This is a genomic window from Sphingomonas sp. GV3 (assembly GCF_031082075.1).
Classification (GTDB): Bacteria; Pseudomonadota; Alphaproteobacteria; order Sphingomonadales; family Sphingomonadaceae; genus Sphingomonas; species Sphingomonas beigongshangi.
Map to the genome: position 1 here is coordinate 1,564,211 of NZ_JARWLE010000001.1, position 115,343 is coordinate 1,679,553.

At 67.8% G+C, this 115,343-nt stretch carries 96 protein-coding genes, 2 tRNA genes and 3 pseudogenes (2 of these 101 running past the window's edge); 65 read left to right on the forward strand and 36 right to left on the reverse strand.

Going from position 1 to position 115,343, the window contains the following annotated elements:
* Window positions 1–1,068, forward strand: the 3' end of a protein-coding gene (locus RF701_RS07310) for a hypothetical protein (protein ID WP_308814547.1). It extends 1,755 nt beyond the left edge of the window; 1,068 of the gene's 2,823 nt are visible here — the last part of the coding sequence; its start codon lies off the left edge, out of view; the stop codon is at window positions 1,066–1,068.
* A 117-nt stretch (window positions 1,069–1,185) separates the two neighbouring features.
* Here the strand turns inward: RF701_RS07310 and RF701_RS07315 are convergent.
* The 5 genes and pseudogenes from RF701_RS07315 to RF701_RS07335 all read right to left on the reverse strand — a co-directional run.
* Window positions 1,186–2,202: pseudogene (locus RF701_RS07315) on the reverse strand (family 43 glycosylhydrolase); the annotation flags it as partial.
* Window positions 2,199–3,239 carry an arabinan endo-1,5-alpha-L-arabinosidase gene (locus tag RF701_RS07320; RefSeq protein ID WP_374758600.1) on the reverse strand — a complete coding sequence of 347 codons (1,041 nt, stop codon included), beginning with the start codon at window positions 3,237–3,239 and terminating at the stop codon, window positions 2,199–2,201. The pseudogene RF701_RS07315 and the gene RF701_RS07320, both read right to left, overlap by 4 nt.
* Entirely contained in the window at window positions 3,236–4,339 is a 1,104-nt protein-coding gene (locus tag RF701_RS07325; protein ID WP_308814548.1) for a sialidase family protein, read from the reverse strand. Before RF701_RS07325 ends, RF701_RS07320 begins: the two co-directional genes overlap by 4 nt.
* A gap of 4 nt (window positions 4,340–4,343) precedes the next feature.
* The gene (locus tag RF701_RS07330; RefSeq protein WP_308814549.1) at window positions 4,344–5,522 is read right to left on the reverse strand and encodes a cellulase family glycosylhydrolase; all 1,179 of its coding nucleotides are present in this window, start codon (window positions 5,520–5,522) and stop codon (window positions 4,344–4,346) included.
* Window positions 5,523–5,588: 66 nt separating this feature from the next.
* Window positions 5,589–5,828, reverse strand: coding sequence for a hypothetical protein (locus RF701_RS07335; RefSeq protein WP_308814550.1), 240 nt, complete (start codon window positions 5,826–5,828; stop codon window positions 5,589–5,591).
* Between the two features lie 145 nt (window positions 5,829–5,973).
* On the opposite strand from RF701_RS07335, the gene RF701_RS07340 reads away from it, so the two are divergent.
* Window positions 5,974–8,844 (forward strand): TonB-dependent receptor, encoded by a 2,871-nt coding sequence (locus tag RF701_RS07340; RefSeq protein ID WP_308814551.1) that lies wholly within the window; start codon window positions 5,974–5,976, stop codon window positions 8,842–8,844.
* A 14-nt stretch (window positions 8,845–8,858) separates the two neighbouring features.
* On the forward strand, window positions 8,859–9,860 hold the full coding sequence (locus RF701_RS07345) for a family 43 glycosylhydrolase (protein ID WP_308815631.1): 1,002 nt from the start codon (window positions 8,859–8,861) through the stop codon (window positions 9,858–9,860).
* Window positions 9,861–10,057: 197 nt separating this feature from the next.
* On the opposite strand, the gene RF701_RS07350 is transcribed toward RF701_RS07345, so the two are convergent.
* From RF701_RS07350 to glpK, 3 genes are all read right to left on the reverse strand, one after another.
* On the reverse strand, window positions 10,058–10,906 hold the full coding sequence (locus RF701_RS07350) for a metallophosphoesterase family protein (RefSeq protein ID WP_308814552.1): 849 nt from the start codon (window positions 10,904–10,906) through the stop codon (window positions 10,058–10,060).
* Complete coding sequence (locus RF701_RS07355; protein WP_308814553.1) at window positions 10,903–11,646, reverse strand: hypothetical protein; 744 nt, start codon at window positions 11,644–11,646, stop codon at window positions 10,903–10,905. Before RF701_RS07355 ends, RF701_RS07350 begins: the two co-directional genes overlap by 4 nt.
* A 317-nt stretch (window positions 11,647–11,963) precedes the next feature.
* The gene (gene glpK / locus RF701_RS07360; protein ID WP_308814554.1) at window positions 11,964–13,445 is read right to left on the reverse strand and encodes a glycerol kinase GlpK; all 1,482 of its coding nucleotides are present in this window, start codon (window positions 13,443–13,445) and stop codon (window positions 11,964–11,966) included.
* Between the two features lie 55 nt (window positions 13,446–13,500).
* Between glpK and RF701_RS07365 the strand changes: the two genes are divergently transcribed.
* The 4 genes from RF701_RS07365 to RF701_RS07380 are packed head-to-tail and all read left to right on the forward strand — an operon-like array spanning window position 13,501 to window position 19,487.
* A complete protein-coding gene (locus RF701_RS07365; RefSeq protein WP_308814555.1) occupies window positions 13,501–15,036 on the forward strand; it encodes a glycerol-3-phosphate dehydrogenase in 1,536 nt (511 codons plus the stop codon).
* The gene (locus RF701_RS07370) at window positions 15,033–15,815 is read left to right on the forward strand and encodes a DeoR/GlpR family DNA-binding transcription regulator (protein WP_374758601.1); all 783 of its coding nucleotides are present in this window, start codon (window positions 15,033–15,035) and stop codon (window positions 15,813–15,815) included. The genes RF701_RS07365 and RF701_RS07370 overlap by 4 nt, the downstream gene beginning before the upstream one ends.
* Window positions 15,816–15,855: 40 nt before the next feature.
* Window positions 15,856–17,109 (forward strand): MFS transporter, encoded by a 1,254-nt coding sequence (locus tag RF701_RS07375; RefSeq protein WP_308814556.1) that lies wholly within the window; start codon window positions 15,856–15,858, stop codon window positions 17,107–17,109.
* Window positions 17,106–19,487 (forward strand): TIM-barrel domain-containing protein, encoded by a 2,382-nt coding sequence (locus RF701_RS07380; protein ID WP_308814557.1) that lies wholly within the window; start codon window positions 17,106–17,108, stop codon window positions 19,485–19,487. The genes RF701_RS07375 and RF701_RS07380 overlap by 4 nt, the downstream gene beginning before the upstream one ends.
* Window positions 19,488–19,619: 132 nt before the next feature.
* Here RF701_RS07380 and RF701_RS07385 read toward each other — a convergent pair whose 3' ends face one another.
* Window positions 19,620–20,399 carry a FadR/GntR family transcriptional regulator gene (locus RF701_RS07385; protein ID WP_308814558.1) on the reverse strand — a complete coding sequence of 260 codons (780 nt, stop codon included), beginning with the start codon at window positions 20,397–20,399 and terminating at the stop codon, window positions 19,620–19,622.
* 153 nt (window positions 20,400–20,552) lie between these two features.
* On the opposite strand from RF701_RS07385, the gene RF701_RS07390 reads away from it, so the two are divergent.
* From RF701_RS07390 to RF701_RS07430, 9 genes are all read left to right on the forward strand, one after another.
* Window positions 20,553–22,856: a TonB-dependent receptor gene (locus tag RF701_RS07390; protein ID WP_308814559.1), complete on the forward strand. Its 2,304-nt coding sequence runs from the start codon at window positions 20,553–20,555 to the stop codon at window positions 22,854–22,856.
* A 61-nt stretch (window positions 22,857–22,917) separates the two neighbouring features.
* Window positions 22,918–24,240: a dienelactone hydrolase gene (locus RF701_RS07395; protein WP_308814560.1), complete on the forward strand. Its 1,323-nt coding sequence runs from the start codon at window positions 22,918–22,920 to the stop codon at window positions 24,238–24,240.
* 3 nt (window positions 24,241–24,243) lie between these two features.
* The gene (gene uxuA, locus RF701_RS07400) at window positions 24,244–25,413 is read left to right on the forward strand and encodes a mannonate dehydratase (protein ID WP_210358184.1); all 1,170 of its coding nucleotides are present in this window, start codon (window positions 24,244–24,246) and stop codon (window positions 25,411–25,413) included.
* 17 nt (window positions 25,414–25,430) lie between these two features.
* A complete protein-coding gene (locus tag RF701_RS07405; RefSeq protein WP_308814561.1) occupies window positions 25,431–27,326 on the forward strand; it encodes a glycoside hydrolase family 2 TIM barrel-domain containing protein in 1,896 nt (631 codons plus the stop codon).
* Window positions 27,327–27,510: 184 nt separating this feature from the next.
* Window positions 27,511–28,386, forward strand: a complete 876-nt coding sequence (locus RF701_RS07410; protein WP_308814562.1) for an SDR family oxidoreductase — start codon at window positions 27,511–27,513, stop codon at window positions 28,384–28,386.
* Between the two features lie 189 nt (window positions 28,387–28,575).
* The gene (locus RF701_RS07415; RefSeq protein ID WP_308814563.1) at window positions 28,576–29,964 is read left to right on the forward strand and encodes a glycoside hydrolase family 47 protein; all 1,389 of its coding nucleotides are present in this window, start codon (window positions 28,576–28,578) and stop codon (window positions 29,962–29,964) included.
* 217 nt (window positions 29,965–30,181) lie between these two features.
* Window positions 30,182–30,445: a hypothetical protein gene (locus RF701_RS07420; RefSeq protein WP_210358185.1), complete on the forward strand. Its 264-nt coding sequence runs from the start codon at window positions 30,182–30,184 to the stop codon at window positions 30,443–30,445.
* Window positions 30,446–30,617: 172 nt separating this feature from the next.
* Window positions 30,618–30,977 (forward strand): SAM-dependent methyltransferase, encoded by a 360-nt coding sequence (locus RF701_RS07425; RefSeq protein WP_308814564.1) that lies wholly within the window; start codon window positions 30,618–30,620, stop codon window positions 30,975–30,977.
* On the forward strand, window positions 30,974–31,237 hold the full coding sequence (locus RF701_RS07430; RefSeq protein WP_210358186.1) for a hypothetical protein: 264 nt from the start codon (window positions 30,974–30,976) through the stop codon (window positions 31,235–31,237). Before RF701_RS07425 ends, RF701_RS07430 begins: the two co-directional genes overlap by 4 nt.
* Window positions 31,238–31,613: 376 nt before the next feature.
* Here the strand turns inward: RF701_RS07430 and RF701_RS07435 are convergent, their stop codons facing one another.
* Entirely contained in the window at window positions 31,614–33,080 is a 1,467-nt protein-coding gene (locus tag RF701_RS07435) for a S41 family peptidase (RefSeq protein WP_308814565.1), read from the reverse strand.
* Between the two features lie 83 nt (window positions 33,081–33,163).
* On the reverse strand, window positions 33,164–34,261 hold the full coding sequence (locus RF701_RS07440) for a helix-turn-helix domain-containing protein (RefSeq protein WP_308814566.1): 1,098 nt from the start codon (window positions 34,259–34,261) through the stop codon (window positions 33,164–33,166).
* A 271-nt stretch (window positions 34,262–34,532) separates the two neighbouring features.
* Here RF701_RS07440 and RF701_RS07450 point away from each other — a divergent pair.
* The 6 genes and pseudogenes from RF701_RS07450 to RF701_RS07475 all read left to right on the forward strand — a co-directional run bounded on the left by RF701_RS07450 (window position 34,533) and on the right by RF701_RS07475 (window position 49,161).
* A pseudogene (locus tag RF701_RS07450) lies at window positions 34,533–35,794 on the forward strand (FAD-dependent oxidoreductase).
* A gap of 396 nt (window positions 35,795–36,190) precedes the next feature.
* Window positions 36,191–43,849: a BapA/Bap/LapF family large adhesin gene (locus RF701_RS07455; RefSeq protein ID WP_308814569.1), complete on the forward strand. Its 7,659-nt coding sequence runs from the start codon at window positions 36,191–36,193 to the stop codon at window positions 43,847–43,849.
* A gap of 121 nt (window positions 43,850–43,970) precedes the next feature.
* Window positions 43,971–45,284 carry a TolC family protein gene (locus tag RF701_RS07460; protein WP_308814570.1) on the forward strand — a complete coding sequence of 438 codons (1,314 nt, stop codon included), beginning with the start codon at window positions 43,971–43,973 and terminating at the stop codon, window positions 45,282–45,284.
* Window positions 45,281–47,434: a type I secretion system permease/ATPase gene (locus RF701_RS07465; RefSeq protein ID WP_308814571.1), complete on the forward strand. Its 2,154-nt coding sequence runs from the start codon at window positions 45,281–45,283 to the stop codon at window positions 47,432–47,434. Before RF701_RS07460 ends, RF701_RS07465 begins: the two co-directional genes overlap by 4 nt.
* Complete coding sequence (locus tag RF701_RS07470) at window positions 47,431–48,606, forward strand: HlyD family efflux transporter periplasmic adaptor subunit (protein ID WP_308814572.1); 1,176 nt, start codon at window positions 47,431–47,433, stop codon at window positions 48,604–48,606. The genes RF701_RS07465 and RF701_RS07470 overlap by 4 nt, the downstream gene beginning before the upstream one ends.
* Before the next feature lie 99 nt (window positions 48,607–48,705).
* Window positions 48,706–49,161, forward strand: coding sequence for a MarR family transcriptional regulator (locus RF701_RS07475; RefSeq protein ID WP_308814573.1), 456 nt, complete (start codon window positions 48,706–48,708; stop codon window positions 49,159–49,161).
* A gap of 529 nt (window positions 49,162–49,690) precedes the next feature.
* Here RF701_RS07475 and RF701_RS17640 read toward each other — a convergent pair.
* The 3 genes and pseudogenes from RF701_RS17640 to RF701_RS07485 all read right to left on the reverse strand — a co-directional run.
* Window positions 49,691–49,825 (reverse strand): annotated as a pseudogene (locus RF701_RS17640) (DDE-type integrase/transposase/recombinase); the annotation flags it as partial.
* 12 nt (window positions 49,826–49,837) lie between these two features.
* Window positions 49,838–50,089 carry a hypothetical protein gene (locus tag RF701_RS17645; protein ID WP_374758602.1) on the reverse strand — a complete coding sequence of 84 codons (252 nt, stop codon included), beginning with the start codon at window positions 50,087–50,089 and terminating at the stop codon, window positions 49,838–49,840.
* An 801-nt stretch (window positions 50,090–50,890) separates the two neighbouring features.
* Window positions 50,891–50,980, reverse strand: a tRNA-Ser gene (locus tag RF701_RS07485).
* 131 nt (window positions 50,981–51,111) lie between these two features.
* On the opposite strand from RF701_RS07485, the gene hspQ reads away from it, so the two are divergent.
* From hspQ to lptG, 14 genes are all read left to right on the forward strand, one after another.
* The gene (gene hspQ / locus RF701_RS07490; RefSeq protein ID WP_308814574.1) at window positions 51,112–51,492 is read left to right on the forward strand and encodes a heat shock protein HspQ; all 381 of its coding nucleotides are present in this window, start codon (window positions 51,112–51,114) and stop codon (window positions 51,490–51,492) included.
* 129 nt (window positions 51,493–51,621) lie between these two features.
* Window positions 51,622–51,918: a 50S ribosomal protein L21 gene (rplU, locus tag RF701_RS07495; RefSeq protein ID WP_115379003.1), complete on the forward strand. Its 297-nt coding sequence runs from the start codon at window positions 51,622–51,624 to the stop codon at window positions 51,916–51,918.
* A 32-nt stretch (window positions 51,919–51,950) separates the two neighbouring features.
* Complete coding sequence (rpmA, locus tag RF701_RS07500) at window positions 51,951–52,220, forward strand: 50S ribosomal protein L27 (protein ID WP_198354592.1); 270 nt, start codon at window positions 51,951–51,953, stop codon at window positions 52,218–52,220.
* Window positions 52,221–52,394: 174 nt separating this feature from the next.
* On the forward strand, window positions 52,395–52,943 hold the full coding sequence (locus tag RF701_RS07505; protein WP_308814575.1) for a GNAT family N-acetyltransferase: 549 nt from the start codon (window positions 52,395–52,397) through the stop codon (window positions 52,941–52,943).
* Between the two features lie 241 nt (window positions 52,944–53,184).
* The gene (locus RF701_RS07510) at window positions 53,185–53,805 is read left to right on the forward strand and encodes a helix-turn-helix domain-containing protein (protein ID WP_308814576.1); all 621 of its coding nucleotides are present in this window, start codon (window positions 53,185–53,187) and stop codon (window positions 53,803–53,805) included.
* 200 nt (window positions 53,806–54,005) lie between these two features.
* On the forward strand, window positions 54,006–55,052 hold the full coding sequence (gene obgE / locus RF701_RS07515; protein WP_308814577.1) for a GTPase ObgE: 1,047 nt from the start codon (window positions 54,006–54,008) through the stop codon (window positions 55,050–55,052).
* Between the two features lie 150 nt (window positions 55,053–55,202).
* The gene (locus tag RF701_RS07520; RefSeq protein ID WP_210358199.1) at window positions 55,203–55,379 is read left to right on the forward strand and encodes a hypothetical protein; all 177 of its coding nucleotides are present in this window, start codon (window positions 55,203–55,205) and stop codon (window positions 55,377–55,379) included.
* A gap of 759 nt (window positions 55,380–56,138) precedes the next feature.
* Window positions 56,139–57,242 (forward strand): glutamate 5-kinase, encoded by a 1,104-nt coding sequence (gene proB, locus RF701_RS07525; protein WP_308814578.1) that lies wholly within the window; start codon window positions 56,139–56,141, stop codon window positions 57,240–57,242.
* Window positions 57,242–58,186, forward strand: a complete 945-nt coding sequence (locus RF701_RS07530; protein ID WP_308814579.1) for an NAD(P)H-binding protein — start codon at window positions 57,242–57,244, stop codon at window positions 58,184–58,186. The genes proB and RF701_RS07530 overlap by 1 nt, the downstream gene beginning before the upstream one ends.
* A gap of 43 nt (window positions 58,187–58,229) precedes the next feature.
* Window positions 58,230–58,481: an acyl carrier protein gene (locus tag RF701_RS07535; protein WP_203310382.1), complete on the forward strand. Its 252-nt coding sequence runs from the start codon at window positions 58,230–58,232 to the stop codon at window positions 58,479–58,481.
* A complete protein-coding gene (locus RF701_RS07540) occupies window positions 58,478–59,734 on the forward strand; it encodes an aminotransferase class I/II-fold pyridoxal phosphate-dependent enzyme (RefSeq protein ID WP_308814580.1) in 1,257 nt (418 codons plus the stop codon). The genes RF701_RS07535 and RF701_RS07540 overlap by 4 nt, the downstream gene beginning before the upstream one ends.
* 111 nt (window positions 59,735–59,845) lie before the next feature.
* Complete coding sequence (locus RF701_RS07545) at window positions 59,846–61,732, forward strand: ATP-binding protein (protein WP_308815633.1); 1,887 nt, start codon at window positions 59,846–59,848, stop codon at window positions 61,730–61,732.
* Window positions 61,733–62,028: 296 nt separating this feature from the next.
* A complete protein-coding gene (gene lptF / locus RF701_RS07550) occupies window positions 62,029–63,222 on the forward strand; it encodes an LPS export ABC transporter permease LptF (RefSeq protein ID WP_308814581.1) in 1,194 nt (397 codons plus the stop codon).
* On the forward strand, window positions 63,219–64,310 hold the full coding sequence (lptG, locus tag RF701_RS07555; RefSeq protein WP_203310379.1) for an LPS export ABC transporter permease LptG: 1,092 nt from the start codon (window positions 63,219–63,221) through the stop codon (window positions 64,308–64,310). The genes lptF and lptG overlap by 4 nt, the downstream gene beginning before the upstream one ends.
* Window positions 64,311–64,317: 7 nt before the next feature.
* Here lptG and RF701_RS07560 read toward each other — a convergent pair whose 3' ends face one another.
* Together RF701_RS07560 and RF701_RS07565 are read right to left on the reverse strand one after the other, a co-directional pair.
* Window positions 64,318–64,857 carry a hypothetical protein gene (locus RF701_RS07560; protein ID WP_308814582.1) on the reverse strand — a complete coding sequence of 180 codons (540 nt, stop codon included), beginning with the start codon at window positions 64,855–64,857 and terminating at the stop codon, window positions 64,318–64,320.
* A 71-nt stretch (window positions 64,858–64,928) separates the two neighbouring features.
* Window positions 64,929–66,020, reverse strand: a complete 1,092-nt coding sequence (locus tag RF701_RS07565; RefSeq protein ID WP_308814583.1) for a fatty acid desaturase — start codon at window positions 66,018–66,020, stop codon at window positions 64,929–64,931.
* A 157-nt stretch (window positions 66,021–66,177) separates the two neighbouring features.
* On the opposite strand from RF701_RS07565, the gene RF701_RS07570 reads away from it, so the two are divergent.
* On the forward strand, window positions 66,178–67,332 hold the full coding sequence (locus tag RF701_RS07570) for an N-acetyltransferase (RefSeq protein ID WP_308814584.1): 1,155 nt from the start codon (window positions 66,178–66,180) through the stop codon (window positions 67,330–67,332).
* A gap of 104 nt (window positions 67,333–67,436) precedes the next feature.
* On the opposite strand, the gene RF701_RS07575 is transcribed toward RF701_RS07570, so the two are convergent.
* The 8 genes from RF701_RS07575 to RF701_RS07610 all read right to left on the reverse strand — a co-directional run bounded on the left by RF701_RS07575 (window position 67,437) and on the right by RF701_RS07610 (window position 73,777).
* Complete coding sequence (locus tag RF701_RS07575) at window positions 67,437–67,787, reverse strand: iron-sulfur cluster assembly accessory protein (protein WP_210358206.1); 351 nt, start codon at window positions 67,785–67,787, stop codon at window positions 67,437–67,439.
* A gap of 117 nt (window positions 67,788–67,904) precedes the next feature.
* Complete coding sequence (locus RF701_RS07580) at window positions 67,905–68,363, reverse strand: SUF system Fe-S cluster assembly protein (protein ID WP_203310374.1); 459 nt, start codon at window positions 68,361–68,363, stop codon at window positions 67,905–67,907.
* Window positions 68,364–68,373: 10 nt separating this feature from the next.
* Entirely contained in the window at window positions 68,374–69,582 is a 1,209-nt protein-coding gene (locus tag RF701_RS07585) for a cysteine desulfurase (protein ID WP_308814585.1), read from the reverse strand.
* Between the two features lie 94 nt (window positions 69,583–69,676).
* Complete coding sequence (locus RF701_RS07590; RefSeq protein ID WP_308814586.1) at window positions 69,677–70,762, reverse strand: SufD family Fe-S cluster assembly protein; 1,086 nt, start codon at window positions 70,760–70,762, stop codon at window positions 69,677–69,679.
* A complete protein-coding gene (gene sufC, locus RF701_RS07595) occupies window positions 70,759–71,502 on the reverse strand; it encodes a Fe-S cluster assembly ATPase SufC (RefSeq protein ID WP_308815634.1) in 744 nt (247 codons plus the stop codon). Before sufC ends, RF701_RS07590 begins: the two co-directional genes overlap by 4 nt.
* 13 nt (window positions 71,503–71,515) lie before the next feature.
* Window positions 71,516–71,860: a hypothetical protein gene (locus RF701_RS07600; protein WP_308814587.1), complete on the reverse strand. Its 345-nt coding sequence runs from the start codon at window positions 71,858–71,860 to the stop codon at window positions 71,516–71,518.
* Window positions 71,857–73,320, reverse strand: a complete 1,464-nt coding sequence (gene sufB / locus RF701_RS07605; protein ID WP_374758603.1) for a Fe-S cluster assembly protein SufB — start codon at window positions 73,318–73,320, stop codon at window positions 71,857–71,859. The genes RF701_RS07600 and sufB overlap by 4 nt, the downstream gene beginning before the upstream one ends.
* Before the next feature lies 1 nt (window position 73,321).
* Window positions 73,322–73,777 carry an SUF system Fe-S cluster assembly regulator gene (locus tag RF701_RS07610; RefSeq protein ID WP_203310369.1) on the reverse strand — a complete coding sequence of 152 codons (456 nt, stop codon included), beginning with the start codon at window positions 73,775–73,777 and terminating at the stop codon, window positions 73,322–73,324.
* A 163-nt stretch (window positions 73,778–73,940) separates the two neighbouring features.
* On the opposite strand from RF701_RS07610, the gene RF701_RS07615 reads away from it, so the two are divergent.
* From RF701_RS07615 to RF701_RS07645, 7 genes are all read left to right on the forward strand, one after another.
* Window positions 73,941–74,978 carry a quinone-dependent dihydroorotate dehydrogenase gene (locus tag RF701_RS07615; protein ID WP_308814589.1) on the forward strand — a complete coding sequence of 346 codons (1,038 nt, stop codon included), beginning with the start codon at window positions 73,941–73,943 and terminating at the stop codon, window positions 74,976–74,978.
* 186 nt (window positions 74,979–75,164) lie between these two features.
* Window positions 75,165–76,937, forward strand: a complete 1,773-nt coding sequence (locus tag RF701_RS07620; RefSeq protein WP_374758604.1) for a gamma-glutamyltransferase family protein — start codon at window positions 75,165–75,167, stop codon at window positions 76,935–76,937.
* A 54-nt stretch (window positions 76,938–76,991) separates the two neighbouring features.
* Window positions 76,992–78,779: a long-chain fatty acid--CoA ligase gene (locus RF701_RS07625; protein WP_308814590.1), complete on the forward strand. Its 1,788-nt coding sequence runs from the start codon at window positions 76,992–76,994 to the stop codon at window positions 78,777–78,779.
* 240 nt (window positions 78,780–79,019) lie between these two features.
* Window positions 79,020–79,616, forward strand: a complete 597-nt coding sequence (locus RF701_RS07630) for a pilus assembly protein (protein WP_308814591.1) — start codon at window positions 79,020–79,022, stop codon at window positions 79,614–79,616.
* Complete coding sequence (locus RF701_RS07635) at window positions 79,616–80,167, forward strand: TadE/TadG family type IV pilus assembly protein (protein ID WP_210358213.1); 552 nt, start codon at window positions 79,616–79,618, stop codon at window positions 80,165–80,167. The genes RF701_RS07630 and RF701_RS07635 overlap by 1 nt, the downstream gene beginning before the upstream one ends.
* A gap of 5 nt (window positions 80,168–80,172) precedes the next feature.
* Window positions 80,173–80,742 carry a pilus assembly protein TadG-related protein gene (locus tag RF701_RS07640; protein WP_308814592.1) on the forward strand — a complete coding sequence of 190 codons (570 nt, stop codon included), beginning with the start codon at window positions 80,173–80,175 and terminating at the stop codon, window positions 80,740–80,742.
* Window positions 80,634–81,494: a hypothetical protein gene (locus RF701_RS07645; RefSeq protein ID WP_308814593.1), complete on the forward strand. Its 861-nt coding sequence runs from the start codon at window positions 80,634–80,636 to the stop codon at window positions 81,492–81,494. The genes RF701_RS07640 and RF701_RS07645 overlap by 109 nt, the downstream gene beginning before the upstream one ends.
* 15 nt (window positions 81,495–81,509) lie before the next feature.
* On the opposite strand, the gene RF701_RS07650 is transcribed toward RF701_RS07645, so the two are convergent.
* The 5 genes from RF701_RS07650 to RF701_RS07670 all read right to left on the reverse strand — a co-directional run bounded on the left by RF701_RS07650 (window position 81,510) and on the right by RF701_RS07670 (window position 84,801).
* Entirely contained in the window at window positions 81,510–81,977 is a 468-nt protein-coding gene (locus RF701_RS07650; RefSeq protein ID WP_308814594.1) for a GNAT family N-acetyltransferase, read from the reverse strand.
* Entirely contained in the window at window positions 81,977–82,624 is a 648-nt protein-coding gene (gene tsaB, locus RF701_RS07655; protein WP_210358214.1) for a tRNA (adenosine(37)-N6)-threonylcarbamoyltransferase complex dimerization subunit type 1 TsaB, read from the reverse strand. Before tsaB ends, RF701_RS07650 begins: the two co-directional genes overlap by 1 nt.
* A gap of 62 nt (window positions 82,625–82,686) precedes the next feature.
* Window positions 82,687–83,280, reverse strand: a complete 594-nt coding sequence (locus RF701_RS07660) for a malonic semialdehyde reductase (protein ID WP_210358215.1) — start codon at window positions 83,278–83,280, stop codon at window positions 82,687–82,689.
* Window positions 83,280–83,852, reverse strand: coding sequence for a NifU family protein (locus RF701_RS07665; RefSeq protein ID WP_203310447.1), 573 nt, complete (start codon window positions 83,850–83,852; stop codon window positions 83,280–83,282). The genes RF701_RS07660 and RF701_RS07665 overlap by 1 nt, the downstream gene beginning before the upstream one ends.
* A 274-nt stretch (window positions 83,853–84,126) precedes the next feature.
* Window positions 84,127–84,801: an aspartyl/asparaginyl beta-hydroxylase domain-containing protein gene (locus RF701_RS07670; RefSeq protein ID WP_308814595.1), complete on the reverse strand. Its 675-nt coding sequence runs from the start codon at window positions 84,799–84,801 to the stop codon at window positions 84,127–84,129.
* A 265-nt stretch (window positions 84,802–85,066) separates the two neighbouring features.
* Here RF701_RS07670 and RF701_RS07675 point away from each other — a divergent pair, with 265 nt between their 5' ends.
* The 4 genes from RF701_RS07675 (at window position 85,067) to RF701_RS07690 (ending at window position 89,703) form a co-directional block, all read left to right on the forward strand.
* Window positions 85,067–87,955 (forward strand): insulinase family protein, encoded by a 2,889-nt coding sequence (locus RF701_RS07675; RefSeq protein WP_308815636.1) that lies wholly within the window; start codon window positions 85,067–85,069, stop codon window positions 87,953–87,955.
* Between the two features lie 127 nt (window positions 87,956–88,082).
* Window positions 88,083–88,505 (forward strand): Fur family transcriptional regulator, encoded by a 423-nt coding sequence (locus tag RF701_RS07680; protein WP_203310359.1) that lies wholly within the window; start codon window positions 88,083–88,085, stop codon window positions 88,503–88,505.
* 6 nt (window positions 88,506–88,511) lie between these two features.
* Entirely contained in the window at window positions 88,512–89,264 is a 753-nt protein-coding gene (locus RF701_RS07685; protein WP_308814596.1) for a lysophospholipid acyltransferase family protein, read from the forward strand.
* A 55-nt stretch (window positions 89,265–89,319) separates the two neighbouring features.
* Entirely contained in the window at window positions 89,320–89,703 is a 384-nt protein-coding gene (locus RF701_RS07690; RefSeq protein WP_210358218.1) for a hypothetical protein, read from the forward strand.
* A gap of 12 nt (window positions 89,704–89,715) precedes the next feature.
* On the opposite strand, the gene RF701_RS07695 is transcribed toward RF701_RS07690, so the two are convergent.
* Window positions 89,716–90,531: a MipA/OmpV family protein gene (locus RF701_RS07695; protein ID WP_210358219.1), complete on the reverse strand. Its 816-nt coding sequence runs from the start codon at window positions 90,529–90,531 to the stop codon at window positions 89,716–89,718.
* A gap of 63 nt (window positions 90,532–90,594) precedes the next feature.
* On the opposite strand from RF701_RS07695, the gene miaB reads away from it, so the two are divergent.
* The 9 genes from miaB (at window position 90,595) to RF701_RS07740 (ending at window position 102,437) form a co-directional block, all read left to right on the forward strand.
* The gene (gene miaB, locus RF701_RS07700) at window positions 90,595–91,965 is read left to right on the forward strand and encodes a tRNA (N6-isopentenyl adenosine(37)-C2)-methylthiotransferase MiaB (protein ID WP_308814598.1); all 1,371 of its coding nucleotides are present in this window, start codon (window positions 90,595–90,597) and stop codon (window positions 91,963–91,965) included.
* Between the two features lie 129 nt (window positions 91,966–92,094).
* Entirely contained in the window at window positions 92,095–93,093 is a 999-nt protein-coding gene (locus RF701_RS07705) for a PhoH family protein (protein WP_308814599.1), read from the forward strand.
* 183 nt (window positions 93,094–93,276) lie between these two features.
* On the forward strand, window positions 93,277–93,786 hold the full coding sequence (gene ybeY, locus RF701_RS07710; RefSeq protein ID WP_210358221.1) for an rRNA maturation RNase YbeY: 510 nt from the start codon (window positions 93,277–93,279) through the stop codon (window positions 93,784–93,786).
* An 11-nt stretch (window positions 93,787–93,797) separates the two neighbouring features.
* The gene (locus RF701_RS07715) at window positions 93,798–94,703 is read left to right on the forward strand and encodes a hemolysin family protein (RefSeq protein WP_210358222.1); all 906 of its coding nucleotides are present in this window, start codon (window positions 93,798–93,800) and stop codon (window positions 94,701–94,703) included.
* A gap of 152 nt (window positions 94,704–94,855) precedes the next feature.
* Window positions 94,856–97,072 carry a catalase/peroxidase HPI gene (gene katG, locus RF701_RS07720; protein WP_308814600.1) on the forward strand — a complete coding sequence of 739 codons (2,217 nt, stop codon included), beginning with the start codon at window positions 94,856–94,858 and terminating at the stop codon, window positions 97,070–97,072.
* Between the two features lie 221 nt (window positions 97,073–97,293).
* On the forward strand, window positions 97,294–98,007 hold the full coding sequence (locus tag RF701_RS07725) for a bacteriorhodopsin (RefSeq protein ID WP_308814601.1): 714 nt from the start codon (window positions 97,294–97,296) through the stop codon (window positions 98,005–98,007).
* Window positions 98,004–98,873 (forward strand): Brp/Blh family beta-carotene 15,15'-dioxygenase, encoded by an 870-nt coding sequence (locus tag RF701_RS07730; protein ID WP_308814602.1) that lies wholly within the window; start codon window positions 98,004–98,006, stop codon window positions 98,871–98,873. The genes RF701_RS07725 and RF701_RS07730 overlap by 4 nt, the downstream gene beginning before the upstream one ends.
* 23 nt (window positions 98,874–98,896) lie before the next feature.
* Window positions 98,897–101,062 (forward strand): TonB-dependent siderophore receptor, encoded by a 2,166-nt coding sequence (locus RF701_RS07735; protein ID WP_308814603.1) that lies wholly within the window; start codon window positions 98,897–98,899, stop codon window positions 101,060–101,062.
* Between the two features lie 52 nt (window positions 101,063–101,114).
* Window positions 101,115–102,437, forward strand: coding sequence for a sorbosone dehydrogenase family protein (locus RF701_RS07740; RefSeq protein WP_308814604.1), 1,323 nt, complete (start codon window positions 101,115–101,117; stop codon window positions 102,435–102,437).
* 9 nt (window positions 102,438–102,446) lie between these two features.
* Here the strand turns inward: RF701_RS07740 and RF701_RS07745 are convergent, their stop codons facing one another.
* Together RF701_RS07745 and RF701_RS07750 are read right to left on the reverse strand one after the other, a co-directional pair.
* The gene (locus RF701_RS07745) at window positions 102,447–102,965 is read right to left on the reverse strand and encodes a DUF1440 domain-containing protein (RefSeq protein WP_308814605.1); all 519 of its coding nucleotides are present in this window, start codon (window positions 102,963–102,965) and stop codon (window positions 102,447–102,449) included.
* A gap of 120 nt (window positions 102,966–103,085) precedes the next feature.
* Window positions 103,086–103,511 carry an organic hydroperoxide resistance protein gene (locus RF701_RS07750; protein ID WP_210358228.1) on the reverse strand — a complete coding sequence of 142 codons (426 nt, stop codon included), beginning with the start codon at window positions 103,509–103,511 and terminating at the stop codon, window positions 103,086–103,088.
* Between the two features lie 108 nt (window positions 103,512–103,619).
* On the opposite strand from RF701_RS07750, the gene RF701_RS07755 reads away from it, so the two are divergent.
* Window positions 103,620–104,084, forward strand: coding sequence for a MarR family transcriptional regulator (locus tag RF701_RS07755; protein ID WP_308814606.1), 465 nt, complete (start codon window positions 103,620–103,622; stop codon window positions 104,082–104,084).
* A 93-nt stretch (window positions 104,085–104,177) separates the two neighbouring features.
* Here the strand turns inward: RF701_RS07755 and RF701_RS07760 are convergent, their stop codons facing one another.
* Window positions 104,178–105,254, reverse strand: coding sequence for a catalase family protein (locus tag RF701_RS07760; RefSeq protein WP_308814607.1), 1,077 nt, complete (start codon window positions 105,252–105,254; stop codon window positions 104,178–104,180).
* A gap of 318 nt (window positions 105,255–105,572) precedes the next feature.
* Between RF701_RS07760 and RF701_RS07765 the strand changes: the two genes are divergently transcribed.
* The 4 genes from RF701_RS07765 to paoC all read left to right on the forward strand — a co-directional run bounded on the left by RF701_RS07765 (window position 105,573) and on the right by paoC (window position 110,388).
* The gene (locus tag RF701_RS07765; protein ID WP_210358231.1) at window positions 105,573–106,361 is read left to right on the forward strand and encodes a Crp/Fnr family transcriptional regulator; all 789 of its coding nucleotides are present in this window, start codon (window positions 105,573–105,575) and stop codon (window positions 106,359–106,361) included.
* 195 nt (window positions 106,362–106,556) lie between these two features.
* Entirely contained in the window at window positions 106,557–107,189 is a 633-nt protein-coding gene (gene paoA / locus RF701_RS07770; RefSeq protein WP_210358232.1) for an aldehyde dehydrogenase iron-sulfur subunit PaoA, read from the forward strand.
* Window positions 107,186–108,172: a xanthine dehydrogenase family protein subunit M gene (locus tag RF701_RS07775; RefSeq protein ID WP_203310341.1), complete on the forward strand. Its 987-nt coding sequence runs from the start codon at window positions 107,186–107,188 to the stop codon at window positions 108,170–108,172. Before paoA ends, RF701_RS07775 begins: the two co-directional genes overlap by 4 nt.
* Window positions 108,169–110,388 carry an aldehyde oxidoreductase molybdenum-binding subunit PaoC gene (paoC, locus tag RF701_RS07780; protein ID WP_308814608.1) on the forward strand — a complete coding sequence of 740 codons (2,220 nt, stop codon included), beginning with the start codon at window positions 108,169–108,171 and terminating at the stop codon, window positions 110,386–110,388. Before RF701_RS07775 ends, paoC begins: the two co-directional genes overlap by 4 nt.
* A gap of 81 nt (window positions 110,389–110,469) precedes the next feature.
* On the opposite strand, the gene RF701_RS07785 is transcribed toward paoC, so the two are convergent.
* Window positions 110,470–112,029 carry an alpha-L-arabinofuranosidase C-terminal domain-containing protein gene (locus RF701_RS07785; protein ID WP_308814609.1) on the reverse strand — a complete coding sequence of 520 codons (1,560 nt, stop codon included), beginning with the start codon at window positions 112,027–112,029 and terminating at the stop codon, window positions 110,470–110,472.
* A gap of 317 nt (window positions 112,030–112,346) precedes the next feature.
* On the opposite strand from RF701_RS07785, the gene RF701_RS07790 reads away from it, so the two are divergent.
* On the forward strand, window positions 112,347–113,054 hold the full coding sequence (locus tag RF701_RS07790) for a FadR/GntR family transcriptional regulator (RefSeq protein WP_210358313.1): 708 nt from the start codon (window positions 112,347–112,349) through the stop codon (window positions 113,052–113,054).
* A gap of 87 nt (window positions 113,055–113,141) precedes the next feature.
* On the opposite strand, the gene RF701_RS07795 is transcribed toward RF701_RS07790, so the two are convergent.
* Window positions 113,142–113,217 (reverse strand) — tRNA-Ala (locus RF701_RS07795).
* A 124-nt stretch (window positions 113,218–113,341) separates the two neighbouring features.
* A complete protein-coding gene (locus RF701_RS07800) occupies window positions 113,342–113,665 on the reverse strand; it encodes a TIGR02300 family protein (protein WP_308814610.1) in 324 nt (107 codons plus the stop codon).
* A 129-nt stretch (window positions 113,666–113,794) separates the two neighbouring features.
* Between RF701_RS07800 and aroA the strand changes: the two genes are divergently transcribed.
* Both aroA and cmk read left to right on the forward strand, forming a co-directional pair.
* Window positions 113,795–115,147, forward strand: coding sequence for a 3-phosphoshikimate 1-carboxyvinyltransferase (aroA, locus tag RF701_RS07805; RefSeq protein WP_308814611.1), 1,353 nt, complete (start codon window positions 113,795–113,797; stop codon window positions 115,145–115,147).
* Window positions 115,144–115,343, forward strand: partial view of a (d)CMP kinase gene (gene cmk / locus RF701_RS07810; protein WP_287978015.1) — the 5' portion only. The gene runs 424 nt beyond the window's last position; 200 of the gene's 624 nt are visible here — the first part of the coding sequence; the start codon lies at window positions 115,144–115,146; the stop codon falls past the right edge of the window. The genes aroA and cmk overlap by 4 nt, the downstream gene beginning before the upstream one ends.

Below are 115,343 nucleotides of genomic sequence, written 5' to 3' on the forward strand. Positions count from 1 at the left end.
GCGACGAACCCCAAGCTCTCCCGCGACCCCGACCTGCTACCAGGGCCCGCGCTGCTGACGGCGCCGGACCCCGATGACGACGACAAGCCCGGACAGGGGTTCCTGTGGGACGCCGCCATCCGCGCGGGGCTGACCGTGCGCAACTACGGCTTCTCCGATGCCTCGATCTACGATTCCGGCGAACCGGGCGCGGTACCTGTGGTACGCGAACCGTGGAAGGAGCACCGCCGCATCTACACGCCCGGCGACCGCCTGCTCGCGAGCCGCAGCGATCCGTATTTCCGCGGCTTCGACCAGAAACTCGCCGATTACTGGCGCGTACTGGAGTGGCAGCGCGAATTCGACGCCGCCGATACGGCCGGCACGCTTCCCGCGCTGACGCTGCTGCGCCTCAGTCACGATCATTTCGGCGATTTCAAGGACGCGGTGGACGGCGTCGACACCGTCGAGACGCAGATGGCCGACAATGACTATGCGCTGGGCATGGTGGTGGAGCGGATCGCGCATAGCCGGGCGGCAGGCTCGACCCTCGTGTTCGTGATCGAAGACGATGCGCAGAATGGCGCGGACCACGTCGATGCCCGGCGCAGCGTGGCGTTCGTCGTCGGGCCCTATGTCCGCCAGCGCGCGCTGGTCTCGACCCGCTACACGACGGTCAACATGCTGCGAACGATCGAGGCGGTCCTGGGACTGAGACCGCTCGGCCTCAACGATGCGCTCGCCATGCCGATGGCCGATCTCTTCGACCCGGCGCAGACCGCATGGACTTACCGCGCCGAGGCGGCGGACGTGCTGCGCGCGACGAAGCTGCCGATCCCCGCCGATCGCTTCGCCGCGCGCGTCGTGGCGACGGTCGGCTGCCCCGGACGGACCGCCGGATGGTGGACGGCGGCGATGCGCGGGCAGGATTTCAGGACGGAGGACCATCTCGACACGGCCGCGTTCAACGCAGCGCTGTGGCGCGGCCTGGGCGAAGGCGCGGAGCCGACCGTCCGCAGCGGGGCCGACCTGCGCGGCGATCGTGCCCTACCTGCCACGCGTCGGGATTCCTGCCCCTTGCCGGGATAGGCCGGGCCGCACGGGTCCCGCCGGCCGGACCTTCCCGCTGGCGGCTGGTCCGGACGCTATATGCGTCGCTCCCGCCGAGCGTGCCTCGCAACTCCTATTGTGTCAGACCCTCGCGCCGGGAACGCCGAAGTCCGGGGTGCCGTCGGCACGGTAGCTGAAATACTGCGCACGCGTATGCCGGTTGGGGTCGAACAGCGGATCGCCGACGATCTTGTCGTAATCGCGCGCGTGATAGATCAGCACGTCGCGACCATGTTCGTCCACGGTGAAGCTGTTGTGGCCGGGACCGAAGCGCCGGTTGGCGACCGAAGTCTGGAATACTGGCTGCTGCGACTTCGTCCAGCTCGCCGGATCCATGATGTTGCTGGCCCCATCGGCGGTCAGCATTCCCATGCAATAGCGCGCGTCGGTCGCACTCGCCGAATAGGTCAGGAACAGCTTGCCGCCATGCGCGAGCAGGGCCGGTGCCTCCGCGACCTTGTAGCCGCGTATCTCCCAAGGCAGCGTCGGGACGGTCAGCCGCGCGGGTGGGGCCGCCAGCGTCAGTGGCGTCGCGAGCGGTGCGAGGTAGATGTTGCTGTTGGTGTCGATGCCGGGCTCGCGCTGCGCCCAGGCGAGATAGCGGGTTCCGCGATGGACGAAGCTCGTCGAGTCGAGCGTGAAACTGTCCCATGGGGTCTGCAACTGCCCCAGTTCCGACCAGCGCCCGGTCATCGGATCGGCGCCATCGCAGCGCAACGCGAAGGTACGGATGCGGAAGACGTCCGCGCCGCCGCCGCTCGGCCCGGCGGCGAAGTACATGATCCAGTGCCCGTCGATCAGATGCAGTTCGGGCGCCCAGATGAACCCCGACATCGGTCCGCTGGGAGGATGCCGCCACAGCACCGTCTCGCTCGCGGTGGACAGGCCGGCGATCGATCGCGCGCGGCGCAGCACGAGCCGGTCGTATTCGGGGACCGAGGCGGTCATGTAATACCAGCCGTCGGTGTGTCGGAACACCTGCGCATCGGCGCGCTGCCGGACGAGCGGGTCCGGAAACGTCTCGCGGCGTGGCTCCGCTGCGGCGAGCGCCGGCTCCGCCAGCAACGTTAGCGCACCTGCCACGAACAGACGGCGCCCGGTATCGATGGTCATCGTGCCTCTCCCTCTTCGCTGGCGACGGGCCAGCCGTCCGCGCCCCAGCGAAGGCGCGCCAGCCGCAGGGTCGGCACACCGTTTCGCTCGCGATCATAGGCGTGGTAGACGATATAGTCGGTGCCGTCCGCGTCACGGACGTGGCCGACGTGGCCCGGCCCGCGGAACCGCTGCTTTTCCTGAAGGTCGGCACGGAGCAGGATGGTGCCGCCACCCGCCATCATCGCGCTGCCGTCCTTGCCCAGATACGGCCCCTCGACGCGGCGCGAGCGGCCGATGACGCTGTAATAGGTGCTGTTCACGCCCTTGCAGCAGTAATCGTAGGACGCGATCAGCCAGTACCAGCCGCCATGTGCGAAGATGTACGGCGCTTCGACGATGGACGGCGCGCCGCTTGGGACCGGACGCCGGGCGATCGCGATCGGCTTTGCGCTCGGGTGGAGCAGCTTGCCGGTATGCGGATCGAGCGGAAACAGCTTGAGCCCCGTCCAGAAGCTGCCGAGCGATAGCCACTGTCGCCCCTGCGCGTCCGCCAGGAAGGCGGGGTCGATCGCGTTGTAATCGTCGGCGGGGGTAGACATCACCACCATGCCTTCGTCGCGCCAGCCGTAATCGGGCGCGTTCGGGTCGAGGCTGCGGCTGGTGGCAAGACCGATGGCCGAGTGGTTCGACCCGAAGGTGGAGACGGCATAATACAGGCGGTAGCGACCATCGACGTAGCTGATGTCGGGCGCCCACATATTCTTCGCGCCGGGAATCGCCTTTGCCGCCCATGCGGGCATGGCGCTGAACGGCGGGCGCTCCCGCTCCCAGTGGATGCGATCGCGCGACCGGCGAGCGGACATTATGCCCTGCCCGTCCGGCCCGATCCCGGTAGAGAAGACGTGATAGCCGTCGGGCGCGCGAATGATGACGGGATCGTGCACGGGCGCCACGTCCCCCGCCAGCGGCAGCGACGGCGTCTGCGCCACGGCCGCGAGCGCCAGACACCCGCCTAGCATCGCCGCCACCCGTGCCGTGATCGTTCCTATCGTCATCGCATCCCCCGCTTCCCCAGATAGGCGCGACAGCGATGCTCCGCGTCATAGGCCGACGCGATCTCCATCAATGTCCGGCCACCGTCGCGCGGCACCAGCATGCTGGCATAATTGGGGCAGTAATTGTCGTAGGCGGCTGGCACCTGCACCGGTGCCGCGGTCGTCCGCCACGGCCCCTGTCCGCCGCGCTGCTCCAGCACGACCCGCCCGTTGAGCGGCGAGACGCTGTCGTTCGCTTCGAAGACCATCTGACCCACCACCAGCAGCCGGTCGCCGCTTGCCGCGACGGTCGGCGCATGGGCCAGATATTGCCCTGCCGCGGTTTGGACCCGCACACCGGGGTCGCGCGGATCGCCATAGTCCCAGCCGTCGCGCGAATAGCGGATATACACCGCGCATCGGCCCGGTCCGCAGATCTCATAGGTCATCGCGGTCCGTCCGTCCGCCATCCGCGCGGTCGTCGCCATGCCGGGACGATCCGCCTGCCGGTGGCCACGCACCAGATCGCCCGTGTCGCGCCAGGTCACTCCGTCATAGCTGCGCGCACGGCGCAGTCGCTGGCTGCAGCACGGATCGGTCTCGTCGGACCAGAAGACCACCAGCGCACCGTCGCGCGCCACATCGAAATGCGGTTCCCACACGCCCGTGCCGATCGGCCCACCCGTAGCGAGTTCGCTGTGCGGTCGCCAATGCGTGCCGTCGTCGCTGCGATAGACGCGGATCGTCGTCTGCCGCCCCAGATGGTAGGTCGCCGCGTAGAGGAAACTGCCGGCGGCGAGGTCGCCGACGCGCCGCGGCACTTCGTACAGCACGCCGCAGCAGCGTTCGGTCGTACCCGCAGGTTGCGGGATAGGCGACACCGGCGCCCAGCTGCGGCCCTCGTCGCCGCTCTGGAGGATGCCGGCGAGCGTCGCCAGCATCAGGCGCCCCTTCCACCGCGCATTCTGCCTGACCTCGAAGGCACGGGGATAGAGCGTCGCCCCCGCGATGGCGACCGGCGCGACCGGCGTCGTCGGGGCGGCGCGCTCCTCCGCCCAGCCGGTCGCCGACGTCATCGCGGCGATCGCCGCCACCCATGCCTGCGCCGGCCGCATGGTCACCGGCTCAGCGCCGTCCGCGTCGCGCGGCCGCGACCGGCGGCGCCGCGACAGCGGGCTGCGGCACGACGCCCTTCGGCGCCGCGCTCAGTCGCCGGATCAGGTCCGTCTCCGCCTGGCGATAGGGCGTGCCGTCCGCGCGGAACACCTCGTGGAACCAGACCGTCGGCTCGTCCATCGTATAGGGCTTCTTCCAGCTGTCCCATGGCAGCCGTGTCTGCGTCCTGCCGTCGACGAAGCCCCAGTTGATCATGCCGACGTTGAGCCGCTTGCCAACCGGCAGCACTGTGTCGAACGTCGATCCGTTGCCGCGCGCCATGAACTCGGTGCAGATCACCGGGCGACCGTAGGGCATCAGCTGCCGCACGCGCCGCTCGAATATCTCGGGCCAGTTATAGTCGTGGAACGTGATGACGTCGGACTGGCCGAGCTGCAGCTTTTCCATCGGCGTCTGCTTGCCCGCATCGGGCGACCAGTCATCGTGCCACCAGACGCCGGAGGTGACGGGTTGCGCGGGGTCGGCCGCGCGCGCCCAGTCGAACACCTGCGCAAGCATGGCGCGCACGAGCGGCTCCTTGCCCTCCTGCCCCTTGTACTGGTCGGCGGGATTGTCCGGCTCGTTCCACAGATCCCAGCCGAGGATACGATCGTCGTCCTTGAACGCGCCGATCACGCCCTGGACATAGGCCTTGTATCGCGACCAGCCGGCCCGGTCGCGCAGCCCCGCCATGCCGGGTCCCTGCACCCACCCCGAATTGTGGACGCCGGGGATCGGCGGATGCTGTGGCCCCAGCTTCGGGTCGGGATCCCAGCAGCTGTCGAACAGCACGAAAAGCGGTCGGATGCCATGGCGGTGCGCGATGGTCAGGAATTCGTCGATCCGCCGTTTGAACCCTTCCGGATCCTGCACCCAGAGCTGGTCGTGCAGGAACACGCGCATCGTGTTCATGCCGATGCCCTGTGCCAGCCCTAGTTCGCTGTCGATGCGCTTCGGATCCCAGGTCGCCGCCTGCCACATCTCCAGCTGGTTGATCGCGCTGGCCGGCGCGTAATTGGATCCGACCAGCCATGGCTGGCGCGCATACCATGCGTTCGCCTGCGCCGCGCTCCAGCGTTCGCGCGCCGCCGCCGGCGTGGCGGCAAGCACCGCGGCGGATGCGAGAAGCAGCGTATAAAACGGTTTCATGATGAAGCTCCTGTTACGCGGGACGACCCGCCAGCCGGACCAACGATGGGTCGGCGAGTCGGCTTGTCAGGCAAGATAAATGGCGAGCTGGGCGGCGTCGGCACCGGACAAAAGGCCGCCAAACGGCGTGTTCGCCTGGACCATCGACAGAATGCAAAACGGCACCGCATCCAGGCCGCAGCGCAAGGACACCGCCCTAAGACGCTTGGAATATACGATATCCGCGACCCGTAAATGCCTCATCGCTTCCTCCTCTCCCTCTTGCGGCGCGTGCCGCCCGCCCATTCTCCGGGGCGCCATCATCATCGCGGCATGCCCCGGTCAAGACAAGGGCAGAAGTGCAAACTTTATAACTAATCAGACAAATAGCGGTTGGCAGATGCGTCAGGTCGCGTTACGAAACCGCCGCCAGACCTTCGGAACCAACCGACCGGCGGCAATAGGAGGGGATATGAACGCCAAGGGGATGTTGCACGCGTCGGTAGCCATGGTGGCCCTGTTGGGATGCTTGCCCGCGGCCGCTCAGACCGACGGCACGCCTGTCGCGCAGACCAAGAGCGGGGCGCAGGATCTGCCCAAGCCGGATGTCGCCTCCGACCAGAGCACGGATCCCGCCGCCGCCGACTCGGTACAGCAGACCCCGACCGATGGCAGCGACATCGTCGTTACCGGCCTGCGTCGCAGCCTCGAGTCGGCGCAGGCGATCAAGCGCACATCCGATGGCATCGTCGATGCGGTCGTCGCGCAGGATATCGGCAAGTTGCCGGACACCTTCGCATCGTCGGCCCTGCAGCGTGTCGCTGGCGTCGCGGTGACGCGTGGCGGCGGCGAGTCCGCGGGCGTCACCGTACGCGGTCTGCCCGACCTCACGACGACCTACAATGGCCGGCAAATCTTCACCGCAGAAGGCCGCTTCGTCCAGATTCAGGACTTTCCCGCCGGCACCGTCGCCGCGCTCGAAGTCTACAAATCCGGCACCGCGAACCAGATCGAGGGCGGCATCGCCGGCGAGATCAACGTGCGCGGCCGCAAGCCGTTCGATTTCAATGGGTTCGAACTGTCGGGCTCGCTCAACGGCGTGCTGTCGCAGCAATCGGAACGGATCGTGCCCAACGGCAACCTCCTGATCAGCGACCGCTGGCAGACCGGCATCGGCGAAATGGGCCTGCTTCTCAACGCTTCGTATGTCGGCATCAACTTCATGGATTCGTCGCGCGAACAGTCAGTGGTGATCGCCAGAACCAACCAGGTCGATCCGAATACCGGCGCTGTTTCCAACGCTGCACCGGGGCAGCCTGCAGGTCTGCGCTTCCCCGACGCGCAGGGGAATTTCCTGGGCTATGGCGCGCGCTACCGCCCTTCCGCCAATGCCGCCTTCCAGTGGAAGCCGACGCCTGATCTCGAAATCTACGCCGACGGTCTGTACCAGGGCTTCCGGTCGAAGGATTACAACCGCTGGATGTTCATCCCGAACTTCGGCGGCATTACGCTGTCGAACATCACGACCATTCCCGGCACCAACCAGATTTCGTCCGCAACCGTCACCGGAGCCGTGCGTCCCGACGGTTACACCGGCTCGTTCAACGGTGCCACCGACACCTACCAGGGGGGCGCCGGCTTCAACTGGAAGCGTGATCGCCTGACCATTTCCGGCGACGTTGCCTACACGGACAGCACCTATACCGCCGACCTGGTCAACGTCGACTATGCGACCCGCGGCTCGCCGACCCATGTCTCCTATTTCAACCTGCCGAACAGCCTCGACGGCGGTCCGGCGCAGACGTTCGTCAACTATTCGATCGCCGATCCGGCGAACTTCGTCGCCCGCGGTCTCTATCAGGAACTGACCGTGGTCAGCGGTAAGGACTGGCAATCGCGCGCCGACCTGTCCTACGATTTCGACACCGGCTTCCTGAAGCGGCTGCAGTTCGGCGTCCGTTACGACGATCGTGACGCCAGCCGTGATTTCGGCAACATCTACAACAACGTCGCCGTTCCCGGCACGGCGACGACCGGGCCGGTGTTCTTCGAGGATCGTCAGATCCCGCTGACCTCGCTGCCCGGCGCGGACGTTCGCACCACGCTGCCCGGCTTCACCTACAACAACGGACAGCCGAACGTCGCCTATGCGGCGATCACCCGCGACAGCATCCGCAATAACCTGGCCGCGCTGCGGGCGTTCTTCCTCGAGCCGGCGGGTACGGTCGCCTTCGATCCGACGCAGCAGTTCCGCGCGAACGAGAAGTCCTATGCCGCCTATGGTCAGCTGAAATACGGCTTCGATATCGGCGGCATCACGATCGACGGCCTTGCGGGCCTCCGCGTGGTGAAGACGAAGGATCGCATCCAGGCGCAGCAGAACATCGCCGGCGTCGTGTCGCCGAACACCGCGACCAACGAATATACGGACTATCTGCCCAACGGCAGCGCGCGCATCGCATTCAGCGACGGGCTGCAGATGCGGCTGGCCTATACAAAGACGCGTACGCGCCCGAACTTCATCGACCTGCGGCCGAACCTGTCGCTTGGCACGCCGCCAACCTTCCCGGCCGGCAGCCCCTGCCTCGATCCGACCAGCGCGACGTACAACAGCCGCAACTGCGCCCGTGGCGGATCGCAGGGCAACCCCAACCTGCAGCCGCTGGTGTCGAACAACTATGACGCGAGCCTCGAATATTACTTCTCGCGCTCGGGCTTCTTCAGTGCGGCGGTGTTCCGGCACGACGTCAAGGGCTTCCTCGCCACCGTCAACAACGTCTTCCGCGACCCGACCTATGGCCTGATCGCGATCGACCAGCCGGTCAACCTCGGCCGCACCCGCCTGCAGGGCGCGGAGGTACAGTTCACCAGCTTCCTCGACATCGCCGGCCTGCCCGATTGGGCACGCGGCTTCGGTATCCAGGCGAACGGTACGTACATCGATGCCAAGGGCGACCTGCAGCCCAACTTCGCCGCATCGTACAACAACCAGCAACAGGCGTTCCCGGGCGTATCGAAATGGGCGTACAACATCGTCGCGCTGTACGAGAAGCCGCAATTCTCGGCGCGCCTCGCCTATAACTATCGCTCGCGCTTCGTCTCTTACTATACCTTCGAGACGTTCGATCCGATCGCGCATCCGACGATCGAGGAAGGCCGCGGCCAGCTCGATTTCTCGACGTCGGTCACGCCGGTGCCGAACATCACATTGGCCTTCGATATCGTGAACCTTCTCGGCAACCCGATCCAGCGATCCCGCCAGTACGATACGGGGGACAGCTACCTTCGCCAGGTCCTGTATCTCGAGCGCAGCTACTCGCTCGGTATCCGGTTCCGATTCTGAACGGGACAGCCGTGATGCGCATCAGCCGCCTTGCCCGCCGTCTGCTTCTGATCGGATCGATCTCCTGCGCCACGATGGCCGCGGCGGACAATCCGCAGTTCCAGGGCGCTGACCCGCATGCGATGATCATCGACGGGGCAATGTGGATCTTTCCGACCGGCGGGCCCGGCGGCAGCTGGAGCGCCGACCGGTTCGGCGCCTTCTCGTCGCGCGACCTCAGGACGTGGCGCAGCAGGGGCGTGTTGCTTCGGCGCGACGACATCGGCTGGATCGGCAAGGATGGCGCGCCCGACCACTTTCTGTGGGCGCCGGGTGTCGCGCGGCACAATGGGCGATGGTACCTCTATTATTCGGTGGGACCGCAGAATCCGACGCCCAGCCGCATCGGGGTCGCGGTCGCGACCCGGCCCGGCGGCCCCTATCGCGACAGTGGCAAGCCGCTGGTGACCGGCGGCCACGGGTTCGAGGCTATCGATCCCATGGTCTTCACCGATCCGCGAACGGGGCGCAGCTACCTCTATGCGGGCGGCAGCGCCGGGGCACGACTGCGCGTCTGGCGACTGAAGCCCGACATGGTGACGATCGCGCGCGAGGAGCGCGTGGACCAGCCGCCGCAGTTCACCGAGGGCGTGTTCATGCACGAGCGCCGCGGCGTCTATTATCTCTCCTACAGCCACGGCCATTGGAATGGGCCCGACTATTCCGTCCACTATGCCACCGCGCCTACGCCGCTCGGCCCATGGCGCTATCGCGGCGCCATCCTGCAGAGCGACGCAAGCCATCAGGGACCGGGGCACCACAGCTTCGTCCGTACCCCGGATTGCGAATGGCTGATCGTCTACCACCGGTGGGACCAGCCGCCCGGGCCGATGCCGCTGCGCGGCGAACGCCAGGTCGCGATCGATCGGATCCATTATGCCGCGGACGGCGCCATCCTGCCGGTGCGCATGACCGATGGCGCCGCATCCCCGCACGACATCGGCCTCGGCGCACGCGCGCGCGCGCGGCGCTGCTGACGACCTTCGGGCCTTGGATCTCCGCCCGCATTCTGGCCCAGTCAGGCGCGACTGGTCAGTTCGTGTAGAGCGCCCATTGCCTCTGCCCGGCGCGCGAACGAGACGGTCGATCGCGGTCCGCATGCCTAGCGGACGGAGCGGCGACGGCTTTCATCGGACCCGCAGTTCGATCACGCCCTTCACGCTGGCCGCGGGTCTCACGACCCCATGCCGTCCGCGGATGGCGCGCGGTTCGCAGCCGCGTCACGATCGGGATCCAGCCGCGCCTGTACGAACGCGATCTCGGCGCCGTCCAGCCGCACGGCCGTGAGGACGCCGGTCGCATAGACGCCCGTATCGATCCCGATCCGATGGTCGGTGACCTCGGGCAACTCGGACCGCCAGCTATGGCCGTGCACGACGATCTTTTCGAACCGGCAATCCCTGCGCAGGAATTCGTCGCGGATCCACAGGCAGTCTTCGTCGCTTTGCCGTGCCAGCGCGACGCCGGGCCTCAAGCCGGCATGGACGAAGACATAGGTGCCGCGGATCACCCGCACCGGCAGGCCACGCAGCAGCTCCAGATGCGCCGCCGGCATGGCATCGAGCAGACGATCGCGCAGTTGGAAACAATCGTCCTCCGGCCCCGCTGCCACGCCATAGGAGGCGAGCGTGCCGATCCCGTCGTGCTCCAACCAGGGCAGCGCCCGGTTGGGCCGCTCGAGGAACTGCAGCAACATCGCCTCGTGGTTGCCCCGCAGGAAGACAACGTCGAACGGCGCCTGCCGCTTCATCCATACCAGGGCATCGAGCACCTTCGCCGAGTCCGCCCCGCGATCGACATAATCGCCCATGAAGATGAGCGATGCCGACCGGCCCTCGCCCGTGCGCGCGATGTCGGCGACGATCTCCTCGATCAGCGCAACCAGTTGCGTGTAGCAGCCATGGATATCGCCGATCGCATAGACCATCCTGCCGTCGGTCGTCGCCGCTCGGGCCGATGGAGGATGATCGGTGATCCAGGTGATGTCGGCGCGCGGCAGCGCGGACACGGCGGCTCCCGTCATGGCACGGATTCCGTAAGATCGTCGAGCTGATCGGCCAGCTGGTTGTAGCGGCGGATCGCGCCGTCCGGATCGTCGTCCGCCCGATTGCGCGCCTCGCGCCAGCGTCGCGCGATGATCGTGAGGTCGCGATTGCTCACACCGCGCACCCGGGCGCGCTCGTACGCGCGATACAGGCGGCCATGCGCGTCGAGGACGTCCTGGTAGATGCAGCGGTTTTCCGGACTGTTCGGCGCGCAGCCGGAGTCGCTGGCACGCCCGCCACCGCCGCGGCCCCCGTCGGGAGCGCGCGCCGTCGCGATCCCAGGCGCGCGGTCGATCTGCCGCACCGGCTGACGGGCTGCGCGCGGCAGATCGGCCGCGGCCGGCTGCGTGCGGTCGTCCCGCGGGACGGCCCCTTGCGCATCGTCGGTGCCGCCTGAACCAACGGCGACGCCGGTATCCGGCAGCGGAGCGGGCGCGACGGCGGTCGGCGCGTCCGTCACGCGCGCGCCGGCAGGCGCCGCTTGGTCGATTGCCCGTTTTTGAGGAGCAGTAGGCGCCGCGGAGCGGAGCGCGGCAACCGGCGGCTGCCAGCCTTCGCGGATGGCGGTAAGGCCCAGAGCCGTGCCGGCAGCGACCACCAAAGGCGGCAGGGTCAGCAGCCACCAGCGCGATCGTCGCCGCTCTCGACGGGCGACGGGGTTGGGCGACGGATAGCGGCCCGCCGTCACCCCAGCGAGCGGCTGAAAGATGCGGTCCATGTCCGCCGCCACGGTTTCGGTTCGAACGCTATGCGACATCGCCAATCATCCTCCCCGTAAGCCATTGCCCGCACACATTGTATTGCGGCTGAACACGCTCGCAACGTCTTATCGCGCGCGGCGTGGGACAACGCGCGCGGGCACCGACCGGCGTGGGGGATAAGGGAGCAGCGTGGTGGTCTGATGTGCGATCCAGCAAAGCTGGATCGGCGCGGTGCCGGCCCCCACCCCCACCCGGCCGCCCACGCAGCATATACTGGATGGGCGGCCGGGTGGGGGTGAGGGCCGGCACCGCTTCCACGCACCTGGATCAGATTCTAGCGGAGCACCCGTGACAGTGCATCCTGCCAGCCCGCCACCAAACGCTCGCGGTGATCGGCTTCCATCGCCGGCTCGAAGCACGCCTCGCGCGCCCACAGCCGCTCCAATTCGTCGAGTCCGGACCACAGCCCGACCGCGAGGCCTGCGTGAAACGCCGCGCCCCGCGCGGTCGTCTCGAGGTCATCCGGGCGCTCCACGGGCACCTCGAGCAGGTCGGCGAGGAAGCGGCACAGCCAGTCGTTCGCCGCCATGCCGCCGTCGACGCGGAGCATGGCCGGCTTCGTGCCGCCGTCGCTGACCATCGTGGTCACCAAGTCGAGCGTCTGATAGCCGACGGCCTCGAGCGCGGCGCGCGCGAGATGCGCCTGCGTTGCGCCGAGCGTGAGTCCGAAGATCGCGCCCCGCGCCTCCGGCTCCCAGTGCGGCGCTCCGAGCCCGACGAACGCCGGAACCATGTACACGCCATGGCTGTCGGGGACTTGGGTAGCCATGTCATTGGTTTCGCGCGCATGGGTGATGACGCCGATGCCGTCGCGCAACCATTTGATCGCGGCGCCCGCGACGAAGATCGAACCTTCGAGCGCATAGGTGGTGCGGCCGTTCAGCCGATACGCTGGCGTGGTCAGCAGCCGGTGTTCGGACGTGATCGCCGACTCACCGGTGTTGAGCAACAGAAAGCAGCCAGTGCCGTAGGTCGACTTTGCGGTGCCGGGCGCGAAACACGCCTGTCCGAACAGCGCCGCCTGCTGGTCGCCGGCTATGCCCGTGATCGGAATGGCGGCGTCGAACAGACCCGGCGCGGTCCTGCCGAAACAATGGGCATTGTCGTGGACCTCGGGCAGCATCGCGACCGAAATGTCGAACAGCGCGCAAAGCGTCTCGTCCCAGCGGTTTTCGTGGATGTTCCAGAGCAACGTCCGCGACGCGTTGGTGACGTCGGTCGCATGCACCGCCCCCCCGGTCAGGCGAAACAGCAGGAAGCTGTCGATCGTCCCGAAGGCCAGCTCGCCGCGCGCCGCGCGCTCGCGCGCGCCGGGGACATGGTCGAGGATCCAACCGATCTTGGTCGCGGAGAAATACGGATCGAGCAGCAAGCCGGTCCGTGCGCGCACGTCATCCTCGGCGCCCGATGCCTTTAGCTTGGCGCAGACGGATGCGGTGCGGCGATCCTGCCACACGATGGCGTTGTGAAGCGGCGCGCCGCTCTTGCGGTCCCAGACCACCGTGGTCTCGCGCTGGTTGGTGATGCCGATCGCGGCGATGTCAGCCGGGGAAAGGCCCGCCTTGTCGATCGCCTCACGCGCGGTCGCCAACACGTCGCGCCAGATGTCCTCGGGGTCATGCTCCACCCACCCCGGCTCGGGATAATGCTGCGCGAACTCGGTTTGCGCGGTGGCCACGCGCCGCGCGGCGGCATCGAACACCACGCTGCGCGTCGAGGTGGTACCTTGATCGATCGCCAGGATGTGCGTTGCCATCGAATGCCTCTCCATGTTCGATTTGGTTGTTGATTGTTTTCATTTGCGCGTCAATATGTTCGATATGAGCGCGGAAACGAAGATCGATCTGCTGATCGTCGGAGGCGGGATCAACGGCGCCGGGATCGCTCGCGATGCCGCGGGCCGGGGGCTGTCGGTGATGCTGGTCGAGCAGGACGACCTCGCCAACCACACATCTTCCGCCTCCACGAAGCTGATCCACGGCGGTCTGCGCTATCTGGAATTTGGCGAGTTTCGGCTGGTGCGCGAGGCGCTGATCGAGCGCGAGCGGCTTTGGGGCATGGCACCGCACATCATCTGGCCGCTGCGCTTCGTGCTGCCACAGACCCAATCGCCGCGTCCGGCCTGGATGGTGCGGCTTGGGCTGTTCCTCTACGACCATCTCGGCGGCCGCAAGCGGCTGCCGGGTACAGAGACGATCGCGCTGGAGCGGTCGGCATGCGGCGCGGGCCTCGCGCCCCGCGCGGGCAAGGCCTTCGTCTATTCGGACTGCTGGGTCGAGGACAGCCGGCTCGTCGTGCTCAACGCGCGCGACGCGGCGGAGCGGGGCGCGATCGTGCGCACGCGGACGCGGCTCGTCAGCGCCCGCCGGGAGGGCGAGCATTGGATCGCCACGATCGAAAGCGAGGACGACGGCGCGGCAGGTCACGGCACATCCGAAGTGCACGCGCGTGTCCTGGTGAACGCTGGCGGCCCATGGGTGGCGGATGTACTGCAGCGCGCCGGCAACAGCCGCAACGACCGTGCCGTGCGGTTGATCAAGGGCAGCCACCTGGTGCTGCCAAGGCTGTACGAGGGCGATCACGCCTTCATGCTGCAGAATCCCGACCGCCGTATCGTTTTCGTGATCCCCTACGAAGGCGAATTCTCGCTGGTCGGCACCACCGACGAGCCATGGACGGGTGCGCCCGGACGGGCGGAAATCAGCGCGGACGAGACGCGCTATCTACTCGACACGGTCAACCGCTATTTCGCGCGCGCGGTAGCGGCGGACGATGTCGTTTGGAGCTATGCCGGCATCCGCCCGCTCTATGACGACAAGGCGGCGAACGCCTCCGCGGTGACGCGCGACTATGTGCTCGATCTCGACGCTCCAGACGGAGCGCCGCCGATGCTGAGCATTTTCGGCGGCAAGATAACGACGTATCGCAAGCTCGCCGAGCATGCGATGGCACAACTCACGCGCTTCTTCCCGGCGGCGACCGGTGCCTGGACAGCGGGCGCAACGCTGCCCGGCGGCGACTTCGTGGAATTCGACGCGTATCTGGCCGAGCTGGCGCAGGCGCGTCCCGCCATTCCCGCCGCCCTGTTGCGACGGCTTGTGCGCGCCTATGGCACGGACGCCGCGACGCTCGTGCCGGCGGGCGCGTCGCTGGCGGATCTGGGCGAAGACCTGGGCGGCGGGCTGACGACGCGCGAAGTCGACCACCTGCGCACGCGCGAATGGGCCCGGACGGCGGAGGACATTCTCTACCGTCGCAGTAAGCTCGGCCTGCACGTTCCCGCCGGCACGGCCGCGCGGGTCGATGCGTATCTCGCGAACGCGACCGGCGCAGGCGCAGCGGCATGATCGCCGAGGGGCTGCCGGAAGCGGTCGCGCGGCGTCACGCGGCGATCCTCGCCGCGGCGCGACGGACGGGTAGCGTCGCGGTCGACACATTGGCGAGCGAGCTGGGCGTCACGCCCCAGACGATCCGGCGCGACCTCAACCTCCTGGCCGAACGCGCGATGTTGTCCCGCGTCCACGGCGGCGCGGTCATCACCTCCGGCGTCGACAATCTCGATCGCGAGGCGCGCGGCGCCATCGCGACGGAGGCGAAGGCGGCGATCGGCCGCGCCGCGGCCGCGCTCGTGCCCAACGGTGCCAGCCTGTTCATCAACATCGGCACGACGACCGAGGCGATCGCGCGCGCGCTCGTCGATCACCGCAATCTGCTGGTGGTCACGAACAACCTCAACGTCGTCTCGATCCTCGCGGCGCGCCCGACGATCGAGGTGGTCGTGGCCGGCGGCCGCGTCCGGCCGAGCGACGGCGCGGTCGTCGGTGCGCTGGCGATGGATTTCATCGGCGGGTTCAAGGTCGATTACGCGCTGATCGGCGCGTCCGCGATCGACCAGGACGGCACCTTGCTCGATTTCGACATAGACGAAGTGCGCGTCTCACAACGCATCATCGAACAGGCACGAACCACGATCCTGGCGGTCGATCGCACCAAGTTCGGCCGGCCCGCACCGGTACGCATCGCCGGCCTGGGTCGGATCGACCATTTGGTGACCGACAGGCTCGACGATGCCGAAATCGCCGCAGCGTGTGCCGCAGCCGGGGTGAAGGTGACACAGACGATATAACTGGCCATACCAATTGGTCGTACGGATCGGGGAGAGGGTGATGCGGCGGATCGTCAATCTGCGCTGGTGGATCGTTGGCCTCATCTGCTTCGGCACCATCGCCAATTACCTGGCGCGCAACTCGCTGGGCGTTCTCGCGCCCCAGCTGAAGACGACGCTGGCAATGACCACGCAGCAATACAGCTACGTGGTCGGGGCATTCCAGCTTGCGTACACCATCGGCCAGCCGATTGCGGGCGCGATCGTCGACCGCATCGGCTTGCGCGCCGGCTTCGCGCTGTTCGGGCTTGCCTGGTCGCTGACCAACATGCTGCACGCGCTCGCGGCCGGCTGGCTCGGGCTTGCCTTCTTCCGCGGCCTGCTGGGGTTCACCGAATCGGCTGCGGTCCCGTCGGGGATAAAGGCGATCGCGGAATGGTTTCCCGCGCGTCAGCGCTCCGTCGCGGTCGGCTGGTTCAACGCCGGCACATCGCTGGGCGCGCTGATCGCGCCGCCCGTGGTCGTCGCGGTGTCGCTCTGGGCGAATTGGCGGATCGCCTTCGTCGTCACCGGAGCGGTCGGGCTGATCTGGGCCGCGATGTGGTGGCGCTTCTACCGCAGCCCGGCCGCGCACCCTGCGATCACGGCCGAGGAAGCCGCGCTGATCGCCGCCGACCGGCCGCCGCCGATCGAGCCGGCGAGCACGCGCCAGATACTGCGCAGCGGTCGCTTCTGGGCACTGGCCATACCCCGTTTCCTGGCGGAGCCCGCGTGGCAGACGTTCAGCTTCTGGATCCCCCTCTACCTCGCCACCGAACGCGGCATGGACCTGAAACAGATCGCGGTGTTCGCCTGGTTGCCGTTCCTGGCGGCCGATTTCGGCGGTGTGATCGGCGGGTATCTGTCGCCGTTGCTGATGAACCGGGCGAAGCTGTCGCTGGTCGCCTCGCGCGTCGCCGGCGTGACCGCCGGAGCGCTGCTGATGATCGCGCCGGGGTTCATTGGCTGGGTGCAGAGCCCCTTCACCGCGATCGCGCTGTTCAGCATCGGCGGCTTTGCGCACCAGATGATCTCGGTGCTGATCAACACGCTGTCCGCGGACGTCTTCCGGCCCGAGGAGGTCGGCAAGGCGAACGGCTTCATCGGCCAGGCCGGATGGACGGGCGGCCTGATATTCTCGCTGCTGATCGGACAGCTCGCCGACGTCACCGGCTATGCGCCGCTTTTCGCCGCGCTGTCGCTGTTCGACATCGTGGGAGCGGTCGTGCTGATCGCCTGCCTTCCCATTCTCTCCCGCGCCAAGGAAGCCCGATGAGACGCGCCATGCTCTCCAACCCGCCGCTCTTCGCCGTCTCGGAACGTGCGCCTGGCCGGCTGACGCTCACAGCCGATACCGGCGCGATCGCGCATCTGTTCGTGCTGGAGGAGGATATAGCGCGGCTGCTCCTTTTGGCCGACGGCACGGTCACCAGTCCGCCGAGCTGGGCGATCGCGCCCGGCGCGAACGATATCGCAGAGCCGGGCCGCGACCGGATGGACGTGAGCGGCTTCGCCTGCCCCGATTTCAGCGTCGTCGAGCACGATGGCATTCTTCGTGTTTCGACGTCGCGGCTGCGCGTGACGATCACGTTGCACGGTCTGCAGTGCCGCTGGGACCAGTGCGAGGGCGACACGTGGCGGCTGATGGCGCAGGATCGCCCGACGCAGGCCTACGATTTTGGCTGGTGGGACGGACGCGCGCATCACTATCTCGCGCGGCGCCCGGGCGAGCGCTTCTACGGGCTCGGTGACCGGACGGGCGACTGCGACCGGGCTGGCCGCTCGTTCCGGCTGACCAACGTCGATCCGATGGGGTTCGACGCGGAGACCAGCGACCCGCTGTACAAGTCGATCCCTTATCTGCTCGTCGCCGATCCCGACGGTCGCTGCCACGGCGAATTCTTCGACAGCAGCGCCGATATCGCGCTCGACCTGGGGCGCGAACTCGACAATTATCATGGGCTCTATCGGCACGTCGTGGCGGAACTCGGCGACGTGGACCTGTGGATGATCGCCGGGCCGAATCCGCTGGCGGTGACGCGGCGCTTCACCTGGCTGACCGGCCGCCCGGCGCTGATGCCGCGCTGGTCGCTCGGCTATTCCGGTTCGACGATGACCTACACCGACGCGCCCGACGCGGCCGCACAGATGGCCGGTTTTCTCGACAAGCTGGACGAGCACGACATCGGCGCGACGTCGTTTCACCTGTCGTCGGGCTATACGTCGATCGGCGACAGGCGCTACGTCTTCCACTGGAACCGCGACAAATTTCCCGATCCGGCAGCGTTCGTCGCCAGCTATGCCGATGCGGGCGTACGGCTCGTGCCCAATGTCAAGCCTGCGCTGCTTCGCAGCCATCCGCGCTATGACGAGGTCGCCGCCGCCGGATTGTTCGTGAACGATGCCGACGGCAATCCGGTCGAAGCGCAATTCTGGGACGAGGTGGGCAGCTACATCGACTTCACCAACCCGGCCGCCGGCGACTGGTGGCGTGCGCAGGTCAAGTCCGCGCTCTTGGACCACGGCATCGTCGCGACCTGGAACGACAACAACGAATATGAATTGTGGGACGCGCGCGCGCGACTGGCAGGCTTTGGTGCGCCACGGCCCGCAGCGGCGATGCGTCCAGTGATGCCCTTGCTGATGACGCGCGCCTCGCGCCGCGCCCAGGTCGAGGCGCGGCCCGATCAGCGACCCTATGTCGTCACCCGCTCTGGTATGGCCGGGTTGCAGCGCTACGCGCAGACGTGGAGCGGCGACAATCGCACCGCGTGGAAGTCGCTACGCTACAATGCCCGTCAGGCAATCGGCCTTGCGCTGTCGGGTGTATCGAACAGCGGCGATGACGTCGGCGGCTTCTCCGGACCCGCGCCATCGCTGGAACTGCTCGTGCGCTGGGTGCAGGCGGGCGTGCTGATGCCGCGCTTCTCGATCCACAGCTGGAACGACGACCGCACCGTCAACGAGCCCTGGATGTATCCGCAGGCGACGCCCGCGATCCGTCGCCTGCTCGCGCTGCGCCAGACGCTCGTGCCCTTCCTGTACGACCTTCTGCTGCGCTACCACCACGACTATGCGCCGATGGTGCGCCCGACGTGGCTGGACTTTCCCGACGACGTGCAAGCCTGGGCGGAGAGCGACGACCATTTGCTCGGCCCCAACCTGCTCGTGCCGCTGGTCGTCGAGGAGGGCGCCGGCGAGCGCGAGGTCCGGCCGCCCGTCGGCGCGGACTGGATCGACGTGTGGACCGGCCGGACGGTCCGCGGCGGAGAAACGGCGCGGTTGGCGGCGCCGCTTTACGGCCCGCCGGTGCTGCTCGCGCGCGTCGGATCGGCGATGCTCGTCGACCTCGCCGCGGGCGGCTGGCGGCCCGAGCCGATGCGGCGCGGGATGTGGCTGTATCCGCCGCGAACGGGCGCCTTTCACATGGACGCGTTGGAGGACGAGGGCGACGGGCATGGCGCACCATGGCGGTGGACCGTCGCCGGCGAGGCTGACGCCGCGCGCGTGCGCCTGTCCGTCGGCTGCGACGGCACGCCGCAGGACCGCGCCATCACTCTGCTGCTGCCGCGGGGGGACACGCGCGAGATAGAGGTCGAGAACGGTGAGCCCGCCGAAGTCGGCGGCCGCCGAGGCGTGATCGTGCGCGTCTAGCGTCTGACCTACGCCCGTGAAGCGGCCCCCACCCCTGCTCCATCCAGGATCCGCGGTGTGGGCGACCTGATGGGGAGATGAAGGCCGGCGCCGCTCCGATGCCGCTCCGATCCAGCCTCGCTGGATAGCACCCTAGATCGCGACACGCCGCGCGAGATCGGAGCGTTTTTCCTCTACCTCCGCGCGGGCGCGTTCGAGTGCGTCGGTCTCGGTGGCGTGGAGCAGCCCCTCGATGACGCGCCCGAGGTGGTCGCGCATGGCGCGGCGCGCCGCCTGCGGATCGCGCTGGCGCAACGCGACCAGAATATCCTGATGCTCGTCGATCCGCGGTTGCACGCCGACGCTGCGCGCGCGGTCAAGCATGTGCTTGCACAGGGGCGAGCGGTAGCGGGCGTCCCACAATGACTCGACGACGTCGACCACCGCGGAGTTGCGCGTCGCGCGCGCGATCGTGAGATGGAATTCGCGGTCGGCATGTTCGCCGCTCACGCGTTCGCGGTTCTCGCGCTCCATGCTTTCGATGAGCGTTTCGAGCTGCGCCAGCTGCGCGTCATCGATGCTGATGGCGGCCAGCGCCGCTGCCTCGCCTTCGAACAGGCGACGCGCCTCGGTGAGCTCGAACGCGCCGATGTCGAGCCCGATCATTGGTACATCGCCGGGCGGCGTATCGCTGACGAAGATGCCCGACCCCTGCCGCGAGCGCACGACCCCCAGCACTTCCAGCGCGATCATCGCCTCTCGGATCGTCGGGCGGCTGACCTTGTACTCGTCGGCAAGTTCCCGCTCCGATGGGATGCGCTGCCCCGGCCTGAAATCCCCGCGGCGGATCGACTCGGCAACCGCGCTGGCGACCTGCTGGTACAATTTGCGGCCATCGCCGACCGGCCCGAGCGCTGGAGGAGAGAGGTTCATGATCGCACAGCTACCAGCACCCGCCATGGCCAGCAACATGTGCGTCTGACCTATTGATCGGAATAGCGCTTGCATTTGGCCTGACCAATATGTAGCGATGTCGGCAATGGGTCCGACACGCATCGTACCCGCTCATCAGATGGGAGGGGCCAGATGGGTCTTGCAAACACCGTGTGCCGTTGGGCGCTTGCCGCCGCGATCATGGGCGCCGCGCAGCCGGCTTTCGCACAGAACGCGGAGCAGACGGCGATGCAAACGCCGCAGCGCAACCAGACCACGTCCGACCAGACCGGGTCAGCCGCGGAGGTCGCCTCCGACCCCGTCAACACCGACGACATCATCGTCACCGCCAACAAGCGGGAAGAGAATATCCAGAAGGTGCCGCTCGCCGTCTCGGTGATCGCACCGGCCCAGCTCGCGAGCGCGGGCGTGCGCAATTTCACCGACATCGGCAAGATCGCACCCTCGCTGGTCGTGCGCCCGGCCGAGCAGCCGCAGAATTCGAACATCTCGCTGCGCGGCGTCGGCACCTTCGCCTTCGGTATCGGCGTGGAGTCGAGCGTTGCGGTGCTGGTCGACGAGGTTCCGTTGGCGTTCCAGGCACGCGCCTTCACCGACTTGCCCGACGTCGAGCGGATCGAGGTGTTGCGCGGCCCGCAGAGCACGCTTTACGGCAAGTCGGCGTCCGCCGGACTGGTCAACCTCATCACGCGCGATCCGACGGACACGTTGCGCGTGCACGCCAATGCACTGGTGACGACCGATCAGGAGCGTGGCGCGAATTTCAGCGTGTCGGGACCGGCTGCCGAGAACCTGGGCTATGTCCTGTCGGCCGCCTACAATTACTGGGACGGCAACGTTCACAACCTCGTCAATGACAAGACCGTCAACGGCCGCGAGTCGATCAACCTGCGCGGCAAATTGCGCTGGACGCCGACGGATAACGCCTCGCTGACGATCTCCGGCAATTACATCAACGGCAATACCGACGTCGGTCGTCCCTTCCTGCGCTTTGGTCCCAACGCACGGCTGCGCGGCATCGCGGCGCTGACCCCCGCGGTGGTGCTGCCCGGTGTCGTCGTCGGTCCGGACAACCAGGACATCGCCAACAACTACGACTCTCGCACCAAATACCAAGGCGGGGGCGGCTATATCCGGGGCGAGCTCGGCCTGGGATCGATGAACCTCATCTCGATCACATCCTACGACAAGTTCCACCTCTACGATTACCTCGATCACGACGACACCGCGTCGACCGCGCCGCAGGGGGCGAATATCCAGGTCGGACAGTTCAAGTCGCAGCAGATCACGGAGGAACTGCGGCTGCAGTCGCCTAGCGAACTGCCATTCCGCTACACGCTCGGTGCCTATGCGGCGAGCACGCACTTCGAGCGGCCGTTTTTCCGCGGACCGTCCTTCTCGCTCGCGAATTGGTATGCGACCGCGCGCTCGCGCCAGGTTGCGGGCTTTGCCCAGGCCGACTGGACCGTCGTCGATGGCCTGACCCTGACCGGCGGCGGGCGCGTCCAGAACGAGCGGGTATCCTACAGCTTCCGCGACAATCTCGCGAACACCTTCTACAGCGGCAGCGCCGAGGACACGGCCGCGACCTATCGCCTGAGCGCGCGTTACGACTTCACACCCGACGTCAACGCGTTCTTCACCTACGCCACCGGCTACAAAGGCCAGACCTACGACCTGACGACAGGCTTCAACCAGAACCGCGCCGCCGCCGGTCCGATCCGCCCGGAACGGTCGCGCGACAAGGAACTGGGTATCCGCAGCCAGCTTTTCGACCGGCGGTTGACGCTGAACCTGACGCTGTTCGACACCAGCTACCGCGACCTCCAGGCACAGACGATCGAGACGCTGGCGGACGGCACGTCCAACTTCCGCCTGACCAACGTCGGACGCCTTCGTACCCGGGGCATCGAGCTCGAAAGCTCGCTGCGGGTGGTGCAAGACCTCAGCCTGAACGGCGCGGTCACCTATCTCGATGCGACCTACACCGACTTCCCCGTCGCGCAATGCTATCCGCTGCAGACCGCGGCGCTGGGATGCACCGGTACTCCGGCGCGCCAGAACCTGACGGGCACGCGCGCCGTCCAGGCACCGGAGTGGAAATTCAACATCAGCGGCGATTATTCGCCATCGCTCGGTGGCCACCTGCGCGGGGTCGCACAATTCAACTGGCAATATCAAAGCAGCCTGTTCTTCCAGGCGAGGGATCCGGAGACGTTCCAGCCCGCCTATCACATCGTCAACGTCGGCCTGGGCGTGCGTGACGAGGATCGCCGCTGGGAAGTCGTCGCGTTCGTCAACAACGTGTTCGACAAGCAATATTACGGATCGCTCGTGAACACGGCCGGCAATTTCGGCGGAAATATCGCGACGCAGGCCGTACTGCCGCGCGATTTCCGACGCTACGGCGGTCTGCGCGTCGGCCTGAACTTCTGAGCATATGGCATGCGCGTGCCGCCGCGCGGGCGGGCGGGCCTGTCACGAAGGGAAATGGTCCGTGAAACGATGGATCAGGACGGTCGCGGCCGCGGGCCTTGCGATGGCATCGATGGGGGCCGCCGCGGCCGACGCACCGGCACGACCAGGCGTGGACGCGCCCGAACTTGCCGCATTGGGCTCTTATCCGATCGGCGTCACCGACATGACGCTCGTCCAGACGGGGCAGCTCTATCCGCTGCCCGATGGGTCCGCCCCGGTCGCGGCGGACCGACGGCTGACCGTCAAGATCTGGTATCCGGCGGCCGCAGCCGGCGCCGGCACGACCTACCATACCGCCCTGCCCGGCGAGGATGCGCAGCCGATCGCGTTCGACGTCCCGGGCTTGGCGACCCCGGGACTGCCGGCCGCAAAGGGCCGTTTCCCGCTCGTCGTGCTCGCGCACGGCGCCAGCAATACGCCCGAGGTGATGTCGTGGCTGGGCGAGAACCTGGCGAGCAAGGGCTATGTCGTCGTCGCGCCCGCCTTCGCCGATCCCGCGATATCCCTGCGCACGCTCGCCTCGCTGGCAGGGCCGCTCGCGCGTCGCCCGCTGGATATCTCCTTCGTCGCTGCGGAGGCACAGCGCCGGGCTCGCGCCGGAGAGGGTCCCCTCGCCGTCGCCGATCCTGAACGGATCGCCCTCGTCGGCTATTCGATGGGCGGTTATGGCGTGCTCGCGGCGGCGGGCGGGCGGCTCGCACCGCAACTGGCCCCCGCGACACGCGGCGTGTTGACCCCGTTCGTCTCCGGAGGGCAGCGCGCCGGGGAGCTGAAGGTCGCGAATCTGAAGGCTGTGGTCTCCATTTCCCCGCCGCGCGCATTGCGCGATCTGCCGCTGTGGGCGGACGGCGGCATGACCGCGATCACCGCACCGACCCTGTTCATCGTCGGCAGTCAGGATCACGTCGTCGGCTACGATCCCGGCGTGCGTACGCTGTTCAAAGAGGCGGCGCATACGCGTCGCTACCTGCTGACGTTTCGCGAAGCCGCGCACAGTATCGCGCTGATCGGTGCGCCTCCCAGCATGACTCACACCTTTTGGGACAAGGATTGGTTCGAGGACGGCGTGTGGCGCAAGGACCGCCTGATCGCCGTCCAGCTGCACTTCGTCACCGCGTTTCTCGATCGTTACGTGAAGGGCGACGTCGCAAAAGCCGCCTATATCGACGGGCTGACGACGGATTCGAACATGGGTATGTGGGCGGCGGCGCCGGGCGGGCGCTACGCCGGCTACAGTCCCGGCGCGCCAGCCTCGACCATCTGGAAGGGGTTTCAGCCTAGCAAGCGCGCCGGCATGTCGTTCGAAGTTCTGTCCCCCGCCAGCGGCCGGGAAAGCGAGTAACCGATGTTCATGACGCAGACGATGCGCTGGTTTGGGCCGAACGATCCGGTTCCGCTGCAGGCTATTCGTCAATCCGGTGCCAGCGAAGTCGTCACCGCGCTGCACGACGTTGCCAATGGCGCGATCTGGACGCTGGAGGCGATCCGCGCGCGCCGCGCGCAGATCGAGGCCGCCGGTCTCGGCTGGACCGTCGTCGAGAGCCTGCCCGTGCACGAGGATATCAAACGGCGCGGCCCGGACTGGGACCGCCTGATCGACAATTATCGGGTCAGTCTCGAAAATCTGGCGGCGGGCGGAGTCGACGTCGTCACCTACAATTTCATGCCGTTGCTCGACTGGACGCGCACCGACCTCGCCTGGGAACTGCCCGACGGCGCGCGCGCGCTGCGCTTCGAGTTGGAGGCGGTCGCCGCCTACGACATTCATATCCTCGCCCGCCCTGGCGCGGCGGACGATTATACGCCCGCGATGGTGGAGGGCGCCGCGCGCCGTTACGCGGCGATGGACGATGACGCGCGACGCCTTCTGTCCCGCACGATCATCGCCGGTCTGCCGGGCAGCGAGGAGAGTTTCACCGACACCGACTTCCTGGCCGCGATCGGCACCTATGCCGGGATCGATGCGGCGCGGCTGCGGGCGAACCACGTCGCCTTTCTCGAGGCCGTCTGCCCCGTCGCCGAGGCGCACGGAATCCGCCTCGTCGTCCATCCCGACGATCCGCCCTTCCCGATCTTCGGCCTGCCGCGCGTCGTCAGCACGGAGGCCGACGTCGCAGATCTGTTCGCCAGGGTGCCGAGCGTGGCCAACGGGCTGTGCCTGTGCACCGGCTCGTTCGGCGTGCGCCCCGACAACGATCTGCCGGGCATGGTCGATCGGCTGGGCACGCGGATCGGTTTCCTCCACCTTCGCTCGGTTCAGCGCGAGGCGAACGACACGTTCCACGAGGCCGGACACCTGGAGGGCGACGCACGCATGGCCGAAGTGATGCGCGCCGTCGTCGCGCTGCAGCGCCGCGAGAGGCGAAGCATCCCGGTACGGCCCGATCACGGCCATCAGATGCTCGACGACCTCTCGCGGCAGACGAACCCGGGCTATTCCTTGCTCGGGCGGATGCGCGGGCTTGCCGAGCTGCGGGGACTGGAACGCGGCATAGCGGCCGCATTCGACGGCTAGCACAGGGAGAGACGCGCATGGAACGACGCACGCTGCTGGGAAGCTTTGTTGCGCTTGCCGCAATGCCGGCAACTTTGCTCAAGGCGCAGGAGCGGCCGCCCGTCGTGCCGCTACCGCTTGCGACCGCGGCGACGCAGCCACTGCTGACCAGCGCCGATCTGCGCGACGGCACCGATCTCTCCGGCCCCTGGCATTATTCGATCGATCCCTTCCGCTCGGGCCTTGCCGGTTTCCACGGCGAGATGCCCGATCGCGGCCAACAGCGGTACAGCGAAGCGGATGTTCGACGCGAAATGGCAGCCGACAACCGGGTGCTCTACGAGGTTGACCTAGTCCATTCGCCCATCACCACCCTGCCCTCCTCCTGGCTCACCGAGGCGCCGGAACTGCGGTATTATCAGGGGCTGATGTGGTACCAGCGCACCTTTCCCGCGCCGGCCCAGCGTAGCGGACGCTACTTCATCCGGCTCGGCGCGGCCAATTACGCGACATACGTCTATCTGAACGGGAAGCCGGTGGGGCGACATGAGGGCGGCTTCACGCCCTTCGCCTTCGAGGTGACGCAGTTGCTGCGAGACGGCGACAATCAGATCACGATCGGCGTGGATTCCCAGGCCACCGACACGACGGTGCCGCCGCCCGTCACCGATTGGGAGAATTACGGCGGCATCACGCGCCCCGTGCGACTGGTGCACACCGCCGCGACCTATGTCGACGACGCGTGGGTGCGGCTGACCCGCAGCAACCGCATCGCGGTCGACGCGAAGCTCGACGGCCCGGACGCCGCGAACCGCGCGGTGACGTTGCGCATTCCCGAGCTTCGCCTGATGCTGACTGGGCGCGCCGATGCGCAGGGGCATTTCCACGGCGACATCGCGGTGCCGCGCGGGCTCCGGCGCTGGGCGCCCGAAACGCCCAAACTCTATGACGTCACGCTGAGCGCCGGTGACGACGTGTGGCGCGACCGCATCGGTTTCCGCACCATCGAGGTCCGCGGCAGCGACATCGTGTTGAACGGACGGCCGCTGTTCCTGCGCGGCATTTCGCTCCATGAGGAAGAGATCGGGACCGATCCCACCCGCGCGATGACGCCGGCCGCGGCGCGCTTGCTGCTCGGCGAGGTACGCGACGGGCTGAACGGCAATTTCGTGCGCCTCGCCCATTACCCGCACAGCGAGGTGATGACGCGCGCCGCCGATGAGCTTGGCCTGATCGTCTGGAGTGAGGTGCCGGTCTATTGGCGCGTCGCATGGTCGAACCCCGAAACGCTGGCGACCGCCCGCAACATGCTCGCGGAAAACATCCTGCGCGACCGCAACCGCGCGTCGATCGCGATCTGGTCGGTCGCCAACGAGACGCCGGTCACGCCGGCCCGCAACAGCTTTCTGACGACGCTGGTGGACGACGCACGGCGGCTGGACGATACCCGCCTGGTCAGCGCCGCACTGTTGGTCGAACGGGACCGGAACTCGACGCACCCCGTCATGACGATGGCCGATCCGCTCGCGGCGAAGCTGGATGTGCTCGCGATCAACACCTACAACGGCTGGTATTCACCGGATCGGCTGACGGATCTGCCAAGTAGCGAGTGGCGTGTTCCCGCCGACAAGCCGCTCATATTCTCGGAATTCGGCGCCGACGCGAAGGCAGGATTCCACGACGCGGCGCATATGCAGAAATTCAGCGAGGAATATCAGGCCGAATATTATCGTCAGACACTGGCGATGGCGGATCGCATTCCGACGCTGCGTGGCATGTCGCCCTGGATCCTCAAGGATTTCCGGTCGCCGCGGCGGCAGAACCCCGATTTCCAGCAGGGCTGGAACCGCAAGGGCCTCATCTCAGAAACCGGCCAGCACAAGGAGGCGTTCGGCGTGCTCGCCGATTATTACGCACGACGCGGACGACGATAAGCGGGCGTTCAGCGCGAGCACCAAGGCTCCCTCGCCCTTTCTGCCAACCGCCTCATGGATTGCCCCACCTCTTCGGGCGCCATGGCGGCGCGGTGCGGAAAGCTGCGATTTGATCGCGCTACCGCCTTCGCCGGAAAGTTAATCCTCGTCAGCCGTTCCCTGCACGCCATCAGCAGGAACTGACATGACCGACGATCCACAGACCAGTCGCCCGACGCGTTTTCCCGACGAGCCTCAACAGCCCCGGCCCGGCCTGACCACAGAAATGCGAACCAAGCCTGACCATGGCGAGCACAGCTATGTCGGCAAAGGCTTGCTCAAGGACAAGGTGGCGCTGATCACCGGCGGGGACTCCGGCATCGGCCGAGCCGTGGCGATCGCCTATGCGCGAGAGGGTGCGGATGTCGCCATATCCTACCTCGCCGATGAGCAGGCGGATGCCGAGGAGACCCGGGTCTGGATCGAGGAAGCCGGCAGGCATTGCCTTCTGCTGCCGGGAGACATCCGCGACCGGGACCATTGCGCAAGCCTCGTCGAGCGCACCGTCAACGCGTTCGGGCGCCTCGACATCCTGGTCAACAACGCCGCCGCTCAGACCATCAACGACGGGTTGGACAGCATCGACGATGACGAGATGCAAGGGGCCTTCGCCGCCAACGTCTTCGCCATGATCCGCCTCGCCAAGGCTGCCGCGCCGCACATGAAGCCGGGATCCGCGATCATCAACACGACGAGCGAGCAGGCGAAGGTCGCAAGCAAGACCATGATCGTCTACGCGGCCACGAAGGGTGCGATATCGAGCCTGACGGTGGGGCTCTCCAACCTTCTGGCCGGCGACGGTATCCGCGTGAATGCGGTGGCGCCTGGCCCGATCTGGACCCCGATCCAGCCGATCGCAAAGTCGCCGCACGAACTGGAAACGCTGGGACAGGATACGCCGGTCGGACGTGCTGGTCAGCCAGCCGAGCTTGCCCCCGCCTATGTGCTGCTCGCCTCATCGGAAGGCAGCTACATGTCGGGCAACGTCATAGCGGTTACGGGCGGCGTTCCCGTGTCCTGACAGGGGATGTGCGACCTCGGCCATCGCCCGACGCGGCGGAGGACGGGGTCGGACATGCATCCGCCGGGCGGACGCGTCGCCCGCGAGCGGTCACTCCGACGGTCCTGGATCGACCAGCTCAGGCTGGACGCCGGGCGCAGCAGGCTGCATTCCTCCGCAGAAGGTCCCAACGAACGAGGATGAGGCCGCGTGCAGATCACCAGGCGAGCCGTCATCGGCTTTACGACCGCGCTTGCCGGCACGACGATATCGGATCCATCCCACGCCAAGGACGACGCACGATGGCATGCGTTGGCTGAGGACGTCAAAGCGCAGATGGCCTGGGCCTGGGATTGCTACCGCGACCGTGCCTGGGGCAGGGACGAGATCAAGCCGGTAAGCGGGACCTTCTCGAGCTTCCCGCTCAAGACGCATCATCTCGGGCTCAGCCTCATCGAGGCGCTCGACACCCTTTGGGTAATGGGGCTCGACTCGCGGTTCGAGGACGGCGTTGCGTGGGTCAAATCCCACTTCGACGCGGATGTGGATGGCGAGGTATCGGTATTCGAGACGTCGATCCGTCTCGTCGGCGGACTGCTGTCGGCCCATCTCGCGTGCGGTGACGCCGTGCTGCTCGCCAAGGCGCGCGATCTCGCGGATCGGTTGCTGCCGGCCTTCGCAACGCCGACCGGCATGCCCTACCGCTTCATCAACCTCAGGACCGGCGTACCGCGAGAAGCGGTCACCAGCCCTGCCGATGTCGCGACCTATCTGCCCGAATGGGGCACGCTCAGCCGCCTGACCGGCGATCCCCGCTACGCCGCCGCCGCGCGCAAGGCGATGGTTGCGGTTTTCGAGCGGCGCTCCCCCCTCGATCTGGTGGCGACCAGGATCGACGTGCTGAGCGGCGCATGGCGCTCCCGCACCGCAACGATCGGCTCCTATTGCGACAGCTTCTTCGAATATCTGTGGGATAGCTGGCAGCTGTTCGGCGATGCCGAGTGCAAGCGCATGTACGATGTGTGCACGGCCGCCATCCTCAAGCATCAGCAGGTCTGGAAGAACCACGAACTGTGGTTCGCCGACGTCGACTTCGAGACCGGCGCGGTTGTGTCGACCGAGCAGGACGAGCTCGCCTCCTTCTATGGCGGCCTGCTCGGCCAGGGCGGCGCGCTCCGGCAGGGCGCCGCCTATACCGAAAGCTGGTCGAAGGTGCAGGCGCGCTACGGGATCCTGCCGGAAGGCTATGACTATGCGACCTCCCGGCCGACCCAGGTCACCAACGCGCTGCGCCCCGAACTCGCCGATGCCGCCTTCACATTATGGCTGATCGATCGGCAGCCACGCTGGCGCGAGATCGGGCGGCGCCACTATGAAGCGATGAAGCGGTGGAACAAGGCTCGCTATGGCTACACCGACATGGCCGACGTGACGGCGACGCCCAAGCGACAGGCCGATCATTGCCCAGGCTATTGGTGGTCCGAACAGATGAAATATTATTATCTGCTGTTCGCCGATACGCCGCGCTTCGACTATTCGGACAACTATCTGTCGACAGAGGGCAACGTCCTCAAGGGCCTGCGCCGCAACCAGGCGTAAGGCCGGTCACGATCGCGGTCATCGCGACGATCCGCTCGGCGCGTCCGCATGGCTGGATGGCTGCACACCGCCCCTTTGCGGAAATGCGACCAGCCGTTGTGAGCACTATGAGCGCGCTATGCGCTTTCCGGGAATCGATCTCGAAGCACTATGCCACCGCCGGTACCTCGGCTGAGCGGGCGCTGGACGCTCGATCATGGAAGGTTTCGAAGGCGATATGTCATCCAAACCCTTGGCGGAGCCCGACGGCCGCGGCGCGGTCCTAGACGTCGGCCGGGACAGTGCGGGTCGCTGGCTGGAGCAGGATAGCGTCGAACGGTGGAAAGGCCATTTCGCGTCGCGCGGCGCGGCGCGGCGTTTCGTCGAAGCGGCGCGTCGGACCTATGACGCGCGCCTTGAGATCGTGACACTGACGCTGGTGCCATCCATCGCCTTCGTCGCAGAGCGCGGCGTCGATCGCGCACTCCCCCTTGTCGCCTGAAAACCCTCCGATGGCTAGCAATTCGAAGACCACCGCGGTCAAGCGTCATACTTCGGCCCGCGCGGCGCCGTGCCGCTCGACAATGCCGGGAAGCCGCAGGGCGACCGAAGATCCCCGCTGGGCCGACATCTGCGCGGCGCTGAAACGGATTCGCTTGCGGCATCGCTGCGCCGTGCGCATCGTCGATGCCGACTGCGCCTGCGGTACGATGCTGATCGCGGCGGTACGTTATGCCCGCGAGATTGGCTTCACCGCCATCGAAGGGCGCGGCATCGACGGCTCGCCGATGCTGATCGGTCGCGCCCGCGCGGCTGCCGCCCGCCTCCGCGATCCGGCAATCGGACTTTCGTTCGAGGTCGCCGACGTGATCGAGGCGATGGCGGTCGAAGCGGATGCCCCCGCCGATATCGTGCTGTGGCATGGCGACCGCCCCGGCGACGATCATCCCGGGCTACGCGCGAGCCTCGCCGCGGCGGGCGACCGGATCATCGATGGGCGCCGCCCGCGCGGCACGAAGGTGCTGGCGGCATGACCCGGCGCGACCTCCAATGGAAGGCAGGCGGTTTCTTGCTGCTGTCGGCATCGTGCGCGATGTGCCTGGCGCTCGACGGATCGCCTGCGATGATCATCTTCTTCCCGCTCGCGCTCCTCGGTCTGCCGTTGATGATCCACGGCAAGCGCGTCGGCCAGTTGCTGCGCGCCGAGCGACGCGGGCACGGCCATACCGCCGATGTCGTCCACCGCGCACGCCTCCGGCGTCGCGGACAGGGCGAAGACGGCTTCGGACACTGACCCGCACGATTCCGGTCCACGACGGTCTTCGACCATCGCAAAGGCGTCCCCCGCGCTGAGGGCGCGCCGGTAGCGGCTTTGGCGCCGACGTCGTCTCCGGCGGCGGACTGCGGCGTACGCTCCGGGCCGGGATCGTCCGGGCGGACATCCTCTGTTCGGGCGTTACGAGGCCGAGCGCGAAAGAGCCGACGCACCGGAGGCGGGGATAGTCGCGCCGACATATGGCCATGCCGATCAACGGACTGTCGGACGCGCCTGACAATGCAGCCGACCCCTTTTGCCCCGATGACCCATCGTCGCTCGTTCACCGCTGGTCATTGGCCCCAACGTCCGCACGTTCATTCGTAACAGAGGCGGGCGCGGTTCGTCGCCAGCCTCACGCCAGCGCGAACCGCAACTGTCGATCGGTTCCCGAGATGAGGTCGGCGCGCGAGAGCGGTAGCGAGATGTCCGGCACTACGCCTTGATCGGGTTGTGGCGTCGTCGGGAACCGTCCGATCAACGGAAGGTCTGCCTCCAATCCGGTTGCCGGCAAGCGCAGGAAGTAGAAGCATCCGCCGTTGATCCCACGCCGGTTGCCGCCGGTCGGCTCGCCGATCAGCGTCGCAAGCCGGTTTCGCCGTACGAAGTCGGCGAACTGGAAGGTCGCCGAGCTGTTTTGCGGCCCGATCAAGATGCGGACATCGCCTTTATAGCGCGTTCCGTGCGGACTGATCGGATCCACTCGGTCACCCGTCGCATCGAGCCGATAGAAGCGATCGTCGACGCGGGTCGCATTCTCGCCGAGGTGGTCGAAGCTGCGGTCCCATGTGTCGAGTACGGGCTTCAGGTCCTCCGGCACGGTGCGGTAGCGAACCAGCCGCTGGACCTCCTCGAACGCCGTCGGGCGCATCACCAGCCGCTCCGCCAGCGCATTGCCGCAGTCGAGCCCGCCCTCGTTCGCGCGCAGGTCGACGACCAGACGCGGCACCCGTTCGATAACCAGCCGATCGATCGCCTGATTGAGCCAGCCCCGCCAGTCCCATTGGCTGTCGTAGAGTCCCCAATTGGGCATCGACAGCAGCGCGGCATCGCCGCGTCGCTCGATCGTCCAAACCGGCTTGTCGCCCTTCACGTCGACGCCAGCGTGCGCACTGGCACGGCGCTGCGCCAATGTTACCGCCGCGACCGTCGTGGTGCGCCGCCGGCCGTCCGGATCATCGACCACCAGTCGATAGCGTTCCCGTCCGAACAGCAGCGAAAAGAAGATGTCGAACGTCTCGTACCGATCGTCGCCCTGAACGGAGAGAAGCCGTCGGCGCTTGGCGTCATTATGACCGTCCGCTCGAGCGAATGGGAGCAGCGCGGCCAGCACCGCGCTCGCCTGCCGCCCGTCGATCGCGACGATGCGGCTGCCCGGCTTGATCCCGATCGCGAATGGATCGGCGGTGACGATCATCGCGTTGCCAAGCCAGAGGAAGTCGAACGGCAGCCGGTCGGGCGCTTCGAACAAGGCGGCTGCCACCTCGCTTCGCTGGTTGTAGAAGTTGGCATAAGTGTGGCCGCAGCGCACCGTCGCGAGGGCGCGCGATAGCGTCAGGTAGAAGGTGCGCAGCGACATCGGCGCAGCGAGCGCCGCTTCAAGCGCATCGAAGCGCCCCTCCATCTTCGCCGCGGAATTGTAACGCAGCAGACCCGGGTGAAGCGCGCCATAGGCCCGCCGCAACAGCGCGACGTCCGCACGCATGTCGGTTGGCCGGAGAAGCGGCGCGCCAGGCGTCGTCCGAGCAAACAGCGCATGGGGGGCGATTGCGGCACTGAAGCTGCCGAGAACTGCCCGGCGCGACATTGACGAGACGATCATGACGACTCCTGCGAATGACGTGACGAGCCATCATGGTCGCCCGGGGTGAGGCGGTCGCCTCAATATCGCGGATCGCCGGCAATCTATGGTTTGTGAGACGCCCGATAGGCGCTCGGCGATCGGCCGTAGCGTCGCTGAAAGGCACGGTTGAAGCTGGCCTTTGACGCGAACCCGGCGTCGAGCGCAATCACGAGCAGCGGGCGCGGATCGCCTGCCGCCAGCGCGGCGGCGACATCCTCACATCTCAGGCCGTTGACGAAAGCGGAAAATCCAGTGCCCAACCCTTCGTTGAGTGCGCGCGACAGATAGCTCTCATTGGTTGCCAGCAAGGCGGCCAAGCGGCGCAACGTCAGCTCGTCGTCGCGGTGCCAGCCCCCCTCCCGCGTGCGCCCCGCCCATTCCAGTCCCTGTGCCTGCCAGTCCCGCCCCGGGAGCGAGGATATCTCGGGTATCCGCAGCGCGTCGAGCGTCGGGAACGGCAGAACAAGGAAGCGCCAGCCGGCGATGCCGAGATACAGCGCGAACCCCGCGACGGCCGCGTAGAGCGGCATCAATCCGGTATAGCCGAGCGGTATCGCCGCATCGACGAGCAACCAGCCCGCCCAGACGATCGCCAACAGCGGATAGGCGGTGGCGGCATGCGTCAGCCAGGCGGTCGCGAACCGCGCGTCGTCGCTACGCTCCTGCGACAGGGCGAGGCGGTAACGGCGGAGCAGGCGAATGATCCAGACGCCGTAGACGACGAAGCTGATCGCCAGCAGCAGCGCGGCGATCATGTCCCCGGCTGTGAAGGCGAGGTCCGCCCAGCGGTGCTTTAGCGGCGTCGGCAGCAGGAAAGCGGCGGTCTGGTAAGTGAACTGGACCGCGCCGGGGAGCAGATGCCGCCAGGCCAAAGCTGGCCAGCGACCGTACACCAAAGCGAATGCATGTAGGTAGAGCAGCGGCGGTACGAGGAGCGCGTTGGAGAAGGGTGCGTAGGTTAGCCACCACCACCGATCGTAAAAGCCGGCGAACCCGATCAGCCAAGGGACGAAGACGCCGGTCATGACGACCAGGAGTGCCGCGAGCGTGCGCGATGCCGGCCGGTTGCGCAGAGAGATCCAAAGCCCCGCCGCCAGCGGCAGCAGGATCGCCGCCGCTACCGCGAGGACTGCCGTGCGCCATCCGAAGACCAGATCCATCGGCTCAGCGTAACCTCACGGCCGCCAAGCGCTAGCGGCCGACGCATGAAAACTGATCGCTCGCATGCGAAAGCGGCGTCCAGACGCCGCTTCCCGCCTCTCGAACGTGTCATTTGTCTCCGTCGCAGACGGCGGGAGCGCGGGAAACGGAGCGCCGCACGTGGTCAGCCACGACGCCCGCTTCCTGAACGCGATTGGTATCGAGCGGGCTGTGGCCCTCACCGACATCAAAGAGGATGCCGCCACGCCCGACCTTGGTTAGGGTGGCGCGATGCAGCGCCTTCACATTGCCATAGCCGGTTGTGGCCCGGCGGGCCTCGCCACGGCGCTGCTGCTGCACCGCGACGGTCACCATGTCACGCTGTTCGAGCGGTTCGATGCGCCGCGCCCGGTGGGGTCGGGACTCATGATCCAGCCGACCGGCTTTGCCGTCCTGCGCGAGCTCGGGCTGGCCGACACGCTGCGTGACCACGGTGCGCGCATCGATCGCCTCCACGGCGAGGCAGGAAGCAGCGGCCGGGTCGTACTCGATGTCCGCTATGCCGCGCTCGGCAAAGACGCGGGGTTTGGCATCGCGTCCACCGCGCGACCCTGTTCGCGATGCTGCACGAAGCCGTCGCAGCCGAGCGGATCGCGATCGAGACCGGCTGCGCGGTAATAGGAAGCGAAGCGGCAGCAGACGACCGCCGGTCGCTGCTGCAACAGGGCGGTCGCTGCATCGGGCCGTTTGATCTGATCGTCGACGCGCTGGGCACGCGGACGCCGCTGGCGCCGCCCTGCGGTCGCAAACTGGCCTATGGTGCGCTCTGGGGCACGTTGGACTGGCCCACAGATGCCAGTTTCGACCCCGCCGCACTCGAACAGCGCTACCGGCGGGCGAGCGTGATGATCGGCGTCCTGCCCATCGGGCGGTTTCCCGGCGCCCCGCGCCAACAGGCCGCGCTGTTCTGGTCGTTGCGCGCGGATCGTCTGGCCGCGTGGCAGGCGGCAGGCCTGGATGCCTGGAAGGCCGAGGTGTCCACCCTATGGCCGGCAGCGCGAGGATTGCTCGACCAGATCCGATCGGCCGATCACCTTACCTTTGCCCGTTATGCGCATCGCACGCTATCGACGCCCGCGGAAACGGGTATGATCCACATCGGGGACGCCTGGCATTCGGCCAGTCCGCAATTGGGCCAGGGCGCGAACATGGCGCTGCTCGACGCCTATGCCCTGGCGCTGGCCTTGCGGCGATCGCCGGATGTCGCAACCGCGCTCGGCTTGGCGGTCGCGATGCGCCGGCGGCACGTCCATCTGTATCAGGCGCTGACCGCGCTGTTCACCCCCGTCTACCAGTCCGACAGCCGAACGCTCCCGTTCATGCGCGACCGGATTGTCGGGCCGTTGTCGAAACTCTGGCCTGCCACCCGAATCCAGGCGGCCATGGTCAGCGGCCTTATCGGCCATCCGCTGAAGCCGTTATTTGGTCAGCGAGCCACCGCATCCACAGCTCGCGCTATCGGTGGTCGCGCGTCAGCGGCGAAAGCAAGATAGCCACCAGCGCCGGCCGAACCAGAACGTGTTTCCGTCTCCGCCGCCCAGTGCCGCGATCTGGTCGGCATATAGCTCCGCCAGTTGACGATGCGCGATGCACGCCTCCGTCGTTCTCGCGCGCCGCGCCAGCCGACGTTCCGAGCGCAAGCGTCGAAACAGATATTCGGTATTCGCCATTCTTTCGCCCTTTCTGCGTCTCGTGACTTAGCTAACCGACAACATCCCGACGGCACACGTACAATTGACTCCGAATTCGGAAGTATCGGAGCCGACGATCCCCCATGTGATTTTCTGACTTCGGGATAGTAGCCGCTGAGGGCCCAGTTAGGCCGGACCGGATACATGAATATCACGCGCTCGGCGCGAGCATATAGTGTGCATGGGGAGACACGAGCCATGAAGATCGAGATCGTCGACAAGGCAACGGGCCGGACAAATACGGTCGATGGCAGCGTCGTCAGCCTGACGACGCCCAGTATCGTCCGGGTCGATCTGGCGCGGACCGACATCGCGGCGTTCGAGCGCGACGGCAACGATCTGATCCTGGTGCTCGCCGACGGCGAACGTGTCCGCATCGGCGACTTCTACCGGCAAGCGCAAGCGGCTCCCAACGATCTGGTGCTTCGCGACGGCGACGGCAGTCTCTGGCTCGCGCATCCCGCCGAAACGGGGGCGGCGCGCTTTTCGCTTCTGCACGATGTGCAGGATCTGACCGCCGTCGCGGCGTCGGGCGACGGTGGCGGCGGCGGTTCCTTCGTGCTGCCCGCGGTGCTCGGCCTTGCCGGCGCCGGCGGCCTTGCAGCCGCGCTGGCGGGCGGCGGCGGCGGAACGCGCGACGTCGGTGCGTCGGGCGGCGTGGTCGATTCCACGCCGCCGGATCGACCGACCGCGACCTTCACGCGCGATGGCACCAGCGTCTCCGGCACCGGCGAAGCAGGCGCGGCGATCCAGGTCCGCAATGCCGCCGGCGCGCTGATCGGCTCTGGCACGGTCGGCGCGAACGGCAGCTATAGCGTCACGCTCGACCAGCCTCGCACCAATGGCGAGGCCGTCTCCGTCACGCAGGCGGACGCCGCCGGCAACGTCTCGCCACCCGCAACCGCAGTGGCACCCGATCTGACGGCCCCGGCAGCCCCGACGGCGGCGATCGACGCCGCCGGGATCGTGATCACCGGGACGGGCGAAGCGGGCGCGACCGTTCGCGTCGCCGATGCCGCGGGCACGGTGCTCGGCACTGCGGTGGTGGGCACGAACGGCAGCTATGCGGTGACCCTCGCCTCGCCCCAGGTCGCAGGCAGCACGTTGTCGGTGACGCAGGCAGATGCGTCTGGCAACGTGTCTCCCGCAACCGCGCTGCCGACGTCCGATCTGGTCGCCCCGGCCGCGCCTGTCGTGACGATCGCACCGGACGGCAGCGTCGTGACCGGCCGCGGCGAGCCCGGTGCGACGGTCACCGCGCGCGGCCCCGATGGCACGGTGCTCGGTACCGGCTCGGTGGGTGCGGATGGCAGCATCACGCTGCCCCTGTCGCCGGCGCAGGCGAACGGGGGCACGGTCACCGTCGTGCAGGCCGATCCGGCGGGCAATATGTCGACGCCGGTGACGGTGGCGGCGCCGGACATCACCGCCCCCGCCGCGCCCGTCGCGACCGTATCGGCCGACGGCACCACGGTCAGCGGTACCGGCGAACCGGGCGCCAGCGTGACGGTCACGACCCCGGCTGGCGCCACCATCGGCACCGGCACGGTCGGGACCGACGGCAGCTATACCGCCGTCCTCACCCAGCCGCAGCGCAACGGCGAAACCATCGAGGTTCGCCAAGTCGACCCGACCGGCATTAGCTCGGCACCATCGACGGCCGTCGCGCCCGACTTGACCGCACCCGCTGCGCCGGCCGCCACCATCTCGATCGATGGTACGCAGGTGACCGGCAGCGGCGAGGCCGGCGCGACCGTCACCGTGCGCGACGTCGCCGGGACAGCGATCGGCAGCGCGACCGTCGCCGCCGATGGCAGCTATGCCGTCACGCTGTCCACGCCGCAGATCGACAGCCAGTCGCTCAACGTCAGCCAGGTCGACCCCGCCGGCAACGCCTCACCCGCGGTGGCGGTCACCGCCCCCGACCTGACCGCACCCGCGGCGCCGGTCGCGACGATCGCCGCGGACGGTATCACCATCAGCGGCACCGGCGAACCGGGTGCGAGCATCTCGGTCACCACGCCCGCCGGCGCGACGGTCGCGACGGCGACGGTCGGCACGGACGGCCGCTACACCGCCGTACTGATGCCGGCACAGCGCGACGGCGAAACGTTCGAGGTGCGGCAGAGCGACGCCGCGGGCAACGTTTCCACGCCATCCACTGCCGTCGCGCCAGACCTTACCGCCCCCGCTGCGCCACTCGCCACCATCACTGCCGACGGCACGCAGGTGACCGGCACCGGCGAGCCGGGCGCCACCGTCACCGTGCGCGACGCGGCCGGGACGGTGATCGGCAGCGCAACCGTCGCAGCCGACGGCAGCTATGCCGCCCCGCTGTCCCCCGCGCAGATCGACAGCCAGCCGCTCTCCGTGGTGCAAGCCGACCCGGCCGGCAACGGCTCGCCCGGCGTCGCGCTCACTGCGCCCGACCTCACCGCGCCCGCGGTCCCCACCGCGATGATCGACGCGAGCGGCGCCGTCGTGATGGGAACCGGCGAGCCCGGCGCCAGCGTCGTCATCCGTGACGTGACCGGCGCGCCGATCGGCACCGCGACGGTGACGATCAACGGCACCTACGCCGCGCCGCTCGCCACGCCGCTAGTCAACGGCGAGACGGTGAGCGTGGTGCAGGCCGACGCGGCGGGCAACGCCTCCCTGCCTGCCAGCGCGGTCGCGCCCGATCTAACCGCTCCCGCTGCGCCCAGCCTGTCGGTCGGCGCTGATGGCGCCAGCGCCGCGGGTACGGGCGAACCTGGTGCGACAGTCACCGTTACCGACGCCGCAGGCACGTCGCTCGGCAGCGCCACCATCGGGGCGGACGGGCAGTTCACCGTGCAGCTGACGCCGGCACAGGCAAACGGCGGCACCGTCATCGCGACGCAGTCGGATGCGGCGGGCAACGTCTCCCAGCCCGCGACCGCCGCGGCGCCAGACATCACCCCGCCCGCGGCCCCCGTCGCCGCGCTCGACGCGACCGGCGCATTTGTCACCGGCAGCGGAGAGGCAGGCGCGACGATTACCGTGCGCGACGCCGGCGGCGCGACGATCGGCACCGCGACCGCCAACGCCCGCGGCGCCTACACCGTGGTCCTGACCACGCCGCAGATCGACAGTCAGGCTCTGAGCGTGACGCAGGCGGATGCCGCCGGCAATCCGTCGCCTGCGACGCCGCTCACCGCGCCCGATCTGACTGCACCGGCCGCTCCGGTCGGCACGGTAAGCGGCGACGGCACGCAGTTGTCAGGCACCGGCGAGGCGGGCGCGACCGTGACGATTACCGATCCGATCGGGGTCGTCATCGCCACGGTGACGGTCGATGCCGTGGGCCAGTTCACCGCGCCGCTCGTCCCGGCGCAGGTCAATGGCGAACTGCTGACACTCACCCAGGCGGATGCCGCCGGCAACGTCTCGCCAACAGGGACGGCGCTCGCCCCCGATCTGGTGCTCAACGATTCACCTCCGGCGCCCACCGCGGTAGTGGACGCGACCGGCACCATCGTAACGGGCACCGGCCAGGCGGGCGCGACGATCACGGTGCGCGGTCCGGGCGGCGTCGTGATCGGGACCGCCATCGTCGATGGGAACGGTACATATGCCGCACCGCTCGCGCCGGCGCAGCTCAACGGCGAGACCGTGCGCGTGACGCAGGCGGATGCAGAAGGGGACGTCTCGCCCCCGGCCATCGCGATCGCGCCCGACCTCACTGCACCCGCCGCACCCACCGCGGCGATCGATACGGGCGGCCAGATCGTCACCGGCACCGGCGAAGCCGGCGCGACCGTACGTGTCACCGATGCGGGCGGCGTGGTGATCGCCACAACGGTAGTCGGTGCGAACGGCGCTTATGCCACGGTGCTCGACGCGGCACGTGCCAACGGCGAGGCGCTGAGCGTGACGCAGGCGGATGCGGCGGGCAACATTTCGCCTGCCGCGCCTATCGTCGCGCCGGACTTCACCGCACCTGCCGCCCCCGCTGCGATCGTCGCGGCGGATGGCTTGGCGGTGACCGGCACCGGCGAACCGGGCGCCACCGTCACCGTTCGCGACGCCACCGGCGCAGCGATCGGCACCGGGGTCGTCGCGGCGGACGGCAGCTACGTCGCGGCGTTGACCACCGCGCAGGTCAATGGCGAGGCGCTGACGATCACGCAGGCAGATGCCGCGGGGAACGTCTCTCCAACCGCCGCCGCGACCGCCCCCGACCTCACCGCCCCCGCCGCGCCGACCGCCACGGTCGAAAGTACGGGCACCGTGGTTATCGGCACCGGTGAGCCAGGGGCGACCGTGACCATCCGCGATGCCGCCGGCACCCCGATTGGCACCGCGACGGTAGGCGCAGGCGGCAGCTACACCGCCGTCCTCACCACCGCGCAGGCGAACGGCGAGCAGGTGCAGGTCACGCAGGCGGATGCAGCGGGCAACGTTTCGCCGACGACGGTCGCGACCGCTCCCGACATCACCGCCCCTGCCGCACCCACCGGCCTTGTCGGAGCGGACGGCACGACGATCGGCGGGACCGGCGAACCAGGCGCGACCGTCACGATTCGTGACGCCGGCGGTGCGATCGTCGCCACCGGGGTCGTCTCGGGCGACGGCAGCTACACCGCGACGCTCGCGACGCCGCAGGCGAACGGCGAGACGCTGCGTGTGACGCAGGCCGATGCGGCGGGTAACGTCTCGCCGGCCGTCACCGTCATTGCCCCCGACATCACCGCGCCGACCGGTCTTACCGCGATCGTCGATGCGAGCGGGACCATCGTCGCGGGCGTCGGCGAGGCCGGTGCAAGTGTCGTGATCCGCGATGCGGGAGGCGCCACCATCGGCACCACGACGGTCGCCGCCAACGGCACATACATGGCGACGCTGACCGTCCCCCAGGTCAACGGGCAGACCGTACAAGTCACGCAGGCGGACGCGGCCGGTAATGTCTCCGCGCCCGTTCCGGCGCTGGCGCCCGACATCACCGCGCCGCTCGCACCGATCGGCACGGTCAATGCCGACGGCAGCATCCTCAGCGGCACCGGCGAGGCCGGCGCCACCGTCACCATCCGCGCACCCGATGGAACGGTGCTTGCCACGGCGCTGGTCGCCGCCGACGGCAGCTTCGCCGCGCCCCTCACGCCCGCGCAGGCGAATGGCGAAACGCTGCGGCTGACCCAGGCCGATGCGGCGGGCAACGTCTCCCCCGAAACGACGGCGCTCGCGCCTGACATCACCGCGCCGGTCGGGCTGACCGCGGCGGTGGACGGGACGGGTCTGATCGTCGCGGGGCTGGGCGAGGCCGGCGCCGCTGTCACGATCCGCGACACCGCCGGCAATCCGATCGGCACCGCCACGGTCGCCGCCAACGGCACCTATTCGGCAACGCTGACCGCGCCGCAACTCAACGGCCAAACGGTGCAGGTGACGCAGGCTGACGCCGCCGGCAACGTTTCCGCGCCGGTGGCGGCGCTGGCGCCCGACATCACCGCGCCGTTCGCACCGATCGCCGCGGTCGGGCGGGACGGCACCGTCGTGACCGGCACGGGCGAGGCGGGCGCGACCATCAGCGTCGCCGATGCGTCCGGCGCCGTGATCGGCACCGCGCTGGTCGGCGCCGACGGCACCTACACCGCGACGCTAGCGACACCGCAGGCCAATGGCGAGACGGTGATCGTCACACAGGCGGATGCGGCGGGCAACGTCTCGCCGGCTGTCGCCGCGCTCGCGCCGGACATCACGCCGCCGGCGCTGCCGACCGCCGCAATCGATACGGCGGGTGCAGTCATCAGTGGCACCGGCGAACCCGGCGCGACAGTCGAGGTCCGCGATGCCGCCGGCACCGTCATCGCGACGGGACCGGTCAGCGCCGGTGGCGGCTATGCGATCACGTTGCCGACGCCGCAGGTCGCCGGCGAAGCACTGACGGTCGACCAGCGCGATCCCGCCGGCAATCAGTCGGGCGCGGTCGGGCTCACCGCGCCGTTCGACATCACCGCGTTCGACAACGCTGCCACCGCGTCGATTACGCTGGAGCCGGTGCAGGCCGACCGTACGCTCGGCGGCGCCTCCTACCTCGCTTTGGTGTCACTGGGCGCGCTCAATCTGGACGCGCAGGTGCTGGCGGTGCCCAGCATCGGATTCACCGTCGCCGCCGGCCACACGCTGGATGCGACCTTCACCTATGATGCGACGCTGAGCATCGGTGCGCTTTCCGGCTATGCGGTGGTGGTGCAGCGGTTTGACGGCAGCCGCTGGGTCGCGGTGGACGGCACCGGCACCAGCACGACGCTGGACGTGCGGCTGCTCGACGGCAACCTCATCGCCAACGAAGCGCTGGCGGCCGGCCAGTATCGCGCCTTTGTCACCTTCGACGGCACGGCGGGCGTCGGATTGCTTGGCGGTCTGTCCGCTACCGGCGTCGACAGCGACTTCACGCAGGCGATCGCGCTGCCCGGGACGATCGCCGGCAACGTCGTCACCGATCCCGGCCCCGGCGGCGCGGTCGACGTGGTCAGCCCGCAGACGGTCGTGGCCAGCGTCACGGTCGGTGGCGTCACCACGGCGGTAACGAGGGACGGCACCGTCGTCGACGGTGCCTGGGGCAAGCTGGTGATCAACCGCGATGGGTCGTACACCTATACGGCAGATGCCAATGCCGCCGCGATCGGCAAGACCGACGTCTTCACCTACCAACTGATCGACCTGAGCGACGGAGAGGTCGAACGCGCCAACCTGTCGATCGCGATCGGCAGCCCGGAGATCGCTGCGGCACCGGTCGCCAGCCACGATACCGCGATCGCCGCTGCGACCTTCGCGAACGTCGTCGAGACGGTCGCCCCGTTCCAGGACCGGGTCTTCACCACCCCTGTTGCCGGCGTCACGCCGCAGACCGGCAGCGTCACCCACACGTTCACCGTAGACGCGAACAGCGCCTCCACGGTGACCCTGTCCGCCGTGGCGCAAACGGGGATCAGCCTGCTGCCCAGCTACACCATCACCGTCACCAATCCGCAGGGCGTCCAGATCCTCAACCAGACGCTCACCGCCGTCGCCGGACTGCCCGTGCTCGGCGGGACCGGCGTGTCGGTGACGCTGCCCAACCTGACGTCGGGATCGTACACCTACACCGTCTCGTCGACACACGTGCTGAGCGGCCAATATGACACCGGCGTCTACATCGGCCAGACGGTAACGCATTTCGACCAGCACCAGCTGACCGGCACCACGCCGGTGCAGGGCGACCTCCTAGCCAACGATGCAACGGGCAGCGCCTTCTTCGCATTGCAGGTCGCGCATGGCGGAGCGTTCGTCGAAGTGCCCGACTCCCCGCTGACGATCGCGGGCACGTACGGCAGCCTGACCGTCGACGCGGCCGGTCATTACACCTACCAGCCAAGTACGACGCTGGCCTATGCCGTGGCCGATCCGGTGGACAGCTTCACCTATCAGATCGTGCAGCCGAACGGCACCATCGCCACCGCGCAGATCGACATCGCGGTGGACATCAACAACGGCGCCACGCCGGTCCTGCCCGCCACGGCAGGCATCACCGAACCCATCGCCTTCGCGGTGCCGGACACGGATGTCATGGCCCTCGGCATGGCCGCACCGCTCGCGCCCTCGCCCGTGTCGCACGCTACCGCGTCGGCGCTGACGGTGGATCTCGACGATCAGGCGACCGTTCACGACCTGCTCGGCCGGTTCCTCGATGCGCAGGGTGCCACCGACCATGCCGCCCCGGTCGCACCCGCGGAGGCCGCGCCGCCGACTCCGGCGGTGGAGACCGCCGTGGCGACGCTGCCCGAGGATCCGCTTGCCTATATCGTCCCCGCGGACCCGGATCACGATCGGCTCGTGACGCTGCACGCAGCGTGACATCGATCCGTTTCCGGAGTCGATCCCGGGCTGGAGATGCCGCCATCTCCAGCCTGTCTTTCCCGATCTTTAAGTCACTTACGCGCAACTTCCGGGCCAGAGGAAAAGGAACCTTACCCGCATGATACGCCTGTTCGACGGGCGGCGGCGGCGCCTGCCCGCCATGGTCGCCGCCTGCACCGCCGTCGCCACAGCGGCTCATGGCGCCGATCCTGCCGCCCCGCTCACCCTCGACGCCGCCGTCCATCAGGCGCTTGCCTGGCATCCGGCCATCCCCCAATCGGTCGCCAGCTTCAACGCCGCCGGCGAGGCGGTGACGGTGGCGCGCGCGGGCTATCTCCCGCGGATCGGCGCAGGGATAGGCAGCGGCTACGACAACCGGCTCGGCGCCGACTGGCGGCCACGCCCGCAAGTGTCGGGGTCGCAGATGCTCTACGATTTCGGCAAGACGGCGAGCGCGGTCGAGGCGGCGCGCGCCGGCACCCGCATCGGCCAGGCGGACGTGCTGATCGCGGTTGACGGGCTGATCCGCGACACGGCCTATGCAATCGTCGAGGCACAGCGCAACGCCGCGCTCTTCGCGATCGCGACCGAGCAGCTCGCCCGCATCCGCGAAATCAGCGCGCTTGTGGAGAAACGCTTCAGCAAGGGTGCGACCACCCAGTCCGACGCGCTGCAAGCCCAATCGCGCGTTGCCGCCGCCGAGGCGACGCTGGCCCAGATCGAGGCAGAACGGCGCCGCTGGGCAAGCAACCTTGCCTATCTGCTCGGCCGCCCGGTGCCGCCGACCACGATCGATCCGGGCGTTCCCGATCGCCTGATGCGCGGCTGCGCCGGCGGCCGGCGCGACGACGATCGCATCCCCGCCGTGATGCGCGCAGAGGCGCAGCGCGACCAGGCCGCCGCCGACCTCCGCCGCAGCCGCGCCAACCGCCTGCCGACGATCGCGCTCGCCGGCGATGCCAGCGCCGACGTCACCGGTCCCTTGTCGCGGCGCAGCGCCTATAGTTTCGGCCTCAGCATCACCCGCGACCTGATCGGCGGCAACGCGGTGGGCGCGCGGGTGCGCGGCGCTGAATATGCGCGCGATGCCGCCGATGCCGCCGTCCGTCAGGCACGCAACGACGCCGAACAGCGCCTCGCCGAAGCGCGCGGCCAGATCGCCAGCCTCGAAAGGCTGCTCATCACCGTCACCGCGAGGCAAACCAACATGGTCGAAACCGGCAAGCTTTACCGCCTGCAATATCTCGACATGGGCACGCGCACGCTCGTCGACCTGCTCAATGCCGAACAGGAACTGCAGCAGGCGCGCTTCGATGCGGTCAACACCACGCATGACCTCCGCCGGCTGGCGGTCGATTGCCTCTATTACTCGGGGCGCGCGCGTGATGCCTTCGGCCTGTCGGGGACCGCGATCGGCGGGGTGACGCTGTGAACGCGCCGTTCTTCCCGCCACCGGCGACGGCAATCGACGACGGCGAGGCGTGGATCGACCTGATCGGCCAGGTCGCGCGCCATTACCGCCTGCCGATGTCCGACCAGCGCGCGCGCCTCGCCGCGCAATGGGAACACACCGATGAAGGCGACGCGCGGATCCGCGCGGTCGCCCGCGCCGCCGGCCTGTCGGTGCGCTTCCTGCCGCCGGCCGCCGCGCGGCTCACGAGCTGGCGGCTGCCGGTGATCGCCTGTCTGCGCGACGGCGAGATCGCGCTGATCCCCGCGATCGACGCCGATGGACGCGCGACGGTCTGCTTCGCCGGCGAGGCGGGCGCACCGTCGTCGCTTCCGCTCGCGACGCTGTTGCGCGACGCGGAGCGGATCGTCGTGCCGCGACCGTTGCGGGCCGCGGCCGACATGCGCGTCGACACCTATATCCGCCCCTACCGGGACCATTGGCTGCGCGGCATCCTCACACAGGACCTGCGCGGCTACGGTCATATCGCGCTGGCCTCCGTCCTGTCCAACCTGCTCGGCCTCGCCGGGGTACTGTTCTCGATGCAGGTCTACGATCGCGTCATCCCGGCGCAGTCGATGCCGACGCTCGTCATCCTGTTCCTTGGCGTGCTGCTCGCGATCGGGTTCGACTATCTGCTCCGCCAGTTGCGCGTCACGATCACCGACGTGCTCGGCAAGCGCGCCGACCTGCGCCTGTCGGATCAGGTGTTCGGCCATGCGCTGCGCGTGCGCAACCGCGCCCGCCCCGCCTCGACGGGCACGTTCATCGCGCAGCTGCGCGACCTCGACCAGGTCCGCGACATGCTGACCTCCACCACCGTCGCCGCGGTCGCCGACCTGCCCTTCTTCTTCCTGTTCCTCGTCATCCTGTTCGGAATTGGCGGCGTGCTGGCGCTGGTGCCGCTCGCCGCGGTGGTGGCGCTGCTTGCACCCAGCCTGCTCGCCCAGCGCCGGCTGCGCGCGCATGCGACCGAATCAATGCGCGAGACGTCGTTACGCAACGCGCTCCTGATCGAGGCGGTGCAGGGCATCGACGACGTCAAGCTGCTTCAGGCGGAGGAACGCTTTCAGCGCCAGTGGAACCATTGCAATGCCGTCGCGGGAGAGGCGCAATTGCGGCTGCGCAGCCTGACCAGCCGCCTGTCGACCTGGGCGCAGAGCGTGCAGAACGGCGTCTACGCGGCAGTGATCTTCGTTGGCGCGCCGATGGTGATCGCCGGCGAGGTGACCACCGGTGCACTGGTCGCGACGTCGATGCTCGCCTCGCGGATGATGGCGCCGATGGCGCAGGTCGCCCAGCTGCTCGGCCGCTATCAGCACGCCAAGGTCGCGGCGCAGAGCCTTGACCAGATCATGGCGCTGCCCGTCGATAGCCCCGATGCCGCGCACCGCATCGCGCTGCCCGCGGTAGCCGGCGCCTATCGCTTGCGGGACGCGGCCTTCGCGCACGCCGCCGATACGCCGCCTGCCTTGGTCGTGCCGCGGCTGGAGATCGCGGCGGGCGAGACGATCGCGCTGCTCGGCCGCAACGGCGCGGGCAAATCGACCTTGCTCGCCGGCCTTTCGGGGATGCTTGAGCCGGCCTCCGGCGAGATACTGCTCGACGACCTCGCGCTTGGCCAGATCGATCCGGCCGACGTGCGCCGCGACGTGGGCCTGCTGACCCAGAACAGCCGGCTGTTCCACGGCACGCTGCGCGACAATCTGACGATGGGCGCGCCGCACGCCTCCGCCGATGCGATCATGGACGCGCTGGAAATGGTCGGCGCGACCGATTTCGTCCGTCGCCTGCGCGACGGGCTCGACCATCTCGTGCTGGAGGGCGGGCGCGGCCTGTCAGGCGGACAGGTCCAGGCGCTTCTGCTCGCGCGCCTCCTGATTCGCCGACCGTCGGTGGTCCTGCTCGACGAACCCACTGCGGCGATGGACGAGGCGGCGGAACGCCATTTCATCGACCGCTTTCGCGATTGGAGCCGCGGACGCACCGTCGTCGTCGCAACGCACCGGCTGCGCGTGCTCGACCTTGCCGATCGCGTGGTCGTCATCGACCAGGGCACCATCCTGCTCGACCAACCCAAGTCCGCCGCGCTGGATACGATGCGCGGCGCCGCACGGAGTCAGGCGGCATGACCACCCTTGCCATCCCCTTCGAAGACGAAGGCGCGCCGCGCCTGCTCGCCGCCCGCCGCATGCTATGGGTAGTTGCGGCGCTGCTCGTCACCGCGCTCGGCTGGGCGTGGTTCGCCGCGCTCGACGAGGTGGCGACCGGCACCGGCCGCGTTGTGCCGACCAGCCACGAACAAGTGATCCAATCCCTGGAGGGCGGCATTCTCGCCAGGCTCGCGGTGCGCCAGGACGACATCGTCAGGCCGGGCCAGTTGCTGGCGCAGCTCGACCCGACGCAGGCCGGGTCGACCGTCGAGGAAAGCGCCGCCAAATATCGCGCCGCGCTCGCCAGCCAGGCGCGCCTGCAGGCTGAGGTCAACGGCACTCCCTTGCGGTTCTCTCCGGAGCTCGATCGCTACCCGGAGCTCAAGGCGGAACAGCAGCGCCTCTATGCCGCGCGGCGCGCCAGCCTCAACGGATCGGTCGGGTTGATCGACGAATCGCTCGCACTGATCGGGCGTGAGGTCGGCATCGGCGAGTCACTCATTGCCGTCGGTGCGGCGAGCAATGTCGAGGTGCTGCGGCTCAAGCGTCAGCGCGCCGACCTCGACCTCAAGAAATCGGACCTGCGCTCGCAATATATGGTCGAAGCGCGGCAGGATCTCGCCAAGGTCAGCGAGGAAGTGGAAGCGCTCGCGCCCGTAGTGCGCGGCCGTTCCGATACGCTGCAACGCCTTACGCTGCGCTCGCCCGTGCGCGGCGTCGTCAAGAATATCGAGGTGTCAACGCGCGGCGGCGTCGTCCCGCCCAACGGCAAGGTGATGGAGATCGTGCCCCTCGACGACCGGTTGCTGATCGAAGCGCGCGTCTCGCCACGCGATATCGCCTTCATCCGCCCCGGCCAGCGTGCGAGCGTCAAGATTACCGCTTACGATTATGCGATCTACGGCGGACTGGAAGGTCAGGTCAGCAGCATCTCGCCAGACACGATCCGCGACGAGGTCAATCCCGAAATCTATTACTATCGCGTCTTCGTTCGCACACGGTCGGACGCGCTGGTCAACAAGATGGGACACCGTTTCCCGATCGTCCCCGGCATGATCGCCACCGTCGACATCCACACCGGGTCGAAGACGGTACTCCAATATCTCCTGAAACCGCTAAATCGCGCCCGCGAGGCGATGCGCGAACGATGAGAAATGTCATAATCATTTACCGGAATGGTTTGGTTACCTTTCGTTTACTCGCCGGCGGTTGAAACGGTATCCTGTTGATACGTCACGATGGAAACAGCCATGGCCGATCCCGTTGCAGCCCGTTCTTTCCACCGCCCGAACAACATGGTCGAATTGCTTGATCTTGCTCGCCAGACGCAGGCGGTGCGGGCAAAGATGGCAAAGTTGCTTCCTCGCGACATCTTCCGCGACTCCGCTTGGGACATGATCCTTGAACTGTTCGTCGCCGCTCGCGAACAGCGCAGCGTCTGCGTCAAACAGCTCGTCCTCGTTTCGGGGGAAACGGCCACCAGCGCCTTGCGACGTATCGGCCGCCTGGAAGAAGCCGGCCTGCTACGCCGCCGCACCGATCATTGCGATCATCGCCGCATCATGGTCGAGCTCGCTCCGAAAGGCGACGAGGCGATGTGCGCGATGCTCCACAATCTTTTTCTCGAGCCGGCTCCCGCCGCCGGAGAGGTCGTGTCTCATCGATCCTTCAATCCGTCGTCGGTTCCCGGCCTACGGAAGAATTGATCGATATGCGAGTAAACCGATCCGCGCCCGCTGGTGCTCCTTCGGATGGCGAAAGCATGTGAAACACCTTCGATCGGATTTTGCGCCCCGCGATCGGGGGGCTGACCGTCACCATCCACGATCAGATTGCGGAGGACGATAAGGTTACCACCCGCAAAAGGTGCTGTCAGTCTAACGCGAACCGCTCTCCACACGATACATGCCGGTCTTTGAAGGCAGCGGCCTAGCTTGCAAGGACTTGCCACTCCGCCAGCGCGGCGGAGCGTCATTCCGGGTAGGTGTGTCGATCGATGAGGTGGCGCTCCAGGCTGAAGTGGTTGTGGAGGTTGGCGTGGACGGATGTGACATCTCCATCTGCCTGAAACGCAGCATCGCTCGCTCCCGCCGTCGGAACGGCAGATGGCTGTTCTCAACTCGGTCGTAGCCCAGCGGCCAATCTCCTGACGGTCGCAGCAACCCAACTCATCCATGGCAGCACCATAGCTTCGCAATCCATCCGTCGTGATTGTCACCGGTGAGCCATGCAGCTTCAGCGTCTCGCGATGAAGGTCAGTGCCGCCGCCTTGTTGCAACGGCGGATCACGTAGCTCTCCAGCCCCTCGCCTTCGTGCTCGACGGCGCGCCACAGGTCGACCATCTCGCCGCTCAGCTTCACGTACATCTCGTCGACATGCCATTACCAATGGCGAAACCCGCGCAAGCGGCTGACACGGGCGCGGCGAATGTCACCGGCAAACAGCGGGCCGAACCTGTTCCACCACAACCGCACCGTCTCATGGCAAATGTCGATACCGCGCTCGAACAGCAGGTCTTCCACATTCCGCAACGACAGGGGAAAGCGGACGTACATCAGCACGACCAGCCGGATCAGCTCGGGTGACGAATTGAAGTAGCGAAACGAGGAGGCAGGCTTGCGGGGACGAGGCATCGAAGGCCCCTACCCCGCCCCGCTTACTATCCTGTGCATTTGGTTTGACCGAGCCGCCACGTTGGTTTGACGGAGTCGGCCCGACACGTATCTGTCGACATCCGCACGGACCGACTCTTCTGAATTCCAGTCGATTCCGTCCGGATGATTTGACCTCAATAACTGTTAAATTCAGGCAGGTCTCCGATTTCCGTTAGACGGAAGAGGGCGTAACGCTTCCCTTTTCTCACTCTGGCTGCTGGACATAGCCGATACCTGTTGCGCAGCAATCGCATACCCATGCTTTAATCGACTACTAGTCTATCAAAATAGTCTATGACATAAATGAAGCCAAACGTATCGATCGCTGCAAAAGGCCAAACCCAATCCGAGGTAAAAGAATCACTTCCCCAATGCGGCACGCATATAATCACCATATGACAGCCGACGATCGCTGAGATCGCAAGCCAATACCACGGCCTTGTCCTTATCTTCCATGTGCATAATATGATAAGTATGATGGAAAATACAGCAACGCTGATAATTATGGAGACCGGAGCTCCCAACACAGAATATCCGCAGATGCCACAAATACCACCTAGCACGACGGCCGTCGAAACCGAGAGATTTGTCATGTCAGTAAGACGGGACTCACGACGGGCGGCCATTAATTTCCACCCATACGATTTGAATAATCGTGGCATGTGGTAAGCCCATCATCAACGGTCGACAATACGCCCCACCCCCCCTACCGAAAACCGCAGTTTTCTGCAGCTTTCTGCCACTTTTCGATCGATGTGGGGAGTCAAGAAAGTACCAAAATGGCGGAGAGGGTGGGATTCGAACCCACGGTACCGTTGCCGGCACGCCGCATTTCGAGTGCGGTGCATTCGACCACTCTGCCACCTCTCCGCGAGGACGATCCGTTGACGTGCGAAAACGCCTGCGGGGCCGGTCGAGGGCGCGCCTCTAACCGCTTCGTTCCGGGCATGCAAGCACTCACGTGCGCTTGTGCGACGCGCAAACAGCATTAAATTGCCGTTATGCCGCGTCACGACATCGTCAATTCCGCCACCGCTCAGGACATCGTCGCGCCGCCGATCGCGCACGCGCGCTTTTCCATCGGCGACGTCGTGCGCCATCGCCTGTTCGATTTCCGCGGCGTGATCTTCGACGTCGATCCGGTCTTCGCCAATACCGAGGAATGGTATGAGGCGATCCCGGAGAGCGTGCGGCCGCGCAAGGACCAGCCCTTCTACCACCTGCTCGCCGAGAATATCGAATCGAGCTACGTCGCCTATGTCAGCCAGCAGAATCTGGTACCCGACGAAAGCGACGAGCCGGTCGACCATCCCGCCATCTCGGGCCTGTTCACCGACTTTGCCGACGGTCGCTACGCGCTGCGTCGCGAGCATCGTCACTAAGGCCGCCGCCGCCGCGCCAAAATAGCGGTTGGCGGTTGACAGCCGCGCCGTTCTTGCCTAGCTGCCGCGCTTCATCCCGCCGGGCTATGCTCTGCGCGGGCACATATTTCTTGGGAAGTGATAAGAGCCATGTTCGCAGTCGTGCGCACGGGCGGCAAGCAGTATCGCGTCGCCGCCGGAGACAAGATCGTCGTCGAGAAGCTGGACGGCGAAGCCGGCGCGTCGATCACGCTGGGTGACGTCCTGCTCGCGGGCGAGGGCTCCGAGCTGAAGAGCGTCGAGGGTCTGACCGTCGCCGCCGAGATCGTCGCGCAGGCGAAGGGCGAGAAGGTCATCGTCTTCAAGAAGCGCCGCCGTCACAATTATCGCCGCCGCAACGGCCATCGCCAGAACCACACGATCCTCAAGATCGTGTCGGTCGGCTGATCCCCGACGCGCGAACACAGGAGTAGAGCAGCATGGCACATAAGAAAGCAGGCGGTTCGTCGCGCAACGGTCGTGATTCGGCCGGCCGTCGCCTTGGCGTGAAGAAGTTCGGCGGTCAGGAAGCGATCGCGGGCAACATCCTCGTGCGTCAGCGTGGCACGAAGTTCTACCCGGGCCGCAACGTCGGCATGGGCAAGGACCACACGCTCTTCGCGCTCGTCGATGGCCGCGTGGCGTTCCACGAGGGCAAGCTCGGCCGCAAATTCTGCTCGGTCGAGATTATGGCCGAGGCGGCTGAATAACATCGGGCGACCAACCGGGTTGCCCACCAGGGTGACCCGGTCGCACCGCCCAGGCGGTGCCAACCAGACAAGGGAGGCGGGTCACCCGGCTCCCTTTTTTTCGTGCTCCCTCAACCCTGTCGCGCCCGCGTCACAGACGCGTGGCAGCGGCGCGCACGAGGAGAGCGACGAGACATGTTCGCCAGAACACAAAGACTGACGCTTCGGCCCGGCTGGCCGGAGGACGCGGCATCGCTGGCCCAGGCGATCGGCCATGACGCGGTCGCGCGGATGTTGACCCGGGTCCCCCTTCCCTATCGTACCGACGACGCGGCGGCCTTTCTGGCCCTGCCACGCGGCCCGCACGAGCCGCGCTTCCTGATCTTCGCGCACGATCGCGGCGAGCGCCCCGCCCTTGTCGGCGGAATCGGCATCACGCCCTACGACGCGGGTCCCGAACTCGGCTACTGGCTGGCACCCGATGCCTGGGGTCGGGGCTATGCGACCGAAGCCGGACGTGCAGTGGTCGCGATGGCGCGGCACAGCCTCCCGATCACGCGGCTCGGCGCATGGCATTTCATCGACAATCCCGCCTCGGGCCGCGTGCTGCGCAAGCTCGGCTTCCAGCCGACCGGACGCGCGACCACGAAGCGGTCCGCCGCGCGCCCGGACGCGGTCGAATCGGTGGAATATTCGCTCGACCTTGCCGAGGAGCAGCGAAACCCGCTGCCGATCGCCGCCTGATGTGCGATCCAGCAAGGCTGGATCGAGGCGGTGAGCCCCTCACCTCACCCTACCGCCATCGGAAGCGGCCGGCCGGAGGTGAGCGCCGCAGCCCTTCCACGCCTGTGGATCAGGCTCTGCTGCGGGCGCGCAAACGGAAACCGCCGCCCGTTCGTCCATCAGGGATGCCGCGGTATCGCATCGGCGCGCACCGCGGCATCCTCTCTTCTAAATCACCGTCCGCCTCGCTACCCGCGGACGGGTGACCACGCGCAAACGCCTGTCCCCGGATGAATCCCGCGACCTCGCCCTTGAGGCCGCGAGACGCCTGCTCGTCGAGGAGGGGCCGCAGGCCCTGACCCTGAAGGCGGTCGCGGCGGCGATCGGCCGGACGCACGCCAATCTCCTCCACCATTTCGGCTCGGCGGCGGGGCTGCAGCGCGCGCTGATCGCGCGGATGGCCGGCGGGGTCACGGCGACGATCCGGGACGCCGTATTGCGCAACCGCGGCGGCGAGCCAGACCCGGGCCATATCGTCGATCTGGTCTTCGACGCGTTCGACTCGGGTGGTGGCGGCGCGCTCGCGGGCTGGATGATCCTGTCGGGCAATCGCGACGCGCTCGATCCGATCCTGTCGGCGATCCACGATCTGGTCGACGAACTGGCGGTCGGCGCCCCGCCGTCGAAGCGCTCGATTCAGGAAGAAACGCTGCACCTCGTGCTCATGGCGCTTGGCGATGCGATGCTGGGGGCACCGATGGCGCGGGCGCTAGACCTGCCGCGCGGCAAGGCGCGTGCGCTGGCGGTTGCGATGCTGACCGCCGATCGCGAAGGCTGCCATGGCGACACGTCGGATGCGCCGCACCACGGACGCGAGGCATGACGCATCGCGCTTGACGGCAGGTCGCTGCCATCGCTCCTGGGTCTCGGGGTAGCGAAAGGCCGGTCCGGGTCGCTCCGCCGGGGGTCGCTAGGATGCGACGGCGGCGCTTGATCCACGAATCGGGCACGGACGCTCGTGAACGGGTGCTGCACCCCCTGTACGGGGCTGGTCGTTCGCCGTCATCGCGCTAAAGAGCCAGCATGCATTTCCTCGACCAAGCCAAGATCTTCGTTCGCTCCGGCGCGGGCGGCCCCGGCGCCGTCAGCTTCCGCCGCGAAAAATACATCGAATACGGCGGCCCGGACGGCGGCAACGGCGGCAAGGGGGGCGACATCGTCTTCGAGGCGGTCGCCGGGCTGAACACGCTGATCGACTTCCGCTACACGCAGCACTTCCGCGCGGCGCGGGGCCACGGCGGATCGGGCAGCAACCGCACGGGCGGCGGCGGCGACGACTTGATCATCAAGGTTCCCGTCGGCACGCAGGTCCTCTCGGAGGACAAGGAGGAGGTGCTGATCGACTTCACCAGGGTCGGCCAGCGCGAGGTGTTCCTGCGCGGCGGCGACGGCGGTCGCGGCAATGCCAGCTACAAGACGTCGACCAACCGCGCACCACGCCAGCACGGCACCGGCTGGCCCCATCAGGAGGCGTGGGTCTGGCTGCGCCTGAAGCTGCTCGCCGATGCCGGGCTCGTCGGCCTGCCCAACGCGGGCAAGTCCACCTTCATCAACGCGGTGACGAATGCACAGGCGAAGGTCGGCGCCTATGCCTTCACGACGACGCGCCCGCAGTTGGGCGTCGTGCGCCATCGCAACCGCGAGTTCGTGGTCGCCGACATTCCCGGCCTGATCGAGGGCGCAGCCGATGGCGCAGGGATCGGCGACCGGTTCCTGGGTCATATCGAGCGTTGCCGCGTGCTGCTCCATCTCGTCGACGCCAACGACGCGGACGTGACCGAGAGCTATCGCGTCGTCCGCGAGGAGCTGGAGGCCTATGGCGCCGGGCTGGTCGACAAGCCGCACGTCGTCGCGCTGAACAAGATCGACACGCTCGACGACGAACTGATCGAGGCGCTGTCCGCGGAACTCACCGAAGCGAGCGGCGCAGAGGTGATCCCGCTATCGGGCGCTGCGGGTACGGGCGTCGACTGGGTGCTCGACCGGTTGCTGGACGCGATCGGCCCGGCGGCCGAGACGCCGGTCAGCGACGATGGCGAGGAGGATACCGTCGAATGGTCGCCCGTCTGACAAAGAGGACGTTCCGGCCGGTCGAGCGGCGTACGTCGCTCATCGGTACGGTTTCGGTCGATTATCAACGAAATTATTGATCGAGATTGGATACGATCGTATCGTGATGCTGTAGGGGAGCTACCCATAATGGGGCCGGAGAGTAAGCGCGTGATCGATACGGAAGCCCGTCGCCTCATCCGCCTTCATCTCGACCAGGCCTTGTCGCTAGCGGTCATGCTCGAGGAAACGCTTTTGGTGGCGTTGATCACCGAGGCGTCCGAATATTGCGACTCGCGCGGTTTTGCCGCGTCCCCGGTCACGGGTATCCACGCCTCGATGCAATAGCGCGGACCGACCGTCTCAGGACGGCCGCAGGTCGATCGAGGCGCCGACGGTGTTCATGCCGCTCAAGCCCTCTCCCGACCGCCCTGATCGGAGCTGCCGGCTGGTCATCGTGCGGGCGCAACCAGATGTATCCGGCTCAGAGCGAACGAGCGGCACATAGTATGATCCATGTGCCGTGCCAGCCGTAAACCGCCGTCGAAATGCCACAGGATCAGGGACGACCCGTTTCGGCTCAAAGGAGGAAGCGGACGTCACGGTTGATTCCTCGCGGGACAGCCTTGCCATAGCATCCGGGGAACTGCCGCCGGTGCCTCGCGAAATCATCCCCAATCGAGGCGATAGACAGCGCAAGCCGTGCATCTCGACGCCCTGCCAACGGGGCGGGCCCGGGCCGCCATCCGGCCAGGGGCAGCATCGCTTCTGCGCTCATCTGACCAACGCCAATCCACGCCAAGACCGTCAACGACACCGTCCAAGGCTTTGGCACGCCGGCGGCGGAGCACTGATCGGCGACGTCTACAGCGATGATATCGACGCGCTATATGCGAACACGACGGGCTTCATGCCGATCGCCACGCCGGCTACACCACCTCCATCTTTCACGATCGCGACGGCAAAACCCTGGGCTCGTTCCAGGCGGGCTCGATCTCGACCGTCATCCACCCGCCCTGCGGCGGTGCGGGATCCTGGCACTAATCGGCTGACGAGCGATCCGCGATCGCAATGGAGTTGTCGCGCGCTGGTCGCTACAGCGAGGCGATGTCCCTGTTCGCCCCCCTCGCCTGCCACCGCATCGTCGTAAAGGTCGGCTCGGCGCTGCTCGTCGCGCCGGACGGGTCGGTCCGGCGCGACTGGCTGGCGACGCTCGTCGCGGATATCGCGGAGCGCATCGCGGCGGGGCAGCAGATAGCGATCGTCTCGTCGGGCGCGATCGCGCTCGGCGCGCGGCGGCTCGGCCTGGCGAAGGGCGGTCGCGCCAGCCTCGAAGACGCGCAGGCCGCCGCCGCCACCGGCCAGATCGCGCTCAGCCAGACCTGGGCCGAGCTGCTCGGCGCCCATGGGCTGACGGCCGCACAGATGCTCGTGACGCTCGGCGATCTCGAGGACCGGCGGCGCTATCTCAATGCCGCAGCGACGCTGGGCCGGCTGCTGGGCCTCGGCGTCGTTCCCGTCATCAACGAGAATGACAGCGTCGCGACCGAGGAAATCCGGTTCGGCGACAATGACCGTCTCGCCGCGCGGATCGCCCAGGCGGCGGGTGCGAGCGGCGTGGTATTGCTGTCGGACGTCGACGGTCTCTACGACGCCAACCCGCACACTCACCCCGACGCATGCCATATAGCGCGCGTCGAGCGGATCGAGGCGGTCAGCGGCATGGCGGACGCCGGCTCCGCCTCCGGCATGGGATCCGGCGGCATGGTGTCGAAGGTCGAGGCTGCGCGGATCGCCACGGCTGCGGGTGCGGCGCTCGCCATCGCGTCCGGGAGGATCGATCATCCGTTGCGGGGCGATCTTCGCCACACGCTGTTCGTCGCCGAGCGATCCGCCTCCGCCCGCAAGGCGTGGCTCGCAGGCGGACTGACCGCGCGCGGCAGCATCTATGTCGATGCCGGCGCCGCGGAGGCGCTGCTGCACGGCGGCAGCCTGCTCGCCGCGGGGGCGACGCGGGTGGAAGGGCAGTTCGCGCGCGGCGATCTGGTGACCATCGATGGGCCGGCCGGACGTCTGGCACGGGGGCTGGCGGAATATGACGCGACCGAGACCGCGCGGCTGCTCGGCCGCCGCACGGAGGAACAGGCGGACATTCTCGGCTATGCGCCGCGCGCCGCCCTCGTCCACCGCAATCACCTCGCGCTGATCTGATGCATCCGGGCTATCCCTCATCCGATCCGTCGCATCCGTTCCGGGCGCTGACGCTCGCAATCACGGGCGCGACCGGATTCGTCGGAAAGGCGCTGCTGGACCGTGCGTTGGCGGCCGGTCATCACGTCCGGGCGCTGACCCGCCGGACGCAGCCGCCGCGTGAGAACATCACCTGGATAGAGGGCGCGCTCGATCGCCCCGCCGCGCTCGAGTCGCTCGTCGCCGGCGCGGATGCCGTGATCCACGTCGCCGGCGTGGTGAATGCACCGGACCGCGCGGGCTTCGTCGTCGGCAATGTCGAGGGAACGCGCGCGATGCTCGCCGCGGCGCAGGCGGCGGGCGCCCGCCGCTTCGTCCACGTCTCGTCGCTGTCGGCGCGCGAGCCGCACCTGTCCGACTATGGCTGGTCCAAGCGCGAGAGCGAGGCGCTGGTCGAAGCGGCGCCGCTGGACTGGACGATCGTGCGGCCCACCGGCGTCTACGGCCCCGGCGACATGGAGATGCGCGACATGTTCCGGCTCGCGCGCTACGGGCTCGCGTTGCTGCCGCCACCGGGCAAGGTGTCGTTGATCGCGGTGGACGATCTCGCGCGGCTGCTGCTCGCGCTTGCCGAGGCGGACGGGCCGCGCGCGGTACTGGAGGCGGACGACGGCCAGGTGCTGACGCATGCCGAGATGGCGCGGCTGATCGGGCGCGCCGTGGGGCGGCGCGTGCTGCCGATTCACCTGCCGGCCGTCGCGCTCCGCCTCGGCGCCAGGCTCGACCGCGCCCTGCGCGGCACGGAAGCGAAGCTGACGTCGGATCGCGTCGGCTATCTGTGCCATGACGACTGGACCGCCGACCCGGCGCGACGTCCGCCATCGGATCTGTGGAATGCGGCGACGCCCACCGCACGCGGACTTGCCGATACCGCACGGTGGTATCGCGCCAATCGGCTGCTATAGCGCCGCAACCCTGCCGCAATTGCCTGCCAACGGAATCGCCATCATGACCGACCGCACCCAGATCCTCGACACGATCAAGGCCCAGATCGAACCCTTCAACAAGAAGGGCGTCGCGCTGACCGAGGCCACGACCTTCCAGGGCGACCTGGAGTGGGACAGCCTGACCGTCATGGATTTCGTCGCCGCGATCGAGGACGAATTTGACATCATCATCACGATGAACATGCAGGCGGAGATCGAGACCGTCGGGCAGCTCGCCGACGCCGTCGCCAAGCTGAAGGCCGGCGACGCATGACCGAGACGGGCCTGCAGCCGGAGGTACCGGCACCGCTCGCCGCCGAGGGCGGCCGCGACCTGATGACCAAGTTCGACGGCCTGATCGCGGAGCGTCAGGCGCTGATCGACACCGGCGTCACCGATCCGTTCGCGATCGTCATGGAGCAGGTGAAGTCGCCGACCGAGGCGGTGATCGCGGGTCGCGATACGATCCTGCTCGGCACGTACAATTACATGGGCATGACGTTCGACGCGGACGTGCTCGCCGCCGGCCACGCCGCGCTCGACCAGTTCGGCTCGGGCACCAACGGCAGCCGCATGCTCAACGGCACGTTCCGCGACCATATGGCCGTGGAACAGGCCCTGCGCGACTTCTACGGCGTTTCCGGCGCGATCGTCTTCTCGACCGGCTACATGGCCAATCTCGGCATGATCTCGACGCTGGCGGGCAAGGGCGACTATGTCATCCTCGACGCGGACAGCCACGCCTCGATCTACGACGGCTGCAAGCAGGGTTACGCGGAGATCGTCCGCTTCCGCCACAACGACGTCGCCGATCTCGACAAGCGGCTGGGTCGCCTGCCGAAGGACGCGGGCAAGCTCGTCGTGCTGGAGGGCGTCTATTCGATGCTCGGCGACATCGCGCCGTTGAAGGACATGGTCGCTGTCGCCAAGAAGCATGGCGCGATGGTGCTCAGCGACGAAGCCCATTCGATGGGCTTCTTCGGCCCCAACGGCCGCGGCGTCTACGAGGATCAGGGGCTGGAGGGCGAGGTCGACTTCGTCGTCGGCACCTTCTCCAAGTCGGTCGGCACGGTCGGCGGCTTCTGCGTCTCGAACCATCCGAAGTTCGAGGCGATCCGCCTCGCCTGCCGCCCCTATATCTTCACGGCCTCGCTGCCGCCCTCGGTCGTCGCGACCGCGGAAGCGTCGATCCGCAAGCTGATGACCGCGCATGCCAAGCGCGCGCAGCTGTGGTCGAACGCGCGCCGCCTGCACGGCGGGCTGAAGGCGATGGGCTTCCGCCTCGGCACGGAAAATCCCGACAGCGCTATCGTCGCGGTGATCCTCGACGACCAGAACCAGGCGGTCGCGATGTGGCAGGGGCTGCTGGAGGCCGGCGTCTACGTCAACATGGCGCGGCCGCCCGCGACACCGGCCGGGACGTTCCTGCTCCGCTGCTCGCTGTGCGCCGAGCATAGCGACGCGCAGATCGACACCGTGCTCGCGAAATTCGAGGCGGCGGGCCGGACCGTGGGCGCGATCGGCTAAACGCCCTGCGCCCGCTTTTCACCGCGACACGAACAGGATAGCATCGCTGACGTGACGCGGGACGAGGCCGAACCGGCGGCCCGGGGGGGCCAAGCCGCCTGGCGCACCATCATGCTCGTCGTGATGGGGCTTGCGGGTGCTGCCGTGCTCGTCGCGCTGGTCATCACGCTCGGCAACGCCAATCGACAGCGCGATCGCGCGTTGCGGCTGCAGGCGCACAGCTATGACGTGATGATCCTTGCGCGCACGCTCGCCGGATCGATCGCGCAGTCGGAAGCGGCGCTCAGCCGGTACGTGATCAGCGGCGATTCGAAGCTGGGACAGATCTATTACGACAAATGGCGTCTGGCGGGGACGCAGCTCGATCGGCTCGACGATCTGGTCGCCGCCAACCGCACCCAGGCGGCCCGCGTCGCGCACCTTCGCGATGCCTATGAGACGCGGGGCAGCGAATTGTCGCTGATCGCGCTCAGCACCACCTACAAGAAGAACGCGCAGGCGCTCGCCCGCTTCTACAAGGCACGTCAGTCGCCGAGCCTGGACGATATCGATCGCACGCTCGACCGCCTGATCACGGGTGAACGGACATTGCTCGATGCCCGTACGACGGAGGCGATGCGCACGGTCCAGCGCGCCAACGGCTATGCCGCCGTGCTGGCCGTGTTCGGCGGTCTGATCGCCTTGGGTGCGCTGCTGCTCGGCTGGTTGATCATCCGCACCATCGGCGAGCGCGCGGTGGCACGGGCCGAGGCGGAAGCGGCGCAGGCGCGCGCGAACGATCTCGCCGATGCGGTCGCGCGCGCCACCGACGACCTGCGCGTGCAGGAGGCGAAGCTGCGACAGGTGCAGAAAATGGACGCCGTGGGGCAGCTGACCGGCGGTATAGCGCATGATTTCAACAATATGCTCGCGGTCGTCCTCGGCGGCCTGGAACTCGCGCGGCGTCACGTCGAGAGCGACGCCGTCGCCTGCGCCCGCCACATCGACAATGCGTCGGAAGGCGCCAACCGCGCGGCCGCGCTGACCCGCCGCCTCCTGGCGTTCAGTCGCGAGGAATCGCTGAAGCCGGAGGCGCTCGACGCCGCGGGGCTGGTGGCCGGCATGTCCGAATTGCTGGATCGCACGCTGGGCGACGCGGTCACGGTGGTGACGCGGGACGCGGCGCGTGGCTGGCGGGTTCACGCCGATCGGGTCCAGCTCGAAAACGCGATCCTCAATCTCGCCGTCAACGCACGCGACGCGATGAACGGCCGGGGTATGCTGACGATCGAGACCGGCGCGCGGACGCTGGCGGCGCTGGAGGTCGGCGAATGCACCGCCGGCGACCATGTCTCGATCGCGGTGACCGACACGGGGTGCGGCATCCCGGCGGCGATCATCGACCGCGTCTACGAGCCCTTCTTCACGACCAAGGAAGCGGGCAAGGGCACCGGCCTCGGCCTCAGCCAGATCTTTGGATTGGTCCGGCAATCGGGCGGCGCGATGGCGATCGACAGCGTGGTCGGCGCGGGGACGACCGTGACGATGTACCTGCCGCGCGACACCGCCGGTCAGGTCGAGTCGACGTCCGCGTCGGACGCCGACGCGCCGCAACATGGCGAGCGGCCGCCGCTGCAGGTCCTTGTCGTCGAGGACGATCCGCGCGTGCTCAACGCCACCATCGGCGCGCTCGAGGAACTGGGCCATGGCTCTATCGCCTGTGACGGCCCCGGCAAGGCGGCGGCACTGCTCGACGCCAATCCCCACATCGACCTGATCATCTCCGACGTGCTGATGCCTGGCCAGACCGGGCCGGAACTGATCGCCGCGCTCGCGCCCGCGATTCCGCACGTCGCCGTTCTGTTCGTCACCGGCTTCGCCGGCGAAGCGAATGCCGCCGAATTCGGCGATCACCACGTCTTGCGCAAACCCTTCACCCTCGCCGGTCTCGAGCGCGCGATCGCCCAGGCGATGGCACGCGAGCGCCCCGCCCCGCCCCACCAGATCGCGGCGGAATAGCCGTCGGGTCCATCCGCCGGCAGCGAATCGCACGTGCCGCGCCGCGAGGCAGGGCCGGCTTCGCGGCCCGCCGGCGCGTCGGTTTCCTTGCTCCGCACCGGCCGGCGAGAACGACGCTCCGCCCCTGACGCCACGCGGCGTCCGGCGAAACGGCAGCGTGCGCGCCTCGGCCCAGACCGGTGAAGCTCAATGCCTTCTCTCCGGCCGCCGATCCGCGCCGGTATTTTTAGCTGGCGCGGCCGCCCTGCCATCCTATACGCCTCGCTTTCCCGTTCCGGCCGAGCAGCCTTCATCGTATGACATCCATCGACCGCTACATGGCACGGCTGATCGCGTTGCCGCTGATCTCGACCCTGACCATCGCGGCCATGCTGCTGGTGCTCGACCGTATCCGTCGGCTGTTCGATTTCGTGGCGACGCAGGGGGGGCCGATCAGCGTGGTCTGGCGCATGCTCGCCAACCTGCTGCCCGAGTATCTCGGCCTCGGCATCCCCATCGGGCTGCTGCTCGGGATCCTGCTGGCGTTCCGCCGCCTCGCCGCCAATTCGGAACTCGACGTGCTGCGGGCCGTCGGGGTCAGCTATACGCGGCTGCTGCGCGTCCCCTATATGTACGCGATCGTGCTGGCGGTGCTGAACATCGCGATCGTCGGCTTCGTCCAGCCCAAGGCCCGCTATTATTACGAGCAATTGCGGTTTGAGCTGCGCACCGGCGCGCTGGGCGCGTCGATCAAGGTCGGCGAGTTCACCCATTTCGGCAAGCAGATGACGCTGCGCATCGAGCAGAGCCACGATCGCGGCCGGCAGCTCGAGGGAATTTTCGTTCACTTCGAGAACAAGGGCACCAGCTATTCGGTGACGGCGCAGAGCGGTCAGTTCCTCGCCACCGACGATCCCAACACGATCATCTTCCGCCTGACCAACGGCACGCTCATCCACAAGGCCCCCGACTTCAAGGTGCCGCGCGTGCTCACCTTCACCTCGCACGACCTGCCGATCCCGCTGCCCAAATACGAAAGCTTCCGGCGGAGGGGCGGCCGCAACCTGGAATTCACGCTGCCCGAACTTGCCAAGCTGGGCCATCGTGCCGCCAGCGAGGAACAGCGGGACAGCAGTCGCAGCGAATTCCATTTCCGCCTGGTCGAGGTGGCGACGATGTTCCTGCTGCCGTTGCTGGCCATCGCGCTGGGCGTGCCGCCGAAACGCTCCACGTCGGGCGTCGGCGTCTTTCTCGCCATCGTGATGATCGTCGCCTATCACAAGGTGAACGAATATGCCGCGTCGATCGGCGAACTGGGGCGGATCGATCCGCTGATCGCACTATGGGCGCCCTTCTGCGTCTTCGCGGGGATCATCCTCTGGATGTACTATACGATCGCCTATGTACCGGGGGGCCAGCCGATCGGCGCGATCGAGCGCGCGTTCGGCAAGGTCGGCAAGCTTCTTGTCCGCTACATTCCCGGCCGCGGCCGCAAGAAGGGTGGGGCATGAGCGCGCTGTTCCCCTCTCGCGTCGTGTCCTGGTACATGGCGCGGCTGTTCCTGACGCGGACGTTCGGATTGCTCGCGGCGCTGGTCCTGATCCTGCAGACGCTCGACCTGCTCGGCGAGTCGGGGGCGATCCTTGCCCATCCCGGCAACACGCAGGACCAGGTCTGGACCTACGTGACGCTGCGCGCGCCGCAGATCATCGCCTTCCTGCTGCCCTTCTCCGTGCTGCTGGGCGCGATCGCCACCTTTTTCACGATGAACCAGAACAGCGAGATCATCGCGTTGAAGGCGGCGGGCCTGTCCGCGCATCAGGTGCTCGCGCCCCTGCTCGTCGCCAGCCTGGGCGTCGCCGTCGTCAGCTTCACGTTCAACGAGCGCGTCGTCACCCGGGCCACCGCGACGCTCGACCAGTGGAAGGCGGTGGATTACGGCGTGATGCCGATCGACCGCGGCGACCGGTCGAACGTCTGGGTGCGCGACGGGGACGACCTGATCGCCGTCGACCAGGTGCGCGGCAAGGGCAAGGCAGTGCAGCTTGGCGGCATCACGGTCTATGACCGTGTCGGCGGCAGCCTGGTCGCGATCACCACCGCACCGCGCGGCCGTTTCGTGGGCAATGGCTGGCAGATCGGCCCCGCGCTGCGCTTCGACGTCGCGACCGCCCGGCAACAGGCGATCGGGAATGCCGTCGTCGCGCCAGGCGTGCGCCCGGACCAGTTCACGCTCGGCGAAGTCAATCCGGACGGCCTATCGTTCACCGCATTGGACGCGGCGATCGGCGATCTGCGCGACGCCGGCCGCCCGACTAAATCGCTGGAAAGCACGCTCTGGCACAAACTGTCCGGTCCGCTGTCGGCGGTGCTGATGCCGTTGCTCGGCGCGGTCGCGGCGTTCGGCATCGCGCGTTCGGGCCAGTTGTTCGTCCGCGCGGTGATCGGCATGGCGCTCGGCTTCGCCTATTTCGTCGCCGACAATTTCGCGCTCGCGATGGGCAACCTCGGCGCCTATCCGCCCTTCCTGGCCGCCTGGGCGCCCTTCCTGCTCTTCCTCCTCATCGGCGAAGCGGTGCTGATCCGGACGGAGGAATAGCCGCCGTTCACGGCACCGATACGGTGCCGTCGACGGGTTCGGGATAGCGCGACATCAGCGCTCGCCCCAGCGACCGACCGAGCGCGGCAGGCGCATCGGCCGCACTGCCGTCGACCTGCGCGGTCAGCGCGCTGCCGGTCCATAGCCTGCGCCCGTCGCTGCGCGACACGATGCTGAGCGTCATCGTGGTCATGATCAGCGCATGCACGCCCTGCTTACGCGTCGGCAGCGTGACCCGCGCGCTCGCCCCCCAGTTGCCGAGACCGCCGCTGGTGGCGGCCACGGCAGAACCGGGTGCGGTCACCGATCCCTGCTCGTGGCGCTCGAGCGTGACGATCGCCGTATAGCGGCCGACGTCGCGGCCGGGCAGGATCAGGAACTGCCGCTCCGTCAGGGCATCGCCCACGCCCTCCGCCAGCGCCGCCGCGGCCGGCACGGGAAGGCCGCTGTCGGGGGAAACCGCGACGGTGATCGTGCCGGCGCCGCTGGGCGCCACATCGGCCTGGGCCAGCAGCGCCAATGCCATCCATGCCATCGCACCCGCCATCCGCCTGCCCTCTTGCCCGATCCCTGTCCCCGACGACGGGAGTGCAGCTTAGAGGCGGATCGGCGCGGCGGCTATCGCCTGACGAGCGTGCTGCGGAAAATCTTGTTCACCAGCCCCGGCAGCCCCGCATAGCTCGCCTTGTGATAGGGCGAGCCCTCCTCGAGCGCGGCGGTGATGCGGCGGTGCGCCTCGCCCAGCGAATGATAGGGCAGCGCGGGAATGAGGTGATGCAGCGCATGGTAGCGCAGGCCGACCGGCGCCCACAGCGCGGGCAGCAGCGCGGGCGGCGGTACATTGACCGAATCGAGATACTGGCCGGTGACGCTCATCGCCTCGCCGTCATTTTCCCACAGATGCGCGACCAGCGTGCGCACCTGATTGACCACGGCGACACCCGAGCCGACCGCCAGCGCGATCAGCACGCTGCGCAGCGAAAACACGCCCGTCGCGGTCAGCACGACGATCGTGATCGCCCACAGGCTCGCCGCCGTCTCGATCCGGTTCCAGAGCACGCGCGCCTCGCCCTCCGGCGCGCGCCGGCGGAATTGCGGATTGATCGCGAGCGCCGAATAGCGCTCCATGACGATCGTGCGCAGCCGCGGCGACAGCAACGACAGAGGCGACAGGATCGCGTAGCGAATGAGGAGCCCGATCGGCGCGAGCGCGGAGATCAGCACGAACGCGGGCAGCGTCCAAGGCTTCATCAGCGCGAGCGGCAGATACTCGGGATCCTCGACGGTGCCGTAGCGCGTGCGCGCATGGTGCAGATTGTGCACCCCCTCGTACATGAAGCTGGGCGTCAGCATCGGCACGCCGACCAGCGCATTCCAGCCCTCGCGGAAGCGCGGCAGGGCGCTGTGCTTCATGTGGCTGACTTCGTGGATGAAGCTGAGCGCGCGATAGAGGGCGAACGCAGACACGACCGCGAACAGCACGACCCAGCCCGTCCCCGAGACGCTCACCGCCGCCGCCAGCGCGGCATAGCCGATCGCGGCGGAAGCGACCATGTCCGCCCAATAGATGGCCGGGCGCGGCGCGATCAGGTCGCGCGTCAATTCAGCCGCGGTCCGCAGCATCGTCTTGTCGTCGGCGATGCGGATCGTCGTCGCACGCGCTGCCGCCGTCGGGGCGGTGCCGCGCGAAAGGGAGATGCTGCTGTCCATGGCTTGGTCCATTGCCCCCAGATAGTGGCGACAGCATGGCATTTACAGGCGTGGCACGGACCGGATCGGGCGAGTTTTCCAATCACTGATGACGGAATAGTCACTCGTCAAATCGCCGCCCGATGGTAGAGGCTGAGGCGCCGGAGGGAGGACATAGATGGCAAGCGACTTCACGATCAGGCCCGTAACGACGAAGAGGGACCGCAAGGCCTTCGTCGATCTGCCCTTTCGTCTGTACAGGGACGATCCCAATTGGGTGCCGCCACTGAAGGGCGAGGCGCTCGGCCTGATCACGCCGGAAAAGAACGGCTGGTACAGCCATGCCATGGCGCAGTTGTTCCTCGCGGAACAGGATGGCCGCGTCGTCGGGCGCATCTCCGCCCATATCGACACGCTCGCGCTGACCATGCCGGCGGTGCAGGGGTTCGGCCCCGGCGTCGGCCAATGGGGGCTGATGGATGCGGAGCGGGAGGATATCTTCGTCGCGCTGCTCGCCAAGGCCGAAGGCTGGCTGCGCGAACAGGGCATGACGCGGGCGCTCGGTCCGATCTCCCAGTCGATCTGGGAAGAGCCCGGCCTGCTGGTCCAGGGCTTCGACCATCCGCCGACGATCATGATGGGCCATGCCCGCCCCGAATATCAGGGGTGGATCGAGCGGGCCGGCTATGCCGCGGTCAAGACGCTCTACACCTACGAGCTCGACATCACCCAGGAATTTCCGCCCATCGTCAAGCGGATCATCAAATCGGGCGAGAACAATCCGCGCATCCGGGTTCGCGAGGTCGACAAGACCAAATTCGAAGAGGAAGCCGCGATCATCCTGTCGATCCTCAACGATGCGTGGAGCGACAATTGGGGGTTCGTCCCCCTGACCCCGCCGGAGATCAAGGACGTCGGCGTCAAGCTGAAGCCGATCGTGTTCAACGACCTGATCCGCATCGCCGAACTGGACGGCAAGCCGGTCGCGTTCATGATCACCCTGCCCGACCTCAACGAGCCGCTCAAACCCCTGAACGGCAGCCTGCTACCCTTCGGCTGGGCGAAACTGCTGCTGTGGCTGCGCAAGCCGAAGGTGCGCACGATGCGCGTGCCGCTGATGGGCGTGGTCAAGGAGCTGCAATCGTCGCGAATGGCCAGCCAGCTCGCCTTCATGATGATCGAATATATCCGCCGCGCCTCGGTGACGCATTACGGCGCCAGCCGCGGCGAGATCGGCTGGATCCTGGAGGACAACCAGGGCATGCGCTCGATCGCCGAGACGATCCAGAGCCGGGTCAACAAGACCTACGTGATCTACGAGAAGGCGCTTTAACTACGCCTGCCCTCACCCTTAGCTGCCTGCGGCAGCTTTTCCCTCTCCCAACGGGAGAGGGATGGAGGCGCGCAGCGCCGGAAGGGTGAGGACAGCAACGCCGTTCAGACCGTGAAACTCTCGCCGCAGCCACAGGCGCCCTTGGCATTGGGATTGTTGAACACGAAGCCGGCGGTGAAATCGTCCTCGACCCAGTCCATCGTCGAGCCGACCAGGTAGAGGATGGACCCGCCGTCGACATAGAGCGTGCCGCCGGGCGTCTCGATCATCTCGTCGAACGGCTTCGCGTCGGTGACGTAATCGACCGAATAGGCGAGCCCCGAACAGCCGCGCCGCGGCGTCGACAGCTTGACGCCCGTCGCGCCCTCCGGCGCGCGCCCCATCAGCTCGGCGATCCGTGCCTCGGCACTCGGGGTGAGGATGAGCGGCGCAGGCCGCTGGCGTAAGGTGGTCATCTCGTCTCTTCTCCCCCCTCCCGCCTGCGGGAGGGGCTGGGGGTGGGCCTGTCCCCCGGCACATATCATTCGGGGACAGGCCCACCCCCGCCCCCTCCCGCAAGCGGGAGGGGAGTTCTACAGCATCCCCAATTCCAGCTTCGCCTCGTCCGACATCTTCTGCGGGTCCCAGGGCGGATCCCACACGAGATTGACGTCGGCGACGGCGATCCCGGGCACGGAGCCGACGCGCAGCTCGACCTCGCCCGGCATCGATTCCGCCACCGGGCAATGCGGCGTCGTCAGCGTCATCGTCACCGCGGCATGGCCGTCCTCGGTCACCTCGACGCCGTAGATCAGGCCCAGGTCATAGATGTTCACCGGTATTTCCGGATCGTAGATTTCCTTCAGCGCCTCGATCACGCTTTCGTACAGGGCGCCGCCCGGCTCGTGCGTCGCCTCGCCCTGCGGTTTCTGCTGCAGGAATCCGCTGAGATAGTCGCGCTCGCGCGCCTGCCCCTCGGGCGCATCCTCGACGCGCGCGCGGGGCGGCGGCGTCACCGCCTCGACCTCTTCGACCCGGATCATGTCGCTCATCCGAAAATCCTTACCCAAATATCCGCGTGACGCGCTCGATACCGCGCACCAGCGCCTCGATATCCCGCGGCCCGTTGTAGACGCCGAAGCTCGCCCGCGCGGTCGCGTCGACGCCCAGCGTCTCCATCAACGGCTGCGCGCAATGATGGCCGGCGCGGATCGCCACCTGGCCTTCGTCCAATATGGTGCCGACGTCGTGCGGATGCACCCCTTCCACCGCGAAGGAAACAATGCCGGCGGAATCCTCCGGCCCGAACAGCCGCACCGAATTGATCGTCGACAACGCCGCGCGACAGCCGCGCACCAGCGCTGACTCATGCGCATGGATGCGATCGAGCCCGATGCCCTGAACATAGTCGATCGCCGCCGCCAGTCCCAGCGCACCGACGATGTGTGGCGTTCCCGCCTCGAACCGCCCGGGCGGCGGGGCGTAGGTCGTCTTCGCGAAGGTCACGCGGTCGATCATCGACCCACCACCCTGGTAGGGCGGCATCGCGTCGAGCAGGTCGGGCCGCGCCCACAGCACGCCGATCCCGGTCGGGCCATAGAGCTTGTGACCGGAAAAGACGTAGAAGTCGCATCCGGTCGCCGCCACGTCGACCGCCACCCTCGGCACCGCCTGGCATCCGTCGAGCAGGATCTTGGCGCCGACACCATGCGCGAGCTCGGTGGCACGACGGACGTCAAGCACCGAGCCGAGCACATTGGAGACATGCGCCAGCGCGACCAGCTTGTGCGCCGGCGTCAGCATCGCGGCCATGGCGTCCAGATCGATGCGGTGATCCGGAGTCAGCGGCACGACGTCGATGCCGGCCCCTACGCGCTCCGCGACCATCTGCCACGGCACGATGTTGCTGTGATGCTCCAGCGCGGACAGCAGGATGCGGTCGCCCGCCTTCAGCTGCGTTCCCGCCCAGCATTGCGCGACGAGGTTGATCGCTTCGGTCGCGCCGCGCACGAACACGATCTCGTCCGCCGAGCCCGCGCCGATGAACCGCGCCACCGTACGCCGCGCTGCCTCATAGGCGAGCGTCATGTCGGCGGACCGCTGGTACACGCCGCGGTGCACGGTGGCATAGGTCTCGCCATAGGCGCGAGCGATCGCGTCGACGACGACCTGCGGCTTCTGTGCGGTCGCCGCAGTATCCAGATAGGCCCAGCCCGACGGGATCGCCGGGAAGTCGGCGAGCGTATCGAGCGGCTGTTCGGACGTGCTCATGCGGATGCTCCGGGCGCGCGGCGATTGACGAGGCGAGCGGCAGGCAAGCGTCCGAAAGCCACCCCGACATGACCTGCTCGAAGCTCGCCCCCGATCATAGCGCCCCCGCCAGCCACGCATCCGCATCGGCGACGAACGCCTCGCGCACCCTTTCGTCACCGATCCGGTCGAGCGCATCGGCGACGAAGGCGCGGGTCAGCAGCGCCTGCGCCCGCGCCGGGGGAATGCCGCGGCTCTGCATGTAGAACAGCGCGCGCGCGTCGAGCTCGCCCACCGTCGCGCCATGCGCGCATTTCACGTCGTCGGCAAAAATCTCCAGCTCGGGCTTCAGGTTGACCGTCGCGGAGCGCTGCAACAACAGTCCGCGCAGTGACTGTTCGCCGTCGGTCTTCTGCGCATGCCGCGCCACCTCGACCGCCGCCGCGAGGCTGGCGACCGAACGGTCCGCTGCGACCGCGCGCCACAATTGGTGGCTCTGCCCATTGGGCGCGGCATGGCGCACGCGCACCGCGCATTCCTGGCGCTGCTCCGCCCGGGTCAGCAGCGCGCCGCCGAACTCGGCATAGCCGCCCTCGCCCGCCAGCGTCACGGCGCCGTCGATCCGCGTGCCGGCATCGCCTGCGCCGAGCACCGTCGTGACCAGGCTCGCGCCCTCGCCCAGCGTCGCTTCCTCGCGCAGCGAGGTGAACCCCGCCGCCTGCAGCAGCCGGATCGAGCGCATCAGCCGCGCCGCCTTGCCCAAGGTGATCCGCGCCAGCCGGTTTGACCAGCCGACCCCCACGTAGGTCTCGACCACCTGCACGGCGGCGTCGTCGGCGAGTTCGATCGCGGCGGCGACATGGTTTTCGCGACCGGTCGCGACGTGCACGACCTGCACGGGATCCGCCACCGCATCGGCGCCGAGGCGCAGCGTCCAGCCGTGCGACGCGCGCCGCCCAAGCGGGTGATCGCCCGCGTCGACCGCGCCCAGCGTCACCGGGCCCAGCGTCACCGGGCCCAGGTCGCTGCGCGCCTCATCCAGCACGCCGTCGACGAACAGCAGCTTCGCGCCCGGCAGGTCGAGGAACTCCGCGTCCGGTGCTGCGACCGGGGCGAGCGCAGCCGCCGCCGCGATGCCGCCGAGGTCGGCCCAGCGCCATGCCTCGTCGCGGGTCGACGGCAGGTCGAGCAGCTGCGTCACGCCGCCACCCCCGCATAGCCCTCGCGCTCCAGCTCCAGCGCCAGCTCGGGACCGCCCGAGCGGACGATCCGTCCGTCCGCGAGCACGTGGACGCGATCAGGCTGCACGTAGTCGAGCAGGCGCTGATAGTGCGTGATCAGCAGCACCGCCTTGTCGGCTTTCCGCATGATCCGGTTGATGCCGTCGCCGACGATCCGCAGCGCGTCGATGTCGAGGCCGCTGTCGGTCTCGTCGAGGATCGCGAACTTGGGATCGATGATGCCCATCTGCACCATCTCGTTGCGCTTCTTCTCGCCGCCCGAAAAGCCGACGTTGACCGGGCGCTTCAGCATCTCCTGGTCGAGGCCAAGCCCCGCCGCCTGCTCGCGCGCAAGCTTCAGGAACTCGCCGCCCGACAGCGGCTTCTCGCCGCGCGCGCTCCGTTGCGCATTGAGGCTCTCACGCAGGAACTGAACGTTGCTGACGCCGGGAATCTCGACCGGATATTGGAAGCCCAGGAACAGGCCCGCCGCGGCGCGCTCGTGCGGCTCGAGTTCGAGCAGATCCTGGCCGTCGAACGTGACCGATCCTTCGGTCACCTCATAGCCGGGCCGCCCACCGAGCACATAGCCCAGCGTCGACTTGCCCGCGCCGTTCGGCCCCATGATCGCATGCACCTCGCCGGCGTTCACCTCGAGAGTCAGGCCCTTGAGGATCGCCTTGCCATCGATCTCGGCGTGCAGGTTTTCAATTTTAAGCATCATCCACCTTGGATTAATTTGCAGCTCGTGACGCGCGATCGCGACGAATCTTGGCAAGCATCACCATGAAATTCGGTTTGGCCGTCGCATCCATTTGCTTGATGAAGGCGCTTGCCTGCGGCGCGGGCACCTGTGCGTTGATTGCGGCCTTGAACTGTTCGTTCAACTGCGCGCACCCGCGTGTCGCCTCTGCGAAGATCGTCTCATCGGACGCGTCAGTTTTTGTCATCCGCACGGCATAGGTCGCCATGCACCTATCAAGTGCTTGCGCGATGACCTGCGGATTTGCCTGTGGCTCCGGCGCGGCCGCGGATTGCGCAGCCAACGCTATCAAAGCACCAGCGAACATCACCATCACCCCACGCTCCCCTCAAGCGAAATCCCGAGCAACTTCTGCGCCTCGACGGCAAACTCCATCGGCAGCTGCTGCAGCACTTCGCGGGCGAAGCCGTTGACGATCAGCGCCACCGCCGCTTCCTGATCGAGCCCGCGGCTCATCGCATAGAACAGCTGATCCTCGCTGATCTTCGACGTCGTCGCCTCATGCTCGATCTGCGCGCTCGGGTTCTTCACCTCGATATACGGCACCGTATGCGCGCCGCACTGGTCGCCGAGCAGCAGGCTGTCGCACTGGGTGAAGTTGCGCACGCCCTCCGCGGTCGGCGCCACGCGCACCAGGCCGCGATAGGTGTTGTCGGAGCGACCGGCGCTGATCCCCTTCGACACGATGGTCGAGCGGGTGTTCCGCCCCAGGTGGATCATCTTGGTGCCGGTATCCGCCTGCTGGCGGTTGTTGGTCACCGCGACCGAGTAGAATTCGCCGACCGATCCGTCGCCGGCGAGCACGCAGGACGGATATTTCCAGGTGATCGCGCTGCCGGTTTCGACCTGGGTCCACGACACCTTGCTGTTCCTGCCCTGGCACAGCGCGCGCTTGGTGACGAAATTGTAGATGCCGCCCTTGCCGTTCTCGTCGCCCGGATACCAGTTCTGGACGGTCGAATATTTGATCTCGGCATCGTCGAGCGCGACCAGCTCGACCACTGCGGCGTGGAGCTGGTTCTCGTCGCGCATCGGGGCGGTGCAGCCCTCGAGATAGCTGACGTAGGCGCCCTTGTCGGCGACGATCAGCGTGCGTTCGAACTGGCCGGTGTTCTCCGCGTTGATGCGGAAATAGGTGCTGAGCTCCATCGGGCAGCGCACGCCCTCCGGGATGTAGACGAAGGTGCCGTCGCTGAACACCGCGCTGTTGAGCGTCGCGAAGTAATTGTCGCGCTGCGGCACGACCTTGCCCAGCCACTTCTTGACCAGATCGGGATATTCGCGGATCGCCTCGCTGATCGCGCGGAAGATGACGCCCGCCTCCTCCAGCTCCTTGCGGAAGGTGGTGGCGACGGAGACGCTGTCGAACACCGCGTCCACCGCGACCTTGCGCGCGCCCTCGACGCCGGCGAGCACCTTCTGCTCCTCGATCGGGATGCCGAGCTTTTCATAGGTGCGCCGGATTTCCGGATCGAGCTCGTCGAGCGAGGCGATCGTCGCCTTCGCCTTGGGCTCGGCGTAATAATAGGCGTCCTGGTAATCGATCGGCGGCACGTTGAGCTTGGCCCAGTCCGGCGCCTCCAGCGTCTGCCACAGACGGAACGCCTTCAGCCGCCAGTCGAGCATCCATTCGGGCTCGTTCTTCTTGGCGCTGATGTAGCGGACGGTATCCTCGCTCAGCCCCTTGGGCGCGAAGTCCTGTTCGACCTCGGTCGCGAAGCCCCACTCATACTTCTTCGAAACGGCCTCATAGGCCTCGGCATTCTTGGTCGCCATATCACTCATCCGCCCCGGCGAGTGCCGGGGTCCTGCTGGAGGCCGAAACTGATGGGGCGCCGCACAGCGACGCCAGCGAGACGTTCGCGAGCGCGCCGCGCACCGCGGCATTCACCACGCCCCAATGCGGCTTGACGTGGCACTGGTGGTCGATCGCGCAATCCAGCGCCGCGCCGTCGACGCAGCTGGTCATCTGGATCGGCCCCTCCACCGCCTCGACGATGTCGGCAAGGCTGATCGCGCTCGCCGGCCGCGCCAGCGCGACGCCGCCGCCGGTACCACGCGCGCTGTCGAGCAGGCCGGCCGCCGACAGGCGGCTGACCAGCTTTTGCGCGGTCGGCAGCGGCACGCCCGTCTCCTCCGCCAGGCGCGTGGCGTTGAGCCGCCCCGCATCCGCGAGGCGTGCCGCGGCGGTCATCATCACGACCGCATAATCGGCGAGGCTGGAGAGCCGCATGGTTCCTTTCCACTTGCGAACGCTTCGCAAATCGGACGAAATCGTTCCGATTGGGCAGATAGGCCTTCGCGGGCCGACGTCAACCGCGGAAAAGCCGATCAGCGTCAGTGGATTTCCCGCCGCCCCTTGAACCCGCCCCCCGCGCGATGCGAAGGCGGCGGGCATGACCTATGCCGTGCGCCCGCTGCTGTTCACCCTCGATCCCGAGACCGCGCACACGCTGACGATCCGCGCGCTCAGGCTGCGTGGCGCGGTGCCCGGCGGCACCGGGGCGGAGACCCGCCCACGTCTCGCCACCACGGTCGCGGGGCTCGCCTTCGCCAATCCGGTCGGGCTCGCCGCCGGGCTCGACAAGAACGGCGAGGCGATCGACGGCCTGTTCGCTTTGGGCTTCGGCAGCGTCGAGATCGGCACGCTCACCCCGCTGCCCCAGGCGGGCAACCCGCGACCGCGCCTGTTCCGCCTCGCCGCTGACCGCGCGGTGATCAACCGCATGGGCTTCAACAATCACGGCCTCGCGGCCGGGCTCGCGCATGCCCGCGCCGCGAAGCGAAAGGGCAAGGGCCTGCTCGGCATCAACGTGGGCGCCAACAAGGACGCGAGCGACCGCGTCGCCGACTATGTCGCAGGCGTCAGCGCCGCCGCATCGCTTGCGGACTATGTCACGATCAACATCTCCAGCCCGAACACGCCCGGGCTGCGCGACCTGCAGCACGGCGCCGCGCTGGCGGAGCTGCTCGCCGCCTGCGCCGAGGCGCGCGGCTCGACCCCCCTGTTCCTCAAGGTGGCGCCCGACCTCGACCCCACCGGAATCGACGGCGTCGCGCGCGCGGCGATCGACCATCGCATCGACGCGATCATCATCGGCAACACGACGATCAGCCGCCCGCCGCTCGCATCGCGCGACGGCGGGGAGACGGGCGGCCTTTCCGGCGCGCCGCTCGCCCCGCTCGCCCGCCAGCGGCTCGCCGACTTTCGCCGCGCGACCGGCGCCGCGCTGCCGCTGATCGCGGCCGGCGGCATCGACAGCGGCGCGGAGGCCTATGCCCGCATCCGCGCCGGCGCAAGCCTGGTGCAGGTGTACAGCGCCCTCGTCTACGAAGGGCCGGGGTTGCCCGCACGCATGCTGCGCGACCTCGACGCGCTGCTCGCCCGGGACGGCTTCGCCAGCGTGATGGCGGCGGTTGGCACGGGAGCCTGATCAAGCCCAGCCTTCATGTCCGTGCGGGCGGGTATCCAGATGCGCAGGGCCCGCGGAATGTGAGCGACAGCGTGTCTGGATCCCCGCCTTCGCGGGGAGTCGGTCGCCGGTGGCGGCGACGGCGGCTGACGGACACAGCGCCTTCGACCCTTGCCCTCCCCCGTCATGCCGCTACGATTCATGCCGATGAAGACGTTCCTGACCGTGCTCGCCGCCTCCGCCGCGCTGCTCCCGGCCCCCATCCCCGCCAAGCCCGCCCCCGCGAAGACCGCCGCCACCGCCCAGGGCATGGTCAGCGCCGCCGATCCGCGCGCCGCCGCCGCGGGAGCGGAGATTCTGAAAGCGGGCGGCACCGCCACCGACGCGGCGATCGCGACGATGCTCGCGCTCGGCGTCGTCGAACCGCAAAGTTCGGGCCTCGGCGGGGGCAGCTATTGGGTACGCCACGCCGCGCGCACCGGCCGGATCGACGCGATCGACGCGCGGGAGACCGCACCCGCCGCCGCCGGCCCCACCTGGTTCTATGCCGCCGACGGCACGCCGCTCAGCCATGCAGATGCCGTGCCGGGTGGCCGCAGCGTCGGCGTACCCGGCGCGATCCGCGGCATGGCGCTGGCCCATCGCAGCGGCGGCAAGCTGCCTTGGGCAAAGCTGTTCGAACCCGCGATCCGCCTCGCCCGCGACGGCTTCCGGGCCAGCCCGCGCTACGTCAATGCCGTGGCCTCTTATGGCGCGCACCTGACGCCGGAAAGCCGCGCGCTGGTCACCCGGCCGGACGGCAGCGCCTATGCCGTTGGCGATCTCGTCAGGAATCCCGCCCAGGCCGCGCTGCTCCAGCGCCTGGCGGCACGCGGCCCGGACAGTTTCTACGTCGGACCGGAAGCGCAGAAGCTCGTCGCCACCGTCAACGGCGCGGCGCGCAATCCGTCGAAGATGACGACGGGCGACCTTGCCAGCTACGATGCGAAGCCGCGCACGCCCGTCTGCATCGCCTATCGCGCGAACCGCGTGTGCAGCATGGCGCCCTCGTCCTCCGGCGGCCTCACCGTGCTGATGATCCTGAAGCAGCTCGAGCGCTTCGACATGACCGGGCTGGGGAAGGACAATCCGATCGCCTGGCACCTGTTCGCCGAAAGCAGCCGCCTCGCCTATGCCGACCGCAACATGTACGTCGGCGACCCGGACTTCGTGAAGGTGCCCGTCACCGGTATGCTGGACGCCGCCTATCTGCGTGGCCGTTCCATGCTGATCTCGCCCACTGCGACCATGCCGAATGTTTCCGCCGGAACGCCGCCCGGCGCGCCGCCGCGGATCGAGGCGCCGGTCAGCGAGGTCGCGGGCACCACCGACCTCGCCGTCGCCGATCGCGCGGGCAACGTCGTCGAGGTGACGACGACCGTCGAGGGACCGTGGGGCAGCGGCCTCGCGCTCGACGGCGCCGTCCTCAACAACCAGCTGACCGACTTCGACATCGTTCCCGTCGCCAAGGGCGCGGACGGCACCGCCTATCTCGTCGCCAACCGCGTCGAGGGTGGCAAGCGCCCGCGTTCGTCGATGGCCCCGACGATCGTCTATGGCCCGGACGGCAAGGTGCGGCTCGCCGTCGGCGCAGCCGGCGGATCGACCATCATCGCACAGGTCGCCAAGGCGATCGTCGGCGTCGTCGACTGGCACCTCCCCGCGCAGGATGCGATCGGCCTCGGCCTCGTCTATGCGCCCGGCGCCGTTGCGACCCTGGAGGCGGACACCGCCGTCGCCGCGATGCAGCCGGCCCTCGCCGCGCTGGGCGAGCGTACGGAGATCGCGCCGCTGGGGCTCAAGGCGAATGCCATCGAGTGGAAGGGCGGCCGGTGGGTCGGCGCGGCCGATCCTCGCAGCGAGGGCGTCGCGATCGCGGAGGACGGCACCGTCACGCGGCCGGCGAGGATCGGCGCCGCAGCCAACCGCCCGTCCGAATAGTTATCCGCCACAGGCGGCCGCCATGCAGCGCCGCCCGGCGTCAGGAGAGCCATGATGCGCAAGCTGGAATATTTCCCCAATCTCGTCGCGATGTTCTTCTCGCGCGCGCGCGAGAAGGGCGACGCCCCGTTCCTCTGGGCGAAACAGCGCGGCAGCTGGGTTTCGACCAGCTGGTCCGACGCGGCGGAACAGGTCGCCAGCCTCGCCGCCGGGCTCAAGGCGATCGGCCTCAAACCGGGCGACCGCGTCATGCTGGTCAGCGAGAACCGGCCCGAATGGTGTATCAGCGACCTCGCGATCATGGCGGCGGGCTGCGTCACCGTGCCGACCTACATCACCAACACCGAACGCGATCACGCCCATATCATCGCCGATTCGGGCGCCTGCGCGATCATCGTCTCGACCGACAAGCTGGCCAAAACCCTCTTGCCCGCCGTGCTGCGATCCAACCAGGGGCAGATCGTCATCGGCATCGACGAGATGCGCGCGCCGTCCGCCAGCATCGATTTCCACGACTGGCGCAAGCTGATCGCCGATCATCCGACCAGCGCGGATCGTGCCGCGGGCCAGGCGACGTTCGCGCGCGACGACCTTGCCTGCATCATCTATACGAGCGGCACCGGCGGCGCCCCGCGCGGCGTCATGCAGCACCACGGCGCGATCCTGCACAACGTCAACGGCTGCTGCACCGTCATCTCCGAGGATTTCGGCTGGGACGACGAGGTGTTCCTGTCGTTCCTGCCGCTCAGCCACGCCTATGAGCATACCGGCGGCCAGCATTTCCCGATCGGGCTCGGTGCGCAGATCTATTATGCGGAGGGGCTCGACAAGCTTGCGAGCAATATCGAGGAGGTGCGACCGACGATCATGGTCGTCGTCCCGCGCCTGTTCGAGGTGCTCCGGACCCGCATCAGCAAGGCGATCGAGAAACAGGGCGGCCTGGGCCAGAAGCTGCTCGGCCAGGCGCTCGCGATCGGTGCGCGGCAATATGAGGGCAGGTTGCGCCTGATCGACCGGCCGACGCAACTCGCGGTCAACACTTTGTTCAAGCCGAAGATCGCGAAGAAGTTCGGCGGCCGGCTAAAGGCGATGGTGTCGGGCGGTGCGCCGCTCAATCCGGAGATCGGCATATTCTTCCAGAGCCTCGGCCTGACCTTCCTGCAGGGCTATGGCCAGACGGAGGCGGCACCGGTCATCTCGTGCAATCGGCCCTCCGCCGGCTTGCGGATGGAGACGGTCGGGCCGCCGCTGGTCGACACCGAAGTGCGGATCGCCGAGGATGGCGAGATCCTGGTGCGCGGCGAACTGGTCATGCACGGCTATTGGCGCAACGAGGCGGAAACCGCCCGCGTGCTGAAGGACGGCTGGCTGCACACCGGCGACATCGGCGAATTCGACGCGGGCGGCCGGATCAAGATCACCGACCGCAAGAAGGACCTGATCATCAACGACAAGGGCGACAATGTCGCGCCGCAGAAGATCGAGGGCATGCTGACGCTGCAGCCGGAGATCGTGCAGGCGATGATCTACGGTGATCGCAAACCCCATATGGTCGCGCTGATCGTGCCCGATCCCGAATGGACGCAGGAATGGTGCGCCGCCAACGGCGATGCCTGCAACTTCAAGCGCCTGCACGAGAATAGCGAGTATCGCACCGCGATCGGCCACGCCATCGAGCGGGTGAACAAGGATCTGTCCGTCACCGAGCGTGTCCGCCGCTTCATCCTCGCCGACGAAGGCTTCACCATCGAGAACGAGCAGCTTACCCCCAGCCTGAAGATCCGCCGGCACGTCATCCGCCACGCCTATGGCGATCGGCTCGACGCGCTGTATCGCGGCTAAACTGCGACCCAGCGAGGCTGGATCGGGGCGGTGCCGGCCCGGCACGACGATGTCCGGGTGAATGCCCGTTCGACATGACAGCCGATCGGCATTGGCACCGAACCGGCGGCCATTGCAGCGACGGTTTCAAGAGGACAAGGCTGCAACCCTTTGCATAGCTTCGAAAAATAAAATCATATCGGGCAAAAATCGACCCATAATTTAAGCAGACCTTAGTCCCGCTGCGGCCAGAGCACGGCCATGGCGCATGTTTCCACCTTCGATCCTGTTTCGATACGCCGTCCGCGCGTCGCGGTGCGCGCGCTGGGCGGTGATCGGCGCGGCGTGTCGGTGATCGAATTCGCGATGATCGCCGGTCCGCTGATCGCGCTGATCCTCGCAAGCCTGCAGACCAGCCTCATCTACTTCGCTCAGCAGGGACTCGAGACGGCGGTCGAGGCCGCTGCGCGCACGGTCGTGACCGGCAAGGCGCAGGCAAGCGACGCACAGGCGACCGGCATGACGCAGCAACAGCTTGCCGAGCGCTTCCGCCAGGCGGCCTGCGCGCGCATCCCGCGCTTCCTCAAGTGCACGAACCTCTACGTCGAGGTGACGAGCGCGTCGAACTGGAGCGGCATGTCGACCGCCGTACCGACCCTGACCTTCGATTCGAGCGGCAATGTCTCCGACATCTTCCGCTACGATCTCGGCAGCCAGGGATCGGTCGTGATGGTGCGTCTGATGTACCTTTGGCCGATCCAGACAGGTCCGCTCGGCCTCAATTTCAGCAACCTCGCCGGGGGACGGCAGGGGCGGCTGCTCGTCGCGACGTCGGTCGCGAAGACGGAAAACTTCTGATGCCGATGCGGTTTCCACGACGTCCCGCGCGGCTGCGTCGCGATCGACGCGGGACGGTGCTGGTCGAATTCGCGGTCATCCTGCCGGTCGTTCTGGTCCTGTGGCTGGGCAGCCTGCAGGTGGAGGACGCGATCGCCTGCAACCGCAAGGTGACGATTGCGACGCGCGCGATCGCCGACCTCGTCGCGCAGAACGTCAGCGGGACGGTCGCGGCCAGCGACCTCGACAGCAACCTGGCCGCCTCGACGCAGGTGCTGGCGCCCTATGCGGCTGGCGCGGCGGGCATCCGCATCACCGAGGTCGCCACCGACAACAACTATCGCACGACGGTGCAGTGGAGCCGCGGCTACAATGTCGCGGCCGCGGTGCCGGGACAGGTCGTGACCGTGCCGGCCGCGATGCGCGTGCCCGGCGCCTATTTCCTCTTTGCCGAGGTCACCTACGCCTACCGGCCGCCGATGAACTTCGGCTTCGTCGGCCCGCTGAAGCTGGGCGATTCGCTCTACATGCTGCCGCGCAATTCCAACAAGATCGACTGTACGGGATGCTGACCCGCATGACCCTCCTTCGCTCGTTTTTCGCACGCCTGCGCGCCGACCGCCGGGGCGCGGCGTTCATGATCTTCGCCTTCGCGCTGGTCCCGCTGTCCTTCGCGGTCGGCATGGGTATCGACTATGCGCGCGCGATGAAGGCGCAGACGAAGCTCAATGCGATCGCCGATGCCGCGGCGCTGTCGGCGGTCAGCAAGCCCGTGATGCCGCTGAACGACGCGACCGCCGCCTATGTCGCCACGACGATGTTCAACACCCAGGCCGCGCCCCTGCTGACCGCGAGCCAGATCCAGATCACCTCGCTGAGCGCGTCCGCGCCGACCGATGCCAACGGCCGGCGGACCGCGACGGTCACCTATACCGCAACCTCGCACAATCTGTTCTCGCGGCTGCTCGGCATGGGCGTGCTGCGGATCGGCGGCACCTCGCAGACGACGAACGCCACCGCGCCGAACATCGATTTCACATGCTCCTCGACGTCTCCGGCTCGATGGCGCTGCCGACGACGACCGCCGGGCTGGCGCAGATCGCGGCGAGCAATTCGAGCCAATGCCAGTTCGCCTGTCATTCGGTGAACGACATCAAGGGCACGGATGCCAACGGCAACCAGACCGACCTCTACGGCGTCGCCAAATCCTATGGCCTGACGCTGCGCATCGACGACGAGGGCGCGGCGGTGTCGAAGCTGGTCTCGGACGCGGTCAGCACGTCCAGCAAGAACGGCGCGACCTATCGCATGGGAATCGCGAGCTTCCGCGGCGACGGCGGTTTCCAGAAGCTGTACGACATCGCCGATTCGCGCGGCCTGCAGGGCGCCTCGACCGTCACCACCAACCTGACGCCGTCGCTCTACTGGTCCAACGGCTGCCCGACCCAGGCATGCGCGAAGACCGACGTGGGATGGAACGACCAGGACACCGGGAGCAGCGACGCGTTCAACAACATCAACACGGTGATCCCGACGCCGGGCACCGGCCTGAACGGCGCGCCGGCGCAGGCGACGATGTTCGTCATCACCGACGGCATGCGCGACGAGCAACGTCCCGGCGGCCGTCCCGAAATCGCCTTCGACACGACCAAGTGCGACATGATCAAGGCGCGCGGCATCCGCATCGCGGTCCTCTACACCGAATATCTGCCGGAATCGCTCGCCAACAATCCCTGGTCGCAGGCGAACGTCGCCCCCTACCTCTACCAGGTCGAACCCGCGCTCAAGGCGTGCGCATCGCCCGGCCTCTACACCAAGGTGACGACCAACCAGGACATCTACACGGCGCTCGACGCGCTGTTCCAGAATGCGGTGGCGACCGCCCGCATCTCGGGCTGATCGCCGGGCCGAACGCTAGAGCGCGCGGCGATAGGTGTGCGCGTCGAACGTCTCGCCGTTGCGTCCGCGATAATAGCCGCGTCGTTCGCCGACCTTGGCGAAGCCGTTCTGCTCGTACAGCCGCACGGCCTCGTTGCCGGCGCGCACCTCGAGATGCAGGTCCGCTATGCCTGCCCCGCCCGCCTCGGCGATGACCGCGCGCAGCAACGCCCCCGCCACGCCGCGGCGGCGATAGGGCGGCGCGACCGCCAGCAGCAGCAGTTCTGCCTCGTCCGCCACGGTCCGGACCAGCGCGAATCCGGCTGGCACGTCATCGATCTGTGCGATGGTCAGCCGCACGCCGGGCATCGCCATCGCGCCGAGGCACTGGCTGCGTGTCCACGCCTCTCCGAACCGCGGGTCGAACGCCGCCGTCATCAGCGCGTCGACCGTCGCGACGTCGCGCGTGTCGCCCGTGCGCAACGTCACCGTCCGCGTCGCCATCACGCGGCGACCGGCGGCGTGATCCCGCCGGGCAGTTTGGCATCGGGCGCGCGGCCGTAGAGGGGCTTGGCCGGCAGCGCGGCGAGGTCCGGCGGCAACAGGATCGCGTCCGCGGCACGCGGCAGCGCGGGCCGTCCGGTCACCGACGGATCAACCCGCTGCAGCCACGCCAGGCCGTTGCCGACGATCGCCCGGGTGCCGATCCGATCGATCGCGGCCTGCGGCGACAGCGAAGCCAGTGCGTCGAGCGCCCCCTCGCCGCGCGCGAACGGCTGCATGAAGACTTCGCCATGCCCCCCCTCGAGCACGACCGCCACCTGATCCTCTTCGCCATCGGCAAAGGCGCGCTGGGCGATGAGCGCGAGGCTGGAATATCCCACGACCGCCGCGCCCCAGCCGAGCGCCAGCCCACGGGCGGCGGCGATACCGACGCGCACGCCGGTGAAGCTGCCCGGCCCGACGTCGACGGCGATCCGTGCCGCGCGGCCGCCATCGGGCAGGTCCGCGATCATCGGCACCAGCCTTTCGGCATGACCACGACCGACTTCGGCATGCTCCGCCGCGATCACCTGCCCGTCGGCGATCAGTGCGACCGAACAGGCGGCGGTCGCGGTATCGATCACGAGCGTGCGGGAGGTGGCGTCCATCGCGTCCCGCTTTGTCGCAGGCATTCGATCACGACAAGTCCCCGCGACGTCAGGCGTCGACGTCACGCGATGCGGTTGAACTTCGCGAATTCGGGGCGCGGCGAGCGCGGATGGACGGACGCGGGGTCCCCATAGCCGAGCGTCGCGATGAAGTTCGTGCGCACCCCGGGCTGGTCGGCGAAGAACGCCTTGTCGACCGCACCCTGATCGAAGCCCGACATCGGCCCGGTATCGAGTCCCAGCGCGCGCGCAGCGATAATCAGATAGGCACCCTGCAGCGACGAGTTGCGGAAGGCCGACGCCTCGCGCAACTCGGTGTTGCCGTCGAACCAGGATTTGGCGTCGACGTGCGGAAACAGCTCCGGCAGATGTTCGTGGAATTCGACATCCATCGCCACGATCGCGGTGACCGGCGCCTGCAGGATTTTGGAGCGGTTGCCCTCGGACGCACAGGCCGCGAGCTTTGCCTTGGCCTCGTCGCTGACGCACCAGACCAGGCGCGCGGGCAACTGGTTCGCGGAGGTCGGGCCCCATTTCATCAGGTCCCAGATCGCGTGCAGCTGCGCCTCGCTGACCGGCTTGTCCAGATAGCCGTTGTAGCTGCGCGCCGTCCGGAAGATCGTGTCGAGAGCGGTATCGGACAGGATCTCGGACATCAGACGGCCCTCACTTCGGTGACTTCGGGGACATAATATTTGAGCAACTGCTCGATGCCGTTCTTCAGCGTCGCGGTCGACGACGGGCAGCCGGCACACGCACCGTGCATGCGCAGGAAAACCTTGCCCTTGTCGAACCCGCGATAGACGATGTCCCCGCCGTCGTTCGCCACCGCCGGGCGCACGCGCGTGTCGATCAACTCACGAATCTGCGCGACGATGTCGGCATCGGCGGGATCGTCGGCGATCTCCTCTTCCGCCGCCGGCACGCTGAAGCCCGCGCGGGCCTCGCGGAACAGCGGCATGTTGGCGGAGAAATGGTCCAGCAGGATGGCGAGCACGTCGGGCTTCAGACCGGTCCAGTCGACGCCCGGCGCCGCGGTGACCGACACGAAGTCGCGCCCCAGAAACACGCCGGTGACGTCGCCGAGCGCGAACAGCGCCTCCGCCAGGGGGCTTGCCTCCGCTTCCTCGGGGGTGGCGAAGTCGCGCGTGCCGGTGTCCATCACGGTCCGGCCGGGCAGGAACTTGAGCGTCGCCGGGTTCGGCGTGGCTTCGGTCTCGATCAGCATGCGCGCCATGTGGCGCGGCGCGGCCGGTGGATCAAGCGGCCAGCGGGAAAGGCTTTGTTTCGTGTCTTCAAAGGATACCGCATCGCCCGCGCCCGGTGATCTGTGCCGTGCGCGCGTGGCCGGCGAAGGGCGCGATCGCGCCAGAGTTTTGTTCCACGTGCGTGGAAGCGGTACCGGCCCCCCCACCCGGCGGCCCATCCAGGATACGCTGGGTCGGCGGCCGGCTGGGGTTGAAAGCCGGTACCGAGCCGATCCAACCTTGCCGGATCGCGCGCTAGCGCCGGTCGGGCCGGCCCATCGTCCGCAGGACCATGTCCGCGATCCATCGTCCCGGTTGGCGCAACGGCCGCCTGAAGCGGACCAGCAGCACCATGCGCGTCGCCGCGGCATCGTTCCACACCTCATGATCGTACGTGTCGTCGAACACGACCGTCTCGCCCTCCGCCCAGCGCAGGTAGCGATCGCCGATCCGCATGCGGACGTCGCCGTCGCGCGGCACGATCAGGCCGAGATGACAGGTGACCAGCCCCTTGGTCGCGCCGCGATGCGCGGCGATGTGCGCGCCCGGGGCGAGGGTCGCGAAGCACGCGCGTTCGACCCCCGGAATGCAGGCGACGGCGGCGGCGGTGACCGGGCATTGCGCCAGCGTCTCCCCGACGTGTTCGCCATGCCGCCAGAGCGCGACCGAGTCCGCGCCGCCCTTCGGTGACATGGCGACGCGAATCGCCTCGTCCCGGATTGCCTGCCACCGGTCGCGCAACACCGCCGTCCATCCGAAGTCACGCACGTCGAGCACGGGTGCGTTCGAGACGAGCGACGACGCCGCGATCACCCGGTCGAGCGCGGCACGCCACCATCCGCCCTCCGGCGCGCCCGCGGCGCGACCATGAGCCCGCCGCAACGCCTCGCTGCCGAAATTCTGCCGCATTGCCCGATCGTGTCGAGGCATGCCGATATTGCTTCCGCCGGCCGTCATCCTTGCACCGTCCCGTCGTCCACCCGTGCGGTTTTCCGCTGTAGGGCGGCGTGGCGCGCCGATGCGCGCCGCTCCTGTCGACAGTGGCGACTATCGGCGCACGGGGGCGAAAACATGGCGATGGCGCGGTGTCTTCTGGGTCGCGGAACCTCCGCCGGCACCACCGCTGCGCCGTCGCTTGGGCGGGGTGCACGGCGCCCAGCTAGCCCTTGCACGTGCCACACGCTACAAGGCCGGCATGGCGTTCTTCTCCCGCGCATTCGCGCCCGTACTGCTTCTCGGCCCCATCCTCGGTCTCGCCAATCCGCTTGTCGGCCAGACCGCGCCCGCCACGGCCCCCTCGGTCAAGGTCGACACCTCCGCCTGGCTCTACAAGGGCAGCGACCTGCCGCCCGACCCGGCGTGGAGCTTCGGCACGCTGCCGAACGGCCTGCGCTATGCGGTGCGCAAGAACGGCGTGCCGCCGGGACAGGTATCGATCCGCGTGCGCATCGACGCCGGCTCGCTCAACGAGACCGACACGCAGCGCGGCTATGCCCATTTCATCGAGCATCTGTCGTTCCGCGGCTCGGAATATGTCCCCGACGGCGAGGCGAAGCGGGTGTGGCAGCGGTTCGGCGCCACCTTCGGTTCCGATTCCAACGCATCGACCACGCCGACGCAGACGCTCTACAAGCTCGACCTGCCCTCGGCGACGCCGCAGACGCTCGACGAAAGCCTCAAGATCCTGTCGGGCATGATGGAAAAGCCGACGCTGACCGACGCGGCGGTGGCCGCCGAGCGGCCGATCGTGCTCGCCGAACGTCGCGAGCAGCCGGGGCCGCAGGTCCGCCTCTCCGATGCGATGAACGCCTTGTTCTTCGCCGGCCAGCCGCTGGCCGACCGTTCGCCCATCGGCACGCTGAAGACGCTCGAGGCGGCGACCGGCGACAGCATCAAGGCGTTCCACGACAAATGGTACCGCCCCGAACGCGCCGTCGTCATCATCTCCGGCGACGTCGACGCCGCGACGCTCGGCCAGCTCGTCGTCAAGCATTTCGCGGATTGGAAGGGCAACGGCCCCGCCCCCGCCGATCCGGACTTCGGCCAGCCCGATCCGAAACAGCCGACCAGCGCCACGCTGGTCGAGCCGGGGCTGCCGCCGCTGGTGATGATGGGCGTCGTGCGTCCCTGGCACTTCAACAACGACACCAAGATCTTCAATCAGAAGAGGATGGTCGACACGATCGCCGCCAAGGTGATCAGCCGCCGCCTGGAACGCCGTGCGCGTGCCGGCGCCAGCTTCGTCCAGGCGAGCGTCGACCTGGACGATCGCTCCCGCTCGGCGAACATGACGACGGTGCTGATCCTGCCCGTCGGTGACAAATGGGAACAGGCGCTCAAGGACGTCCGCGCGGAGATCGCCGATGCCGAAAAGGCGCCGCCGACGCAGGCGGAGATCGACCGCGAATATGCCGATTACGAGGTCGCGATCCGCAACGGCGTCGAGACCGCCCGCGTCGAGGCGAGCGCCAAGCAGGCCGACGACATGGCCGGCGCGCTCGACATTCGCGAAACGGTGACCGCGCCGCAGAACCAGTATGACATCCTCGCCGACGCGAGGAAGGCCGGCATGTTCAATCCCGCCGCGGTCCTCGCCTCGACCAGGAAGATCTTCACCGGCGTTGCGACGCGAGCCCTCGTCAATACCCGCACCGCGGAGAAGGGCACGGCGGAAAAGCTGGCGGCCGCGTTGAAGGCGGATGTCTCGCAGCTGACCGTCAAGCGCGCCACGCAGGGGTCCGTCGATTTCAGCAAGCTGCCAGCGCTCGGCACGCCGGGGACGGTCGCGTCGCGCGAGCAGGTGCAGGGCCTGCCCCTGGAAAAGGTGACCTTTGCCAACGGCGTGCGCATGCTGCTCTTCGCCAATCCGGACGATACCGGCCGGGTGTTCGTGCGCGTGCGCTTCGGGCGCGGGTACAACGCGCTGCCCGCGGACCGCCAGTCGCTCGGCTGGTCGGGTGATCTTGCGCTGATGGAGAGCGGCATCGGCAACCTGGGCCAGGACGATCTCGACCAGTTGACCGCGGGGCGGCAGCTCGGCCTCGACTTCGATATCGACGAGGACGCCTTCTCGGTGGCCGCGCTGTCGAGCCCGAAGGATTACGCCGACGAACTGACGCTGATCGCCGCCAAGCTCGCCGCGCCGCGCTGGGACGCGGCGCCGGTGATGCGTGCCAAGGAAGCGGCGCTGACCGCGATTCCGGGCTATCAGTCGAGTGCCGACGGCGTCCTGTCGCGCGACCTGGAAGGATTGCTGCACGATGGCGATCCGCGCTGGCGGACGCCCGATGCCAAGGCGATCGAGGCGCTGACGCCCGCCGCGTTCAAGGCGTTCTGGGCGCCCCTGCTCGCCAGCGGCCCGATCGAGGTCGACGTCTTCGGCCAGATCGACCCCGACGCGGCGATCGCCGCGGTCGCCAAGAGCTTCGGCGCGCTGCCGCCGCGCACGCCGTCGACCGCCGCGACGCCGCCCGTCCGCTTCCCGGCGCACGTGGCGACGCCGGTGCTGCGCCTGCACGACGGGCCGGAGACGCAGGCGGCGGCGGTGATCGCATGGCCGACCGGCGCCGGGATGGCCGACAGCGCCACCGCGCGGCAGCTCGAGGTGCTGGCGCAGGTGTTCAGCGACCGCCTGTTCGAGAAGATGCGTCAGGCGGCGGGCGCGAGCTACAGCCCCGGCGTGGCGAGCAGCTGGCCAAAGGGGCTGCCGGGTGGCGGCCGTTTGATGGCGATGAGCCAGGTCGCCCCCGCCAACGTGCCGCTCTTCTTCCGCCTGGCCCGCGACATCGCCGCCGATCTCGCGGCGCATCCGATCTCCGACGACGAGCTCGCGCGCGTCAAGGGACCGTTGCAGCAGCTGTACCAGCGCGCCGCGACGAGCAGCCTGTTCTGGATGCGCGAGCTGTCGGGCAGCGCCTACGATGCGACGCGCCTGGACGCGACGCAGCGGATCGGGCGCGACTTCGGCGCGGTGACCCCCGCGTCGCTGCAGCAGACCGCCGCGAAATATCTGGTCCCGTCAAAGGACTGGACGCTCGCGGTGCTGCCGCGCAAGGCGGGCGGGGCCGCAGAGACGGGCAAATAGCGTCCGATCCAGTCAGGCTATGGCGGGGGCGGCGTCGGCCCTCCCCCGCCGCAGGACCATGCGATCGAGGCGTTATTGCGAGTCGGTTTCGCTTTTCGCAATTAGCGCTTCGCGATAGGGTGTGCGCATGCCTCGCAAAATCGATCTCGAAGCCCTGTGCGCGCAAAAGGGCCTGCGCATCACCGAGCAGCGCCGCGTCATCGCGCGCGTGCTGTCGGAGGCGGAGGATCATCCGGACGTCGAAAAGGTCTACGAGCGGGCCTCCGCGATCGATCCCGGCATCTCGATCGCCACCGTCTATCGCACCGTGCGCCTGTTCGAAGAGGCGGGGATCCTCGACCGCCATGACTTCGGCGACGGCCGCGCCCGCTACGAGCCCGCGCCCGAGGCGCATCACGACCATCTGATCGACGTCGAGACCGGCCGGGTGATCGAGTTCGTCGACCCCGAGGTCGAACAGCTGCAAAAGGCGATCGCGGAACGTCTCGGCTTCCGGCTCGTCGACCATCGCATGGAACTGTACGGCGTCAGCCTCGACCGCAAGAACTGAGCCGCGATGATGGGCGGCAACCTGCGCCTCGCCGCGCGGCTCCTCGCCCTCGTCGCCGCCCTCGCCGGGGCGCTCCTCCTGCACGGCCTCTGGCGCCTCTGCCGCCTGCCCTCGCCCTGGCCCCGGCTGTTCCTCGGCGCCAGCGCGCGCATCGTCGGCGCGCGGCTGCACGTCATCGGCACGCCGCTGCGCAGGAACGTCGTTTTCCTGTCCAACCACCTCAGCTGGATAGACATACTCCTACTAGCCGCCGCAACCGGCACCACCTTCGTCGCCAAGGGTGAACTGGCCCGCGTCCCGTTGATCGGCTGGCTGTGCACGCTCAATCGCACGATCTTCGTCGCGCGGGAGGACAGGCTGGGAATCGCCGGTCAGATCGAGCGGCTCCGCCTCGCCCTCCGCCAGGGCTGGGCGGTCACGATCTTTCCCGAGGGAACGACGGGCGACGGGCGAACCCTGCTGCCGTTCAAGGCTTCGCTGCTCGCCGCGCTCGATCCGCCGCCTGCAGGTACGCGGGTCCAGCCGATCAGGATCGACTATGGCGCCGCGACGGACGAACTCGCGTGGGTCGGTGACGAGCCCGGCCAATCGCACGCGCTAAGGGTGCTGCGTCGGTGCGGCCGCTTCGACGCGACTCTGCACTGCATCGCGGCGTTCGATCCGACAATTTGCGGCGGGCGCAAGGCGATTGCTGCCGCGGCCCAGGCCGCCATCGCGGCGGCCGCCCCGCGGAAAGCATCCACGATGGACATAGTATGATCCATTTTGGCCGAATTTTACCGGTTGCTAACGTTCCGCCCATAAAACGCTCGACATGCAGGCTTCTTTTTCTTTTCAGCTAGCGCCGGACCGGGATCTGATCAGCATCACCATGGCCGGTTTCTTCGAAGCAGCCGATATCGCGCGGTTCACGCGCGAGCGGAACGAGGCCATGACCGGCCTTGCCTGCCCGCCCAATCAGCATCTTACGCTGGTCGATATCCGCGGCATGAACATTCAATCGCAAGAGGCGGTCGCGATGTTCGCCGAGGTGTTGCGCAACCCGCAATCGCTTTCGCGCCGCATCGCTTTTGTCGTTGGGCGTTCGCTCGCCCGATCACAGATCATTCGCGCAGCCGGAGGGCGAGGCCGGCTGTTCTTCGATATCGCGCAGGCCGAAGCGTGGCTGTTCCAGGATGCGGACGCCGCCGCCGCCTGAAACGGATCCGGCTCAGCGTCCGCCGAACGTATAGCTGAGGCCGATGCCACCCGCCGGCTGGCTCCGCGATCCGAAGCGGCGCGTCACGGGTGAAGCCGCGTCATCGCCGACCAGCCGGTCGTAGCGCGCGTAGGTGTAGAGGCCCCACGGACCACCGATCGCGCGGAGGAAGCCCGCGGTGACGCCCACGGCCTGCACGCCGCCGCCGGGCCTGTAGACCCCCAGCCCCGAACGCGCCGCATCCCCCGCCGACACGCCGAAATAGGCGCGGTCGAACCGTGCATTGGATAGCGTCACGCGCGGACCGATCGAAAACAGCCAGCGATCGGCGTCCCGCGCCACGTAATCGGCGCTGAGACCCGCGACGAGCCCTCTGTGCCCACCGATTCCCTGCCGCACCTCCGTCCGAAGCCGCCAGGACGGCGACACGGCATATTGGAGCGACCCGCCTAGTTCGACCGTGCGCCCGACCGTGGGCAGCAGACCGTCGGTGTCACGCGCCAGCCGCCGCCCGACGAGGTTCAGCGCCGGCCCGATCGCGAAACCGCCACGCTGCCACAGCGCGAATCCCGCGCTTTCGTCCGGCGCCTCGAACGCGATCGGATCGTCGCCCGGCGCCCGCGACACGTCGACCAGCGGGGAAAGGCGCACCCGATCGGCGCCGGGAAAGGCGGGGACGAGTTCCGGTCCGAGCGTGACGCGCGTCCGCCGTGGCCCGCCGTCGTCGATCTGCGCCGCCGCCGGCATCGCGGATAGCGCGCCCACCGCCATCATCACCGCGACCGGACGCCAGGCCTGCCAGTGAATAGCGTCGAGACGATCGTGCATTGGCGCTTTCTCCCTGCTTGCGCGATGCTGGCGATGGGACCGCAAACCCGCTATGCGGCGGCCATGCAATTCCCCGGTGAAACTCCCGTTCCCACCCCTGCTGACACGACCGCCGCAGGCGCGCCCCGAACCTTTCACGTCAAGTCGTTCGGCTGCCAGATGAACGTGTATGACGGCGAACGCATGGCCGAATTGATGGCCGCGGATGGACTCGTTCCCACGGACGATGCGCACGCCGCCGACCTCGTCGTGCTCAACACCTGCCACATTCGCGAGAAGGCGACGGAAAAGGTGTATTCCGATATCGGCCGCCTGCGCAAGGTCGCGGGGGAGCAGGGCCGCGTGCCGATGATCGCCGTCGCGGGCTGCGTCGCCCAGGCGGAGGGCGAGGAGATCGTTCGCCGGGCAAAGGTCGATGTCGTCGTCGGCCCGCAGGCCTATCACAACCTCCCCGCGCTGGTCGCGAAGGCGGCGGCGGACGGTGCCGCGGCGCTCGACACCGACATGCCCGCCCTATCGAAGTTCGGGGCCTTGCCGGCACGCCGTCGGGTCGGACCCACCGCCTTCCTGACGGTACAGGAGGGTTGCGACAAGTTCTGCACCTATTGCGTCGTGCCCTATACACGGGGTGCGGAGATCAGCCGGCCGTTCGCGGCGATCGTCGACGAGGCGAAGGCGCTGGTCGACGCCGGCGCGCGGGAGATCACGCTGCTCGGCCAGAACGTCAACGCATGGGCCCAGGACGGCCAGGATCTCGGCGGCCTGATCCGGACGCTGGATCGCATCCCCAACCTCGCCCGCATCCGCTACACGACGAGCCATCCCAACGACATGACGCAGGGCCTGATCGACGCGCATCGCGATGTCGAAAGCCTGATGCCGTTCCTCCACCTGCCGGTTCAGGCGGGCAACGACCGAGTGCTGAAGGCGATGAACCGCAGCCACGATCGCGACTCCTATCTTCGCCTGATCGACCGTATCCGCGCCGCCCGGCCCGACATCGCGCTGTCGGGCGACTTCATCGTCGGCTTCCCCGGAGAGTCCGAGGCGGAGTTCGAGGATACGCTCAGCCTGATCGATGCCGTCGGCTACGCCCAGGCCTTCTCGTTCAAGTACAGCCCCCGCCCCGGCACGCCCGCGGCGACCATGGGCGACGACATCGCCGCCGAGGTGATGGACGAGCGGCTGCAGCGCTTGCAGGCGCGGATCAACCGCGACCAGCATGGCTTCAACGCCGCCAGCGTTGGGCGCGTGTGCCAGGTCCTGGTCGAACGTCGCGGCAAACTGCCGGGGCAGATGCTGGGCAAGTCGCCGTGGTTGCAGTCCGTGCACCTGATGGCCGACGCGGCGATCGGCGACCTGGTCGACGTGGAACTGGTCGCGGCCGGTCCGAATTCGCTGTCGGGCACGGTCCGACTGCGGCAAGCCGCATAAAACGGGGCTGTCCCAAGGCCTCGCCTGCTGTCAGACTGGAATGCGGGGGCCATGGTTCCCACATCGCCGCAACACCCCTGGCCGTCCGCCATTATGAACGGCAAGGATCACGACCGTCGAAAGGACCGCATGAGCCGCAAGCCTGTCCCCGCCCAGTCCGGTGAACGCAGCCGGGTAGAGGTCCTTTTCGACAAGCCCCAGCTGCTCAGCCTTCTCTTCGGCCAGTACGACCAGCATCTCGTCGCGCTGGAAAACCGCCTAGGCGTGTATATCACGGCGCGCGGCAATCGCGTTGGCCTGGAGGGAACGGCCGAACAGGTCGCGCTCGCTCGCGACGTGCTCAACGATCTCTATCAGCGGATCCAGCGCGGCGAAGAGGTCGATACCGGGCTGGTCGATGCCTCGATCGCGATGGCCGCGGAGCCGACGCTCGACGGCATCGTCAGCGCCGAACGCGGTGCCGTGCCGTCGGTGATGATCCGCACGCGCAAGAAAACGATCGTGCCCCGCACGCTGGCGCAGGCGCATTACATGCGCGAACTGACCAGCCACGACATGATCTTCGCGCTCGGCCCGGCCGGCACCGGCAAGACCTATATCGCGGTCGCGCAGGCCGTCGCGCAGCTCATCACCGGTTCGGTGCAGCGACTGATCCTTTCGCGCCCGGCCGTGGAAGCCGGCGAGAAGCTCGGCTTCCTGCCGGGCGACATGAAGGAGAAGGTCGACCCCTATCTGCGCCCTCTCTACGATGCGCTGCATGACTGCCTGCCGGCCGAGCAGGTCGAGCGACGCATCGCGAGCGGCGAGATCGAGATCGCGCCCATCGCCTTCATGCGCGGTCGCACGCTCGCGGACGCGTTCGTCATCCTCGACGAGGCGCAGAACACGACCCCCGCGCAGATGAAGATGTTCCTCACCCGCTTCGGCCAGAACAGCCGCATGGTGATCTGCGGCGACCCCAATCAGACCGACCTGCCCGGTGGGGTCGCGGCCAGTGGCCTCGCCGACGCGACCTATCGGCTGGAAGGCGTGGAAGGCATCTCGATGTGCCGCTTCACCGCCGCCGACGTGGTCCGCCACCCGATCGTCGGCCGGATCGTCGAGGCTTACGAGGGACCGGCCGGTTGAACACGGGCGCCGATGGCGCGCGACGATGCCGGTCGCGCCCTGGCCGCGTGCGCCGCGATGAACGATTTCGGTCGGAACGCTGGTCGGCCCATCGCGCATTGCCGTTCGTCGGTATATGCGCGCTCATCGGCGACGCCTGCCGCCTTTCCCGCGCGACTCCTTCAGCCTGACGGACCCAGCCCGATGATCCAGATCGAACTCACCCGCGAAGATCCCTGGCCCGACGCGGACTGGGACGGCGTCGCCACGCGGGCCGCCCGTGCGGCTATAGAACGCACGCCGCATGGCGGCCTGCTGACCACCCCCGCGACGGTGGAAATCTCGCTCCGCCTCACCGCCGACGACGAGGTGCACGCGCTCAACCGCCAGTATCGCGGCAAGGACAAGCCGACCAACGTCCTCTCCTTTCCCATGGTGCAAGCCGACCTGATCGACACGGTCAGCCAGAATTCGGACGATGGGGAACTTCTGCTCGGCGACATCGTCCTCGCGCATGGCGTCTGCGTCGCGGAGGCTGCCGAGCGGGGGATCAGCGTCACCGATCATGCCACCCATTTGATGGTGCACGGCGTCCTGCATCTGCTAGGCTATGACCATATCGAGGATGATGAGGCGGAAGGCATGGAAGAGATCGAGCGACAGGCGCTCGCCGCGCTCGGCATCGCCGATCCTTATCTGATCCAAGAGGACTGACACGAACACCGATGGCCGAAGACCGAAGTAGCGCCGCGCAGAGCGGCGAGCAGGACAGCAGCCTCTGGCGGGTGCTGAAGGGATTCATGTCGGGCGGGCGCGTGGAGGACTCGCTCCGTGCGCAGCTGGAAGAGGCGATCGACCGGCACGAGGGCGATCCGACCCCCGACGTCAAGGGCGACCTGACCCCGCTCGAGCGCCAGATGGTGCGCAACCTCCTACATTTCGGCGAGCGGGACGCGGGCGATGTCGGCGTGCCGCGCGCGGACGTCATCGCCGTCGAGGAGCAGACCCGCTTCGACGATCTGGTGCGCATCTTCGCGGAAGCTGGCCACAGCCGCTTGCCCGTGTATCGGGGCGAACTCGATACGATCATCGGCATGGTCCACATCAAGGACGTGTTCAACATCCTGGCGACCGATGCACCACGCCCCGACAGCATCGCCGCGCTGATCCGCGAGCCGCTGTACGTCCCGATGTCCCGCGGTGCGCTCGACCTGCTCGCCGACATGCGCGCAAGTCATGTCCACCTCGCCGTCGTGCTCGACGAATATTCAGGCACCGAGGGGCTCGTCACGATCGAGGACCTGATCGAGGAGATCGTAGGCGACATCGCGGACGAGCATGACGAGATGCCGGAGCAGCTGCTGGTGCCGATCGACGGCGGCGCCTGGGACGTCGACGCCCGCGCCGAGCTTGAGGACGTCGCCGAGGCGATCGATCCCCGCCTGGGCGAGGCGGACAGCGACGTCGACACGGTCGGCGGCCTTGCCGCGGTGCTCGCTGGCCATGTGCCGCATGTCGGCGACTGCCTCGACCACCCCAGCGGGTGGAAGCTCGAGGTGCTCGACGCGGACGAACGGCGCATCCACCGGCTGCGCCTGCACCCGCCGGTACCGGCGCCCGAGGACGCCTGATCGGCTGATCGGCTGTTTCGATCACAACTTTCGCGATTACACGTTTCTCCGATCAGACGGGCTGCGCTACCACCGGGCATCGCCAGGGTGGTGGCGCGTTGTGCTGCGCGCGACGCAGGCCCGCGGCAGGAGTTTTCGAGGAGAGATGCGACATGGACGCCATTACCGAAGGCAGCCCGATCAACGATCCCAAGAAGCAGCCGGCCGCGATGCGCCGCCTGCTCGGCCAGACCGCCAAGGACTGGTGGCCGGAATCACTGTCGATCGACATCCTTCACCAGAAGGGCGTCAGCGGCAATCCGATGGGCGACGACTTCGACTATCGCTCGGAATTCCTGACGCTCGATTATGATCAGTTGAAGGACGATCTGACCGCGCTGATGACCGACAGTCAGCCTTGGTGGCCGGCCGATTACGGGCATTACGGCCCGTTCTTCATCCGCATGGCGTGGCATTCGGCGGGCACCTATCGCACCGGCGACGGGCGCGGCGGCTCGTCCGCGGGCCAGCAGCGCTTCGCCCCGCTCAATTCCTGGCCCGACAACGGCAACCTCGACAAGGCGCGTCGCCTGCTCTGGCCGATCAAGCAGAAATACGGGCGCAAGCTGAGCTGGGCGGACCTATTCATCCTGGCGGGCAATGTCGCGATCGAATCGATGGGCGGCCCGACCTTCGGCTTCTCCGGCGGACGCGAGGACGTGTTCGAGCCGGAAAAGGATGTCTATTGGGGCACCGAGGAGGAATGGCTCGGCCAGACGCGCATCGACGAGGAAGCGGGCCTGGCGCTCGAAAGCCCGCTCGCCGCGATCCAGCACGGCCTCATCTACGTCAATCCCGAAGGACCGGGCGGCTGTCCGATGCCGCAGGGGTCGGCGCGCGACATGCGCGAGACCTTCGCGCGCATGGGCATGAACGACGAGGAAACCGTGGCGCTGACCGCTGGCGGCCATACGTTCGGCAAGGCGCATGGCGCCGGCGATCCGAGCCATGTCGGCAAGGAGCCCGAGGGCTCCGACATTGCCAGCCAGGGACTCGGCTGGGCCTCGACGCACGAGAGCGGCATGGGCGATCATACGATCACCAGCGGACTCGAGGGCGCATGGACGCCGACGCCGACGACCTGGGACATGACCTATTTCGACATGCTCTTCGACCATGAGTACGAACTGGTGAAGAGCCCGGCCGGCGCCCATCAGTGGCAGCCCGTGGGCAATCCGGAGGACACGCTCGCCCCCGCCGCGCATACGCCGGGCAAGCGCGTGCCGACGATGATGTCGACCGCCGACATGGCGCTGAAGGTGGATCCGGCATACAACGCGATCTGCCAGAAATTCCGTGCGGACCCGGCCTATTTCGCGGACGTCTGGGCGCGCGCCTGGTACAAGCTGACCCACCGTGACATGGGGCCGAAGAGCCGCCTGATCGGGCCGGAAGTGCCGCAGGAAGAGCTGATCTGGCAGGATCCCATCCCCGCGGCCGACTATCCGCAGATCGAGGCCGAGGACATCGCCGCGCTGAAGGTGGCGATTGCGGACTCGGGCCTGTCCATCGCCGAACTTGTCACCACCGCCTGGGCTTCTGCCGCGACATGGCGCGGGTCGGATCATCGCGGCGGCGCGAACGGCGCACGCATCCGCCTCGCGCCCCAGAAGGACTGGGACGTCAACAATCCCGAGCAGCTGGCCAAGGTCCTTCAGGTATATGAGGGCATCAAGGCCGATTTCGACGGGAAGGGTGACCGGAAGGTCTCGATCGCCGACCTCATCGTGCTCGGCGGCTCTGTCGGTATCGAGCAGGCGGCGAAAGCTGCCGGACATGCGCTGGAAGTGCCCTTCACCCCCGGTCGTACCGATGCATCGGCCGAGCAGACCGACGCCGACAGCTTCGACGTGCTCGAGCCGAAGGCCGATGCCTTCCGCAACTATCTGCAGGTCAAGTTCAACGTGCCGACCGAGGAGCTGATGATCGACCGGGCGCAGTTGCTCGGCCTGTCGGCGCCGGAGATGACGGTGCTGGTCGGCGGTCTGCGCGTCCTCGGCGCCAATCACCCGAAGGCGGCGCGGCACGGCGTCTTCACCGATCGGCCCGGCCAACTGACCAACGACTTCTTCGTAAACCTGCTCGACATGGGCACGGCGTGGAAGCAGGTGAGCGACGAGAGCGACGAGGAGTTCGTCGGCACCGACAGGCATACGCACGAACAGAAGTGGACCGCCTCGCGCACCGATCTGGTGTTCGGCTCCAACTCGCAGCTGCGTGCGGTCGCCGAGGTCTATGCGTGTGACGACGCGAAGGCGATGTTCGCCGATCATTTCGTCAAGGCATGGACGAAGGTCATGAACGCCGACCGGTACGACCTTAGGGTCTGATCGTCTCCGCCGGGGTCCGCTCCGGCCGGCAGCACGCCCGCTTCCCCCTCCCCTGCCCCGAAGCGGGCGACGAGGCCGCCGACAGCGATGTCGGCGGCCTTTCTGCGTCGGGCGTCGACAGCCACCGCCTTTGGTCGGCAGGCGGCCGGACACAAAAAGTTACAAACCACGTTAAGGCGCTGGGAGCGGCATAGGGCCGTTCCGCCCCAGGACGACACCCTATGGACCAGACCGCCTTTCTGACAGGATTTACCATCATGTCGCTGGGATCGCTCGCGATCTATGCGACGGGCAGGAAAAGCTATCCGGCGGGACACCATACGCTGCTGCATGCCAGCGTGCCGTTCATCGCGGCGACGGCCCATCTCGCCATGGCTTTCGGCATCGGCACGCTCGTCACCGTCGACGGCGCCGTGACCTATGTCGCGCGCTATCTGGACTGGTCGGTCACGACGCCGATCCTGCTCGCCGGCCTCGTGCTCGTTGCCTTCCACGATCGCGGTCGGACGGGTGAGGTCGGCGGTTATCTGACGGCGATCATCACGCTCGACGTGCTGATGATCGTGACCGGGCTCATCTCGTCGCTGGCGCAGGTTCCGCTGGTAAAATGGGTGTGGTTCGCCTGGTCGTGCGCCGCCTTCGTCGGCGTGTTGTACCTGCTCTGGGTCCCCCTGCGGACGGCGGCCAACGCCCGCGGCACCGCCGTCGGCTTGGCATATGGAAAGAACGTCACGCTGCTGACGGTTGTGTGGTTCCTCTATCCCATCGTCTTCGCCATCGGCCCCGAAGGCCTGAAGATGATCAGCGACCCGAGCTCCGTCTGGGCGATCCTGGTCATGGATGTGGTCGCCAAGGTCGCCTACGCCTTCTACGCCGCGAAGAACCTCGACGCGGCGCTGGGAGACGACGGCGAGACGCGCCGCCACGCGGCGTGATCGCGCGCGCGCCCGCGGCCGGGTGGTGCGTCCTGACGGCGGCGGCGTGCCTCGCCGCCGTCGGGCCGCCCGCCGCCCAGCTCGGCTTCGCCGTCCTTGCCGTTGGCGTCATCGGCATGGCGCATGGCGCCAGCGATCTTGCGATCGTCGCGCGCGCGCGCAGGCCCGCGTTCCTCGCCGCTTATGCCGCCGGATCGCTGCTCTGCCTCGCCTGGTGGATCACGCGGCCAGCCCTTGCCCTGCCGCTGTTCCTCGGGGCCTCCGCCGTCCATTTCGCGATGGAGGACGCGCCGGAAGGATCGTGGCGCGAGCGGGCGCTACGGGGCATGAGCCTTATCGCGACGCCCGCAAATCTGCATCCGGCCCAATTGCGCACGCTGTTGCACGTCGCCGCCGGCGGCGATGCCGTATCGCCCGCGATCATCGCCGTGATGGCGACGATCGGCGGAATAGCGGCTGCGGTGCTGATCGCCACCGGCCTAACGCGGCGCGACCCACGGCTGGTCGGCGGGACGATGGCGCTACTGCTGTTCCCGCCGTTGATCGGCTTCGCGCTCGGCTTTCTCATCCTCCATGCGCTGCCGCAGACCAGCGTCCGGCGCGCGCGCATCGGCTGCGCCACCATGTCCGGCTATCTGCGCGCGACTGCGCCAATCATGGCAGCAGCGATCGCCGTATTCGCCTTGGTGACGACGATCGTGCTGCGCTTCGACAACAGCGGCATACGCGGATTGTTCGCCGCGATCGCGGCACTCGCCATGCCGCACCTGCTGGTGACCCCGTGGTTCACCCAGAAGGCACACGCCCTCACGAAACACCCCATGCGCAATCACATTGCTATTGATAGTTTGTCGCAATATCACTAGCCGGGTCCCGAAAGGGATCATCCATGTCGTCTTCTCCTATCTTCAACGCGCTGCTGATCGGTGTTGCCGCGGTCGGCGCGCCCGCCCCGGTCGCCGCGCAGGATCTTGCGACGCAGCGCGCGCGCGACGCCGACCGTGGCGACATCGTCGTCACCGGCCAGCAGGATTCGAACCAGGCCGCGTCGGGCACGAAGACCTCGGTTCCCCTGGCCGAAACGCCGCAGTCGATCAGCCTGATCACGGGCGAGGATATCGCCGAACTGGGGCTGCAGAACCTGAACCAGTCGCTGCGCTTCGTCGCGGGCGTGACGCCCGAGACGCGCGGGGCGAGCGCGGAAGTCTACGACCAGTTCAAGCTGCGCGGCTTCGACGCCCCCGTCTTCCTGGATGGTCTCAAGCTGTTCCAGAGCCCGACCGGCTATGCCGTGCCGCAGGTCGACGTATCGCGGCTCGATCGGGTCGAGGTGGTCAAGGGCCCCGCCTCCGTCCTGTACGGCCAGTCAAGCCCCGGCGGCCTTGTCGCGGAGAGCAGCAAGCTGCCGATCGACGCCCCGTTCTATGGGGCGGTTGCCGGTACATATGGCACCTACGACCTGTACCGGATCGACGCCGATGTCGGCGGCCGTGCCGGCGCGGGCGTAGCGTGGCGGCTGTACGGCAGCGCGAACGGCGCCTCGACGCAACAGACGTTCGGCAAGCGCGAGCGCGAGACGGTGTCCGCCGCCGTCACGGCTGGCGCGGGCAGCGCGACCAGCTTCACCTTGCTCGGCGCCTATTCGCACGATCCGTACAACGGCACCTATGGCGTCTTTCCGACGCTCGGCACGCTGATCGCCAGCCCGAACGGGCGGCTGCCGACGAGCTTCGACGCGGGCGAAGCGGGCAGCCGCTTCCGGCGGGAGCAGGCGGCGCTCACCTATATCTTTCGCCACGATTTCGGCGACGGCTGGGCCCTGCGCGCGTCGGGCCGCTATCAGCATGTCACCGCGCGGCTGGGCCTGGTCTACACCACGGGCGCGCCGCTCGATGCGTCGCTGCGCCGCTTCGGCCGCGCCTCCTACGCAACCGACGAACAGCTGGACAATTGGACCTACGACAACCAGCTGACCGGCAGCGTCCGGACCGGCGCGGTGTCGCACACGCTGCTGTTCGGCACCGATCGCCAGGTGGCGCATGCAAGGGAGGCGTTCGCGTTCGGATCGGCGACCCCGATCGACGCCTATGCCCCCGTCTATGGCACGATGCCCGTGCCGCAGACGCCGGCGGCGGTGCCAGACCCCTTTGCCGGCAACTATGTCGTCCGCCAGCGGCAGCAGGGCCTCTACGCGCAGGATCAGATCGCCGTCGGCGCACTGCGCGTCCTGCTCAGCGGACGCCACGACTGGGCGCACGCGGAGCAAGCCGGGCTAGGCGCGAAGGACGATCGCAAGTTCACCTGGCGGGCCGGCGCGCTCTACACGCTGCCGTTCGGCCTTGCGCCCTATGTCAGCTATTCGACGTCGTTCGAGCCACAATCGTCGCTGGTCCGCCGGGCGGACGGCAGCACCGGCATCGCCGATCCGTCGCTCGGCCGGCAGCTGGAAGCGGGCGTCAAGTTCAGCATACCGGGAACGCCAATCCTGCTGTCGGGCGCGTGGTTCCGCATCGACCAGACCAACGTGCTCACCTCGACGCCCGATTTCAGCGTGTCGCGGCAGACCGGGCGGGTGCGTTCGACCGGCGTCGAGTTCGAAGGCAGCGCGCCGCTGCCGCATGGCTTCGCAGTCCGGGGGGCCTATAGCCGGCAGAGCGTCAAGGTGACGGCGGATGCCGACGATCCCGCGCGCGTCGGTCGGCGGCTGGAGACGGTCGGCCGCGGCGGCGCCTCGCTGGCGCTCGACTGGGCGCCGACTGCCGGCCCGCTGGCGGGCCTGACGCTTGGCGGAGCCGCCCGCCACGTCGATCGCATCTACGCGGGCATCTCGCCGATCGACGGCATTGCGCGCGATACGCCCGCCTATACGGTGTTCGACGCGCTCGTCCGCTACGAGCTGGCCGACGCCACGCCGTCGCTGCGCGGCGTCACCCTCGCGGTCAACGCCACCAACGTGTTCGACAAGCGGTACCTGACCAGCTGCTTCGCCAACTACAATTGGTGCTGGTACGGCAACCGCCGCACGATCCAGGCGACGATCGGCTATCGCTTCTGAGCGGGGGCAGAGGCTTATTGTGTCGGTCCCGCCCCTCCCCTAGCGTGATCGCATGAAGCACCTTCTCCGCGTCGCGCTGATCGTCCTGCTCGTCGGCATCGCCACCGTCGTCTATCTCGCCTGGCCCGACACGGCGCGCGTGCCGTTCGACGAGGTGACGGGCAAGCGCCCGAAGATCACCGATCCGCGCGACCAGACGATCCCGACCTTCAAGGTGGCCGACGCGGTGGGCTGGCGAGACGGGCGCACCCCGGTGGCGGCCGCGGGGCTGAAGGTGCAGTCTTTCGCCGCCGGGCTGGACCATCCGCGATGGCTCTATCAGCTCCCCAACGGCGACATCCTCGTCGCGGAAACGAACAGCCCGCCGCGTGACGTCGGCGGCATCCAGGGCATGGTGATGGGGTGGCTGATGGGCAAGGCGGGTGCCGGCGTGCCCTCCGCCGACCGCATCACGCTGCTGCGCGACGCCAATGGCGACGGCGTGGCGGAGGAGCGGCACGTCTTCCTCACCGGCCTCCATTCGCCGACCGGGATGGTGCTGTTCGAGGGCCAATTGTACGTCGCCAACACCGACAGCGTCGTCCGCGTCCCCTATCGCGACGGCGCGACGCAGATCGCCGCCAAGCCGGAACTCGTCGTCAAGCTCAACGGGGGCGGCAACCACTGGGCGCGCACGCTGATCGCGGCGCCGGACGGCCGCACGCTGTTCGTGGGTGTCGGCTCCTCGTCCAACATCGCCGAGAACGGCATGGCCGCGGAGAAATTCCGCGCCAACATCCTGCAGGTCTGGCCGAAGGAAAAGACGTTCCGCATCTATGGCTCCGGCCTGCGCAATCCGCAGGGGATGGCGATCAATCCCGCCAACAATCAGCTGTGGACGGTCGTCAACGAGCGCGACATGCTCGGCAGCGACCTGGCGCCCGACTATCTGACGCAGGTGGAGTTCGGCGACCAGTTCGGTTGGCCCTGGTATTACTGGGGCGGCTATCCGGACCGTCGTGTCGAGCCGGCGAACCCCGACCTGCAGCAATATTCGAAGCGTCCCGATTATGCGCTCGGGCCGCACGTCGCCGCGCTCGGCCTCGCCTTCTCGAACGGCATGAAGCTGGGCGACCGCTTCGCCAACGGTGCGTTCGTCGGCGAGCACGGGTCGTGGAACCGCAAGCCGGTATCGGGCTACAAGGTCGTGTTCGTCCCCTTCGGCGCGCGGGGCTTCCCGGCCGATGCCGCTAAGCCGGTCGACGTTCTGACCGGCTTCCTCGATGCGGACGGCAAGGCGCAGGGGCGTCCCGTCGGCGTGATCGGCGACCGGACGGGCAGCCTGCTGGTCGCTGACGACGTCGGCAACACGATCTGGCGCGTATCGACGAAGTGACGCGAAGGATCACCGCTCTGGCGTGAGCCCGGCGGCAACCCGGCGGCGGACCAATTCGGTCACGGTGCCAAAGACGAGGTGCGACGCCACGCCATAGGCGTGGCTCGACAGCGGTGACCGCCATGGCGCGTCACCCAGCCCGGCCGCGGGGACGGCGGCCTCGTCGAGCACGGTGGCGGTGGTCAGGCCGAAGGCGACGCCATAGCCCTTGGTGACGCGGGGCCGCACCGCGGCCGCCATGCCATAGGCAACGCCCAGCGCGGCGCCGAGCGCGTAATGCACCGCCTGGCCGGCGAGCGGTTTGTCCACGTCCGCAATGTCGTGGCCGATGGTGGCCTTGGCGATCGAGTCGGCGGCCTTCACCGTGGCAGGCTCGCCGTCACCCTGCGAACCGCCGTTTTTGGACAAAGCGGCGATGCCCGCCTGGAACGCATCCATCGCGGCCGACGCGGTCAGTCCGCCGACGAGCCCCGCAAGCGCGCCTCCCAACAGACGGCTGGTGGCGGATTGCTGCTGGTCTCGGGACATGGGGTGGCTCCGTAGCGGTGTACACCCGGGCAACCCTTGTGCGCGGCCGGCGATCCGCCGTGCGGGACCGCCGGCCTCGTCCGTACGGCAGCGAACCGATGTGTCGCCGCCGCGCCTCGATCAGGCCAGCGTCAGCCCGACGTCGACATTGCCGCGGGTCGCGTTCGAATAGGGGCAGATCTGGTGCGCCGCTTCCACGAGCTGCTGCGCCTGCTCCCGGTCGACGCCCGGAAGATCCACGGTGAGATCGGCAGTGATGCCGAAGCCGCCCTCCGCGTTGGGGCCGATACCTACCTTAGCCGTCACCTTGACGTCGTTCGGCACCTTTACCTTCAACTGCTGCCCGGCAACCTTCAGCGCGCCGATGAAGCAGGCCGAATAGCCCGCCGCGAACAGCTGTTCCGGGTTGGTGCCCTCGCCGCCGGCGCCACCCAGTTCCTTCGGCGTCGAGAGCTGGACGTCGACACGGCCGTCGTCGGAGCGTGCATGCCCGTCACGACCGCCCGTGGCCGTCGCGTTGGTGCTGTACAAGACGTTGATCGACATGGACCTTTCCTCTGCAATTTAGTTATCGCGATAATTGAATTAGCCGCTCGCCCATTCATTGTCCAGATAAAAGTTATCGCGAAACATATTTTGTGCTATGCCGCTGCCATGACTGCCGATCCTCCCCCCCTCCCCATCCCCCTCGACGAGCAATTGTGCTTCTCGCTCTACACCGCGACGATCGCGATCAATCGCGCCTACAAGCCCGTGCTCGACCGACTCGGCATCACTTACCCGCAGTTCCTCGTCCTCCAGGCGCTCCACGAGCAGCCCGACCGTACGATCGGCCAGATCGCCGAACGCCTGTCACTCGAGTCGAGCACGATCACGCCACTGATCAAGCGGCTGGAGGCGGCGGGCCTGGTGTCGCGCAGCCGCGACCCGAAGGATGAGCGACAGGTTCGCGTCCGCCTTACCGACCTGGGGGCGGCGCGGTGGCAGGAGACGGGGTGCCTCGGCCCGCTTATCCTGGCGCGAAGCGGCATGGACATGGCGGAAGTTCGCGCGCTCAACGACCGCCTTCACGCGCTCAACGCCGCACTTGCCCTGCCGCCCGGCGATGACGCTGGCTGATCCGCCTGGCGGCCCCGCAGCCGTGCACGGACGGCATGCGGGAACGCGCTGGTAGCGGTGGATCACTCCCCGCCGCCGCAGCGACCGATGCGCTCAGTCCCCCGCCGGCTCATGATAGGGACAGCCGTTGAACCGCGCGCGGAAGTCGGCCGAATGGCGGTAGGTGTCGCGCCGTGCCCGGTTGATGTTGCCGAGCGGGCGATGCGCGGCAAGGCCCGTCCAGACGCTGAACCGCATGCGCTCGTTCACCGTCTCGACGAGCGCCGGGTCCCAGCTGTCCTGTGCCCTCGCCCGCACCGTCGCGACCCGGATGAAAGGCGCCTCCTTCTCATCCCACTCGATCGTGGGGTCCTCGACCGGCTGGCGCTCCAGATCGCGGCACAGCTGGACCCTGAATTCCCATTCGGCCGCCATGCCCAACATCTCGCCTCGCACCTCTTCGCGGATGGCGTCTTCCCGCCCGTCGACCGCGATCGTCTTGCCCGTCAGCGCGACCTGCGCCGGAGCGACGGGAACCAGCGAGAATTTGGCGATATGGTCGCCGTAGCGGAAGGCGGTGGCGCTGTAATAGGTTTCGCCGAGCGGCTCGACGTTCGGTGCGCCGCCCAGCGAATCGACCGCCGGGATTTGCGTGCCGACCGCGTCCAGCATGGTGTGCACGCCGCGCAGCACCGCCGAGATGACCTTCTTGCCACCCTCCATCCGGTCGGTCGTCTTGGCGAGCAGCTTGAGGTTGCCGAGGAACTTGTCGGCGGTCTTGGCCTGGAACACGGGGCCGTTGACCATCACGAAATCCTGCGTCCGCCCTTCGGCAGCCGGAAGCCGCTCGCCGTCGACGTCCAGCACCTTCATCGCGAGGCCGCGCGGCAGGCTGATCGCGTCGAGAAGGATGTCACCGGCATTTGTCGACATGCGGATCAGCACCTTGTGCGTGCCCGGCGTGGCAAAGAGGCCCTGCGCCAGTTCGGGCGGCAGATGATCGTCGATCGTCATCTCGCCCTCGAGGATGCCATGCGATTTCGCATGCACCGAGCGCACCGCATGACCATAATCCTCCGCGGTCCGCTCGAGGATGGTGTCGAACGTCTCGTTCAATTCGCGGTGCGTGTCTCCTTCTGCCGAATCGATGGTTTCGATGGAGTCGGCGTAGCGGACGGCAGCTTGGGGCATATCTCGATTATCCTGAAGAATGCTGGAGCACCCGATAACGAACGAGCCGTCGCATAGGCTGCCGCTTGGGTCTTAAATGGTCGGAAAACGGTTACGCCTACGGCAAAAGATTTGATCTGCATCAATTTCCAAGGTCAATACTGCTGTCCGGGTAAGCTTTGCCGCCGTATTGCCACGCATTAGCAAATTCTTGCGCCGCGGCTCCCCATTCCCAACATTCGGTAGACCGGCGCAGTTTCTGTACGAAACCGTGCAGAACGAGGCCGGACTGGACCAGATGCTGCCGCCTATTCTAGGCACGGAGCGATGAACGCCGACATGACCGATCCACGCTCAGGCCAATTCCGCATTCCCGTCGCAGTCACTGCCGATGGCATCCGCAACACCTTTCTCGCCAGCCTCGACCGCGCCGACTTCGCGGCGTTGGCGCCGCATCTCGAACGCGTACCCTTTGCGATCGGCGACGAATTGGCGACCACCGGCGCACCGATCGACTGCCTGCACTTTCCCGAAGGAGCGGTGGCCGCGATTCTCGACTCCCGGTCGGATGGCCGCCGGCTGGCGGTGGGCCTGGTCGGCCTGGAGGGCTTCACCGGATGGCCGCTTCTTCTCGGCGAGACGCACTGGCCGCATGATGTCGTGATGCGTGCCGAAAGCGGCACCGCGCTGCGCATCGGTTGCGATGCGTTCCTCGCCGCTGTTGCGCAAAGCGAATCCCTTCGCGCCATGCTGTTGCGCTTCGTCGGCGTCATCAACGTCCAGATGGCGAGCACGATCGTCTCATCGCTGGTCCATCCGGTCGAGCGCCGCATGGCGCGGTGGATCCTGCTGTATCACGACCGGATCAGCGGCGAGGACATCTGTCTGACGCATGAGGAATTCCGGCTCATGCTGGGCGTGCGTCGGTCGAGCATTACCGAAGCGCTGCACCGGCTGGAGTCGGAACAGGCGGTGCGGGGCCTGCGCGGCCGGGTCGTCGTGCGCGATCGGACGAAGCTGATGGCCATCGCGGGCGACACCTACGGGCAGCCCGAGCATACCTATGCCCGTCTGATCCTCGGCGGCGCGGATGAGCGACGGTCTCGCGGGGCGCAGCAGAACGGCTGACCCGCGCGTCCCTGCCGGCAGCCTCGGCACCAAAGGCATCCTCCCCCGCAAGAAATCCAGGGAACGTTGCGCGTTGCAACGGAACCTTCCGTGCGCCACGGTCGTTATCATCGATCAGTCGGAGGTGCGCCTTGCCGCGTTAAGGCTGCGTGCCACATGGCCTGCATGTCGGGCCTTGCAGGGGAGCAATGAAATATGTCCTTGGGGGACGAAGCCCAGGTGTCGCGCCGCGGCCTGATCGTCGGCGGCGCGGCGTCTTGCGCATTGGCCGCAGTACCGCAGGCGGAGGCGCAGGCGCCTGCCGGGACGATGCCGTCGACCATGCCGGTGACGCTGACGGTCAACGGCCGCAAGCAGACGTTGGACGTCGACACGCGCACCACGCTGCTCGACGCGCTGCGCGAGCATCTTCATCTGACCGGGACGAAGAAGGGCTGCGATCACGGCCAGTGCGGCGCCTGCACGGTCATCGTCGATGGTAAGCGGATCAACAGCTGTCTGAGCCTCGCGGTCCAGCATCAGGGCGATCGCGTCACGACGATCGAGGGATTGGGGACGCCCGACAAGCTGCATCCGATGCAGGCGGCGTTCGTGAAGCACGACGGCTATCAGTGCGGCTATTGCACGCCGGGCCAGATCTGCTCCGCCGTTGCGGTCCTGGACGAGATCAAGGCAGGCGTGCCCAGCCATGTGCAGGCCGACATCACCACAAGGCCCCAGGCGACGAACATCGAGATGCGGGAACGGATGAGCGGCAACATCTGCCGCTGCGGCGCCTATTCCAACATTGCCGAGGCTATGGCCGACGTAGCGGGAGGACGCGCATGAAGCCCTTCACCTATACGCGCGCCAAGACACCGGCGGAGGCGGCCGCCGCCGTCGCGTCGACGCCCAACGCCAAGTTTCTCGCCGGCGGCACCAACCTGCTCGACCTGATGAAGCTGGAGATCGAGACCCCCGCACATCTGGTCGATGTGCAGGACCTGAAGCTCGACCGCATCGAGCCAACCGACGACGGCGGCATCAGGATCGGCGCGCTGGTCAGCAACACCGCGCTTGCCAGCGACCCGCGCGTTCGCCGCGACTATGGCGTGCTGACGCGCGCGATCGTCGCGGGCGCGAGCGGGCAGTTGCGCAACAAGGCGACGACCGCCGGCAACCTGCTGCAACGGACGCGGTGTCCCTATTTCTACGACACCAATCAGGCGTGCAACAAGCGGCGGCCGGGCTCGGGCTGTGCCGCGATCGGCGGCTATTCCCGCCAGCTGGCGGTGATCGGCACCTCGGATGCCTGCATCGCCACCTATCCCGGCGACATGGCGGTCGCGATGCGTGTGCTCGATGCGACGGTGGAGACGATCGACCCCGCCGGACAGACCCGGCGCATCGCGTTCGGCGATTTTCATCGGCTGCCGGGGGATTCGCCGCACATCGACACGAATCTAAAACCCGGCGAGCTCATCACCGCGGTGACGCTGCCCAAGCCGCTCGGCGGCACGCATATCTACCGGAAGGTGCGCGACCGCGCCTCCTACGCCTTCGCCCTCGTGTCGGTCGCCGCGGTGATCCAGCGCGACGGTTCCGGTCGTGCCGCGATCGGCGGCATCGCGCCGCGTCCATGGCGCGACGAGGCGGCCGAGGCGGCGATGCCGCAAGGGGCAAAGGCCGTCACCGACCGGCTGCTCGCCGGTGCGCGCCCGACCCGCGACAACGCCTTCAAGGTCCCGCTGGTCGAGCGGACGCTCGCCGCCGCGATCCATGATGCGAAGACGATGACCCAAACGCCTGGTACGCAGGAGCGCGGCGCATGAAGTTCGACACGCCAGCAGGCACCAATCCGATCGACCGGATGCAGGTCGTCGGCAAGCCGACCGACCGGATCGACGGCAAGTACAAGACGACGGGCACCGCCCCCTATGCCTATGAACAGAACCGGGCGGCGCCGAACGCGGCCTATGGCTATGTCGTCGGCGCGGGCATCGCCAAGGGGCGCATCGCCGGGATCGACCTTTCCGCGGCCAAGGCGGCGCCAGGCGTCCTCGCCATCGTCACGGCGGACAATGCCGGCAAGCTGACCAAGGGCAATTTCAACACCGCCAACCTGTTGGGCGGCCCTGCGATCGAACATTACCATCAGGCGGTCGCCGTCGTCGTCGCCGAGACGTTCGAACAGGCCCGCGCCGCCGCCGCGCTCGTGCGGATCGACTATGCCCGTACCAAGGGTCGCTTCGACCTGGCTGCCGAGCTCGATCATGCGCCGCTGAAGGGCGACGACAGCGGCGAGGGGTCGAAGGCGCCGCCGGTCGACCGGGTCGGCGATTTCGAGAAGGCCTTTGCCGCGGCGCCGGTGACGCTCGACGCGCGCTACACCACGCCGGACCAGAGCCATGCGATGATGGAGCCGCACGCCTCAATCGCGGCGTGGCAGGGCGACGAGCTGACCATCTGGACGTCGAACCAGATGATCAACTGGGGCAAGGGCGACGTCGCGCGCACGCTCGGCATCCCCAAGGAGAAGGTGCGGCTGATCTCGCCCTATGTCGGCGGCGGCTTTGGCGGCAAGCTGTTCGTCCGCTCCGATGCGATCATGGCGGCGCTGGGCGCGCGCGCGGCGGGGCGACCGGTCAAGGTAGCGCTGCAGCGCCCGCTGATCGCCAACAACACGACGCACCGCCCGGCGACGATCCAGCGCATCCGCATCGGCTGCCAGAAGGATGGGCGCATCACCGCGATCGCGCACGAGAGCGGATCGGGCGACCTGCCCGGCGGCGGTCCCGAGACGGCGGTGTCGCAGACCAAGCTGCTCTACGCCGGGGCGAACCGGCTGACGGCGATGCGGCTCGCGGTGCTCGATCTGCCGGAAGGCAATGCGATGCGCGCACCGGGCGAGGCACCCGGACTGATGGCACTCGAGATCGCGATGGACGAGATGGCGGAGAAGCTGGGCATGGACCCGGTGGAATTCCGCATAGTCAACGACACGCAGGTCGACCCGGCCAAGCCCGAACGCAAATTCTCGCAGCGCGACCTCGTCGGCTGCCTGCGTCAGGGCGCCGATCGTTTCGGCTGGTCACGGCGCAACCCGAAGCCAGGCACGACGCGCGACGGCCAATGGCTGGTCGGCATGGGTGTCGCCGCCGGCTTCCGCAACAACATGACGATGAAGTCCGCCGCGCGCGTCGGCATCGATCGCAAGGGCGTCGTCACCGTCGCCACCGACATGACCGACATCGGTACCGGCAGCTACACGATCATCGCGCAGACGGCCGCGGAGATGCTGGGCGTGCCGCTGGACAAGGTCGTCGTGCTGCTCGGCGATTCGTCCTTCCCTGTCTCGTCCGGGTCGGGCGGCCAGTGGGGCGGCAACAGTTCGACCGCGGGCGTCTACGCCGCCTGCGCTAAGCTGCGCGAGACGATCGCCCAGAAGCTCGGCTTCAATTCGGCCGACGTGACGTTCGAGGGCGGCAAGGTCCGTGCGGGCAACCGCAGCGTCAGCCTTGCCGAGGCGGCGGGGGATGCCGGCCTGTCGGCCGAGGAGATGCTGGAATACGGCGATCTCGCGAAGAAGTATCAGCAATCGACGTTCGCCGGCCATTTCGTCGAAGTCGGGGTCGACGCCTGGACGGGCGAGGTGCGCGTGCGCCGCATGCTCGCGGTTTGCGCCGCGGGCCGCATCCTCAATCCCCTTACCGCGCGCAGCCAGGTGATCGGCGCGATGACGATGGGCGTCGGCGCGGCGTTGATGGAGGAACTGGCGGTCGACAAGCGCTTCGGCTTCTTCGTCAACCACGATCTGGCCGGCTATGAGGTGCCGGTCCACGCCGACATCCCACACCAGGAGGTCGTCTTCCTCGAGGAGGCCGATCCGATGTCGTCGCCGATGAAGGCGAAGGGCGTCGGCGAGCTAGGCCTGTGCGGCGTCGGCGCGGCGATCGCCAACGCGATCTACAACGCCACCGGCGTGCGCGTGCGCGATTATCCGATCACGCTGGACAAGCATCTGGAGAAGTTGCCGCACGTGGCATGACGCAACGCCGGGCCCGCGCATCCGCGCGCAGGCCCGGCATCATCGCGAACCGGGAGAGGAAACCGCCCTCCCCCGCCCGGATCAGCGCAGGTCCAGCATCACCACCGACTTCGGCGGCAGGATCACCGACAGCGTCCCCGCCGACAGCGTCGCGCCGGTGAAGGCCGCGGGCTTGACGGCATCCGGCGCATCGAAGGTGTTGTGCGCGTCCATCGCCGGCGCGGTCAGGATGCGACCCGACACGCTGCCGCCGGTGATGCCGTCCAGCCTGACGCTGACCGTCGCCGGACGGTTCGGGTCGACGTTGGTCAGCCCCATGTGCACGACGCCGTCCGTTCCGCGCACCGCGCTGGCGCTGACCGCCTTTAACGTCCACTCGTTCTTGTTGTACCAGTGCGACTGGACGTCGACGGGCAGGACGGTGCCGTCCTGATAGTCCTTGTACATGTCGAAGACCCAATAGGTCGGCGTCTTCACCATGCGATTGCCGTCGGTGAGCAGCATCGCCTGCAGCACGTTGACCATCTGCGCGATGTTGGCGCCGCGCAGCCGATCCGTGTGCCGCGCGAAGATGTCGAAGTTCAGGCTGGTGACCAGCGCGTCGCGCAGCGAATTCTGCTGATAGAGGAAACCGGGGTTGGTACCCGGCTCGACATCGTACCACGTGCCCCATTCGTCGACGAGCAGCGCGACCCGCTTGGCGGGATCATATTTGTCCATGATCGCGGCATGGCGCGTGACGATGTCGTCCATCCGCACGGTCTTGGCGAGCGTCCGGGCCCAGCCGTCCTCGTCGAAACCGGTCGCCGCACCCTTGTGCGCCCATTCCACCGGGATGGTATAGTAATGGACGCCGATGCCGTCGAACGCGTCGCGTGCGTCGCGCATCATCACGTCGGTCCAGGTGTAATCCTCCGAATTCGCGCCGCTGGCGATCTTCATCACCCTTTGGCCTTCGGGCATCTTGATGAACGTCGAATAGCGTCGCGTCACGTCGGCGGCATATTCGGGCTTCATGTTGCCGCCGCAGCCCCACAATTCGTTGCCGAGGCCGAACATGCCGAGCTTCCAGGGCGCCTTCCGGCCGTTGGCGGCCCGCTCCTTGGCCAGGCTCGAGCCCGTCGGCGAGGTCATGTACTCGACCCATTCCGCCATCTCGTACGGCGGCGCGGACCCGACATTGCCGGAGACATAGGGCTCCGCCCCCACCATCTCCGCGTAGTTCATGAACTCGGTGGTGCCGAAGCTGTTGTCCTCCGTCACCCCGCCCCAGTTGGTGTTGATCTTCACCTTGCGCTTCGCCTGCGGTCCGATCCCCTCCCGCCAGTGATATTCGTCCGCGAAACAGCCGCCCGGCCAGCGGATGACGGGCACGCGGATCGCCTTGAGCGCGTCGATGACGTCGCGCCGATAGCCGTCGATGTTGGGGACCTTGCTGCCCTTGCCCACCCAGACGCCGCGGTAGATGCCGCTGCCCAGATGTTCGGCGAACTGGCCGAAGAGCCGCTTGTCGAATTTCGGCGCCGGGCGGTCGCCATGGACGACGACGCTATCGGGCGCACCCTCCGCCGGCGCGGACGTGCTTTGCGCCAGCGAGGGGGACGCGAGGACGAGCGCGAGCGCGCTCAGCAGGATACGCATGGGGCGGTTCTCCGTCATGCGGGCGCAGGCCCGCGCCAGTGGGTGGAATTCGGGTCGCGTCGGATCGGATTCGGAATGTGCGGCGAATGCAAGGCATGCCGGCCGCGGCGACGCCGCGGCGCGCATCGGGCTCGGATCGCGAAACCTCGGCTTTTCGCTCGCCATGGCGACGCGCCCCTCCCTCTTCTTCGACGCATCTTGTCGGACAATAGAAGGCAAAGTCAAGCGGGGCTTTTCACGACAGGCTTCGCGACGAAGCGCTTGCCGCAGGCGCCGGACGCCGCCTAGGATCGATGCTCGGGAGGATCAGCGCGGCGATGGAAGACGGACTCAGGCGGCAACCCGCCCATACGCTGCTGGCGCACCGCCTGGGCGTGGCGATCGCGACGGGCCGCCATGCACCGGGATCGGTGCTGCCCGGCGAGCTTGAACTGGCCGAACAATTCGGGTTGTCGCGCAGCGTCGTGCGCGAATCGCTGCGCATGCTCGCTGCCAAGGGGCTGGTCGAGAGTCGTCCGAAAGCGGGTACGCGCGTGCGGGACCGCAGCCGCTGGGCGATGCTCGACCCCGACCTGCTCGCCTGGATGTTCGAAGGTTCGCCGCCGCTGGATTTCGTCCGCAGCCTGTTCGAACTGCGCATGATCGTCGAGCCCGCGGCGGCCGAATTCGCGGCTGAGCGCCGCGATGCCCGTCACTTGTCGCGCATGGGCCATGCACTCGAATCGATGGGTACGCATGGCCTTGCGACGACCGAGGGGCAGACCGCGGATCAGCTCTTCCATGCTGTGATCCTGGAAGCGGCCGGGAACGAGTTGCTCGCAAGCCTCTCGGGCAGCATCACCTCCGCGGTGCGCTGGACGACCTTCTTCAAATACAAGCAGAACCGCCAGCCCCGCGATCCCATGCCGCAACACCGCATCTTGTTCGAAGCGATCGCGAATGCCGATCCGGTAAGCGCGCGCGAAGCGACGGTGGAGCTGTTGCGCCAGGCGCAGCAGGATACGGAGATCGCGCTGGAGGGGTGACCGCTACGCGAGGCACCGCGCGCCAGGCAACGCAGCCGCCGCTGCGGCCGAAGCCTTTATGCCAAGATGTCGGGTTCAGGGACGAAATGGTGGAGCCGAGGGGGATCGAACCCCTGACCTTCGCAATGCCATTGCGACGCTCTCCCAGCTGAGCTACGGCCCCATCCGTCCGGGAGGCGCCCCACTAGCGGGGGCGCCGGAGTATGGCAAGCGGTGTTTTCACCGCCGGCCACACCTTTTTTCGCGTGGTTGCTTCCCGCCGCGCACGTGGCGCGACGGGACGCGCATCAATGCTCGTCGTCCTCGTTGGACGTCTCGACGCCCAGATCGTCGTCGCCGCCCAGATCGACCTCGTCGTCCGCCGACGGCTCCTCGTCCTCGGCGCCCAGCGCCTCCAGATCCTCGTCGCCGCCCTCCAGATCGGAATCGGCCTCCTTGCCTTCCGGCTTGACCTGCTCGAACGGCAGCGGCTGCTTGGACTTGAGGATCGGTTCCGGCACCCACTGCGTATTGCAGTTGATGCAGGTCACGGGATCGTCCTTTTCGAGGTCGTAGAAGCGCGTGGCGCATTTCGGGCACGTACGCTTCGTGCCCCATTCCGGCTTGATCATGCCGCCAGTGTGCCTTTCGGAAAAATGGGTCGTCGCGGCCGAAGGTGGCCCCCTCGCCCGTTTCGTGGCCAGTTACTTTGGGGGCGCCTTGCCATAGCGCAAGGGGACTGTCAAAGCCCGCGGCCAGCCATGTCGAACGCCCCCGCCCGCCCCCTTTCGATCGCCGCGACCGGACCGTTGCGCGGCTCCGTCACCGTGCCCGGGGACAAATCGATCAGCCATCGGTCGCTGATGTTCGCCGGCCTCGCCGTCGGCGAAAGCCGCATCCGGGGGCTGCTGGAGGGCGAGGACGTGCTCGCCACCGCCGGTGCAATGCGCGCGATGGGCGCCGACATCGCGCGCGGCGACGACGGGACGTGGACGGTGCATGGCGTCGGCGTCGGCGGCCTGCTGCAGCCACAGATCGCCCTCGACATGGGCAATTCCGGCACGTCCACGCGGCTGCTGATGGGACTGGTCGCCAGTCATCCGATTACCGCGACCTTCGTCGGCGACGCCAGCCTGTCGAAGCGTCCGATGGCGCGCGTCACCGAGCCGCTGGCCAGGATGGGCGCCGACTTCACCACCAGCCCTGGGGATCGCCTGCCCCTGACGATGCGCGGCCTGTGCCCGGCAGTGCCGATCACCTACGCGCTGCCCGTCGCCTCCGCGCAGGTCAAATCGGCGGTTCTGCTCGCCGGCCTCAACACGCCCGGCATCACCCGCGTGATCGAACCGGTGCCGACGCGCGACCATAGCGAGCGCATGCTGCGCGGCTTCGGCGCCGAACTGACGGTCGAGGAGACGCCCGAGGGGCGGCTGATATCGATCACCGGCGAGGCGGAACTGAAGCCGCAGGACATCGAGGTGCCCGGCGACCCCTCGTCGGCGGGCTTCTGGATGGTCGCGGCTTCGGTCGTCCCCGGGTCCGACGTGACGATCCGCAACGTGCTGATGAATCCGACACGGACCGGCCTCGTCACCGCGCTGCGCATGATGGGCGCGTCGATCGACGCCGTCGATGCGCGCGACGTCGGCGGAGAGGCGGTCGCCGACCTGCGCGTCCGCCATGCGCCGCTTTCCGCGATCGACGTGCCGGCGGAACTCGCCCCCAGCATGATCGACGAATATCCGATATTGTTCGTTGCCGCCGCCTTCGCCAAGGGGACGACGGTGGCGCGCGGCGCCCATGAACTGCGCGTCAAGGAGTCGGACCGGATCGCGGCGATGGCGGCGGCGCTCGGGCTGGCGGGCGTGACGGTCACCGAGCATGAGGACGGCCTGTCGATCGAAGGACGCGACGGCGAGCCCCTGAAGGGCACCGGCGGCGCGCGGATCGCGTCGCTGCTCGACCATCGGATCGCGATGAGCATGGCGGTCGCGGGCATGCACAGCAATGGCGACGTCCTGATCGACGACGCCGCGCCGATCGCCACCAGCTATCCGTTTTTCGTCGACACGGCGTCGCGCCTGGGCGCCGCGCCGCGGTGGATCAACCGATGATCATCGCAGTCGACGGTCCCGCCGCGAGCGGCAAGGGCACGATCGCCAAGGCGCTCGCGCGGCACTACAAGCTGCCGCATCTCGACACCGGCCTGCTCTATCGCGCGGTCGCGCTGACGGTGCGACGGCTCGACCTCGATGCGGAAAAGGAGGCGGACGCGGTCGCCGCCTGCGGCTTCGACGATCTGACGCTGGC

Bases quoted from the DNA above. Each gene is read 5' to 3' on its own strand.
- RF701_RS07540 (WP_308814580.1), top strand. From the start codon at position 58,478: ATGACCGAGACGGGCCTGCAGCCGGAGGTACCGGCACCGCTCGCCGCC.
- RF701_RS07765 (WP_210358231.1), top strand. From the start codon at position 105,573: ATGACCGATCCACGCTCAGGCCAATTCCGCATTCCCGTCGCAGTCACT.
- RF701_RS07775 (WP_203310341.1), top strand. From the start codon at position 107,186: ATGAAGCCCTTCACCTATACGCGCGCCAAGACACCGGCGGAGGCGGCC.
- RF701_RS07330 (WP_308814549.1), bottom strand. From the start codon at position 5,522: ATGAAACCGTTTTATACGCTGCTTCTCGCATCCGCCGCGGTGCTTGCC.
- RF701_RS07565 (WP_308814583.1), bottom strand. From the start codon at position 66,020: ATGGACAGCAGCATCTCCCTTTCGCGCGGCACCGCCCCGACGGCGGCA.
- RF701_RS07475 (WP_308814573.1), top strand. From the start codon at position 48,706: ATGGCCGATCCCGTTGCAGCCCGTTCTTTCCACCGCCCGAACAACATG.
- RF701_RS07435 (WP_308814565.1), bottom strand. From the start codon at position 33,080: ATGATCGTCTCGTCAATGTCGCGCCGGGCAGTTCTCGGCAGCTTCAGT.
- lptF (WP_308814581.1), top strand. From the start codon at position 62,029: ATGACATCCATCGACCGCTACATGGCACGGCTGATCGCGTTGCCGCTG.
- RF701_RS07610 (WP_203310369.1), bottom strand. From the start codon at position 73,777: ATGCGGCTCTCCAGCCTCGCCGATTATGCGGTCGTGATGATGACCGCC.
- RF701_RS17645 (WP_374758602.1), bottom strand. From the start codon at position 50,089: ATGCCTCGTCCCCGCAAGCCTGCCTCCTCGTTTCGCTACTTCAATTCG.
- rplU (WP_115379003.1), top strand. From the start codon at position 51,622: ATGTTCGCAGTCGTGCGCACGGGCGGCAAGCAGTATCGCGTCGCCGCC.
- RF701_RS07545 (WP_308815633.1), top strand. From the start codon at position 59,846: ATGCTCGTCGTGATGGGGCTTGCGGGTGCTGCCGTGCTCGTCGCGCTG.
- RF701_RS07570 (WP_308814584.1), top strand. From the start codon at position 66,178: ATGGCAAGCGACTTCACGATCAGGCCCGTAACGACGAAGAGGGACCGC.
- RF701_RS07560 (WP_308814582.1), bottom strand. From the start codon at position 64,857: ATGGCGGGTGCGATGGCATGGATGGCATTGGCGCTGCTGGCCCAGGCC.
- aroA (WP_308814611.1), top strand. From the start codon at position 113,795: ATGTCGAACGCCCCCGCCCGCCCCCTTTCGATCGCCGCGACCGGACCG.
- proB (WP_308814578.1), top strand. From the start codon at position 56,139: ATGTCCCTGTTCGCCCCCCTCGCCTGCCACCGCATCGTCGTAAAGGTC.
- uxuA (WP_210358184.1), top strand. From the start codon at position 24,244: ATGTTCATGACGCAGACGATGCGCTGGTTTGGGCCGAACGATCCGGTT.
- RF701_RS07460 (WP_308814570.1), top strand. From the start codon at position 43,971: ATGATACGCCTGTTCGACGGGCGGCGGCGGCGCCTGCCCGCCATGGTC.
- RF701_RS07725 (WP_308814601.1), top strand. From the start codon at position 97,294: ATGGACCAGACCGCCTTTCTGACAGGATTTACCATCATGTCGCTGGGA.
- paoA (WP_210358232.1), top strand. From the start codon at position 106,557: ATGTCCTTGGGGGACGAAGCCCAGGTGTCGCGCCGCGGCCTGATCGTC.
- paoC (WP_308814608.1), top strand. From the start codon at position 108,169: ATGAAGTTCGACACGCCAGCAGGCACCAATCCGATCGACCGGATGCAG.
- RF701_RS07790 (WP_210358313.1), top strand. From the start codon at position 112,347: ATGGAAGACGGACTCAGGCGGCAACCCGCCCATACGCTGCTGGCGCAC.
- RF701_RS07390 (WP_308814559.1), top strand. From the start codon at position 20,553: ATGGGTCTTGCAAACACCGTGTGCCGTTGGGCGCTTGCCGCCGCGATC.
- RF701_RS07680 (WP_203310359.1), top strand. From the start codon at position 88,083: ATGCCTCGCAAAATCGATCTCGAAGCCCTGTGCGCGCAAAAGGGCCTG.
- RF701_RS07630 (WP_308814591.1), top strand. From the start codon at position 79,020: ATGGCGCATGTTTCCACCTTCGATCCTGTTTCGATACGCCGTCCGCGC.
- RF701_RS07345 (WP_308815631.1), top strand. From the start codon at position 8,859: ATGCGCATCAGCCGCCTTGCCCGCCGTCTGCTTCTGATCGGATCGATC.
- RF701_RS07335 (WP_308814550.1), bottom strand. From the start codon at position 5,828: ATGATGATGGCGCCCCGGAGAATGGGCGGGCGGCACGCGCCGCAAGAG.
- RF701_RS07385 (WP_308814558.1), bottom strand. From the start codon at position 20,399: ATGAACCTCTCTCCTCCAGCGCTCGGGCCGGTCGGCGATGGCCGCAAA.
- rpmA (WP_198354592.1), top strand. From the start codon at position 51,951: ATGGCACATAAGAAAGCAGGCGGTTCGTCGCGCAACGGTCGTGATTCG.
- RF701_RS07370 (WP_374758601.1), top strand. From the start codon at position 15,033: ATGATCGCCGAGGGGCTGCCGGAAGCGGTCGCGCGGCGTCACGCGGCG.
- RF701_RS07640 (WP_308814592.1), top strand. From the start codon at position 80,173: ATGACCCTCCTTCGCTCGTTTTTCGCACGCCTGCGCGCCGACCGCCGG.
- RF701_RS07735 (WP_308814603.1), top strand. From the start codon at position 98,897: ATGTCGTCTTCTCCTATCTTCAACGCGCTGCTGATCGGTGTTGCCGCG.
- katG (WP_308814600.1), top strand. From the start codon at position 94,856: ATGGACGCCATTACCGAAGGCAGCCCGATCAACGATCCCAAGAAGCAG.
- obgE (WP_308814577.1), top strand. From the start codon at position 54,006: ATGCATTTCCTCGACCAAGCCAAGATCTTCGTTCGCTCCGGCGCGGGC.
- RF701_RS07575 (WP_210358206.1), bottom strand. From the start codon at position 67,787: ATGACCACCTTACGCCAGCGGCCTGCGCCGCTCATCCTCACCCCGAGT.
- hspQ (WP_308814574.1), top strand. From the start codon at position 51,112: ATGCCGCGTCACGACATCGTCAATTCCGCCACCGCTCAGGACATCGTC.
- RF701_RS07745 (WP_308814605.1), bottom strand. From the start codon at position 102,965: ATGTCCCGAGACCAGCAGCAATCCGCCACCAGCCGTCTGTTGGGAGGC.
- RF701_RS07440 (WP_308814566.1), bottom strand. From the start codon at position 34,261: ATGGATCTGGTCTTCGGATGGCGCACGGCAGTCCTCGCGGTAGCGGCG.
- RF701_RS07715 (WP_210358222.1), top strand. From the start codon at position 93,798: ATGGCCGAAGACCGAAGTAGCGCCGCGCAGAGCGGCGAGCAGGACAGC.
- RF701_RS07635 (WP_210358213.1), top strand. From the start codon at position 79,616: ATGCCGATGCGGTTTCCACGACGTCCCGCGCGGCTGCGTCGCGATCGA.
- RF701_RS07675 (WP_308815636.1), top strand. From the start codon at position 85,067: ATGGCGTTCTTCTCCCGCGCATTCGCGCCCGTACTGCTTCTCGGCCCC.
- RF701_RS07665 (WP_203310447.1), bottom strand. From the start codon at position 83,852: ATGCTGATCGAGACCGAAGCCACGCCGAACCCGGCGACGCTCAAGTTC.
- RF701_RS07625 (WP_308814590.1), top strand. From the start codon at position 76,992: ATGCGCAAGCTGGAATATTTCCCCAATCTCGTCGCGATGTTCTTCTCG.
- RF701_RS07670 (WP_308814595.1), bottom strand. From the start codon at position 84,801: ATGCCTCGACACGATCGGGCAATGCGGCAGAATTTCGGCAGCGAGGCG.
- miaB (WP_308814598.1), top strand. From the start codon at position 90,595: ATGCAATTCCCCGGTGAAACTCCCGTTCCCACCCCTGCTGACACGACC.
- sufC (WP_308815634.1), bottom strand. From the start codon at position 71,502: ATGCTTAAAATTGAAAACCTGCACGCCGAGATCGATGGCAAGGCGATC.
- RF701_RS07420 (WP_210358185.1), top strand. From the start codon at position 30,182: ATGTCATCCAAACCCTTGGCGGAGCCCGACGGCCGCGGCGCGGTCCTA.
- RF701_RS07755 (WP_308814606.1), top strand. From the start codon at position 103,620: ATGACTGCCGATCCTCCCCCCCTCCCCATCCCCCTCGACGAGCAATTG.
- RF701_RS07740 (WP_308814604.1), top strand. From the start codon at position 101,115: ATGAAGCACCTTCTCCGCGTCGCGCTGATCGTCCTGCTCGTCGGCATC.
- RF701_RS07430 (WP_210358186.1), top strand. From the start codon at position 30,974: ATGACCCGGCGCGACCTCCAATGGAAGGCAGGCGGTTTCTTGCTGCTG.
- RF701_RS07375 (WP_308814556.1), top strand. From the start codon at position 15,856: ATGCGGCGGATCGTCAATCTGCGCTGGTGGATCGTTGGCCTCATCTGC.
- RF701_RS07535 (WP_203310382.1), top strand. From the start codon at position 58,230: ATGACCGACCGCACCCAGATCCTCGACACGATCAAGGCCCAGATCGAA.
- RF701_RS07455 (WP_308814569.1), top strand. From the start codon at position 36,191: ATGAAGATCGAGATCGTCGACAAGGCAACGGGCCGGACAAATACGGTC.
- RF701_RS07380 (WP_308814557.1), top strand. From the start codon at position 17,106: ATGAGACGCGCCATGCTCTCCAACCCGCCGCTCTTCGCCGTCTCGGAA.
- RF701_RS07800 (WP_308814610.1), bottom strand. From the start codon at position 113,665: ATGATCAAGCCGGAATGGGGCACGAAGCGTACGTGCCCGAAATGCGCC.
- RF701_RS07350 (WP_308814552.1), bottom strand. From the start codon at position 10,906: ATGACGGGAGCCGCCGTGTCCGCGCTGCCGCGCGCCGACATCACCTGG.
- RF701_RS07685 (WP_308814596.1), top strand. From the start codon at position 88,512: ATGATGGGCGGCAACCTGCGCCTCGCCGCGCGGCTCCTCGCCCTCGTC.
- RF701_RS07530 (WP_308814579.1), top strand. From the start codon at position 57,242: ATGCATCCGGGCTATCCCTCATCCGATCCGTCGCATCCGTTCCGGGCG.
- RF701_RS07690 (WP_210358218.1), top strand. From the start codon at position 89,320: ATGCAGGCTTCTTTTTCTTTTCAGCTAGCGCCGGACCGGGATCTGATC.
- RF701_RS07615 (WP_308814589.1), top strand. From the start codon at position 73,941: ATGACCTATGCCGTGCGCCCGCTGCTGTTCACCCTCGATCCCGAGACC.
- RF701_RS07355 (WP_308814553.1), bottom strand. From the start codon at position 11,646: ATGGACCGCATCTTTCAGCCGCTCGCTGGGGTGACGGCGGGCCGCTAT.
- RF701_RS07760 (WP_308814607.1), bottom strand. From the start codon at position 105,254: ATGCCCCAAGCTGCCGTCCGCTACGCCGACTCCATCGAAACCATCGAT.
- lptG (WP_203310379.1), top strand. From the start codon at position 63,219: ATGAGCGCGCTGTTCCCCTCTCGCGTCGTGTCCTGGTACATGGCGCGG.
- RF701_RS07645 (WP_308814593.1), top strand. From the start codon at position 80,634: ATGCTCCTCGACGTCTCCGGCTCGATGGCGCTGCCGACGACGACCGCC.
- RF701_RS07620 (WP_374758604.1), top strand. From the start codon at position 75,165: ATGAAGACGTTCCTGACCGTGCTCGCCGCCTCCGCCGCGCTGCTCCCG.
- RF701_RS07660 (WP_210358215.1), bottom strand. From the start codon at position 83,280: ATGTCCGAGATCCTGTCCGATACCGCTCTCGACACGATCTTCCGGACG.
- RF701_RS07650 (WP_308814594.1), bottom strand. From the start codon at position 81,977: ATGGCGACGCGGACGGTGACGTTGCGCACGGGCGACACGCGCGACGTC.
- sufB (WP_374758603.1), bottom strand. From the start codon at position 73,320: ATGGCGACCAAGAATGCCGAGGCCTATGAGGCCGTTTCGAAGAAGTAT.
- RF701_RS07505 (WP_308814575.1), top strand. From the start codon at position 52,395: ATGTTCGCCAGAACACAAAGACTGACGCTTCGGCCCGGCTGGCCGGAG.
- RF701_RS07750 (WP_210358228.1), bottom strand. From the start codon at position 103,511: ATGTCGATCAACGTCTTGTACAGCACCAACGCGACGGCCACGGGCGGT.
- RF701_RS07410 (WP_308814562.1), top strand. From the start codon at position 27,511: ATGACCGACGATCCACAGACCAGTCGCCCGACGCGTTTTCCCGACGAG.
- RF701_RS07585 (WP_308814585.1), bottom strand. From the start codon at position 69,582: ATGAGCACGTCCGAACAGCCGCTCGATACGCTCGCCGACTTCCCGGCG.
- RF701_RS07340 (WP_308814551.1), top strand. From the start codon at position 5,974: ATGAACGCCAAGGGGATGTTGCACGCGTCGGTAGCCATGGTGGCCCTG.
- tsaB (WP_210358214.1), bottom strand. From the start codon at position 82,624: ATGGACGCCACCTCCCGCACGCTCGTGATCGATACCGCGACCGCCGCC.
- RF701_RS07785 (WP_308814609.1), bottom strand. From the start codon at position 112,029: ATGCGTATCCTGCTGAGCGCGCTCGCGCTCGTCCTCGCGTCCCCCTCG.
- RF701_RS07405 (WP_308814561.1), top strand. From the start codon at position 25,431: ATGGAACGACGCACGCTGCTGGGAAGCTTTGTTGCGCTTGCCGCAATG.
- RF701_RS07705 (WP_308814599.1), top strand. From the start codon at position 92,095: ATGAGCCGCAAGCCTGTCCCCGCCCAGTCCGGTGAACGCAGCCGGGTA.
- RF701_RS07365 (WP_308814555.1), top strand. From the start codon at position 13,501: ATGTTCGATATGAGCGCGGAAACGAAGATCGATCTGCTGATCGTCGGA.
- RF701_RS07470 (WP_308814572.1), top strand. From the start codon at position 47,431: ATGACCACCCTTGCCATCCCCTTCGAAGACGAAGGCGCGCCGCGCCTG.
- RF701_RS07320 (WP_374758600.1), bottom strand. From the start codon at position 3,239: ATGACGATAGGAACGATCACGGCACGGGTGGCGGCGATGCTAGGCGGG.
- RF701_RS07695 (WP_210358219.1), bottom strand. From the start codon at position 90,531: ATGCACGATCGTCTCGACGCTATTCACTGGCAGGCCTGGCGTCCGGTC.
- glpK (WP_308814554.1), bottom strand. From the start codon at position 13,445: ATGGCAACGCACATCCTGGCGATCGATCAAGGTACCACCTCGACGCGC.
- ybeY (WP_210358221.1), top strand. From the start codon at position 93,277: ATGATCCAGATCGAACTCACCCGCGAAGATCCCTGGCCCGACGCGGAC.
- RF701_RS07580 (WP_203310374.1), bottom strand. From the start codon at position 68,363: ATGAGCGACATGATCCGGGTCGAAGAGGTCGAGGCGGTGACGCCGCCG.